98 protein-coding genes, 14 pseudogenes and 1 riboswitch (2 of these 113 cut by a window edge) are annotated in these 113,036 nt (G+C 74.9%); of the genes and pseudogenes, 59 read left to right on the forward strand and 53 right to left on the reverse strand.

What is annotated here, in order from left to right:
• Positions 1 to 405: the beginning of a glucose-6-phosphate isomerase gene (pgi, locus tag MRQ36_RS25360; RefSeq protein ID WP_242801368.1), read on the reverse strand. The gene continues 1,230 nt to the left of window position 1, outside the view; the window shows 405 of its 1,635 coding nt (coding positions 1-405); it begins with the start codon at positions 403 to 405; its stop codon lies off the left edge, out of view.
• Positions 406 to 644: 239 nt separating this feature from the next.
• On the opposite strand from pgi, the gene MRQ36_RS25365 reads away from it, so the two are divergent.
• The 3 genes from MRQ36_RS25365 to MRQ36_RS25375 all read left to right on the forward strand — a co-directional run bounded on the left by MRQ36_RS25365 (position 645) and on the right by MRQ36_RS25375 (position 4,424).
• The gene (locus MRQ36_RS25365) at positions 645 to 2,606 is read left to right on the forward strand and encodes an ABC transporter ATP-binding protein (RefSeq protein WP_242799259.1); all 1,962 of its coding nucleotides are present in this window, start codon (positions 645 to 647) and stop codon (positions 2,604 to 2,606) included.
• Positions 2,607 to 2,771: 165 nt separating this feature from the next.
• The gene (locus tag MRQ36_RS25370) at positions 2,772 to 3,821 is read left to right on the forward strand and encodes an aldo/keto reductase (protein WP_242799260.1); all 1,050 of its coding nucleotides are present in this window, start codon (positions 2,772 to 2,774) and stop codon (positions 3,819 to 3,821) included.
• Between the two features lie 63 nt (positions 3,822 to 3,884).
• A complete protein-coding gene (locus tag MRQ36_RS25375) occupies positions 3,885 to 4,424 on the forward strand; it encodes an RNA 2'-phosphotransferase (protein WP_242799261.1) in 540 nt (179 codons plus the stop codon).
• A 481-nt stretch (positions 4,425 to 4,905) separates the two neighbouring features.
• Here the strand turns inward: MRQ36_RS25375 and MRQ36_RS34080 are convergent.
• The 6 genes and pseudogenes from MRQ36_RS34080 to MRQ36_RS25405 form a co-directional block, all read right to left on the reverse strand.
• Positions 4,906 to 5,730 (reverse strand): annotated as a pseudogene (locus MRQ36_RS34080) (molybdopterin-dependent oxidoreductase); the annotation flags it as partial.
• A gap of 89 nt (positions 5,731 to 5,819) precedes the next feature.
• Positions 5,820 to 6,437, reverse strand: a complete 618-nt coding sequence (locus MRQ36_RS25385) for a hypothetical protein (protein WP_242799262.1) — start codon at positions 6,435 to 6,437, stop codon at positions 5,820 to 5,822.
• The gene (locus MRQ36_RS25390; protein ID WP_242799263.1) at positions 6,434 to 7,840 is read right to left on the reverse strand and encodes a selenium-binding family protein; all 1,407 of its coding nucleotides are present in this window, start codon (positions 7,838 to 7,840) and stop codon (positions 6,434 to 6,436) included. The genes MRQ36_RS25385 and MRQ36_RS25390 overlap by 4 nt, the downstream gene beginning before the upstream one ends.
• Before the next feature lie 15 nt (positions 7,841 to 7,855).
• Complete coding sequence (locus MRQ36_RS25395; protein WP_242799264.1) at positions 7,856 to 8,578, reverse strand: ABC transporter ATP-binding protein; 723 nt, start codon at positions 8,576 to 8,578, stop codon at positions 7,856 to 7,858.
• The gene (locus MRQ36_RS25400) at positions 8,551 to 9,384 is read right to left on the reverse strand and encodes an ABC transporter permease (protein ID WP_242799265.1); all 834 of its coding nucleotides are present in this window, start codon (positions 9,382 to 9,384) and stop codon (positions 8,551 to 8,553) included. Before MRQ36_RS25400 ends, MRQ36_RS25395 begins: the two co-directional genes overlap by 28 nt.
• Positions 9,381 to 10,358: an aliphatic sulfonate ABC transporter substrate-binding protein gene (locus tag MRQ36_RS25405; RefSeq protein WP_242799266.1), complete on the reverse strand. Its 978-nt coding sequence runs from the start codon at positions 10,356 to 10,358 to the stop codon at positions 9,381 to 9,383. The genes MRQ36_RS25400 and MRQ36_RS25405 overlap by 4 nt, the downstream gene beginning before the upstream one ends.
• 161 nt (positions 10,359 to 10,519) lie before the next feature.
• Here MRQ36_RS25405 and MRQ36_RS25410 point away from each other — a divergent pair, with 161 nt between their 5' ends.
• Positions 10,520 to 11,698, forward strand: a complete 1,179-nt coding sequence (locus tag MRQ36_RS25410) for an LLM class flavin-dependent oxidoreductase (RefSeq protein ID WP_242799267.1) — start codon at positions 10,520 to 10,522, stop codon at positions 11,696 to 11,698.
• A gap of 6 nt (positions 11,699 to 11,704) precedes the next feature.
• Here the strand turns inward: MRQ36_RS25410 and MRQ36_RS25415 are convergent, their stop codons facing one another.
• The gene (locus MRQ36_RS25415; RefSeq protein WP_242799268.1) at positions 11,705 to 12,220 is read right to left on the reverse strand and encodes an NUDIX domain-containing protein; all 516 of its coding nucleotides are present in this window, start codon (positions 12,218 to 12,220) and stop codon (positions 11,705 to 11,707) included.
• A 201-nt stretch (positions 12,221 to 12,421) separates the two neighbouring features.
• On the opposite strand from MRQ36_RS25415, the gene MRQ36_RS25420 reads away from it, so the two are divergent.
• Complete coding sequence (locus MRQ36_RS25420; protein ID WP_242799269.1) at positions 12,422 to 13,309, forward strand: acetyltransferase; 888 nt, start codon at positions 12,422 to 12,424, stop codon at positions 13,307 to 13,309.
• A 53-nt stretch (positions 13,310 to 13,362) separates the two neighbouring features.
• Here the strand turns inward: MRQ36_RS25420 and MRQ36_RS25425 are convergent, their stop codons facing one another.
• The 5 genes from MRQ36_RS25425 to MRQ36_RS25450 all read right to left on the reverse strand — a co-directional run bounded on the left by MRQ36_RS25425 (position 13,363) and on the right by MRQ36_RS25450 (position 18,622).
• Positions 13,363 to 14,004, reverse strand: a complete 642-nt coding sequence (locus tag MRQ36_RS25425; RefSeq protein ID WP_242799270.1) for an SRPBCC family protein — start codon at positions 14,002 to 14,004, stop codon at positions 13,363 to 13,365.
• Positions 14,001 to 14,366 carry a helix-turn-helix transcriptional regulator gene (locus tag MRQ36_RS25430; RefSeq protein WP_242799271.1) on the reverse strand — a complete coding sequence of 122 codons (366 nt, stop codon included), beginning with the start codon at positions 14,364 to 14,366 and terminating at the stop codon, positions 14,001 to 14,003. Before MRQ36_RS25430 ends, MRQ36_RS25425 begins: the two co-directional genes overlap by 4 nt.
• A 23-nt stretch (positions 14,367 to 14,389) precedes the next feature.
• On the reverse strand, positions 14,390 to 17,080 hold the full coding sequence (locus MRQ36_RS33525) for a cation-transporting P-type ATPase (RefSeq protein ID WP_308194916.1): 2,691 nt from the start codon (positions 17,078 to 17,080) through the stop codon (positions 14,390 to 14,392).
• Positions 17,081 to 17,144: 64 nt separating this feature from the next.
• Positions 17,145 to 17,816 carry a peptidoglycan recognition family protein gene (locus tag MRQ36_RS25445; RefSeq protein WP_242799272.1) on the reverse strand — a complete coding sequence of 224 codons (672 nt, stop codon included), beginning with the start codon at positions 17,814 to 17,816 and terminating at the stop codon, positions 17,145 to 17,147.
• A 59-nt stretch (positions 17,817 to 17,875) separates the two neighbouring features.
• Positions 17,876 to 18,622, reverse strand: coding sequence for a lysozyme (locus MRQ36_RS25450; protein ID WP_242799273.1), 747 nt, complete (start codon positions 18,620 to 18,622; stop codon positions 17,876 to 17,878).
• A gap of 216 nt (positions 18,623 to 18,838) precedes the next feature.
• Between MRQ36_RS25450 and MRQ36_RS25455 the strand changes: the two genes are divergently transcribed.
• Both MRQ36_RS25455 and MRQ36_RS25460 read left to right on the forward strand, forming a co-directional pair.
• Entirely contained in the window at positions 18,839 to 19,186 is a 348-nt protein-coding gene (locus MRQ36_RS25455) for a YciI family protein (protein ID WP_242799274.1), read from the forward strand.
• A 4-nt stretch (positions 19,187 to 19,190) separates the two neighbouring features.
• The gene (locus MRQ36_RS25460) at positions 19,191 to 20,423 is read left to right on the forward strand and encodes an RNA polymerase sigma factor (RefSeq protein WP_242799275.1); all 1,233 of its coding nucleotides are present in this window, start codon (positions 19,191 to 19,193) and stop codon (positions 20,421 to 20,423) included.
• Between the two features lie 6 nt (positions 20,424 to 20,429).
• Here MRQ36_RS25460 and MRQ36_RS25465 read toward each other — a convergent pair whose 3' ends face one another.
• The gene (locus tag MRQ36_RS25465; RefSeq protein ID WP_242799276.1) at positions 20,430 to 21,053 is read right to left on the reverse strand and encodes a TetR/AcrR family transcriptional regulator; all 624 of its coding nucleotides are present in this window, start codon (positions 21,051 to 21,053) and stop codon (positions 20,430 to 20,432) included.
• The gene (locus MRQ36_RS25470; RefSeq protein WP_242799277.1) at positions 21,050 to 22,264 is read right to left on the reverse strand and encodes an acyl-CoA dehydrogenase family protein; all 1,215 of its coding nucleotides are present in this window, start codon (positions 22,262 to 22,264) and stop codon (positions 21,050 to 21,052) included. The genes MRQ36_RS25465 and MRQ36_RS25470 overlap by 4 nt, the downstream gene beginning before the upstream one ends.
• Positions 22,265 to 22,431: 167 nt before the next feature.
• Between MRQ36_RS25470 and MRQ36_RS25475 the strand changes: the two genes are divergently transcribed.
• The 3 genes from MRQ36_RS25475 to MRQ36_RS25485 all read left to right on the forward strand — a co-directional run bounded on the left by MRQ36_RS25475 (position 22,432) and on the right by MRQ36_RS25485 (position 26,060).
• Entirely contained in the window at positions 22,432 to 23,184 is a 753-nt protein-coding gene (locus MRQ36_RS25475; RefSeq protein ID WP_242801372.1) for an SDR family NAD(P)-dependent oxidoreductase, read from the forward strand.
• A 64-nt stretch (positions 23,185 to 23,248) separates the two neighbouring features.
• Entirely contained in the window at positions 23,249 to 24,781 is a 1,533-nt protein-coding gene (locus tag MRQ36_RS25480; protein ID WP_242799278.1) for a long-chain fatty acid--CoA ligase, read from the forward strand.
• Positions 24,782 to 24,977: 196 nt separating this feature from the next.
• A complete protein-coding gene (locus MRQ36_RS25485; RefSeq protein ID WP_242799279.1) occupies positions 24,978 to 26,060 on the forward strand; it encodes an endonuclease domain-containing protein in 1,083 nt (360 codons plus the stop codon).
• Between the two features lie 29 nt (positions 26,061 to 26,089).
• On the opposite strand, the gene MRQ36_RS25490 is transcribed toward MRQ36_RS25485, so the two are convergent.
• On the reverse strand, positions 26,090 to 26,506 hold the full coding sequence (locus MRQ36_RS25490; RefSeq protein ID WP_242799280.1) for a MarR family transcriptional regulator: 417 nt from the start codon (positions 26,504 to 26,506) through the stop codon (positions 26,090 to 26,092).
• Between the two features lie 79 nt (positions 26,507 to 26,585).
• Between MRQ36_RS25490 and MRQ36_RS25495 the strand changes: the two genes are divergently transcribed.
• The 4 genes from MRQ36_RS25495 (at position 26,586) to MRQ36_RS25510 (ending at position 30,737) form a co-directional block, all read left to right on the forward strand.
• Positions 26,586 to 28,391 carry an ABC transporter ATP-binding protein gene (locus MRQ36_RS25495; protein WP_374250732.1) on the forward strand — a complete coding sequence of 602 codons (1,806 nt, stop codon included), beginning with the start codon at positions 26,586 to 26,588 and terminating at the stop codon, positions 28,389 to 28,391.
• 53 nt (positions 28,392 to 28,444) lie between these two features.
• Positions 28,445 to 29,128 (forward strand): VOC family protein, encoded by a 684-nt coding sequence (locus MRQ36_RS25500; RefSeq protein WP_242799281.1) that lies wholly within the window; start codon positions 28,445 to 28,447, stop codon positions 29,126 to 29,128.
• Between the two features lie 74 nt (positions 29,129 to 29,202).
• The gene (locus MRQ36_RS25505) at positions 29,203 to 30,465 is read left to right on the forward strand and encodes a PP2C family protein-serine/threonine phosphatase (RefSeq protein ID WP_242799282.1); all 1,263 of its coding nucleotides are present in this window, start codon (positions 29,203 to 29,205) and stop codon (positions 30,463 to 30,465) included.
• Between the two features lie 113 nt (positions 30,466 to 30,578).
• On the forward strand, positions 30,579 to 30,737 hold the full coding sequence (locus MRQ36_RS25510; RefSeq protein ID WP_242799283.1) for a hypothetical protein: 159 nt from the start codon (positions 30,579 to 30,581) through the stop codon (positions 30,735 to 30,737).
• Here MRQ36_RS25510 and MRQ36_RS25515 read toward each other — a convergent pair.
• The 3 genes from MRQ36_RS25515 to MRQ36_RS25525 form a co-directional block, all read right to left on the reverse strand.
• Positions 30,719 to 31,324, reverse strand: coding sequence for a dihydrofolate reductase family protein (locus MRQ36_RS25515; RefSeq protein WP_242799284.1), 606 nt, complete (start codon positions 31,322 to 31,324; stop codon positions 30,719 to 30,721). The genes MRQ36_RS25510 and MRQ36_RS25515 overlap by 19 nt on opposite strands.
• A 95-nt stretch (positions 31,325 to 31,419) precedes the next feature.
• The gene (locus MRQ36_RS25520) at positions 31,420 to 31,689 is read right to left on the reverse strand and encodes a hypothetical protein (RefSeq protein ID WP_242799285.1); all 270 of its coding nucleotides are present in this window, start codon (positions 31,687 to 31,689) and stop codon (positions 31,420 to 31,422) included.
• Between the two features lie 2 nt (positions 31,690 to 31,691).
• Positions 31,692 to 31,964 carry a DivIVA domain-containing protein gene (locus tag MRQ36_RS25525; RefSeq protein WP_242799286.1) on the reverse strand — a complete coding sequence of 91 codons (273 nt, stop codon included), beginning with the start codon at positions 31,962 to 31,964 and terminating at the stop codon, positions 31,692 to 31,694.
• Positions 31,965 to 32,271: 307 nt separating this feature from the next.
• Between MRQ36_RS25525 and MRQ36_RS25530 the strand changes: the two genes are divergently transcribed.
• Positions 32,272 to 32,511 (forward strand): winged helix-turn-helix domain-containing protein, encoded by a 240-nt coding sequence (locus MRQ36_RS25530; protein WP_242799287.1) that lies wholly within the window; start codon positions 32,272 to 32,274, stop codon positions 32,509 to 32,511.
• Between the two features lie 156 nt (positions 32,512 to 32,667).
• Positions 32,668 to 33,975, forward strand: coding sequence for a hypothetical protein (locus tag MRQ36_RS25535; RefSeq protein WP_242799288.1), 1,308 nt, complete (start codon positions 32,668 to 32,670; stop codon positions 33,973 to 33,975).
• 51 nt (positions 33,976 to 34,026) lie between these two features.
• Here the strand turns inward: MRQ36_RS25535 and MRQ36_RS25540 are convergent, their stop codons facing one another.
• Complete coding sequence (locus MRQ36_RS25540; RefSeq protein WP_242799289.1) at positions 34,027 to 35,478, reverse strand: AAA domain-containing protein; 1,452 nt, start codon at positions 35,476 to 35,478, stop codon at positions 34,027 to 34,029.
• 118 nt (positions 35,479 to 35,596) lie between these two features.
• Between MRQ36_RS25540 and MRQ36_RS25545 the strand changes: the two genes are divergently transcribed.
• The gene (locus MRQ36_RS25545; RefSeq protein WP_242799290.1) at positions 35,597 to 36,487 is read left to right on the forward strand and encodes a hypothetical protein; all 891 of its coding nucleotides are present in this window, start codon (positions 35,597 to 35,599) and stop codon (positions 36,485 to 36,487) included.
• A gap of 553 nt (positions 36,488 to 37,040) precedes the next feature.
• Positions 37,041 to 37,601, forward strand: a complete 561-nt coding sequence (locus MRQ36_RS25550) for a M23 family metallopeptidase (RefSeq protein ID WP_242799291.1) — start codon at positions 37,041 to 37,043, stop codon at positions 37,599 to 37,601.
• Positions 37,602 to 37,644: 43 nt separating this feature from the next.
• Here the strand turns inward: MRQ36_RS25550 and MRQ36_RS25555 are convergent, their stop codons facing one another.
• Positions 37,645 to 38,418 carry a hypothetical protein gene (locus MRQ36_RS25555; RefSeq protein WP_242799292.1) on the reverse strand — a complete coding sequence of 258 codons (774 nt, stop codon included), beginning with the start codon at positions 38,416 to 38,418 and terminating at the stop codon, positions 37,645 to 37,647.
• Between the two features lie 346 nt (positions 38,419 to 38,764).
• Here MRQ36_RS25555 and MRQ36_RS34085 point away from each other — a divergent pair.
• The 4 genes and pseudogenes from MRQ36_RS34085 to MRQ36_RS25575 all read left to right on the forward strand — a co-directional run.
• Positions 38,765 to 39,112 (forward strand): annotated as a pseudogene (locus MRQ36_RS34085) (cellulose binding domain-containing protein); the annotation flags it as partial.
• Positions 39,113 to 39,384: 272 nt separating this feature from the next.
• A complete protein-coding gene (locus tag MRQ36_RS34090) occupies positions 39,385 to 39,999 on the forward strand; it encodes a hypothetical protein (protein WP_242801552.1) in 615 nt (204 codons plus the stop codon).
• A 190-nt stretch (positions 40,000 to 40,189) separates the two neighbouring features.
• On the forward strand, positions 40,190 to 40,636 hold the full coding sequence (locus MRQ36_RS25570) for a ribonuclease domain-containing protein (protein WP_242801377.1): 447 nt from the start codon (positions 40,190 to 40,192) through the stop codon (positions 40,634 to 40,636).
• A 59-nt stretch (positions 40,637 to 40,695) separates the two neighbouring features.
• Complete coding sequence (locus MRQ36_RS25575; protein WP_242799293.1) at positions 40,696 to 41,115, forward strand: barstar family protein; 420 nt, start codon at positions 40,696 to 40,698, stop codon at positions 41,113 to 41,115.
• A gap of 18 nt (positions 41,116 to 41,133) precedes the next feature.
• Here the strand turns inward: MRQ36_RS25575 and MRQ36_RS25580 are convergent, their stop codons facing one another.
• A complete protein-coding gene (locus tag MRQ36_RS25580) occupies positions 41,134 to 41,853 on the reverse strand; it encodes an HD domain-containing protein (RefSeq protein ID WP_242799294.1) in 720 nt (239 codons plus the stop codon).
• Positions 41,854 to 41,929: 76 nt separating this feature from the next.
• On the reverse strand, positions 41,930 to 46,093 hold the full coding sequence (locus MRQ36_RS25585) for a SpoIIE family protein phosphatase (RefSeq protein ID WP_242799295.1): 4,164 nt from the start codon (positions 46,091 to 46,093) through the stop codon (positions 41,930 to 41,932).
• Positions 46,094 to 46,225: 132 nt separating this feature from the next.
• On the opposite strand from MRQ36_RS25585, the gene MRQ36_RS25590 reads away from it, so the two are divergent.
• A complete protein-coding gene (locus MRQ36_RS25590) occupies positions 46,226 to 46,624 on the forward strand; it encodes a VTT domain-containing protein (protein ID WP_242799296.1) in 399 nt (132 codons plus the stop codon).
• Entirely contained in the window at positions 46,603 to 46,863 is a 261-nt protein-coding gene (locus MRQ36_RS25595) for a hypothetical protein (protein ID WP_242799297.1), read from the forward strand. Before MRQ36_RS25590 ends, MRQ36_RS25595 begins: the two co-directional genes overlap by 22 nt.
• A 96-nt stretch (positions 46,864 to 46,959) precedes the next feature.
• Here MRQ36_RS25595 and MRQ36_RS25600 read toward each other — a convergent pair.
• From MRQ36_RS25600 to MRQ36_RS25625, 6 genes and pseudogenes are all read right to left on the reverse strand, one after another.
• Positions 46,960 to 48,308 (reverse strand): annotated as a pseudogene (locus MRQ36_RS25600) (polysaccharide lyase family 1 protein).
• 17 nt (positions 48,309 to 48,325) lie between these two features.
• Positions 48,326 to 49,507, reverse strand: a complete 1,182-nt coding sequence (locus tag MRQ36_RS25605; RefSeq protein ID WP_242799299.1) for a Gfo/Idh/MocA family protein — start codon at positions 49,505 to 49,507, stop codon at positions 48,326 to 48,328.
• Positions 49,504 to 50,994, reverse strand: a complete 1,491-nt coding sequence (locus tag MRQ36_RS25610) for a mannitol dehydrogenase family protein (protein WP_374250738.1) — start codon at positions 50,992 to 50,994, stop codon at positions 49,504 to 49,506. The genes MRQ36_RS25605 and MRQ36_RS25610 overlap by 4 nt, the downstream gene beginning before the upstream one ends.
• Positions 50,985 to 52,289, reverse strand: coding sequence for an enolase C-terminal domain-like protein (locus MRQ36_RS25615; protein ID WP_242799300.1), 1,305 nt, complete (start codon positions 52,287 to 52,289; stop codon positions 50,985 to 50,987). The genes MRQ36_RS25610 and MRQ36_RS25615 overlap by 10 nt, the downstream gene beginning before the upstream one ends.
• Positions 52,286 to 53,716 carry a glucuronate isomerase gene (gene uxaC, locus MRQ36_RS25620; RefSeq protein ID WP_242799301.1) on the reverse strand — a complete coding sequence of 477 codons (1,431 nt, stop codon included), beginning with the start codon at positions 53,714 to 53,716 and terminating at the stop codon, positions 52,286 to 52,288. The genes MRQ36_RS25615 and uxaC overlap by 4 nt, the downstream gene beginning before the upstream one ends.
• A 17-nt stretch (positions 53,717 to 53,733) precedes the next feature.
• On the reverse strand, positions 53,734 to 55,062 hold the full coding sequence (locus MRQ36_RS25625) for a Gfo/Idh/MocA family protein (protein WP_242799302.1): 1,329 nt from the start codon (positions 55,060 to 55,062) through the stop codon (positions 53,734 to 53,736).
• Between the two features lie 241 nt (positions 55,063 to 55,303).
• Between MRQ36_RS25625 and MRQ36_RS25630 the strand changes: the two genes are divergently transcribed.
• The 8 genes and pseudogenes from MRQ36_RS25630 to MRQ36_RS25665 all read left to right on the forward strand — a co-directional run bounded on the left by MRQ36_RS25630 (position 55,304) and on the right by MRQ36_RS25665 (position 62,859).
• Entirely contained in the window at positions 55,304 to 56,350 is a 1,047-nt protein-coding gene (locus tag MRQ36_RS25630) for a LacI family DNA-binding transcriptional regulator (protein WP_242799303.1), read from the forward strand.
• A 100-nt stretch (positions 56,351 to 56,450) separates the two neighbouring features.
• Complete coding sequence (locus MRQ36_RS25635) at positions 56,451 to 57,794, forward strand: ABC transporter substrate-binding protein (protein ID WP_242799304.1); 1,344 nt, start codon at positions 56,451 to 56,453, stop codon at positions 57,792 to 57,794.
• A gap of 124 nt (positions 57,795 to 57,918) precedes the next feature.
• Positions 57,919 to 58,758, forward strand: coding sequence for a carbohydrate ABC transporter permease (locus MRQ36_RS25640; RefSeq protein WP_242799305.1), 840 nt, complete (start codon positions 57,919 to 57,921; stop codon positions 58,756 to 58,758).
• Between the two features lie 56 nt (positions 58,759 to 58,814).
• A complete protein-coding gene (locus MRQ36_RS25645) occupies positions 58,815 to 59,675 on the forward strand; it encodes a carbohydrate ABC transporter permease (protein ID WP_242799306.1) in 861 nt (286 codons plus the stop codon).
• 340 nt (positions 59,676 to 60,015) lie between these two features.
• Positions 60,016 to 60,360, forward strand: a complete 345-nt coding sequence (locus MRQ36_RS34095) for a hypothetical protein (RefSeq protein ID WP_242799307.1) — start codon at positions 60,016 to 60,018, stop codon at positions 60,358 to 60,360.
• A 50-nt stretch (positions 60,361 to 60,410) separates the two neighbouring features.
• A complete protein-coding gene (locus MRQ36_RS25655; RefSeq protein ID WP_242799308.1) occupies positions 60,411 to 61,241 on the forward strand; it encodes a PmoA family protein in 831 nt (276 codons plus the stop codon).
• Between the two features lie 144 nt (positions 61,242 to 61,385).
• Positions 61,386 to 62,096, forward strand: a pseudogene (locus tag MRQ36_RS25660) (sugar kinase); the annotation flags it as partial.
• Between the two features lie 157 nt (positions 62,097 to 62,253).
• Positions 62,254 to 62,859, forward strand: a complete 606-nt coding sequence (locus tag MRQ36_RS25665) for a bifunctional 4-hydroxy-2-oxoglutarate aldolase/2-dehydro-3-deoxy-phosphogluconate aldolase (RefSeq protein WP_242799309.1) — start codon at positions 62,254 to 62,256, stop codon at positions 62,857 to 62,859.
• A gap of 3 nt (positions 62,860 to 62,862) precedes the next feature.
• Here the strand turns inward: MRQ36_RS25665 and MRQ36_RS25670 are convergent, their stop codons facing one another.
• The gene (locus MRQ36_RS25670; RefSeq protein WP_242799310.1) at positions 62,863 to 63,570 is read right to left on the reverse strand and encodes a hypothetical protein; all 708 of its coding nucleotides are present in this window, start codon (positions 63,568 to 63,570) and stop codon (positions 62,863 to 62,865) included.
• Between the two features lie 131 nt (positions 63,571 to 63,701).
• Here MRQ36_RS25670 and MRQ36_RS25675 point away from each other — a divergent pair, with 131 nt between their 5' ends.
• Both MRQ36_RS25675 and MRQ36_RS25680 read left to right on the forward strand, forming a co-directional pair.
• The gene (locus MRQ36_RS25675) at positions 63,702 to 64,895 is read left to right on the forward strand and encodes a sensor histidine kinase (RefSeq protein WP_242799311.1); all 1,194 of its coding nucleotides are present in this window, start codon (positions 63,702 to 63,704) and stop codon (positions 64,893 to 64,895) included.
• Complete coding sequence (locus tag MRQ36_RS25680) at positions 64,892 to 65,560, forward strand: response regulator transcription factor (protein WP_242799312.1); 669 nt, start codon at positions 64,892 to 64,894, stop codon at positions 65,558 to 65,560. The genes MRQ36_RS25675 and MRQ36_RS25680 overlap by 4 nt, the downstream gene beginning before the upstream one ends.
• Positions 65,561 to 65,566: 6 nt before the next feature.
• On the opposite strand, the gene MRQ36_RS25685 is transcribed toward MRQ36_RS25680, so the two are convergent.
• On the reverse strand, positions 65,567 to 66,574 hold the full coding sequence (locus MRQ36_RS25685) for a LacI family DNA-binding transcriptional regulator (protein ID WP_242799313.1): 1,008 nt from the start codon (positions 66,572 to 66,574) through the stop codon (positions 65,567 to 65,569).
• Positions 66,575 to 66,702: 128 nt separating this feature from the next.
• On the opposite strand from MRQ36_RS25685, the gene MRQ36_RS25690 reads away from it, so the two are divergent.
• The 3 genes from MRQ36_RS25690 (at position 66,703) to MRQ36_RS25700 (ending at position 69,862) form a co-directional block, all read left to right on the forward strand.
• A complete protein-coding gene (locus MRQ36_RS25690) occupies positions 66,703 to 67,854 on the forward strand; it encodes a Gfo/Idh/MocA family protein (protein WP_242799314.1) in 1,152 nt (383 codons plus the stop codon).
• A complete protein-coding gene (locus tag MRQ36_RS25695) occupies positions 67,851 to 69,002 on the forward strand; it encodes a dihydrodipicolinate synthase family protein (RefSeq protein WP_242799315.1) in 1,152 nt (383 codons plus the stop codon). Before MRQ36_RS25690 ends, MRQ36_RS25695 begins: the two co-directional genes overlap by 4 nt.
• Before the next feature lie 62 nt (positions 69,003 to 69,064).
• Positions 69,065 to 69,862 (forward strand): sugar phosphate isomerase/epimerase, encoded by a 798-nt coding sequence (locus MRQ36_RS25700; RefSeq protein WP_242801381.1) that lies wholly within the window; start codon positions 69,065 to 69,067, stop codon positions 69,860 to 69,862.
• 60 nt (positions 69,863 to 69,922) lie between these two features.
• Here MRQ36_RS25700 and MRQ36_RS25705 read toward each other — a convergent pair whose 3' ends face one another.
• From MRQ36_RS25705 to MRQ36_RS25775, 15 genes are all read right to left on the reverse strand, one after another.
• Entirely contained in the window at positions 69,923 to 70,687 is a 765-nt protein-coding gene (locus MRQ36_RS25705) for a hypothetical protein (RefSeq protein WP_242799316.1), read from the reverse strand.
• Positions 70,688 to 70,708: 21 nt separating this feature from the next.
• Entirely contained in the window at positions 70,709 to 70,963 is a 255-nt protein-coding gene (locus MRQ36_RS25710) for a hypothetical protein (RefSeq protein WP_242799317.1), read from the reverse strand.
• 208 nt (positions 70,964 to 71,171) lie between these two features.
• Positions 71,172 to 72,095, reverse strand: coding sequence for a hypothetical protein (locus MRQ36_RS25715; RefSeq protein ID WP_242799318.1), 924 nt, complete (start codon positions 72,093 to 72,095; stop codon positions 71,172 to 71,174).
• Positions 72,092 to 72,715: a phage tail protein gene (locus tag MRQ36_RS25720; protein ID WP_242799319.1), complete on the reverse strand. Its 624-nt coding sequence runs from the start codon at positions 72,713 to 72,715 to the stop codon at positions 72,092 to 72,094. Before MRQ36_RS25720 ends, MRQ36_RS25715 begins: the two co-directional genes overlap by 4 nt.
• Positions 72,696 to 75,341 carry a putative baseplate assembly protein gene (locus MRQ36_RS25725; RefSeq protein ID WP_242799320.1) on the reverse strand — a complete coding sequence of 882 codons (2,646 nt, stop codon included), beginning with the start codon at positions 75,339 to 75,341 and terminating at the stop codon, positions 72,696 to 72,698. The genes MRQ36_RS25720 and MRQ36_RS25725 overlap by 20 nt, the downstream gene beginning before the upstream one ends.
• A complete protein-coding gene (locus MRQ36_RS25730; protein WP_242799321.1) occupies positions 75,338 to 75,769 on the reverse strand; it encodes a GPW/gp25 family protein in 432 nt (143 codons plus the stop codon). Before MRQ36_RS25730 ends, MRQ36_RS25725 begins: the two co-directional genes overlap by 4 nt.
• The gene (locus MRQ36_RS25735; RefSeq protein WP_242799322.1) at positions 75,766 to 76,104 is read right to left on the reverse strand and encodes a hypothetical protein; all 339 of its coding nucleotides are present in this window, start codon (positions 76,102 to 76,104) and stop codon (positions 75,766 to 75,768) included. Before MRQ36_RS25735 ends, MRQ36_RS25730 begins: the two co-directional genes overlap by 4 nt.
• A complete protein-coding gene (locus tag MRQ36_RS25740; protein WP_242799323.1) occupies positions 76,104 to 77,687 on the reverse strand; it encodes a phage baseplate assembly protein V in 1,584 nt (527 codons plus the stop codon). Before MRQ36_RS25740 ends, MRQ36_RS25735 begins: the two co-directional genes overlap by 1 nt.
• Before the next feature lie 70 nt (positions 77,688 to 77,757).
• Entirely contained in the window at positions 77,758 to 78,426 is a 669-nt protein-coding gene (locus MRQ36_RS25745; protein WP_242799324.1) for a hypothetical protein, read from the reverse strand.
• A 1,353-nt stretch (positions 78,427 to 79,779) separates the two neighbouring features.
• Positions 79,780 to 80,262 carry a phage tail protein gene (locus MRQ36_RS25750; RefSeq protein WP_242799325.1) on the reverse strand — a complete coding sequence of 161 codons (483 nt, stop codon included), beginning with the start codon at positions 80,260 to 80,262 and terminating at the stop codon, positions 79,780 to 79,782.
• Between the two features lies 1 nt (position 80,263).
• Complete coding sequence (locus MRQ36_RS25755) at positions 80,264 to 81,499, reverse strand: phage tail sheath subtilisin-like domain-containing protein (protein ID WP_242799326.1); 1,236 nt, start codon at positions 81,497 to 81,499, stop codon at positions 80,264 to 80,266.
• A gap of 34 nt (positions 81,500 to 81,533) precedes the next feature.
• Positions 81,534 to 82,220, reverse strand: coding sequence for a carboxypeptidase-like regulatory domain-containing protein (locus MRQ36_RS25760; RefSeq protein WP_242799327.1), 687 nt, complete (start codon positions 82,218 to 82,220; stop codon positions 81,534 to 81,536).
• A complete protein-coding gene (locus MRQ36_RS25765; RefSeq protein WP_242799328.1) occupies positions 82,217 to 82,825 on the reverse strand; it encodes a glycine zipper family protein in 609 nt (202 codons plus the stop codon). Before MRQ36_RS25765 ends, MRQ36_RS25760 begins: the two co-directional genes overlap by 4 nt.
• A gap of 11 nt (positions 82,826 to 82,836) precedes the next feature.
• Complete coding sequence (locus tag MRQ36_RS25770) at positions 82,837 to 83,181, reverse strand: hypothetical protein (RefSeq protein WP_242799329.1); 345 nt, start codon at positions 83,179 to 83,181, stop codon at positions 82,837 to 82,839.
• An 84-nt stretch (positions 83,182 to 83,265) separates the two neighbouring features.
• Positions 83,266 to 84,060, reverse strand: coding sequence for a DUF3153 domain-containing protein (locus MRQ36_RS25775; protein WP_242799330.1), 795 nt, complete (start codon positions 84,058 to 84,060; stop codon positions 83,266 to 83,268).
• A gap of 251 nt (positions 84,061 to 84,311) precedes the next feature.
• Here MRQ36_RS25775 and MRQ36_RS25780 point away from each other — a divergent pair.
• Positions 84,312 to 85,303, forward strand: a pseudogene (locus MRQ36_RS25780) (adenosine deaminase).
• A gap of 10 nt (positions 85,304 to 85,313) precedes the next feature.
• On the opposite strand, the gene MRQ36_RS25785 reads toward MRQ36_RS25780, so the two are convergent.
• Positions 85,314 to 85,820: a nitroreductase/quinone reductase family protein gene (locus MRQ36_RS25785; protein ID WP_242799331.1), complete on the reverse strand. Its 507-nt coding sequence runs from the start codon at positions 85,818 to 85,820 to the stop codon at positions 85,314 to 85,316.
• Between the two features lie 104 nt (positions 85,821 to 85,924).
• On the opposite strand from MRQ36_RS25785, the gene MRQ36_RS25790 reads away from it, so the two are divergent.
• Complete coding sequence (locus MRQ36_RS25790) at positions 85,925 to 86,347, forward strand: NUDIX domain-containing protein (protein WP_242799332.1); 423 nt, start codon at positions 85,925 to 85,927, stop codon at positions 86,345 to 86,347.
• A gap of 5 nt (positions 86,348 to 86,352) precedes the next feature.
• Here the strand turns inward: MRQ36_RS25790 and MRQ36_RS25795 are convergent, their stop codons facing one another.
• Complete coding sequence (locus MRQ36_RS25795) at positions 86,353 to 86,910, reverse strand: nuclear transport factor 2 family protein (protein ID WP_242799333.1); 558 nt, start codon at positions 86,908 to 86,910, stop codon at positions 86,353 to 86,355.
• Positions 86,911 to 87,378: 468 nt separating this feature from the next.
• Between MRQ36_RS25795 and MRQ36_RS25800 the strand changes: the two genes are divergently transcribed.
• Together MRQ36_RS25800 and MRQ36_RS25805 are read left to right on the forward strand one after the other, a co-directional pair.
• The gene (locus MRQ36_RS25800) at positions 87,379 to 87,717 is read left to right on the forward strand and encodes a hypothetical protein (protein ID WP_242799334.1); all 339 of its coding nucleotides are present in this window, start codon (positions 87,379 to 87,381) and stop codon (positions 87,715 to 87,717) included.
• Positions 87,718 to 87,736: 19 nt separating this feature from the next.
• Positions 87,737 to 88,933, forward strand: a complete 1,197-nt coding sequence (locus MRQ36_RS25805) for an aromatic acid exporter family protein (RefSeq protein WP_242799335.1) — start codon at positions 87,737 to 87,739, stop codon at positions 88,931 to 88,933.
• A gap of 40 nt (positions 88,934 to 88,973) precedes the next feature.
• On the opposite strand, the gene MRQ36_RS25810 is transcribed toward MRQ36_RS25805, so the two are convergent.
• A complete protein-coding gene (locus MRQ36_RS25810) occupies positions 88,974 to 89,693 on the reverse strand; it encodes an alpha/beta hydrolase (protein ID WP_242799336.1) in 720 nt (239 codons plus the stop codon).
• A gap of 172 nt (positions 89,694 to 89,865) precedes the next feature.
• Between MRQ36_RS25810 and MRQ36_RS25815 the strand changes: the two genes are divergently transcribed.
• The 17 genes and pseudogenes from MRQ36_RS25815 to cobA all read left to right on the forward strand — a co-directional run bounded on the left by MRQ36_RS25815 (position 89,866) and on the right by cobA (position 109,506).
• Positions 89,866 to 91,095, forward strand: a complete 1,230-nt coding sequence (locus tag MRQ36_RS25815; protein WP_242799337.1) for an MFS transporter — start codon at positions 89,866 to 89,868, stop codon at positions 91,093 to 91,095.
• A gap of 127 nt (positions 91,096 to 91,222) precedes the next feature.
• Positions 91,223 to 91,555 (forward strand): hypothetical protein, encoded by a 333-nt coding sequence (locus tag MRQ36_RS25820; protein ID WP_242801383.1) that lies wholly within the window; start codon positions 91,223 to 91,225, stop codon positions 91,553 to 91,555.
• 409 nt (positions 91,556 to 91,964) lie between these two features.
• Positions 91,965 to 92,094, forward strand: a riboswitch (cobalamin riboswitch).
• A gap of 47 nt (positions 92,095 to 92,141) precedes the next feature.
• The gene (locus MRQ36_RS25825) at positions 92,142 to 92,312 is read left to right on the forward strand and encodes a hypothetical protein (protein WP_242799338.1); all 171 of its coding nucleotides are present in this window, start codon (positions 92,142 to 92,144) and stop codon (positions 92,310 to 92,312) included.
• Positions 92,313 to 92,445: 133 nt separating this feature from the next.
• A complete protein-coding gene (gene cobN / locus MRQ36_RS25830; protein ID WP_242799339.1) occupies positions 92,446 to 96,120 on the forward strand; it encodes a cobaltochelatase subunit CobN in 3,675 nt (1,224 codons plus the stop codon).
• Positions 96,117 to 97,272, forward strand: a pseudogene (locus tag MRQ36_RS34690) (ATP-binding protein); the annotation flags it as partial. The gene cobN and the pseudogene MRQ36_RS34690, both read left to right, overlap by 4 nt.
• Positions 97,273 to 97,376: 104 nt before the next feature.
• A pseudogene (locus MRQ36_RS34695) lies at positions 97,377 to 98,238 on the forward strand (VWA domain-containing protein); the annotation flags it as partial.
• Positions 98,238 to 98,849 carry a cob(I)yrinic acid a,c-diamide adenosyltransferase gene (gene cobO / locus MRQ36_RS25840; protein ID WP_242799340.1) on the forward strand — a complete coding sequence of 204 codons (612 nt, stop codon included), beginning with the start codon at positions 98,238 to 98,240 and terminating at the stop codon, positions 98,847 to 98,849. The pseudogene MRQ36_RS34695 and the gene cobO, both read left to right, overlap by 1 nt.
• A pseudogene (locus tag MRQ36_RS34700) lies at positions 98,846 to 100,203 on the forward strand (cobyrinate a,c-diamide synthase). The gene cobO and the pseudogene MRQ36_RS34700 overlap by 4 nt, the downstream one beginning before the upstream one ends.
• Positions 100,200 to 100,975, forward strand: a pseudogene (locus tag MRQ36_RS25850) (precorrin-2 C(20)-methyltransferase). Before MRQ36_RS34700 ends, MRQ36_RS25850 begins: the two co-directional pseudogenes overlap by 4 nt.
• A pseudogene (gene cobM, locus MRQ36_RS25855) lies at positions 100,972 to 101,805 on the forward strand (precorrin-4 C(11)-methyltransferase); the annotation flags it as partial. The pseudogenes MRQ36_RS25850 and cobM, both read left to right, overlap by 4 nt.
• A gap of 55 nt (positions 101,806 to 101,860) precedes the next feature.
• Positions 101,861 to 103,012 (forward strand): cobalt-precorrin-5B (C(1))-methyltransferase, encoded by a 1,152-nt coding sequence (locus MRQ36_RS25860; RefSeq protein WP_242799341.1) that lies wholly within the window; start codon positions 101,861 to 101,863, stop codon positions 103,010 to 103,012.
• Positions 103,000 to 104,265 (forward strand): annotated as a pseudogene (cbiE, locus tag MRQ36_RS25865) (precorrin-6y C5,15-methyltransferase (decarboxylating) subunit CbiE). Before MRQ36_RS25860 ends, cbiE begins: the two are co-directional and overlap by 13 nt.
• Positions 104,266 to 104,302: 37 nt before the next feature.
• Positions 104,303 to 106,027, forward strand: a pseudogene (gene cobJ, locus MRQ36_RS25870) (precorrin-3B C(17)-methyltransferase).
• Positions 106,015 to 106,182 (forward strand): annotated as a pseudogene (locus MRQ36_RS25875) (4Fe-4S binding protein); the annotation flags it as partial. The pseudogenes cobJ and MRQ36_RS25875, both read left to right, overlap by 13 nt.
• Positions 106,183 to 106,199: 17 nt before the next feature.
• Positions 106,200 to 107,282, forward strand: a complete 1,083-nt coding sequence (locus tag MRQ36_RS25880) for a HoxN/HupN/NixA family nickel/cobalt transporter (RefSeq protein WP_242799342.1) — start codon at positions 106,200 to 106,202, stop codon at positions 107,280 to 107,282.
• Positions 107,279 to 107,869 carry a precorrin-8X methylmutase gene (locus tag MRQ36_RS25885; protein WP_242799343.1) on the forward strand — a complete coding sequence of 197 codons (591 nt, stop codon included), beginning with the start codon at positions 107,279 to 107,281 and terminating at the stop codon, positions 107,867 to 107,869. Before MRQ36_RS25880 ends, MRQ36_RS25885 begins: the two co-directional genes overlap by 4 nt.
• Positions 107,866 to 109,506, forward strand: a complete 1,641-nt coding sequence (gene cobA / locus MRQ36_RS25890) for a uroporphyrinogen-III C-methyltransferase (protein WP_242799344.1) — start codon at positions 107,866 to 107,868, stop codon at positions 109,504 to 109,506. The genes MRQ36_RS25885 and cobA overlap by 4 nt, the downstream gene beginning before the upstream one ends.
• A gap of 1 nt (position 109,507) precedes the next feature.
• On the opposite strand, the gene MRQ36_RS25895 is transcribed toward cobA, so the two are convergent.
• From MRQ36_RS25895 to MRQ36_RS25910, 4 genes and pseudogenes are all read right to left on the reverse strand, one after another.
• Positions 109,508 to 110,455 (reverse strand): methanogen output domain 1-containing protein, encoded by a 948-nt coding sequence (locus MRQ36_RS25895; protein WP_242801385.1) that lies wholly within the window; start codon positions 110,453 to 110,455, stop codon positions 109,508 to 109,510.
• Positions 110,456 to 110,673: 218 nt separating this feature from the next.
• A complete protein-coding gene (gene crcB / locus MRQ36_RS25900) occupies positions 110,674 to 111,036 on the reverse strand; it encodes a fluoride efflux transporter CrcB (RefSeq protein ID WP_242801387.1) in 363 nt (120 codons plus the stop codon).
• Positions 111,008 to 111,520: pseudogene (locus MRQ36_RS25905) on the reverse strand (CrcB family protein); the annotation flags it as partial. The pseudogene MRQ36_RS25905 and the gene crcB, both read right to left, overlap by 29 nt.
• A 116-nt stretch (positions 111,521 to 111,636) precedes the next feature.
• A complete protein-coding gene (locus MRQ36_RS25910) occupies positions 111,637 to 112,734 on the reverse strand; it encodes a hypothetical protein (protein ID WP_242799345.1) in 1,098 nt (365 codons plus the stop codon).
• Between the two features lie 182 nt (positions 112,735 to 112,916).
• On the opposite strand from MRQ36_RS25910, the gene paaK reads away from it, so the two are divergent.
• Positions 112,917 to 113,036: the beginning of a phenylacetate--CoA ligase PaaK gene (gene paaK, locus MRQ36_RS25915; RefSeq protein WP_242799346.1), read on the forward strand. The gene runs 1,188 nt beyond the window's last position; the window shows 120 of its 1,308 coding nt (coding positions 1-120); it begins with the start codon at positions 112,917 to 112,919; its stop codon lies beyond the right edge, outside the window.

Below are 113,036 nucleotides of genomic sequence, written 5' to 3' on the forward strand. Positions count from 1 at the left end.
GCCCGAGCGCACCCGCTCGGCGAAGGCCGCCATCCGGTCCAGTACGGCGTGCACGTCGGCGACCACGTCCTGCCCGTCGACCACCAGCTCCGCGTCGCGGGGCAGCCGCAGCGCGGTGTGCAGGACGGCCCGGTCCTCGGTGGAGTTGATGTGTTCACCGGCGAACATCGCGGCGATCCGGTCGGTCAGCCGGACCCGCCCGGCGAGGGCGGTGAGCAGGCCCAGCGTCTCGTCGGTGACCAGGTTCTTGCTGTAGTCGACGTGCAGGTCGGCGACCTCGCCGGTGAGCCGGTCACCCCGCTGCGCGTCGGCGGCGAACAGCTCCCGCAGGTGGGTGCCGCGCATCGCCTCGGCGTGCTTGCGCAGGGCCTGCCATTCGTCCGTGGTGGTGACGTCCACAGCCATCGGGTCGATCTTCTCCTTCACGACGGGGGTCTGTCAGCGGGCGCTCGTCGCCCCGCTGCCGGCGACTCCCTCAGCCTGCCACCCGGCGGAGCCCGGCGCGACGCGACCCGACATCGCCCACGCTGTGGACGCCGCGACGCGACACGGTCCTGGGACACCTGTTCGACACGCCGACTACGGGGAGACAGCGTGCGGTGACTCGCCGTACGCTCCCAGGGCGGCGAGGCGAGGAGGGACGCATGGCGACGGTGATCGGCCCACGTCACCCGTCCGAGGCGGACGATCCGGCGCAGGAGGACGGCGGTCCGGTCCTGCCGGAGCTGGAGGACGGCCACTGGATGCACCGGGCCACCGAGTTCGCGCACACCAGCTTCGGCGCGGTGGCCCGCCGGCTGCCCTCACTGGTCCGGGAGGCGGTCGGCCTGGCCTGGGCGACCAGCCGTCGCGACACGCTCGCGTCGATCGGGCTGAACGTGGCGGCCGGCGTGATGACCACGCTCGGCCTGCTGGCCACCACCGGCGTGCTGCGCCAGCTCTTCGCCGCCGGCCCCACCCCGGACCGGATCCGCGCCGCCCTGCCGGCCCTCGCCGTCGCCGCGCTCGCGGTGACCGTCCGGGGTGCGTTGACCGTGGCCGCCGGCTGGGCGCAGGCGCGGCTCATCCCGCAGATCAACTATCAGGTGGAGCTGCGGCTGTTCGAGACCACCACGGCGGTGGAGCTGGCCGCCTTCGACGACGCCGGGTTCGCCGAGGAGATGGACCGCGCCCGGGACCGGGGGATGGCCGAGGCGGCGTCGATCGTGGACCACACCGTCAACCTGGTCACCGGGGTGGTCGGCGTGCTCGCCACCGCCGCCGCGGTCACCGTGATCCAGCCGGTGCTGCTGCCCTGCCTGCTGCTCGCGGCGGTGCCCGAGGCGGCCACCGCGGTACGGATGGCCCGCCGGCAGTACCTGGCCATGCTGGCCCGGATCACCCGGCGGCGGCGGATGTGGATGCTCGCCCGACTGATGGCCGACCGGCACACCGCTGCCGAGGTCCGGGCCTACCAGATGCGCGACTTCCTGCTCACCGAGTTCCGCCGGATGATGACCGTGGAGACCCGCGCCCAGCTGCGGCTGGCCCGGGCGCAGAGCACCACCCGGGGGCTCGGCATGTCGGCCACCGGGGTCGCCGCGTTCGCGGTCTACGCGGTTCTCGGCGGGCTGCTGCTGGGCGGGGTGGTGGCCCTCGCCGCCGCGGCGACCGCGCTGCTGGCGCTCCAGTCGGCCCGTAGCAGCCTCGGCGTCGCCGTCTTCGCCACCAACTCGCTCTACGAGGACGCCCTCTACTACCAGGACTATCGGGACTTCCTGGACCGGGCGCGGGACCGGGTCGCCGGCGGGCAGGGCCGGCCGGTCACCGGGTTCGACACCATCGAGCTGGACCGGGTGACCCTGCGCTATCCGGACACCGACACCCCGGCGGTGGACGAGGTCAGCCTGGTCGTCCGGCGCGGCCAGGTGATCGCCCTGGTCGGCGAGAACGGCTCCGGCAAGACCACCCTGGCGAAGCTGATCGCCGGCCTCTACCGGCCCAGCACCGGGACGATCCGGTGGGACGGCGTGGACACCGCCGAGCTGGACCCGGCCGCGACCGCCGGCCAGGTGGCGGTGATGACGCAGGACTGGTGGAAGTTCCCGTTCACCGCCGGGCAGAACATCCGGATCGGCCGCCACGACCGTGCACCGGGCGCCCCCGGCCCGGGCGTCGAGGACGCCGCGCGGGCCGCCGCCGCCCACGACATGATCGTCGGCCTGCCCTTCGGGTACGACACGCTGCTGGACCGGGAGTTCAAGGACGGCCACGACCTCTCCGGCGGGCAGTGGCAGCGGCTGGTCGCGGCCCGTGGCCTCTACCGGGACGCCCGCCTGCTGATCTGCGACGAGCCGTCGGCGGCCCTGGACGCGCGGGCGGAGCACGCGCTCTTCGGGCACCTGCGCCGCCGCCCCGATCGGGCGGTCGTGCTGATCACGCACCGGCTGGCCAACGTCCGGCACGCCGACCAGATCTTCGTGATGGAGCGGGGCCGGCTGGTCCAGCGCGGCTGCCACGACGAGCTGATGGCGGTCGACGGGCTCTACCGGGAGCTGTTCGAGCTGCAGGCCAGCGGCTACCTGGCCCGGGATCCCGACCAGGGCGGGGCGGCCCACCGCTCCTGACCGGTGACGGTGGGCACCGTCCGTCGCGGCGCAGGGTCGTCGGCGCCATCGCCGTCGTCGCCGGACCCGCGCTCGTCGGCTTGACCTCGAGCGCACTCGAAATCCTAGGTTGCCGGGATCGGCCCTGCCGCCCCGCCGGCGGCGCGCAGCACCCTGGGAGTGACCATGCGACACCGCGTTCTCGGTGGCACCGGCATCACGGTGAGCGTCCATAGTCTCGGCACCATGATGTTCGGGGCGGTCGGAAACCCCGACCACGACGACTGCGTGCGGATCGTCCACGCCGCCCTCGACGCGGGCATCACCACGGTGGACACCGCCGACATGTACTCCGCCGGCGAGTCCGAGGTGATCGTCGGCAAGGCGCTGCGCGGCCGGCGCGACGACGTGGTGCTGGCGACGAAGGTGCACTTCCCGATGGGGGAGGGGCCCAACCGGGGCGGCAACTCGCGGCGCTGGATCGTCCGGGCGGTCGAGGAGAGCCTGCGCCGGCTCGGCACCGACTGGATCGACCTCTACCAGGTGCACCGCCCCGACCACACCACCGACGTCGAGGAGACCCTGGGCGCGCTCACCGACCTGGTCCGGGCCGGCAAGGTCCGGGCGTTCGGCTGCTCCACCTTCCCGGCCGAGGAGATCGTCGAGTCGCACCAGGTCGCCGAGCGGCGGGCGCTCGGCCGGTTCCGCACCGAGCAGCCGCCGTACTCGATCCTGGCGCGGGGGATCGAGACCGCGGTGCTGCCGGTCTGCCAGCGGTACGGCATGGGGGTGCTGGTGTGGAGCCCGCTGGCCTCCGGCTTCCTCTCCGGCCGCTACCGCGACGGCCGACCGGTCGACCTCACCGCCGGCCGCCCCGCGCTCACCCCCGCCCGCTTCGACCCGGCGATCCCCGGCAACGCCGCCAAGTACGCCGCGGTCGAGGAGCTCGCCGCGCTCGCCGCCGAGCTGGGGTGCACCCTGCCCGAGCTGGCCGTGGCGTTCACCGTGGCGCACCCGGCGGTCAGCTCCGCGATCATCGGCCCGCGCACCATGGAGCAGCTCGACGGGCTGCTCAAGGGGGCGGCGCTGCGCCTGGACGACCCGGTCCTCGACCGGATCGACGAGATCGTCCCGCCCGGCACCAACCTCTACCAGCCGGACGGGGTCTGGTCACCGCCGGCTCTCACCGACCCCACCCGCAGGCGTCGTCCGCTCGCCGACCGGGCGGCGGCCTGAGGACCCACCGACCGCCGCCGGTAACCGGTGGAGTCGTCGGCCGGCAGCGGGGACACTGTCCGGGTGGATCATCGGAATCTGGTCAGGGTGAGCAAGAAGATGTCCCTGGCCCTGCGGCACCGGCCGGACCGGTTCGGCCTGACCCCGGACCGGGCCGGCTGGGTGCCGGTCGCCGACCTGCTGGCCGCGCTGCGCATCGAGCGGGCCGATCTCGACACGGTGGTGGCCGTCAACGACAAGCAGCGCTTCGCCGTGGAGCCGGGGCCGGACGGCGTCGACCGGATCCGGGCCAACCAGGGCCACTCCATCGACGTCGACCTCGGGCTGACGCCCACCCCACCACCCGACCGGCTCTATCACGGCACCGGCGCTGCCGCGGTGCCGTCCATCATGGCCGAGGGCCTGCGGCGGGGCGACCGGCACCACGTACACCTGTCGGCCGACACCGACACGGCCCGGCGGGTGGGTGCGCGCCGGGGTGGCGCGGTGGCGATCCTGACGGTGGACGCGGCGGCCATGGCCCGCGACGGGCACCTCTTCTATCGCAGTGCGAACGGCGTCTGGCTCGCCGACGCCGTGCCCGCCGCCTATCTGGCCGGCTGACCGGGTCACACCACGGTGACCGGGTGGCGGACCACACCGTCGAAGAGGTAGCCGAGATCGTTGTGGGCGGCCCGGTCGGAGTTGGCCCGCGCCGGTGACGTCGGTGGCCTGGGCGCGCAACGTAGCGGCCCGGTGCGCCGGGTCGCCAGCGCGCCGTCCAGCGCTGCCAGGGCCCGCCCCGGTCGGCGGCGACCAGTTCCGCCGGACGCCAGTCGTCGTCCCCGGTGCTCACCTCCACCCGGTCGATCGGCCCGGCGCCGGACCAGGACCGACCGCGCAGCAGCACCTCCGCGCCGGCCGGGATCCGGGCGTCCCAGGCCAGCTCGAACGCGCTCTTCACCGACTGGGCGGCGAGCGTCGCCCCGCCGGCCGGGTGGTCGGGCCCGAACATCCGGTAGAACGACGTGTTCCACGGTGAGAACAGGGCGGTGGCGGAGACCTCGACCTGGCCGACCCACTTGATCGAGGAGATGCCGATCCAGCCGGGCACCACCAGCCGGACCGGGTGGCCGTGGTCGGCGGGCAGGGGCTCGCCGTTCATCTCGTACGCCAGCAGTACGTCGTCGAGGGCCTTGGCGACCGGCAGCGGTCGGCGTACCCGGCCGAGGTTCACGCCGCCGGTCACGTACTCCGGATCCAGGCCCTCGGGCAGCACGTCGACCGCGGTGTCGGTGAGGCCGGCGAGGCGGAGCACGGTGGCCAGGCGTACGCCCCGCCAGCGGGCCACGCCCACCCCGCCGAGGCGCCAGGCGACCCCCGGAGCCGGGTCGTCCTGCTGGTCGGCGAAGAACCGACGGCCGTTGCCGGCGCACTCGACCAGCGCGGTGGTCTCCTCGGCCGGCAGCCGCCGCAGGTCGTGGTAGCCGAACTCGACCGGGGCGTCGCGGGTCGGCGCCCCGCGCAGGCCGGTGCCGAACAGGCGCAGCCGCCAGGTCTCGGCGTCCAGGTGCGGGGTGACCGTGTGGTTGCGGACGAAGAAGCGGTCGGTGGGCACGACGTACCCCTGCCCGGCCATCGCCTCCCAACGCATCTCGGCGTTGCTGTCGAGCGGGCGCAACAGGCCCTCGGGCAGCGGCTTCGCGATCGGTCGGGCGCTGGCGTCCGGGCCGGGGTCGACGCCGACCGGGACGCCGGCGACCGCGACCGGTTCCCGTTCCTGCGCCGCGGCGGTCAGCGCGGCCATGGCCGCGCCGAGCTCCAGCAGGTCCTGCCGGTCGGTGCCGTCGCAGCGGGCCTGGCCGGCCAGCCACTGCCGGGCCCGCCGGTCGTCGTGCCCAGCTTCCTGCGGGGACGGGGAACGGGACATGACGGACCTCCGGCTCGGCGACGCTGTATTCTATTGAATCAGTAGGACTTTGCGGCGGATCGCCCGCACTCAGGTCGCACCGATCAGCGTCACCACGCCCGCGGCCACCAGCACCCCGGCCCAGAGCCGGTCCACGTTGAACCAGGCCCGGCGCAGCACACCCACCCCGAGGACCTCGTACACCACCAGCGCGACGGCCAACGCGACGCCCAGCATGGCCACGGTGTGCACCCCGGCGGCGGCCAGGCCGGTGAGCGCGCGGCCGGCGCGGCGGCGAGATGCCCGGCGTGCGGGCCGGCGGTCACCGCCGGCTCGGCCAGCAGCACCGGCAGCAGCATCAGTCCCGCTCCGTGCGCCGAGGACATCAGGAACGACCAGCCGGTGAGCTGGGCCGCCGACAGCCGCATCCCGGCCCAGCGGAAGTGCCGCTCGGAGAGCAGCCGCCACAGCCCGAACCCGACCAGCAGCACCCCACCGCCGACCGCGACGGCGGTGCTGGCCGCCACCGACCGGGTGGCGCTGACCAGCGCGGCGACCACGGCCACCGAGGCGAGGTGGCCGGCCGCGATCGGCGGGAGCGCGCGCAGCAACGCCCACCGGTCGCGTTCCTGCAACCCCCGGGCAACCGCGAAGAGCCAGCCCATCGCCGGGTTCAGCCCGTGGAAGGCGCCCAGGCCGGCCAGCGCCGCCCAGGTCGCCCCGGTCACGGGAAGCAGTACGAGTCGGAGGAGGCGTCGCCGCCCTGCAACCGGGTCTGGTGCACCCGCAGCCCCCGGAAGTCCTCCCCGCGCGGGAAGAAGCGCGGGTCGGGGGTGAGCCCACCGGCCTCCACGTCCACGTCCAGTTTGGCCAGCCACGCACCGACCCCGTCCGGATAGAACTGGTCGTCCCAGGAGCCGTACAGGGAGTTGCTGACGTAGACCCGGCGGCCGTCCCGGCTCACCTCGACCATCTGCGGACCGCCGGAGAGCGGCTCGTCGGGGAAGCCCGGGTGGGCGGTGCGCGCCACGATGCCGCCGAGCCGCACCGAGCCGGTCCGCACCGGGTGGAACGGGTCGGTGACGTCGTACTGGAGCAGCTCGCCGGTGCCCCAGCAGGAGACGTAGAGGAACCGGTCGTCCACCGACAGGTCGATGTCGGTGACCAGCGGCGGCACCGCGCCGAACGGCTTGAGCAGGTCGGGCAGGTCGGCCGGGTCGGCCGGCTCGGCGGGAATGTCGATCACCTTGGTCACCGCCCAGGCGTCGCCGTCCCGGTGCCACAACCAGACCGAGGCGGACAGGTCCTCGACGCTGATCACCACGCCGACGAAGCCGTACGTCTTCGTCGGGTCGTGCGCCGGTCGCAGCTCCAGCGGCATCTGGTACTGGTCGCCCAGGTCGACCCGCTGCACGTGCCGGCGCTTCGCCAGGTCCCAGAAGTGGATCGCGTGACCGTAGCGGCGGCCGAGCAGCAGCTCACCGACGATCCCGTCCTCGATCATCGACGGGGTGCCCCACTCGCTGGTGACCAGCACGTCGTGGTTGTAGTGCCACCAGAAGTCGTACGCGAGGAACTGCGGCCCCCGGTCCGCCTCCCACGCCCCGCGTACCTCGAAGGTGGTGTGGTCCAGCACGGCGATGCCGCCCGGACCCTCCGCGCCGTCGGCGCCGCCCAGGGCGGAGAGGTAGATGCCGTCCGGCCCGCAGTGCACGGTGTGCGGCCGGGAGTAGCCGGCCCGCTTCGCCAGTTCCTCCGGCCCGATGACCTTGACCAACCGGGGCTGCCGCGGGTCCGGCTGGGTGTCGATCACGTGCACGCGGGACGAGCGCAGCCCGGGGACGATCAGGTAGCGGCGCTCCACGTGCGGGTGCGGGGCGGTCGGGCAGAGCGCGCTGCTGCACGCGTTCCAACCGAAGTGGTGGACTTCGTCGCCGGTGTGCGGCAGCTCGGTCCAGCCCACCACCTGCCCGTACGAGCCGGAGTCGGGGTCGGTGTCGAGCACCGCGATGGCGTCGGGGCGCTGCGCGGTGCGGTCGAAGGCGGCGACGTACGCCAGTTTCTCGGCCGGCGCGGCGGACGCCTCGCGCGGCGACGGGTAGAAGCTCGGGTCGGGGGTCCAGCGGCTCATCAGGTCTCCGGAGGGTCAGGGCGCGGGTACGCCGAGGCGGTCGAGCAGACGTCGGCGCAGCGCACCGAACGCGGGGTCGTCGACGCTGGGGGCGGGTCCGAGGCGGACCGGGATCTCCTCGGCGATGACGCCGCCGTCGAGGATCAGCACCCGGTCGGCCAGCAGCAGCGCCTCGTCGACGTCGTGGGTGACCAGCAGGGCGGCGAAGCCGTGCTCGGCACGCAGCCGGCGCAGCAGGCCCTGCATCCGCAGCCGGGTCAGCGCGTCCAGCGCGCCGAACGGCTCGTCGAGCAGCAGGAGGTCGGGCTCGCGGACCAGGGCCCGGGCCACCGCGACCCGTTGCGCCTGCCCGCCGGAGAGCTCGGCCGGCCACGCGCGCCCCCGGTCGCCGAGGCCCACCTCGGCCAGGGCCCGGTCGACGCGCCCGGCCACGTCCGGACCGGTCAGGCCGAGGGCGACGTTCCCGGCGACCCGTCTCCAGGGCAGCAGCCGGTGTTCCTGGAAGACGACGGCCGCGGTGCCGCGCAGGGTGGTCGAGCCGGTGGACTCGTCGTCGAGCCCGGCGAGGATCCGCAGCAGGGTGCTCTTGCCGGAGCCGCTGCCGCCGAGCAGCGCGACGGTCTCCCCGGCGGCGACGGTGAGGGCGACGCCGGCCAGGACGGGGGTCTCCCCGAAGGCCCGGCGGATCCCCAGCGCGGTGAGCACCGGGTTCAGGTCGCCCGCAGTCCGCGTCGCCATGTCAGCATTCTCCTCTCCGCGATCCGCAGGGCGAGGTCGGAAAGCAGACCCAGCAGGGCGTAGATCAGCAGGCCCAGCAGCACCACGTCGGTCTGGCTGAACTCGCGGGCCTCCATCATCAGGAAGCCGACGCCGCTCTGGGCGTTGACCTGTTCGCCGACGACGAGGCTCAGCCAGGCCGCGCCGATGGCCAGCCGCAGCCCGAGGAAGAGCGCGGGCAGCGCGCCGGGCAGCACCACGTGCCACAGTCGGGCGGCCGGGCCGAGCCCGCAGGTCCGGGCCGCCTCGACGAGGCGTTCGTCGATGTCGCGGATGCCGGCGTAGGTGTTGAAGTAGATCGGGAAGAAGGCACCCAGCGCGACCAGGGTCACCTTCAGCGACTCGCCGATGCCGACCCAGATGATCAGCAGCGGCACCAGCCCCAGGTGGGGCAGCATCCGGGCCATCTGCACCGGCGGGTCGACCAGGTCGTCGCCGAGCCGGAGCAGCCCGGCGGCGGCGCCGAGGAGCATAGCGAGCACCCCGCCGATCAGCAGCCCGAGGCCGGCCCGGGTGAGCGAGTCGACCAGGTGCGCGGTGAGCGTGCCGTCGCGGGCCAGGCTGGTGCCGGTGGCGAGCACGGTGCTCGGTGCGGGCAGCTTCTCGGCGGAGAGCAGGCCGGCCCGGGCGGCGGCCTCCCACCCGAGCACGAGCACGAGCGGGCTCAGCGCCCGCCGCCAGCGCCGGCCGCCGGAGGTACGCCGTCGGCGCGCGACGGCGGCCGGTGCCGGTGCCACCGGCGCCTCGGCCAGCGTGGAGCTGCTCACCGGAACACCTCGCTGAACTGTCCGTCCACCCGGGAGGCGATGTCCACCGGCCCGGGCACCAGCTCCAGCTTCGTGAAGCTGTCGGCGATAGCCTGCAGTTCCGCGCCGATGGCCGGGGTGACCGGGGCGAGCGGCTTGGCGCTGCGGTCCAGCGCCCGGGTGGTGACGTCGAGCGGGATCTTCAGCTCGGGGGCGAGCACGGCGGCCCGTTCCTGCGGGTGGGCGATGCCCCAGTCGGTGGTGCTCCGGTACGTCTTCAGGAACGCCCGGACGTCGTCCGGCCGGTTCTTCACCACGTCGGGGGAGGCGAGGACGTACTCCCGGTTGCTGGCCAGGCCGGTGGCGTCGGCGAGGACGCGGACGTCGGGCCGCTCGGCGAGGGCGAAGTAGGGGTCCCAGATGATCCAGGCGTCGACTTGGCCGTTGTCGAAGGCGGGCCGTCCCTCGGCGGGCTTGAGATATCTGACGTTGAGGTCCTTGAGGGTCATGTGGTGGGCCTCCAGCAGCTTCACCAGCAGCCAGTGCACGTTGGAGCCCTTGTTCAGCGCGACGGTCCGCCCCTTGAGGTCGGCGAAGGTGCGGTAGGGGCTGTCCGCCTTGACCAGCACCGCCTCACCCCGGGGGATGGGCTGCGAGGTGCCGATCACCGAGAAGGGGATATTCCCGGCGGCGGCGAAGATCGGCGGGGCCTCGCCGACCTGGCCGATGTCGATGGAGCCGGCCTTGAGCGCCTCGGTGAGCGCGGGCCCGCTGTCGAAGAGCGACCACTGCGCGTCGGGTGCCGCGCCGCGCGCCTTGACCAGGCTGAGTCCGCCGAAGCGCTGGTAGCCGATGCGCAGCGGGCCGGCGTGGCCGGTGGCGTCGGCCGGGTCGTCGGCGCAGGCCGCGACGGTGCCGGTGGCCAGCAGCGCCACGGCGGTGAGCAGCGCGGTCACCAGCCGGCGTGGCCGGGCGCTCGATCGAAGGGTACGCATGTCAGCTCCTCGGCAGGGAGGGGGGACCCGACGGCGTCGGCGGGGATCGGCGAGCGACAGCAACCTACCAACCCGATAGGATTTATGGGTAGGGTCTGGGTCGGCGTTTCCCATCCAGCAGGAGGCGCGTCCCACCCCTCGTCGTCCGGAGGTCGCACCCGATGTCGCTCACCTTCCACTGGTTCCTGCCCACCTACGGCGACAGTCGGGACATCGTCGGCGGCGGGCACGGCGTCCCGGTGGGCACCGCCGGTGGCGCGCGTCCGGCCACCGTCGCCTACCTGGGACAGATCGCCCGCACCGCCGAGCAGCTCGGCTTCGTCGGCGCGCTCACCCCGACCGGCGCCTGGTGCGAGGACGCCTGGCTGAGCACCGCGATGCTCGCCGAGGTCACCGAGCGGCTGAAGTTCCTCGTCGCGTTCCGCCCCGGCCTGCTCTCACCGACCCTGGCCGCCCAGATGGCCTCGACGTTCCAGCGGCTCTCCCACGGCCGGCTGCTGCTCAACGTGGTCACCGGCGGGGAGTCCGCCGAGCAGCGGGCCTACGGCGACTTCCTCGACAAGGACGCCCGGTACGCGCGTACCGACGAGTTCCTGCACGTGGTGCGCTCGCTGTGGCGGGGCGACACGGTCGACCACGCCGGGGCGCACCTGCGCGTCGAGGGCGCCCGGCTCAGCCGGCTGCCCGATCCGGTGCCGCCGGTCTACTTCGGCGGCTCCTCGGCCGCGGCCGGTCCGGTCGCGGTCCGGCACAGCGACGTCTATCTCACCTGGGGAGAGCCACCCGCCCAGGTCGCCGACAAGCTGGACTGGATCCGGGGACTGGCCGCCGAGGCGGGCCGACAGCTGCGCTTCGGCATCCGGCTGCACGTCATCGCCCGGGACACCGCCGAGCAGGCCTGGGCCCAGGCCGCGCACCTGCTCGACGCCATTCCCGAGGCGGACGTCCGGGCGGTGCAGGAGGGGCTGCGGCGCAGCGAGTCCGAGGGGCAGCGCCGGATGCGGGAGCTGCACGGCGGCTCCCGCGACGGGCTGGAGGTCTCCCCGAACCTGTGGGCCGGGGTCGGTCTGGTCCGCGGTGGCGCGGGGACCGCCCTGGTCGGCAGCCACACCGAGGTCGCCGACCGGATCGCCGAGTACCACGCGCTCGGCATCGACGAGTTCATCCTCTCCGGCCACCCGCACCTGGAGGAGGCGTACTGGTTCGGCGAGGGGGTGCTGCCGATCCTGCGCCGGCGCGGCCTGTGGCGGCACCCGGCCGGCGAGCCGGCGCAGGCGCAGCCCGCCGGTATTCCGTTCACGCCGCAGTCGGCCCCGGTGCCGGCTGCGGCACGGGGGTGAGCGGGATCAGGCCGGGGACCGGCCGGCGAGGAAGTCGGCCAGCACCCGGGTGTGGGTGGAGAAGGCCAGCTCGACCGGCTCGGTGAGGACCAGCCACTCGGTGGCCTCCTCGGTCGGCGCGGACGGCGGCAGGTCCCCGATCGGGCGTTCCGGCAGCACGCCGAAGACCATCATGGTGCCGCCGGCCGGGGCGCCGTACACCGCGAAGAGCTGCGCCTCCCCGGCCTCGGCCAGCAGGCCGGTCTCCTCGCGCAGTTCCCGGACCAGCGCCTCGGACCACTCCTCGCCGTACTCGATGAAGCCGCCGGGGAGCGCGAGCTGCCCCCGGGCCGGTTCGATGTCGCGGCGGACCACCACCACGCCCAGGCCGTCCGGCGTGCGGACCGGCAGCACCGCCACCGCGACCGGCAGCGGGTTGCGCCAGACCGTCTCGCCGCAGGCGGCGCAGACCCGGGGCCAGCCGGCCTGCACCGGATAGGCCGTGCCGCAGTACGAGCAGTGCGAGTACGGTGCGCCGGTCACGTCGCAGCACGTTACCCGCCCGCCCGCCGGGCCGGCACGGGCCGTCGCCTCGTTGCGGCCGGCGGGCGCCTCGACTAAGTTCGCGGGTACGCCGTCGAGCCGGGAGGAGGTCAGAACGATGTCCGATGTTCTGCGCCCCCTCCGCGTTCCGGCGTTCACGCGGGTCTGAGCCGGGGCGTCCGCTCTCCGGAGGATCAACCTGTGACCGATGTGGTCATCCGCCCGCTCGTCGCGGGCGAGGAAGCACTCTTCGACTCGATGCCCGACCCGCTGCCCCAACTACGCCAGATTTCCTACGCCGACGGCATCGCCGGCGGCGGCTACCGCCCCGAGCGCACCTGGATCGCCCTGCGGGCCGGTCGGGTGGTCGCCCGGGCCGCCTGGCTCCACCTGCCCGGCGCCGTCGGCGCCCCCTGGCTGGAACGGTTCGACCTGGCCGCCGAGCCGGCGGTGGGTGCCGCGCTGCTGCGGGCCGCCCACGAGGCGCTCGGCGGGCCGCTGGCCTACCACGCCGCCCTGCCCGCGTACTGGCGTCGCCGACCGGAGGTGCTGGCCGTGGTCGAGGCGCCGATGGCCGCGGCCCGACTCGCCGGGCTGGTCGAGCGTGGTGAACGGCTGCGCTGCACCTGGGCGGGTGCGCCGCTGCCGGCGACCTCGGGACGGTACACCGTCCGCCCGGCCGCCGACCGGGAGGAGATCAACGCGCTGGTCGCCCGGATCGTCGAGCCGGACGTGCTGACCGGCCGGGAGACGGCCCGGGCGGTGGCCGGGGTGGACCTCGCCACCGATCCGCTGGCCTGGCTGACCGGTCCGCCGGCGGACTGGCGGGTCGCCCTGGACGAGGGAAGACCGGTCGGCCTGGCCGGCACGGCCGGGGACGCCTGCTATCCGCTGCTGGCCTACCTCGGCCTGCTCGACGGGGCCGCCCGGGACGAGCTACTGGTGGCGGCGGTCCGGGTGCTCGCCGAGGGCGGCGCCCGGGAGGTGGTGGCCGATGTGGACGGCCACCGGGTGGGGGTGCTGGCGGACCTGGAACGGACCGGTTTCCGGCAGGTGCGGGCCCGGGTGATCTTCGAGCCGGTCGGCTGAGACGGCGGGTCGCGCCCCGGTCACCCGGGGCGCGACCCCCCGTTGGTGCCGTCTCAGGACGCCGGCACGCCGGTGTACGCGGCGGTGGTGCGGGCCTGCGCCGCGCGCGCCTCGTCGACCTCGGTGCCCGCCGCGATGCTCGCCTCGGCCCACCGTTCACTGCTGAGCGTGATGAACCGTCGGGCCTCGTCGGTGCCCAGCCACGCCGCGGCCTGCGACGGCTGGACCCCGCTGCCGTCCGCCGCCAGATAGGAGACCAGGCCGAGCAGGCCCATGTCCCAGCCGACACCGACGGCGCCCGGCCCGAACTCGGCCCACCGCTGGTCGTCGACGTGCGCGACGTGCTCCAGCGTGAACCGGGTACGCCCGTCGCCGGCCGGGGTGAGCCGGACCTCGATCCAGCTCACCTCGTCGCCGTACTCCCAGGTGGCGGCGAAGCTGTGCGGCGGGTCGCAGCGCTCGATCGTGCCGCCCGCGTTCCCCTCGAGCTGGTAGCGGCCGTGCAGCTTCAGCTCGCCGGAGATCGGCAGGAACCAGCGGGGGATCCGTTCGGCGCTGGTGCAGGCGTCCCAGAGATCGTCCAGGGACGTGTCGTACGTCTGGCTGACGGTGCTGACGCGGGCCTGCCCGGCGGGCAGCGTACGGCTGCCGACGGTGCGCTCGACCTCGCTGATCTGTCCGATCACGTTGATCACGGGTTGCTCCTCGTGTCGTCGGTGCCCTCGGCGCGCAGCCGTCGTTCCCGTCGTCCCCGGGCCACTTCGGTGGCGAGCGCCGCAAGTGGCGGGGTCCAGAACCGGCGGAAGTGCTCCAGCCAGGCGTCGACCTGGCGCAGCGGCCCCGGGTCCACCGCGTAGAGGCGGCGGGTGCCCTCGGGGCGTACGGTCGCGAAGCCGTTGTCCCGCAGCACCTTGAGGTGCTGCGACACGGCGGGCTGGGAGATGCCGAACTCCTGCTGGACCGCGGCGCCGACGGCGCCGGCGGTCAGCTCGCCCTCGGCCAGCAGTTCGAGGATCCGGCGGCGGACCGGATCCCCGAGGACGTCGAAGGCGTGCACGAGCTCTTTGTATCAGATGGCTCTTATATAAGCGAGGAGCGTCGGTGTCGACGGACCGCGCGGCGGAGTTCGTCGGCGCCCCAGACGATCGGCGGGAACGCCAGCAGCAGCGCCAGCATGCCCGGCTCCGGCGGTCGGGTGCCGAAGACGTCCTGGAGTGGCGGCACGCCGACGATCAGCGCGGCGAAGGCGATCTCAAAGGCGATCCCCCAGAGCAGCAGCCGGTTGCTGAACACGCCGACCGACCGCAGCGACACGTGCTCGGTCCGCGCGGCGAAGGCGGTGCCGATCTGGCAGGAGACGATCCCCAGGAAGGTCATCGTGGTCGCCTGCCGGTACGCGTCGTGCAGGCCGCTACCCGGCCCGGTGGGTGCGCCCGGCCGCCAGCCCGCCCGCAGCAGCACGGCGAAGAACCCCGCCATCACCAGCACCGCCGATATCAGCCCGAGGAAGCCCCAGGCCCGGGCCAGCATCGGCGCGTTCACGACCTTGTCACTGCGCCGCCGGGGTGGTCGGTCCATCAGCCCGGGCTCGGCGGGCTCCCGACCCAGCGCAAGGGCGGGCAGCGTCTCGGTGCCCAGGTCGATGGCGAGGATCTGCAGCACGGTGAGCGGCAGCGGCACCGCCCCGGCGGAGAGCGCGAAGATCAGGAACGGGACGACCTCCGGAGTGGTGTGGGCGAAGATGTAGAGGATGAATTTGCGGACGTTGTCGTAGACACGGCGGCCGGCCGCGACGGCGGCGACGATCGTGGCGAAGTTGTCGTCGGTGAGGATCATGGTGGCCGCCTCCCGGGCCACGTCGGTGCCCGTACGTCCCATGGCCACGCCGATGTCCGCCCGGCGCAGCGCCGGCGCGTCGTTGACCCCGTCGCCGGTCATCGCCACCACCTGGTGGTTGGCCCGCAGCGCCGCCGCGATGTGCAGCTTCGCCTCGGGTGACACCCGGGCGAAGACCACCTCCCGGTGCTCGGCGAGCAGGTCCCGCAGCTGATCCGGGGACATCCCGTCCAGCCGGTCACCGGTCAGCACGGTCGGTTCGCCGTGAGTGATGCCGACCTGCCGGGCGATCGCGGCGGCGGTCAGCCCGTGGTCGCCGGTGACCATGATGATCCGGATGCCGGCGGTGTGGCAGCGGGCGACCGCCTCCGGCACCTCCGGTCGGGGCGGGTCGACCATCGCGACGAAGCCGAGGAAGGTCAGCTCCCGCTCGGCGTCCGCGCGGCCGGTCGGCGCCGTCGCCAGCCAGCGCCGGGCCACGCCGAGGACCCGCCGGCCCTGCCCGGCCTGCGCGGTCACCGCCGCGTCCAGCTCCCTGCGGTGCGCCTCGTCGAGCGGGCGGTCCGCGCCGTCCGCCCGGACGACCCGGGTACAGCGCCGCAGCACCTCCTCCGGTGCGCCCTTGGTGTGCAGCCAGAGCTGTCCACCGGCGGAGTCGACGGTGGACATCAGCCGCAGCTTCGGGTCGAAGGCGAACTGCCCCCGCCGACCCGCGTGGTCGTCGGTGACGCCGAGGTCGGCGGCGAACCGGAGCGGCGCCACCTCGGTCGGGTCCCCGCTGTCCGGGTCGGCGTTGTTGCAGGCCGCCACGGCGGTGGCGAGCGCGCCCAGGGCCGGGTCGGGCCGGGTGCCCGACCCCGGAGCCGGGTCCAGCAGGGTGTCGGCGGCCCGGACCGCCACCACCCGCATCCGGTTCTCGGTGAGCGTGCCGGTCTTGTCGGTGCAGATCACGTCCGTCGAGCCGAGGGTCTCGACCGCGCTGAGCCGCTTCACCACCGCGCCCACCCTGGCCAACCCGCGGACGCCGACGGCCAGGGCGAGAGTGATGGTGGGCAGCAGGCCCTCGGGGACGTTGGCGACCAGCAGACCGATGGCGAACGCGAACGCGTCCGGCACCGACATGCCGGCGGCGAACACCCCGATCGGGAAGAAGACCGACCCGGCGCCGACGGCCACCGCCGCGATCAGCCAGGCCACCCGGCGGACCTGTTTCTCCAGCGGGCTCTCCTCGCGGCCGACCCGCTGCGTCAGGGTCGCGATCCGGCCCAGCTCGGTCCGCATCCCGGTGGCGTGCACCAGGGCCCGCGCCGTCCCGCTGAGGCAGGTGGTGCCGCTGAGGACCAGGTCGGCGGCCTCGGTCGGCCCGCCTCCCGAAGACGGCGCGTCGGCCGAGCGGTGGACCGGCTGGGACTCACCGGTCAGCGCGGAGAGGTCCACCTCGATGCCGCCGTCGAGCAGCCGGGCATCGGCGGAGATCCGGTCGCCCTCCGCCACGGCCAGCAGATCGCCGGGGACCAGGTCCGAGGCCGGGATCTCCTGCCACCTGCCGTCCCGGCGGACCCGGGCGTGCCGGGGCAGGTAGCGGGTGAGCGCCTCCACCGCCCGCTCGGCCTGGCGCTCCTGCGCCGAGGCGAAGAGCGCGTTCACCGCGATCACCACCAGGATCGCGCCGGCCAGCACGAGGGTGCCCGCCACCCAGGCCAGCGCCGCGGCTACCCAGAGCAGCAGCGCCAAGGGGTGGACGAGCTGCCGCCCCAGCTCGCGCGACCAGCCGCGCCGTCGCTGCCGCCTCAGTTCGTTCGGCCCGTACGCGGCGAGCCGCCGCCGGGCCTCGGCGGTGTCCAGGCCGTCCGGGCCGGCGGCCAGGGCGCGGTACAGCTCGTCCAACGGCGCCCGCGGGTCCGGCCCGCCGGTAGCCGCCTGCTTCTCCGCCACGCTCCCAGGCTGCGCCACCGGCCGGGCCGGCGGGCACGGTTCGGCGTTTCGGGGTTGCTCCGGCTCAGCTCAGCCGGGCGGCCACCGCGCTGCGCAGTTCGGGCAGCCGGTCGTGCAGCAGGCCGGGGCACTGCGTCGAGTTGAAGTCCTTGTGCCCGTAGATCTCGGTGGCCGGGATCGCGTACTGCTGGCAGGTGAACGCGCAGAACAGCACCAGGCTGTCCCAGAGTGCCTGCGGGGGCTGCACGTCCAGATAGATGCCCTCGTTCTCGATGCCGATGGCCTGGCTGTTCTGCCCGACGCAGTGCGCCCCCTGCACCATGCTCTGCCCGTGCAGCAGCCCGTAGAGGCTGCCGTGCCGGCCCTCGGTGAGGTGACCACCACGGCTGTTGGTGAAGTGCTGCCCGGAGTCGAGCCAGCCGTTGGTGTCCATGTGCAGGTCCTGGATGTCCCGCGAGTTCTGGTAGGCGTGCGCCAGGCTGTAGTCGGTCGAGTTCGGGAACGCCGTGTGATGAATGATGATCTTGTTCGGCCGGTTCTGCAGCAGGGTCACCGCCGACGACGGCGGCCGGGCGCCCCAGGTGGCGCAGTTGGCGATCGTCGGCTGGTCGACCCGGGTGGCGATCGCCCGCGCGCTCCGGTCGCCGGTGAACTGGCCGAGGGCGGTGACGCCGGCGGCGGCGCCGAGCAGGACGGCGCCGCGCAGCACGGCCCGGCGGGGTACGGGAACGGACATCGGGACCTCCTCGCAGGACGGTGCCGGTGGCGGGCCGGGCGGCCCGCCACCGGGGCGGATCAGCAGGTGCCGTTGCAGGCCAGCACCCTGAGCCGGTCCAGGGTGCCGTTCCAGACGTTCTGGTCGCCGGGGAAGACCCCGGAGGAGGACCACTGCCAGAAGGAGTACGTCCCCCAGCCGGCCGGCAGGGTGCCCACCGTGCTGGAGTAGCGGGCGATCCAGAGCGGGTTGTTCGCGGCGAACTGCGAGGTGTTGCCGGTGCAGGTGCTCCACCAGTCGGTGGTGGTGTAGATGGTGGCCCACCGGCCGGTACGGGCGTAGTACTGGTTCACGAACGAGGCGATCCAGCTGCGCATCGAGGCCTGGCTCAGCCCGTAGCAGGTCGAGCCGTACGGGTTGTACTCGATGTCGAGCGCGCCGGGCAGGGTCCGGCCGTCCCGGGACCAGCCGCCGCCGTGGTCGACGAAGTAGTTGGCCTGGGTGGCGCCGCTGGTGGTGTCCGGCCGGGCGAAGTGGTAGGAGCCCCGGATCATGCCGACGTTGTAGGAGCCGTTGTACTGCTGGGCGAAGTAGGCGTTGGTGTAGTAGGTGCCCTCGGTGGCCTTGACGTACGCGAACCGGGCGCCGTTGTTCCAGGCGGCGGACCAGTTGACGTTGCCCTGGTAGCTGGAGACGTCCATGCCGGGCAGACCGGCCGGGGCGGCGCTGGCCGGGGTCGCGCCGAGGGTGGCCGAGGCGGCCACGGTGACCGTGGCGAGGAGCGCGGCCGCGACCGCGCGCAGCGCCTGACGCAGGGGACGGTTCATCTTTCCTCCCTGGGGGGTGCCGCGGGGGCGGCGGGAGCGGCGAAAGGAACTGTCAACATTAGGTCACAGGATGAAGATTAACTTCAATAGATGTATCGAAGTTTTTCTCTGCCATTGTCGGTCCCGAGACGAGTCCGCGCGGCGTGTCGATCCGGGCCGGGCCCGTTCGTGTGGAGGGTGGGAGAGTCGGCAGCCGGCCGACCGGAGGAGGACCGCATGAAGCAGTACCTGATCAGCATGTACCAGCCGACCGGAGGGCAGCCCGACCCGGAGTTCCTGGCCGAGGTGATGCGCAAGGTCGGCGTCATCCACGACGACCTGGTGGCGGCCGGCTCGTGGGTCTTCGGCAACGGCCTGCACGCGCCGGAGACGGCCACCGTGCTGCGCCCCCGGGGGGATGAGGTGCTCATCACCGACGGGCCCTTCGCCGAGGGCAAGGAGTACCTGGGCGGCGTCACCGTCATCACCGCCCCCGACCTCGACGCCGCCCTGGAGTGGGGCCGCCGGTACGCCCTGGCCACCACCCTGCCGATCGAGGTACGCCCGTTCCGCGGCGACGTCTGAGCCCGTGCCGCCCGAACCCACCGACGTCGACCGGGTGTTCCGCGCCGAGTACGGCCGCGCGGTCGCCGTCCTGGTCCGCCTCCTCGGCGACATCGACCTCGCCGAGGAGGCGGTCCAGGACGCCTTCGTCACCGCCGTCGACCGCTGGCCGGCCCGTGGCCTGCCACCGAGCCCCGCCGGCTGGATCATCACCACCGCCCGCAACCGGGCCGTCGACCGGCTGCGCCGCGAGGCCACCCGCGCGGACCGGCACGTCCAGGCCGCCCTGCTGCACGCCCCCGACGTACCGGCCGAGGAGGGACCCGTGCGCGACGACCGGCTCCGCCTGATCTTCACCTGCTGCCATCCGGCGCTCGGCACCGGTGCCCGGGTCGCGCTGACCCTGCGCCTGCTCGGCGGGCTGAGCACCGCCGAGATCGCCCGTGCCTTCCTGGTGCCGGAGTCGACGATGGCCCAGCGGCTGGTCCGGGCCAAGGCCAAGATCCGGGACGCCGGGATCCCGTACCGGGTCCCCCGCGACGCGGACCTGCCCGACCGGCTCCGGGCGGTGCTGGCCGTGCTCTACCTGATCTTCACCGAGGGGCACACCGCCAGCGCGGGGGACCGCCTCGTCCGCACCGAGCTCTGCACCGAGGCGATCCGGCTCGGCCGGCTGCTCGTCGAGCTGATGCCGGACGAGCCGGAGGCGCTCGGGCTGCTCGCGCTGATGCTGCTCACCGAGGCGCGCCGGCCGGCGCGTACCGGGCCGGACGGAGGGCTGGTGCCGCTGGGGGAGCAGGACCGGGACCGCTGGGACCGGGAGCTGGTCGCCGAGGGGCAGGCGCTGGTCCGGCGCTGCCTGCGGCGGGACCGGCCCGGCCCGTACCAGATCCAGGCGGCGATCAACGCCGTGCACGCCGACGCGCGGACCGCCGCCGACACCGACTGGGTCCAGATCCTCGCCCTGTACGACCAGCTCATGGCATACGCCCCGAGCCCGGTCGTCGCCCTGCACCGGGCCGTCGCGGTGGCCGAGGTGACCGGGCCGGCCGCCGCGCTCGGCCAGGTCGACCGGCTGGACCTGGCCGGCTACCACGTGTTCCACGTCGTCCGCGCCGACCTGCTGCGCCGGCTCGGCCGCGCGGGCGAGGCGGTCGAGGCGTACGACGCGGCGATCGCCCGTACCGGCAACGCCGCCGAACGGGACTTCCTCCGGCGGGCCCGGGACGGGGCCCGGACCGGCGGCGGCCCGGCCTAGCCGCCGTCAGGGACGCAGGCCGCCGACGAAGAGCGCGACGAGCTGCTCACCGACCTCCGCGAAGGTGAGCGGGCCGTCCGGCCGGAACCAGGTGTGCGTGTTGCCCAACGCGCTGAGGAACATGTGGGTGATCACCGTGGCGGAGACGTCGGTGCGGACGACCCCGGCGTCCTGACCCTCGCGGACCAGGTCCCGGAAGAGGTCGTGATAGGCGCGACGCTCCCGGCGGGTGGCCTCGGCCTGCTCGTCGTCGAGCAGGTGGGCCGACCGGGCCCAGACCGTGAGTTCGTCGACGTGTTCGGCGGTGTGCGCGACCACGTCCAGCGCGGCGGCGCGCAGCCGCTCGTCGACCGGTCCGGTGCCCTCGGCGATGTCCCGCAGCCGAGACGTCTGTTCGGCGAGCAGCTCCCGGTAGATGCTGGTGAGCAGCTCGGACTTCGACCCGAACCAGTGGTAGAGGGCGCCCTTGGTGACGTCTGCCGCCGCCACGATCTCCTGCACGCTGGTCGCCTCGTAGCCGCGCCGGGCGAACAGTTCGGTGGCGGCGGCGATGATGTGGCGCCGGGCCGAGCCGCGGGGGACCCGCCGCCGGCCGGGCGCGACATCCGGTTCGGTCGCCGCCACGGTCACCGCGACTCCAGCTGCCGCCGGATCTCCCGCCGGGCCACGTCGCGGACGTGCACCTCGTCGGGTCCGTCGGCGATGCGCAGGGTACGGGCGCCGGCGTACATCGCGGCGAGCGGGAGGTCGTCGGAGACCCCGGCCCCGCCGTGCACCTGGATCGCCCGGTCGAGCACGTCGAGGGCGACCCGGGGCGCCACCACCTTGATCGCGGCGATCTCGGTGCGGGCCGCCTTCGCGCCGTACCGGTCGATCATCCAGGCCGCCTTGAGGGTGAGCAGCCGGGCCTGCTCGATCGCCATCCGCGACTCGGCGATCTGCTGCTGCACCACGCCCTGCTCCGCCAGGGGCCGGCCGAACGCGACCCGGCTGGCGGCGCGCTGCACCATCAGGGCGAGCGCCCGCTCGGCCAGGCCGATGGCGCGCATGCAGTGGTGGATGCGGCCGGGACCGAGCCGGGCCTGGGCGAGGGCGAAACCGCCGCCCTCCTCGCCGAGCAGGTTGCCCGCCGGCACCCGCACGTCGGTGAAGACGACCTCGCCGTGGCCGTGCTGGTCGTGGTAGCCGAAGACCGGCAGCGAGCGGACCACCTCGACGCCGGGGGTGTCCACCGGCACCAGGATCATCGACTGCTGCCGGTAGGTCTCCGCCGACGGGTCGGTCTTGCCCATCACGATCATGATCCGGCAGCGCGGGTCGGCGATGCCGGTGGTCCACCACTTGCGGCCGTTGATCACGTACGAGTCGCCGTCGCGCGCGATCCGGGTGGAGATGTTGGTGGCGTCGCTGGAGGCCACGTCCGGCTCGGTCATCGCGAACGCCGAGCGGATCTCGCCGTCGAGCAGTGGCCGCAGCCAGCGTTCCCGCTGCTCGGGCGTGCCGAACATGTGCAGGATCTCCATGTTGCCGGTGTCCGGGGCGGCGCAGTTGATCGCCTCCGGGGCGAGTTCGATGGAGCGGCCGGTCAGTTCGGCGAGCGGGGCGTACTCGACGTTGGTGAGGCCGGAGACGTCGGGCAGGAAGAGGTTCCACAGCCCTCGGCGACGGGCCTCGGCCTTGAGTTCCTCGACCACGGCGGGGAGGTGGTGCGGCGTGCCGGCCGCCGCGAGTTCGGCGCGCTGAGCGGCATAGACCGGCTCGGCCGGGTAGACGTGCTCGTCCATGAACTCCTGGAGTCGCTTCAGGTGTTCCGCGGCCCGGGCGGTCGGTTCGAAGTCCATGGCTGCCTCCCATTGACGGGCAAGTCGGCGGCTCGCTACCGTCGCCGGACGCCGAACATACCGGCTGGTCGGTATGGCGTCCAGAGCGCCGGCGGCATGACAGCCGGAGCGCCGGCCGGTGCGGCGTCCGGAGCACAGTGAGCGTGAGGAGCACCAGGGTGAGCGTGATGGACCGGTTCCGCCTCGACGGGAAGGTCGCCGTGGTGACCGGCGCCTCGTCCGGCCTGGGTGTCTCCTTCGCCCGCGCGCTCGCCGAGGCCGGCGCGGACGTGGTGCTCGGCGCCCGCCGCGTCGAGCGGCTGCCGGAGACCGGCGCGCTCGTCGAGGCCGCCGGCCGGCGGTACGCGGCGCGCGCGACCGACGTCAGTCGCCCCGAGGACTGCGAGGCGCTGATCGCCACCGCGGTCGAGACCTTCGGCCGGGTCGACGTGCTGGTCAACAACGCCGGCGTGGGCACCGCCGTACCCGCCACCCGGGAGACCCCCGAGCAGTTCCGCTCGGTCGTCGACGTCAACCTGATGGGCAGCTACTGGATGGCGCAGGCCTTCGCCCGGGCCGCGACGAACGGTGGCGCCATCGTCAACATCTCCAGCGTGATCGGCCTGCGCCCCGGCGGCATCCCGCAGGCCGCGTACGCGTCCAGCAAGGCCGGCGTGATCGGCCTGACCCGCGACCTGGCCGCCCAGTGGACCGGCCGCAAGGGCATCCGGGTCAACTGCATCGCCCCCGGCTTCTTCGCCTCGGAGATGAGCGACCAGTTGGAGCCGGCCACCTTCGAGATGGTCAAGGCGCTGGCCCCGGCCGGCCGCCTCGGCGAGCACGAGGAGTTGGCCGCCACGCTGATCTGGCTGGCGAGTGACGCCTCGTCGTACGTGACCGGGGTGACCGTGCCGGTCGACGGCGGCCTCGTCATGCCCTGACCACCGACCCGGCCCGTGACCCGGCCGACCGGCTGCCCGTGACCCGTCCACAGGAGGAGCACCGATGAGCTTCAACCTCGCGACCATCCTCCGGGAGCCTCGCCGGGCACACCCGGACAAGCCGCTGGCCCACCTGGGCGACCTGACGTTCAGCTACGCCCAGGTCGACGAGATGTCCGGGCGGGTGGCGGCCGCCCTGCTCGCGTCGGGTCTGCGGCGCGGCGACAAGGTGGCGGTGCAACTGCCCAACGTGCCGCAGTTCCTGTTCAGCTACTTCGCCATCCTCAAGGCGGGCCTGGTCATGGTCCCGCTCAACCCGCTGCTGCGGGCCGGCGAGGTGGCCTACCACCTGTCGGACTCCGACACGAAGGTCTTCGTCACCTTCGAACTCTTCGCCGACGAGGCGGTCCAGGGCGCCGCCCAGGTCGACGGCGTCACCACGTACGTGGTCAACCTGCCGGGCAGCGACCGGCGGCCGGCGGGCACCCGGGGTTTCGACGAGCTGTACGCGGCGGCGGACACCGGCGACATCGCGCCCACCGACGCCGACGACACCGCCGTGCTGCTCTACACCAGCGGCACCACCGGCAGGCCCAAGGGCGCGGAGCTGACGCACTTCCAGCTCTACATGAACTGCACCGTCGGCGGTGACCTGTTCGGCTTCCGCGCCGACGACATCGGGCTGGCGGTGCTGCCGCTGTTCCACGTCTTCGGGCTCTCCAGCGTGCTCAACGTCGCGGTCCGCTACGGCGGCAGCGTCGTGCTGGTGCCGCGCTTCGAGGTGGGGCCGGTGCTCGACGCCATCGAGCGGCACCGCTGCACGATCTTCTCCGGCGTGCCGACCATGTACTTCGCGCTGAACCAGGCCGACCTCGCCGGTCGGGACCTGTCCTGCCTGCGGGTCGGTGTCTCCGGCGGCGCGGCGATCCCCGGCGAGGTGATCCGCGCCTTCGAGGAGAGGTTCCCCGGGGTGGTGATCCTGGAGGGGTACGGCCTCTCCGAGACGGCCAGCACGACCACCTTCAACATCAGTGCCGAGCAGCGCAAGGTGCTCTCGATCGGCAAACCGATCTGGGGCGTGGAGACCCGGATCGTGGACGACGCCGACCGGCCGCTGCCGCCCGGGCCCGAGCACGTCGGCGAGATCGTGGTGCGCGGCCACAACGTGATGAAGGGCTACTACAAGAACCCAGAGGCGACGGCGGAGGCGTTCCGTGGCGGCTGGTTCCACACCGGGGACCTGGCGTACGCCGACGAGGACGGCTATCTGTTCATCGTGGACCGCAAGAAGGACATGATCATCCGGGGCGGCTTCAACGTCTATCCCCGCGAGGTCGAGGAGGTTCTCTACGCCCACCCGGCGGTGGTCGAGGCGGCGGTCATCGGTCGCCCCGACGACAAGCTGGGGGAGGAGGTCGTGGCGGTGCTGAGCGTCCGGCCGGGCGCCGAGGTGACCCCCGAGGAGCTGGTCGCGTACTGCCGGGAGCGGCTGGCGGCGTACAAGTACCCGCGCCAGGTCCGCATCGTCGAGGAACTCCCCAAGGGCCCCACCGGCAAACTCCTCAAGCGCGAACTCAAGCGCGACCTGCCTTCCTGAGGCTCCAGGGCTTCTCATGATCGTTTGCACTTCACGGCTGTGACACGCCGGGCCGAAGTGCCGGCAACGTCAAAGGATCATGGCCCCGCTTAGCAGGTCGAGCCGTTCGACGGGGGTTGTCCACAGCGAGGACGTCGTCCACAGGCGACGGTGGTTGGCGTTGCTCCACGGGCCGGGGTGGGGGAGCGTCGGTCGGGTGAACGGGGTGCTCCAGGCGTTGGTGGACCAGGGTGGCGGGCTGGTGACCCGGGCGTTGGCCGGGCAGGTCGTGCCGGAGTCCGCGCTGCGGGCCGCCCGGCAATCCGGCCACCTCGTCCGGGTGCTGCCGGAGGTCTACGTCGACGCCAGACTGGTGCGAACCGGGCCCGACGCCCGCCCGACGGGGATCGAGGTGGACCGTCAAGTCGAGTCGGGGCTCGGCCACCGAGTGGAGTCGGGGGTGGACCGCCGAGTGGGACCGTCGCGGAGCACGGTCGCCCCGTCAAGGTCAGGGCCGGCTGGCACGCTTGCGCTGCTCGGGCGCCTGGGCCCCGAGCTGGCGCGTCGTGCCGCGCTGGCCCATGCCGACGGGCGAGGGGCACTGGGCAACGTGACTGCCCTCGACGTGTGGGGCCTGCGCGCCCAGCATCCCGGGGAACCGGTGCACCTCGACGTGCCGGGCGGGTGCGGCCTCCGCAGCCGCCCCCACCTGCGGGTGCACCACCGCGAGGGCTTCGTGGTCGAGCCGCCCCAGGCGATCACCCGCGCCGGCCTCCCCGTCGTACGCCTGGAACGTGCCCTGGTCGACGCGTGGCCGGCGCTGCCCCCGGTCGACCGTGCGGCTCCGCTGATCCGCGCGGTCAACGACCGGCTCACCACGCCCGAGCGGGTGTCGGTGGCGCTCGCCGACGCGCCGAGGTTGGCCGGCCGGGCGGACCTGCGGGCGTTGCTCACCCGGCTCGCCGCCGGCTGCCGCAGCCCGCTGGAGATCTGGGGCCACGACCACGTCTTCACCGGTCCCGACCTGCCGGTGTTCCAGCGCCAGGTACGCATCCAGGCGCGGAGGCGCAGCGTCTACCTCGACGTGTACGCCGCACGCGAGCGGGTCGACTTCGAGCTGGACGGCGCCACCACGCACGGCGACCGCCGGCAGCGGGAGATCGACCTGCGGCGGGACGCGCTGCTGGCCACTCTCGGCATCCTGGTGGTCCGCTTCACCCACCGCCGCTTGGTGCACGAAACCGACGATGTGCGCCGGGAGATCCGCGCCATCCTCGCCGACCGCCGCCGTGAAGGCTGATCTGTCGACGCTGCTGTCCAGCTGACCGGTCAGTCGCGCAGCGTACGCAGGATGCGCGCGAGGTCGGCGCGGTCGGCCGGGCTGAGGTCGCCGAAGAAGCGGGCCGCCTCGGCGTCCCGGGCGGCCCGGATGGCGGCGCCGACGCGGGTCCCCTCGGCGGTGAGGGCGACGAGGGTGGCGCGTCGGTCGTCGGGGTCGGGCCGGCGCTCGACCAGGCCGCGCTCCTGGAGGCCGTCGACCACCTCGGTGGTGGAGCGGGGGGCGATGTGCAGGTGGTCGGCGAGGGTGCTGAGCCGCAGCGCGCCGTGGCGCATCAGCACGGCGAGCGCCCGCGCGTGCCCGGGGTTGATCTCCCACGGTTCGAGGGTGCGGCGGGACTGGTGGCGCAGTCGTCGGGCCACCGCCCAGAACACCTCCGCCAGGCTCTCCTCGTCGTCTCCCGTCACGGGAATACGGTAACAGCACTTGCTGTTGTTGCCTCATGATGAGGTAACCTCAGCATTGTTCGACAGTCTCCGACAGGAAGTGGGCATCCCCTTGGAAGCACCCCGGGAAGGCCGCAGCGGCGGCCACCGTACCGTCAGCGCCGCCGAGAAGGCGCAGGCCCGACAGGTCTCGCTGCGCCGCATCGGCCGGCTCTTCGTCGCCCACCGCTGGCAGCTCGCCGTGGTGGTCGCGATCATCGTGGCGTCGTCCGTCCTCGCGATGGCGTCGCCGTTCCTCCTGCGTACCGTGATCGACCGGGCCCTCCCGGAGCGTGACCTGACCCTGCTGGCCTGGCTGGTCGCCGGCATGGTCGCGGTCGCGGCCGTGACTTCCGTGCTCGGCGTGGTGCAGACCTGGATCTCCACCCGGGTCGGCCAGGAGGTCATGCACCGGCTGCGCACCGACGTCTTCGCGCACCTGCAACGTCAGTCGATCGCCTTCTTCACCCGCACCCGCACCGGCGAGGTGCAGTCCCGGATCACCAACGACATCGGCGGCATGCAGACCGTCGTCACCTCCACCGCGACCTCGATCGCGGCGAATCTCACCACCGTGGTCGCCACCGCCGTCGCGATGGCGGCGCTGTCCTGGCGGCTCTCCCTGGTGTCGCTGGTGGTGCTGCCCCCGGCGATCTGGCTGACCCGGCGGGTGGCCCGGCTGCGCCGCGAGATCACCGCCCGCCGCCAGCGCGAACTGGCCGACCTCAACGTCACCGTCGAGGAGGGGCTGTCGATCAGCGGCGTGCAGCTCGCCAAGACCCTCGGCGCCGGCCCCACCCTGGTCGAACGCTTCACCGCGTCGTCGGCGCGGCTGGTCGACCTGGAACTCCGCTCGGAGCTGGCCGGGCGCTGGCGGATGGCCTCGATGAGCGTCATCTTCGCCGCCATCCCGGCGGTGATCTATCTCAGCGCCGGTCTGCCGGTCACCGCCGGCACGCTGAGCATCGGCACCCTGGTCGCCTTCACCGCCCTCCAGGGCGGCCTGTTCCGGCCACTGATGGGGCTGCTCAACGTGGGCGTGTCGCTGACCGCCTCGCTGGCGCTCTTCGCCCGGATCTTCGAATACCTGGACCTGCCAATCGAGGTGGACGACCCGGTCCACCCGGTCGCGATCGAACCGGCCAGTGTGCGCGGGCACCTGCGCTTCACCGACGTCACCTTCAGCTATCCGGGCAGCGACACCGCCGCCGTGGCCGGCGTCAACCTGGACGTCCCGGCCGGCACCAGCCTGGCCCTGGTGGGGGAGACCGGCTCCGGCAAGAGCACCCTCGCCGGCCTGATCACCCGCTTCCACGACCCGGCCGCCGGCCGGGTCACCATCGACGGCGTCGACCTGCGCGACCTGCGCCTGGCCGACCTGGCCGCCGTCGTGGGCGTGGTCAGCCAGGAGACCTACCTGCTGCACACCACCGTGCGGGAAAACCTCCGGTACGCCCGGTCGGACGCCACCGACGCCGAGATCGAGGCCGCGGCGCGCGCCGCGCAGATCCACGACCTCATCGTCGCCCTCCCCGACGGGTACGACACGGTCGTCGGCTCGCGCGGCCACCGCTTCTCCGGCGGCGAGAAGCAGCGCCTGGCCATCGCCCGTACGCTGCTGCGTGATCCCCGGATCCTGGTGCTGGACGAGGCGACCAGCGCGCTGGACACCGAGACCGAGCGGGCCGTGCAGCGCGCCTTCGACGAGCTGTCGAGGGGCCGGACCGTGGTGACCATCGCGCACCGGCTCTCCACCGTGCGGGACGCCGACCAGATCGCGGTGCTCGACCACGGCCGGATCGTCGAGTCCGGCACCCACCGCAGCCTGCTCGCCCGCGCCGGCCGGTACGCCGCCCTGGCCGCCTGAAAACCCGATCTCGAACACGTGATCCCGGTCTCCGTCATGGGTAGAGTGGCGCGGTGCATAACGGAGTGCAGGCTCAGGTGCCGGTGCTGTACGTCGCGGACGCCGACGCCGCACGGCGTTTCTACGCGGTGTTCGGCTACTCCGAGCAGCGCGCCGGGGGCGACGGCGAGTCCCGCTGGTCCTACCTCCAGTGCGGGGAGCTGACCCTGCTGCTGGCCGCGGTGAAGCCCCGGCTGGTCACCGTCGAGCTGCCGCTGCTGATCTACCTCTACGTCGACGACGTGGCGGCGACGATCGAGCGCCTCACCGCCGCCGGCTATCCCGCCCAGCGCGCCGGCTATCCCGAGCACGCGCCCGGCGGCGAGTGCCGCACGACCGACCCGGACGGCAACACCGTCCTGTTCGGGCAGCGCCGGGCCGTGCCCGAGCATGCCCGGGTCGCGCCCGACGGCGCCGAGGCCCGCTTCTCGCTGATCCGCCAGGCGGCCGAGGCGGTCAGCCGGCGTGGCGGCGCACCCGCGCACTGCCAGATCGGCAGCCCGCGCGGCGAGACGTGCACCGAGCCGGCCGAGGTGAAGCTCGCCGACTCGTGGGGCGACACGGTCTGGGGCTGCATGGCCCACGCCGACGAGGCGCTGCTCAACGCGCGCGGCGCCTTCCTCGCCACCGAGGACGGCCAGGGACTCGCCCAGTTTCTCGCCGCCCGCCATCCCCATTCGGAGCCCACCCCGATCTGAGCACGGCTGTCCGCGCGGGCCGACGAAACCCGTGCTCAACAGCAGGTAAGGTCGCTGGGCCTATGCTCTGCCACGTGAGCGAGAAGCGGTGGAGCGGCGTGGACCTGGGCAAGGTGCTGCGTGCCGTCGAGGACGCCGCTCCGGTCGAGGCGGTGGAGGCGGTCACCCGGGGGATCGGCGTCGACCTCGATGCCCTGTCGGCGTCGTTCCTCATCGCGGACATGAGCGGCCGGGCTCTCGTTCGGCTGGCCCATGTTCCCCTCGGCGGCCCGCCTGGACGGCGCCGGCAGGACGAGGACGTCGCCACCGTGCTGCCCTTCGACGGCGGGCCACCGGAACAGGCACTGCGCTCCCAACGCGTGCAGGTCTGCCCGCGCGGTGATGATCACCTCGTGCTGGCGCCGGTCACCCAGCGGGGCGAGGCGATCGGGCTGCTGGAGATCTCCCTGCCGGTCGAGCCGGACGAGGCCGCGCTGGCCGAGATCTCCCGGGCCGCGCACGCGCTGGCGTTCGTGGTGATCGCCGCCCGCCGGCACACCGACCTGTTCGAGTGGGGTCAGCGGACCACTCCGTTCAACCTGGCCGCCGAGATCCAGCGCCGGCTGCTGCCCTCCTCGTTCACCTGCGAGGCCGGCTCGTTCACCCTTTCGGCGTGGCTGGAGCCGGCGGCCAGCATCGGCGGGGACACCTTCGACTACAGCCTCGCGCGGAACCTGCTGCATCTGAGCCTCACCGACGCCGTGGGGCACGGCGTGCACAGCGCACTGACCGCGACGCTCTGCGTCGGCAGCCTGCGGCACACCCGTCGCCGGGGTCACACGTTGCTGGACCAGGCCCTCGCCGCGAACTCGGCGCTGATCGAGAACCCACCGGGCGGGTTCACCTTCGCTACCGGACTTCTCGGCCGGCTCGATCTGCGCACCGGCGTGCTGGCCATGATCAACGCCGGCCACCCCACCCCGATCCTGGTGCGCGACGGAGCCGTCCACTCCGTCGCGCTGCCGGCCGATGCGCCCTTCGGCGTACTGCGGCAGGGCAGCTACCGCACGACCGACGTGCCGCTGCGCCCCGGCGATCGGCTCGTCCTGGTCACCGACGGCATGCTGGAACGCGGCGCCGCCCTCCTCGACCTGTCCACGCGGCTGCCGGGCCTCGCCGAGCTGCACCCCAGGGAGGTCGTCCGCGTACTCGGCGATGCCGTCCTCGACGTCGCCGGCCCCACCCTGCCCGACGACGCCTGCCTGCTCGTCCTCGACTGGCACGGCGACCACGGCGACAACCGCTCCACCACGGCCGGCGCCGACCCGCACCGGGCCAGTGCCCTCCCGTACGTCTGATCGGACGCTTGTTGATGCCCAGGCGCCAGCAGGGGCCAGTGGGTGAGGTTTCGGTCAGCCGGACAGGGTGGGCCTAGGATCTCCTGCGCGACGTCCGCAACCAGGGCGTCTTCATGCGCGGCGTCAACGCCACCGCACCCGACCTGCTCGACCTGTGCTTCGCCCTCCAGGGCGAGGCGGGCATCCTGCCGTACTACTTCTACATGTCTGCTGAGCGTCGTTCCGTGGACTCCGGCAAGGAGTCCCTGCGGAGTCAGCTGACGCGGCGGTAGCGGATGTGGGTGGTCAGCGGGGAATGGAGCACCTCGACGGGTGCGAAGCCGAAGGACTCCACCCCGTCGAAGAGGCGCTCGCCCGACCCGAGCAGGACCGGTGCGATGTCGAGGGTGAACTCGTCGATCACGCCGGCGATCAGTGCCTGTCGGACGGTGGAAGCCCCGCCGGCGATGTCCACACCCTTCTCCCCGGCGGCCCGGCACGCGGCCGAGTAGGCCGCGTCGAAGCCGCCGGTGACGAAGTGGAAGGTCGTCCCACCCGCCATCCGGATCGGGTCACGTTCGTGATGGGTCAGCACGAACACCGGCGCGTGGTACGGCGGTTCGGGGCCCCACCACCCCGTCCATTCCTCGTCCCAGTCCCCGCGGATCGGGCCGAACATGTTCCGACCCATCACGTACGCGCCCCGGGGGCGCATGAGCCACTCGGTCGCGACCCGGTCGGCCTCGGTGGCTCGCGGGTCGCCGATGTGCCAGCCGTGCAGCTCCTGCCCCCGCTTGCCCAGGGGGTGCTCGCGGCTCTGGTCCGGCCCGGCGACGAAGCCGTCCAGCGAGATCGACATGTGGCAGGTGGTGTCCGGCACCGCGAACTCCCGAACGACTGCGAGGTGTGAACGGTCGTGCGGACCGTAGCAGGTGGTGCCGACGCAAGGGCTGGACACGGGTGGCGACGTGCAGGTCAGACCGACCGCTGACCGCCTCCGGCGGCGATGCGCTGCCTGGATGGGGTGACGCTGGCGCGGCGCAGGCCGGCGAGTTGGACATAGATCTCCCGCTTGGCGGTCGCGTTGCCGCGCCGGTTGATGACGTAGCCGGTGAGCCAGACCCAGCCGGCATAGGTGGGGCGGTCGCAGACCGAGACGACGCGGAAGGTCAGCGCGCGGTCGCCGGCGAACTGCACCGAAGCGCGGCCGTCGATCCGGAGCAGGTCGCCTGGTTTCGGGCGCACGGCTACCAGTGGCCGGCGTTCGGCGGGCGGCACTCGCGGGCGTGCCTGGTCTGCCAGTCGCGCAGCGCCCGCTTGAGCCGGTCGTTCTCCTCGCTGAGCAGGCTCATCTGCTGGTGGAGGGCGTTCAGTTCGTCGGCCACCTCGGCCTGGAAGTCGCGTACCTGATCGGGGTCGACGCCGCGCCGACGCGGCGCGAACGCGCGGGTCCGCACCTCGTGCGGGGTCAACCGGGTGGGGGTCCCGTAGAGCCGGCCGGAGCGATACACCTGGGCCACGTCGGTCCTTTCCTCAGGCAGGCGGGAGCACGGAGGGTCGGTGGGTGGAAGGGCGGGCCGTCCGCATGCCGGCCGCGGGCGGCCCGCCCGCCCCGCCGCCGCAGCTCAGATCAGCGGTACGACAGCGGAGCAGTCCGGTGGGTCGGGACGGGCACGCGCACCCGCCCCGACCAGGGGGATGAGCCGAACTCGTTGCCACGCGAGGAGCGGCTCTGCTCCAACATAACTAGGGAACATAGGGAAGTCAAAGCACGTTGTTTAGACATTCGAGTTGTGATCGAATTCGGGTTGCCACGCGAGGAGTGACATGCCCGAATCAGCCGGATATCTACGCATCGCCGACGACGTGATCGCTGACGTCAGGTCGGGAAAGCTCAGGCCAGGCGACCGGTTGCCGTCTGTTGCCGATACGCGCGCGGTCTATGGCGTCAGCTATGGGACCGTGCAGTTGGCCTACGTCCGTCTCGAAGCCCTACGGGTGATCCGGCGGCAGCAGGGCAAGGGTGTCTTCGTCACCGATCCGAAGACCTGGATGCGGGAGCCGTAGGTAGCGACCCGGCGACGGGAACCGGCCTTACGGGTACCCCGTCCCGTTCACGGGACGACTAGAGTCCTCGCGTGAACCTGCTCCTGTCCGGCCCGCAGGAGCAGGTCGGGAAGTGGAGAACGGACCCGCCGCGGCGGGCGATCGGGGGGACACGACGTGACCACTGATGACACGGCGCCCGTGCCGGTGTGGACGCTCGCGACGGAGGCCGTGAGCGTGCCGGACCTGCTCAGCGACGAGGGCATGACACCGGCCCGGCTGGCAGAACTGAGAACGGTCCTGGCCACCCTTGCGGATGCCCCCATCGCCACGCTGGAGGCGCATCCGGTGTCGGTCAGGCGCGATCGCAGCGGCGGGATCTCGCTGCATGCAGCGAGTCCGCTCGCGCAGCAGTTGTCGCAGCTCGTCGCTCAGACCGCGAAGTCGGCACAGCCGACGCTGAACGTCGCGGCCACCGGTGAGGTGCTCTATCGCATGGTGGTACCGGCGAAGGTCGCCGCGCAGGTCGGCAAGGGACTCGTCCGACCGATGGTTGCCAAGGCCGCTGGCGGAGGTGTCTACAGCGCGCTGGTCGACTCCACCGGTCACATCGCAGCCCAGGCCAGGCTCGTGCCCGTGTGCAGCAGGGCTGCGGTCGCCGGTGCGGCAACCGGCTCGGCCACCACAGCCGGTGTGGCCGCGGCCGGCGCCGGAGCGTTGACGGTGGCCGCGCCGCTCGTGCTGATGGCCGTCGCGGTCGGCGTCAGCGCCTACGCCGATCACCAACGCCAACAGGCGATCGAGCGAATCACCGACCTCCTCGAGCAATTGCACGAGGACAAACTGGAGGACGAACGCAGCGAGTTGGACGGTTGCCGGGACGCGATCGACAAGGCCACGTCGGTCCTGCTGGACCAGGGCAGAGTCGGCCTGTCGCTGGGACTTGACTCCTCGTCGTACGCGATCAACACGGCGATCGAACGAGCCAAGCGTCGGCTGGCAAAGTGGCAGGCTGCGCTGCCCGACGGCCCGGTGGAGATCGGCGCGTTGACGAAGTCCTTCCCCGGTGTCCACGAGGAAGGTGGCACATTCCATGCGCACGTGGAGTTCGCGCGACTGGCCATCGCTCTCAAGCGGCGGGTGCTCGTGCTCCAAGCGGTGGAGCACGCTCAGCAGGCCGGAACGAGCAACCCCTTCACGAGTTTCATCGGCACGTTGCGCGACGACGAGCGTCGTCTCGACGAACTGGAGTCGAACCTCGACTCGGTGGTTCTTCGACTGTCGATGCTCGAAGTGAAGCGTCCCGGTGGCTTCCGGAGCATCATGTTCACCCAGGGTGAGGTCGACGACCTGCTCAAGGCCGCATACCGCCTCCGCGCCCTGGCTGATCGCCTCGACGTGGGAGTCCGCCAGGCTGACGTTGCGATCGAGATCGAACGAAGCCGCGACGGGTCGCTCATGGTGTTCCCTGCTGTCGCTGCCTGATCGCACGCCGGGGCAACGCTCTGACGTCGGGCGTGCGCGGCACGGCAGTCGTCACGGGCGGGTGAGGCGGGCGGTGAGGTCCAGGGCCGCCCGGATCGGGTCGTCGGACCAGCGGCTGGCGTACACGTCCACCAGACGCCACCCCGCGCGGCTCAGCGTTCGCTGCCGCTCCACATGGGCGGCCACCCCCTCGGGATGCACCCCGCAGATCACCCCCACCGCGTCCGCGCCCGCACCGACGCAGAGGTCGACCCGCCACCGTCCGACGGGATAGCCCGCCCGGACCGGCACGCCCAGCCGGCGCAGCTCCTGCGCCACCGCGGCGGTCCACCCGTCGGTCGGTGCCACGTCCGGCGCGACGGGCGGCGGTTGTCCCGCGTACGCCAGGTAGTCGCCGACCAGGCCCTCGGCGGAGCGCAGCGAGGTGACCACGGTCAGCCGGCGGCGGGCCCGGGTGACCAGCACGTTGAACAGGTTCGGGTCGGCGACGAACCGGTGCCGGGCCGGCGGGTCGGTGTCGACCAGCCCCAGCGACGCCACCACCACGTCCGCCTCGCTGCCCTGGAACGCGTGCACCGTGCCGGAGCGCAGCCCGAGCCGTTCGATCTCGGCCACGTCGTACGCGGCCAGCAGCGCCGCCTCCAGCGCGTCGGCCTGGGCCCGGAACGGGCTGACCACCGCGATCCCGCCCGTCGGGGCGTCGGCGGCGAGCGCCCGGACCACGTCGAGCGCGGCGGACACCTCGGCGGCGTTGACGCCGTCGCTGACGCCTGCGTCGGCGACGGTCACCACGTCGATGACGTCGGCGCGTTCGTTGCGGGGGTGCCGGGTCACCAGTTCCAGTCGGTCGTCGTAGAACCGGCGGGCGGAGAAGCCGATCAGGTGCGGCACCGAACGGTGGTGTTCGCCGAGCCAGCTGACCGGCGCCGCGCCGGTCGCCACGTCGAACGCGCTGGCGCGGCGCACGTCCAGCCGGTCGGCGCAGTGTTCCAGGCCGTGCCGGCGCAGCGTGGTGGTCACGTCCACGTCGGCGACGAACGAGACGAACCGGAGCTGGCGGGGGTCCCCGGCGACCAGCGCGTGCCGGGCCCGGGCCAGCACCGGCGCGGCCCGCACCTGGTCGATGTGCGCCGCTTCGTCCAGCACCACCAGGTCGAACATCCCGGCCACCGGCGGCAGCAGGTCCTCCACGTCGGCGACCGTACCCACCCAGAGCGGCAGCGCCCGCACCAGCGCTCGGGCGTCCAGGCCGGCGAGCAGTTCCCAGCGCCGGTTGCGGCCGGCCCGCAGCGCCCCGCCCAGCCCGCCGGCGGCGCGTCGTGCCTCCGGGGTCCAGCGGCGCGCGCTGGTCGCCCGGTGCCGCATCGCCGTGCCGACGGCGACGGCGAGCGCGTCGTCCGCCTCGGCCAGGGCCCGCCAGGCGGTCGCCAGGTCGGTGCCGCCGGTCGCGGCGAGCCGGGCCGCCGCCCGCACCGCGTCCGCCGCGGTCAGGGCCGCCCGCAACCGCGCCAGGGTACGTCCGCACCCGCGCCCGCCAGCCGGCGCAGGCGTCCCTCGACGCGGCCCGTCGCCACCGCCGCCACCAGCCGTCACCGGTGCGCGTCGCCTCCGCCAGCGCCCGGTGGACGGCGGCCAGGTCGGCGTCGAGGGTGAACAGGTCCGGGGCGTCGTGGCCGAGGGCGGGCAGCAGCGGTTGCCAGTCGGGGAGCGTGCCGGCCAGCCGTTCCGCGTCGAGGGCGGCGACGATGCCGGCCCGGACGGCGTCGACCCGGTCCCGGGCGGCGGCCACGGCCTCGGCGTCGGCCCGCAGCACCGCGTCGTCCGGGCCGGCCGCCGTGCCCGCGGCGAGGTCGGCGGCGATCGCCTCCCGCCGCTCGGCGTCACCGAAGAGCACCGGGGTCGGTCCGGGATGTCGGCGCAGCAGTTCGCCCAGCACCTGCGCGGCGTGCACCGACTGGGTGGCCACCAGCACCGACCCGCCGCGGTCCACGGTGTCCAGCGCGGCGGCGACGAGGGTGTGGCTCTTGCCGTTGCCGGGTGCCCCGGAGACCACCACCACCGGCTCGGTACGGGTGCGCCGGACCACGTCCCGCTGCGCCGCGCTCAGCGGCAGCGGCGACAGCACCTCCTCACTGTCGGCCGGACCGGGCCCGTCGTGGTGACCCGGCTGGACCGAGGCGGCACGGCCGGCCTCCCGCCGGTCGATAGCAACCCGCGGTTGGTCGACGCTCCACGCGGGCGCGTCCTCACCGTCGGCGGCGTAGAGCCGGGCGAGTGCGGTCGTCTCCAGGCCCGGTCGGGTCGCCCAGCTCAGCAGGGTGTCGCGGAGCCGGCCGGCGAGCACGTCCCGGGTCACGAAGAGGGCGGCGGCGGCCACCGCGGTGAGGGTGGTGTCGTCGACACCGCGGGGCGGCTGCGCGACCACCTGGTCCGGCTTCAGTCCGGCGGCCTCGGCAGCGGCGGTGATCCACGCGGTGCTGCCGGCGGCGGTGAGCCAGCCCGGACCGGCTAGCCCCGGGGCGGCCTCCAGCCGGGCGGCGAGCTCCCGGTCGCCGATCAGCGCGGTGATCTCCAGGTCACCGGCGGGCACCACCCGGTAGCCCCGGCGGGTGCGGTCCAGGCGTACCGGCTGGGCGAGCAGGGGGAGTCGGATCCGGCGCCGGCCGCCGTCGACGTCGGCGGTGCCGACCAGGAAGACCAGGCCACGGCGCAGGACCCGCTCGTCGCGGTGCAGTGCGTCCAGCGCCGCCAGCCGGTCGAGCTTCGCCTCCCGGGGCGCCCGGTCGGGGTCCGGCAGCCAGACCAGCGGCCGGCCGGTCCCGGACACGTCGAAGACCCGCTCGGCGCCGGCCGGGGCCAGGTCGGCGAGCGCGGTCAGGATGGTCGCCGCCCGCATCGCCCGCCGATTCTGCCGTACCGGAAAAAGTGCCGGCCGCCGGTGACCACCGGGACGTACCCGCAGCGGTAGGAAAGCTTCTACTGGGGATTTCCCCCTGAAGCTTTCCCCCTCGGTCGGCGGTCGCCCTAGCATCGATGCACGTCATTCAGATTCGGAGGGGATCGCGATGTCCGTACCGCTCTCGGCGGCCCGCTGGCGCGTCCTCGCGCTGGTCACCGCCCTCGTCGTCGCCGCCGGCACGCTGGTGGGGGCGCATCCCGCGCAGGCGGCCCGGCCGGGCTTCCGGATGCCGTTCCTGTGCGGCCAGACCTGGCTCGGCAGCAACTGGGACGGCCACAGCCCGGCCCACTCGATCGACTGGAACCACTACGACGCCAACGGCACCCCCGACGACTACGGCCGTCGCGTCCTCGCCAGCGCCGGCGGCACGGTGCTGGAGTCGTACTACTCGACCACCACGGGCTACGGCAACACGATCGTCATCGGGCACGGCGACGGCTGGCGCACCCGGTACGCCCACCTCAGCGAGCGCCTCGTCGCCGAGGGCGACACCGTGCACACGGGAACGGTGATCGGCAAGGTCGGCGCGTCCTCGGCGAAGTACGACCTCTCGCCGCACCTGCACTACGAGCAGATCCACGACGGCAGCGTCGTCGTCTCGGTCGTCCAGGGGGTCACCTGGTCCGACTTCCTCAAGCGCAACCAGACCAGCACCAACAGCTGCTGAGCGGGCCGGCGGCGGCCCGTCCGGGGGACGGGTCGCCGCCGCGTCAGAGGATGCGCCCCTCCCGCAGCACCTCGCCCAGCAGGTCGTCGAGGCGGTGCACGGCGGCGCGGTGCTCGGCCGCCAGCTTCCGCGCCACGCCGGCCGGGTCGTCCCCGGCCGCCCCGGCCGGGGCAGCCGCGTCGGCGAGGTTCCTGATGATCCTCGCCCACTCCCGGCCGAGGCGGTCGGCGTACTCGGCGCGCTTCAGGTCCACGTCGCACTCGCAGTCGAGCGTGACCAGCTTCTCCCAGTAGGGCAGTGCGAGTTTGCGGGCCCGCTCGTCGAGGTGCACCCAGACGTGCGCCCGGCAGGTGACCACCGCTCGCCCCGTCTCGAAGCGCCACGGGTCGGCGTCGGAGAGGGCCTGCTGCAACTCCACCTCCAGCTCCGCCACCCGGTGCGGCGGGAAGTGGCGGGCGTGCACCGCCGCGAGCGCGGTGAGCCGCCGGGCCGCCGCCGGCATCCAGTAGTGCGCGTGGCCGCGCAACGCGTCCCGGGCCAGGTCCGACGAGGACCAGACGCACCTCGCCTGGATCTGGAAGTTGAACGCCCCGCCCCGCCCGGACACCCGGATCGGCGCGGCGGTGTCCAGCTGCTCGGTCAACGGGACGGCCGGGAACGTGGAGGTGCTGCCCGGTGGTGGGGCGGCCGCGCGTTCCCAGAGGCCGACCAGCCGCTGGCGGAAGGTGTCCGCCCGGTGGCGCAGCGCCGGCGCCCGGTCGCCCGGCTCGCGCCCGCGCTCCGCCCCGCCCGGTCGGGGATCGACGGCGTCGGCCATCTCGCTCCTGTCTCGCCTGTCACGGGTCGGTCGACCACGCCAACGGCCCGGTGCACACCGGCGGCGCGGTCCGCCGGCCGGGTCCACCGTATCCACGCCCTGCCCGATTTGTCGGTCAGGGCGGCCCCGGTGCGGCGGCGTGTCGGGGCGCCGGCTGCGGCGTCCGGGATTGCCAGGCATCGGCGTCCGTCACTACATTGGCGGTCGGGCGCCGTCGGTCGGTCCGGCCGGCGGCTGAAGGTCCGCCCGAGCCGGGCAGTTTCCGGTACGCGCATCGCGCGCGTCCGCACGCGAGGTCCACGCAGCTCCCGTGCCGCCGTCCGGCGGTCCGCCGAGAGGACCCTCGATGAGGATCACCCGCGCCCGTCTCACCCCGATCGTCGCGGCAGCCGCCACCCTGGCCGTCGCCGTCGCCGTCACGCCCCTGCTCACCGCCCCGGCCGCCGCCGCCACCGGCTGCCGGATCGACTACCGGCCCAACCAGTGGCCGGGCGGGTTCACCGCCACCGTCCGGGTGGCCCCGGGCGACACCGCCGTGAGCGCCTGGACGGTCACCTGGACCTACCCGGGCGACCAGCGGATCACCGGCGGCTGGAACGCCGTGGTCAGCCAGTCCGGGGCCACCGTCACGGCCCGGAACGCGGCCTGGAACGGGAGCGTCCCGGCCGGCGGGTCGACCGAGTTCGGCGTCCAGGGCACGGTCGGCGCGACCGCGTCCGCGCCGACCGGCTTCGCGCTCAACGGCGTACCGTGCAACGGCGCCGCACCCAGCCTCGACCAGCGACCCGCCCACCGCACCCTCGACCACCGCGCCGCCGACCAGCCCGCCGCCGATCTCGGCCAGCCCCACCCCGCCGTCGAGCAGCCCGCCGCCGACCACCTCCGCCGCCGGCCGGCTGCGCGGGTGCGGCGCTCTGCGACGGCTTCGAGGGGCAGGCCGGCCCCACGCCGTCCGGTGACTGGGCCGTGGTCCACCCGGACTGCGCCGGCACCGGCGCCGCCGCCGTCGACACGGCCACCACGCACGCCGGGGCCCGCGCGATCCGCATCGACGGGGGCGGTGGCTACTGCAACCACGTCTTCGTCCGCGCCACCCGGGACCTGGCCACCCTCGGCGCGGTCCGGTACGGCCGGTTCTGGGTCCGGCACCACACCGCGCTCCCCACCGACCACGTGACGCTGCTGGCCATGGCCGACGCCGCCGACGGCGGCAAGGACCTGCGGATGGGCGGGCAGAACGCGGCCCTGCAGTGGAACCGGGCGTCGGACGACGCCACCCTGCCGGAGCAGAGCCCGGCCGGGGTGGCGCTCAGCGTGCCGCTGCCCACCGACCGCTGGTCCTGCGTGGAGTTCCTGGTCGACGGCGACCGGGGCGAGCTGCGTACCTGGCTGGACGGGACGGCGGTCGCCGGGTTGACCGCCGACGGCGTGCCCAGCCACGACATCGACGGTCAGTGGTACAACCGCACCTGGCGGCCCCGGCTCACCGACCTGAAGCTCGGGTGGGAGAGCTACGGCGGCGCGACCGACACCCTCTGGTTCGACGACGTGGCGCTGGGCGCCAGCCGGATCGGCTGCTGAGTCGGCCGGGCCGGGCGGTCGCGGATCGCCCGGCCCGGACCTCGATCATCGAGCGTTCACCGGGCGTTGCGGCGCGGTTTCCGCCCGGGGGCTGTACGTGGGCGAGGATCACCAGCAGACTGGGCACGATCCGGAGAGTGATCCGGATCAATGTCTCTGTCGCTCCTGGAAAGGGAGGATCCCCGTGACCATGCCCGCGACCCGGCCCCGCACCGAAGGCTTCCGTCCGCGCCGACTCCTCGGCGCGCTCGCCCTGCTGACCGCCATGGTCGCCACCGCGCTCGTCGGTCCGTCGGTGGTGTCCCCGCAGCTCGCCGAACCCGCGCAGGCGGCCGTCTACAGCTCCTGCACGATGACCCGCTGCACGGACGCTCGCGCCGCCCGCTCCGGCTGGTCCGCCAAGGGCTTCCCGACCACCCGGGGCTGGTACTCCTGGAGCGGCGGGCTCTACAACTACGCCGGTGGCCGGTTCTACAACTACGAGGGTCAGCTCCCCGCCAACGCCACCTACTACGAGTACGACGTCTACCCGCGCGCCTACGGCGCCTCCCGCGACGCGTACCGGATCGTGGTGAACCGCAGCACCGGCGCGACCTGGTTCTCGCCGGACCACTACGGGAACTTCTACCTGCTCTGACCGTGCCGGGTCGGGCCGCCCGCCGGCCCGACCCGCCCGAACCCCGCGAGGAACCGACGATGGCCGACACCCACCCGCCGCTGCCGGCCTGGCTGCGGTTGGCGCCACCCGCACCGACGGGTCCGGACCGCACGGGGGCCGTGCTGAGCGGGTCCGCCGCCCGCACCCGGGCCGGCCTGTACGACGCGCTGGACGCCGCCCTGCACCTGCCCGGACACTTCGGCCGCAACTGGGACGCCCTCGCCGACGTGCTCGCCGACCGGCTCGACGCCGGACCGCTCACCCTGGTCGTCGCCGACGCCGGCGAGCTGCTGGCCGAGGAGCCGCCCGCGCAGCTCGGCACCCTGCTCGACGTGCTCGGCGGCGTCGCTGCCGAGGCCCGCGAGTCGCTGCGGGTGGTCCTCTGCGACACCCCCGCCCGCCTGCCCGCCCTCCGCTCCCGCCTCACCGCCACCCTGCACGGCGAAGCCTCCTGGTGAGCGGCGCCCGGTGCGGCGTCAGTTCGGCTGGTCCAGGATGGCGCTGAACCGCTCCTCGGCCAGGTCGAGCTGGGCGAAGATGTGCCGCTTCACCGGGGCGGAGAGCGGCGTGTCCGGCCGGGCGATCAGGTCCCGGAAGACCGGCACCAGGGGCCGGTACTTCGCGGCCGACCGGGCCACCTTCGGGCCGACGGTGTGGATCACGCCCACCCCGTTGTCGGTGAAGTCGGACATCTTGATCACCCGGGCCCAGGGCTCGGCGTCCAGGCTCGCCGCGACGTGCTCCCGGTACTGCGTGTGCGCGTCACGCGCCGGGTCGTACGTCGGATTGGTGACCGCGCCGACCAGGCGCGCGACGCGCGGTCCGAAGCGCGCGGCCAGCGCGGCGAGCGCGGCAGCGGTCGGGTCCCCGGCATGGTCCGGGCCGGCCAGCTCGACCGGGTGGTCCTCCACCGCGTCGTGCAGCAGCCCGGCGACGATCACGTCCACGTCCCGCACCTGATAGTGGTGCATCATCCGGATCGCCACCCGCAACAGGTGGTTCAGGTAGGGCTCGCGTACCCGCCGGTCGTCGCGGTGCAGCTCGGCGGCCAGCGCCAGCGCCTCGGTCAGCCGCTCCCGGGCCGCCTCGTCGAACGCCCGGATCTCCAGCCGGAACCGCTCCGACAGCCCCGGTTCACCGTGGATCTCGGTGATCGCGTGCATCGGCATGCTGCCCAGGTACGGGGGGAAGTCCATCCGTCACTTATAGCTGATCTTCGACTCGCCGGGAGCGGTCGGGGTCGGATGGCCGACAGCGGCCACCCCGCCGGCCTCACGCCCCGCCGAGCCGCTTGACCAACCGGACCGTGGTGCCCTCCGGCGTGCCGACGATGGTCGCCTCGTCCATCACCCGCGCCATGATCATGCGACCCCGGCCCCGGTCCGCGCCGCCGGCACCCGGACCGTTCTCCCGCCAGCCGCCCCCGTCCCGGACCACGATCTCCAGCCGGTCGTCGTGCAGCTCGGCCCGCAGGGTGGTCACCGCGTCGGGCGCGAACCGGTAGCCGTGCTCGATCGCGTTGGCGCACGCCTCCCCGGTGGCGATCAGCACCGCCTCGGCGTCCCACTCGTCCAACCCCAGCGCGTCCAGCCAGCCGCGCAGCCGCTCCCGCATCGGGGCGAGCCGGGCCGGGTCGGCCGGTACCGCGACGGTCAGCACGGTGGGCACCCGGTGCCGGTAGACCAGCACCGCGACGTCGTCGCTGCCGGACGGCGGCAGCAGGTCCCGGACCAGCCCGTCGACCAGTTCCCCCTCGGGCAGCGAGCGGCCGGCGGTGAGCGCCGCCACCGCACGGGCGATGCCGGCGTCGATCAGCTCCCGCCGCCGCTCCACCAACCCGTCGGTGTAGAGCAGCAACGTCGAGCCGACCCGCAGCCGCGCCGTGGCCTCCGGTCGGCGCTGCACGGGCACGCTGGCCAGCGGCACCGAGCCGGCCCGGTCCAGCATGTCGACGGCGCCGTCGGGGTGCACCAGGACGGCCGGCGGGTGCCCGGCCGAGGAATAGCGCAGCTCGCCCCCGGTCGCGTCGATGATGGCGCAGAAGACCGTCGTGCAGTTGCCACCGGGGATCATCCGGGCGAAGCCGTCCAGCGCGACCAGCACCTCGGCCGGGCTCTTGGCCTGCAACAGCAGCGCGCGGCAGGCGCTGCGCAGCTGGCCCATCACCGTCGCGGCAGGCAGTCCCCGGCCCACGCAGTCGCCCACCACCACGCCGACCAGGTCGCCGGGGAGCGGCACCACGTCGTACCAGTCGCCGCCCACCTCGAGGGGACGCACGGCCGGCTCGTAGCGGACCGCGAAGCCCGGCGGCAGCTCCGTCGGGCCGAGCATCGCCCGCTGCATGGCCAGCGCCACCGCCCGCTGCGTCTCGTACGCCCGGGCCCGCACCAGCGCCTGGGCGAGGGCGGCGCAGAGCTGCCGGATCAGCGGGGGGTCCACCGTCGTCGCCGGTCGGGGCTCGTCCAGCTCCCACCAGATGCCGCCGGTGCCGACGCCCGCCTCGATCCGGGCGCCCACGGCGGTCACCCGGCCCGCGTCGTCCCGGACCAGGTACGGGTCGTCGGGCAGTTCGTCGAGGGTCCGCCGGAGCTCGGCGGTGAGCGTCGCGCCCGCCTCCACCGTCACCGGCGCGCCGGCCGGGTCCGGGCACACCGCGACGCCCCGCGCCCCGCCCAGCAGCCCGCCCAGTTCGGCGAGGCCCACGTCGAGCACCTCGGTGATGTCGCTGGCCCCCGCCAGTCGGGTGGCGAGCGAGGTCATCGCCGCCTGGCGGGCCGCCGCCCGGACCTCCTCGGTGACGTCCCGCAGGGTGGCCACGTGCAGCCGCTGGTCGGTACGGGGCTCCCGCAGCGCGTTGTAGACCGCCTCCACCCAGATCCGGTGGCCGTCGGCGTGCCGCATCGGCAGGGTGACCCGTCCGCTGTCAGTGCGCTGGATCTGCCGCAGCGCCGCCTGGAGCCGCTCCCACTCCACCGGCTCGGTCGCCGGGTCCGGCCACCACGGGTGGGGCGCCGACGCCGGCAACTCCAGCCGGTCGAGCCCGACCAGCCGGCAGAACGCCTGGTTCGCCTCCAGCAGCGTGGTGCCGGCGTCATAGACGGCGAAGGCGTCCTGGAGCGAGTCGATCAGCGCGGTCCGCCAGGTGGCCTCCCGGTTGCGCAGTCGGGCCAGCTCCAGGTGCGCCCCGATCCGGGCGAGCAGTTCCAGGGAGGAGAACGGCTTCGGCAGATAGTCGTCCGCGCCGGCCCGCAACCCCTCCACGGCGGCCTCCGCGCCGGCGCGGGCGGAGAGCACGATGACCGGCATCCCGGCCGTACGCGGGTCCTCGCGCAGGGCCCGCACCAGGGCGAAGCCGCCGAGCCGGGGCATCATCACGTCGGTGAGCACCAGATCGGGCCGCTCCACCGCGATCATCTCCAGCGCGTCCTGCCCGTCGACGGCGAGGAGTACCCGGTAGTGCGGCGCCAGCAGGCCGCGCAGGAACGTGCGCAGGTCGGCGTTGTCCTCGACCACGAGCACCGTCGCCGCGTCGGCCGGTCGCCCGGCGGCGGCCTCCGCCGGCTGCGCACCGGGCACCTCCGTCGCCGGCCAGCGCCCCGCCTCGTCCGGGTACGACCAGCCGGCCGCCCCCGGACCGGTCCGCCGGGGCCCGCCGTCGCCGTCGCCGGGCTGCCCGTACGGCAGCCGGACGGTGAACGTGGTGCCCTCGCCCGCCACCGACCGCACGCCGACCTCGCCGTCGTGCAGCTTCACCAGCTCCTGCACCAGCGCCAGACCGATGCCCGCGCCCTCGTTCGACCGGCCGCCGCCGCCCCGCACCCGGTGGAAGCGGCGGAACAGCAGCGGCAACTGGTCGGCGGGGACGCCGACACCGGTGTCGGTGACCGCGAGCGTGACGTGCTCGTCGTCGCCGCGCAGGGTCAGCCGGACGGTGCCGGTGAGGGTGTACTTCAGGGCGTTGGAGAGCAGGTTGACCACGACCTTCTCCCACATGTCGCGGTCCACGTACGCGGTGCGCGGCAACGGCCGGGTGTCGACGTCGAAGGCCAGCCCGCCCTGCTGCATGGCGTACCCGAAGGACTCGGCGATCCCCCGGGTGAGCGCCGCCAGGTCGGTGGGCACCCGTTCGGCCTCCAGCCGGCCGCCCTCGATCCGCGCGAAGTCGAGCATGTCGTTGACCAGCTTGCGCAGCCGGCCGGCGTTGCGGTGCACCAGCTCCAGCCGCTCCCGCTGGGCCGGCGGCAGCGGCTCCCGCTCGTCGGCCAGGCTCTCCTGGACGGGGCCGGCGATCAGCGTCAGCGGGGTGCGCAGCTCGTGGCTGACGTCGGTGAAGAACTCGGTCTTGGCGGCGTCCAGCTCGGTCAGCGCGGCGGCCCGGCGGCGCTGCGCCTCGTAGGCCAGCACGTCGGTCAGCGCGGTGGAGACCTGGCTGGCGATCAGGTGCAGGAAGTCCCGGTACGGGTTGTCGAGCTGCCGGAACGGGCTGATACCCAGGACCAGCACCCCGACCGGGCGGGACCGGCCGGTGGCCAGCAGCGGCAGCACCATCGCCTCGTCGACCGGCGTCCCGCCGGCGGTGCCGTCCAGCCGGGCCACCGCGGCGTGGTGGCGGCTCAGGCCGGTGATCCGGGCCGGTTTCCCGGTGGCCAGCACCTCGGCCACCTCGGCGGGCCGGTCGATCGCCGGCCCCGGCTCCCCGTCGCCGAAGGACGCCACCAGGGTCACCTGGTCGGCCCCGGCCACGGCGTCGGTGGACGGGTCGGTCGACAGGTCGCCCTCGCGCAGGTAGATCATGCCCAGCGGCAGGTCGGCGCGGTTGGTGGCGAGCACCCGGGTGGCGGCCCGGGCGGCGTCCGCGGCGCTGTCCGCCTCGGCGACCGACAGCGCGCCCAGCTCCCGCAGCAGGGCCAACCGCCGGTCGCCGACCACCCGGCCGGTGACGTCGCTGGTGGCCACGAAGATGCCGATCACCCGGCCGTCCCGGTCCTGCACCGGGCTGTAGGAGAAGGTCCAGTAGGTCTCCTCGGAGTAGCCGTAGCGCTCCAGGAAGAGCAGCAGGTTCTGCCCGTAGGTGGCGCCCGCGCCGGCGAGCACCTGCTCGGTGAGCGGACCCAGGGTGTCCCACGCCTCGGCCCAGCACTCGGCGCCGCGCTGCCCGACCGCGTCGGGGAACTTCTCCCCGATGATCCCGGTGTACGCGTGGTTGAAGATCTGCACCAGCTCCGGGCCCCACCACAGCAGCATCGGGATCCGGGAGGGCAGCACCGTGCGGACCGCGGCCCGCAGCTCGGGCGACCAGGACTCGACGGGCCCGAGCGGTGTCACGGACCAGTCCTTCGCGCGCAGCGCGCTGCTGGTCACGTCGCTGCCCGGGAACAACTCGTCGACCGCGCGGAGGCGCGCCGCTGGATCCCCGATGACGGTTTCCTCCTCCACGTCCGGCTCCTCCCCGAGCTGGTCAGGGCCGATGAGCCGCGCTGCCGACCTCGTCCGCGTGCCATTGTCCCCGACCGGGGCGGGGTTCGATCAGCGGGAGCGTGATCGGTGCCCACGGGTGACAATCGGCGGATGGACCGGGTGCTGAACCTGCTGGTGGCGCTGCCGCCCGCCCTGGTCCTGGCGCTGGTCTTCCTGCTGCCGGCGCTGGAGGCGTCGACCTTCCTCGGCCTGCTCGTGCCCGGGGAGATCGCCGTGCTGGTGGGCGGGGTGGTCGCGCACGAGGGCCGGCTGCCGCTGTGGGCCGTGATGGTCGCCGCGCTGGCCGGCGCGGCGCTCGGCGACCAGGTCGGCTACCGGGTGGGCCGGCGGCACGGCCGGCGGCTGTTGCGCCGTACCCCGCGCCGCTTCCTCCGCTCGGGCGAGCTGGAGCGGGCCCTCGACCTGGTCCGCCGGCGCGGCGCGACGGCGGTGGTGCTCGGCCGCTGGGCGGCGCGCTGCGCGCGCTGGTGCCGGGGCTGGCCGGGCTGAGCGGCATCCCGCAGCGCACCTTCACGGTGGCCAACGTGGCGGGCGGCGCGCTCTGGGCGGTGACCGTGGCGCTGCTCGGCTATCTCGCCGGGGCGTCCTACCGGCTGCTGGAGCGGCGGCTCGGCTGGGGTGGCGAGGCGCTGCTGGCGCTGGTGGTGCTGCTGGTGCTGGCGCGGGTCGTGCGGGCCCGCCGCGCCGCCCGCCGGGAGCGGAACGCCGCCGACGCCCACCCGCACTGAGCGCGGACCGGCGTCGAGGTCGATGCGCGCCGGGCCGGCCGGCAACGTGCCGGGCGGGGCGGGCGCGGCGGGGACACCCGCCGCGCCCGGGAGACGTCAGCGGAGCAGCCGGCCGGCGCCGGCGTACGCCCCGACGACGAGCGGCACCAGCGGGGTGGGCAGCACCGGGGTGGCGCGCAGGGTCGGCGTCCAGCCCGCGTCGGCGCCCAGGTCGGGGTCGTGCGCCGCGTTGTACGCCGCGAGCAGGTCCACCGGTCGGGCCCGGCCGTCGCCCTGGCGCAGCCAGCTGCCCCGCTCGGTGAGCGCGGTGCCGCCCCAGTCGTGGATCAGGTCGGCCGGGTCGACGTCGTCGCCGAGGCTGAAGAAGTTGTGCTCCGCGTAGATCGCCGACTGGACGCCGACGCCGAGCGCGTACTCGAAGCCGGGGCCGTGCAGCCGGTAGTGGTTCTCGTGCACGTCGACCTGGCCGAACCGGACCCGTGGCAGCCGTTGCAGGTCACCGTCGAAGAGGTTGTGGTGCAGGCTGACCTTGAGCCGGCCGACGTCCGGGCCGACGGTGTTGGACGAGCCGATCAGCATCAGCTTGTCCCGGCCGACGAAGCGGTTCCAGGAGGCGGTGACCAGGCTGGCGGTGTGGGTGACGTCCAGCGACCCGTCGTGCACCTGGTAGGGCCGGCCGAAGTAGCTCGGCTGCCCGCTGTCCGGGTGGTCGCCGTCGGTGAAGGTGTCGTGGTCGACCCAGACGTGTTCGCTGCGGCGTACGGAGATGTGGTCGTACTGGGAGTTCCAGTTGCCGGTGTCGCCGTCGGTGGGGGACCAGGCGGGGAAGCAGTCCCGGGCGTCGTCGAAGGTGAGGTTGCGGACGATCACGTTGGCGACCTTGTCGATCATCAGGGTCAGCCCGGTCAGCCGGGCGCCGGGCAGCCCGACGATCGTGGTGTTCGACCCGACGTTGAGCTGGGTCTGCCGGGTCTGGTTGGCCACCGAGCGGACCCGGGCCGCCTCCAGCGGGCCGCTGGGGTTGACCCGCCCCCAGGTCGCCGGGTCGTACGCGGCCAGGTAGGCGTCGAGGGAGTAGTCCGCGTCGGCGAGGTCGGCACAGTCCAGTGGCGTCCCGTCGGGGCCTTCGAAGCCGTCGATGGTGCCGTCGACGTACACGATCTTCGCGGTGCTGTCCGTGGCGTTGGTGGCGTTGTCGCCGCCGAGCGCGGCGACCAGCTCGGCCCGGGTGTGCGCGACCCGGACCCGGTCGGCGGCGGCGGTCGCGCCGCCGGTGGTCCCGGTGCCCTCGGCGGCCCAGCCGTCGTCGGCCGGGAGCACCTGCCGGCCGAGCTGCCGCGCCGCCCGGGTCAGGGACGTGTCCTGCGGGCGGCCAGCGCCGGTGCGCCGGCGGTGACCGTGAGGGCGACGGCGAGGAGGGCCGCGCCCGCTGCTGTTCTCTGCATCGAGAGGATCCCGTCTGTCAGCTTTCGGTGGTCAGTTCTTCGCCGGCCGGCGCCGCCCGGTACGGCGGCACCGCCCACGGCACCCCGGACTCCGTCGGCAGCGTCCCCGTCTGCGCCGCGCGGCGCAGCACCGCGTTGATCCCGCCGATGGTCAGCACCCGCTGCCCGCCGGTGCCGGTGGCGCGCACCAGGTCGCCGCCGAGCAAGGTCGGTGCGGGTGCGTCCCGCAGCGCCGCCAGCACCGCCGTGAACGGCGCGGTACGCGCCAGCGGCGCGATCAGCGGCACGCCGGTGGCCCGGTGGTCGAGGAGGTTCTCCAGCAGCCCCCGCCGCCCCGGCACCTCCCGCCAGTCGGCGTCGTCGGGCAGCCGGAGCCGGTCGGTGGGGTATTCCAGGACGGCCCGGCCCCGGGTGCCGGTGACGAGCACCTCGCCGGGGACGAAGTCCTCCCCGGCCAGGGTCACCGCGGCCACGATCGGCGGCCCGATCCGGGGCGTCACCCGCAGCACGGCGGTGTCGTCCACCTCGATCAGGCGTACCCGGTAGCGCTCCGCCTCGATCAGCTCGGGGTCGACCGGCGTGCCGGCGACTGCCTCGGCGACGGCCAGGCACTGCATCACCGCGTGCGCGAGCGGGTTGGCGAGGGCGCCGTCGAGCACCGGCCGGCCGTCCAGCTCCCGCCGGCCGGCCCACGGCGCGCGGGCGTAGTAGGCGTCCGGGCGCTGCCAGGCGGCGACGGTGGCGACGCCGGTGACCGTGCCGAGCCGACCGGCGGCGAGCGCGGCGGTCAGCTCCGCGAGGGCCGCCGAGCCGAGCGCCTGGAAGCCGACCTGCGCGGCCCGGCCGGTGGCCGCGAGCGCCGCCGCCAGCTCGCGGTGTTCGGCCAGGTCCAGCACCGGCGGCTTCTCCAGCAGCAGGTCCGCGCCGGCCGCCAGGCAGTCCAGGGCGATCGGCAGGTGGGTGTGCGGCGGGGTGCAGATCACCACCACGTCGGGGCGTACGGCGGCGAGCAGCAGCCGGTGGTCGGTGCAGACCACCGTCCCCGCCGGCACCGGCGCGGCCGGCTCGTCGTCGAGGGGACGGACGTCGACCAGCCCGACCAGGCGTACCCGGCCGGCGGCGACCAGCGGGGCGATCGCCCGCCGGTGCCACCGCCCGTGCCCGTTCGCCCCGACCAGCGCCACCCGGGGCGGGCTCACGCGGCACCGGCCAGAGTGGCCCGGACGCCGTGCCGGTCCAGGGCGGTCAGCCAGTCGACCACGTCGGCGCGGACCTCCGCGTCGGCGGCCAGATCGGCGGGGAAGACCTCGGGCAGCGCGAAGAGCGCGTCGACCACCCCGGCCGGGGTGTCCCGACCGGTGGCGAGCGCGGCCCGGATCCGGTCGGCGAGCGGGTCGTCCAGCGGCAACGGCCGGCCGTCGTCGGCGTGGCCGGACAGGAAGCGCAGCCAGGCCGCCACCACCAGCGCGGCCCAGTGCGCCGGGCGGCCGGCCGCCCGCAGGTCGGCGACGGTGTGCAGGATCCGCTGCGGCAGCTTCTGCGAGCCGTCCATGGCGACCTGGAGGGTACGGTGCCGGATCGCCGGGTTGCCGAACCGGGCGAGCACCTCCTCGCCGTATTCGGGCACCGATACGCCGGGCGGAGGGGTGAAGCTGGGCGCGACATCCTCGACGATCAGCCGGCGCAGCACGGCGGTGAGGCCGGGCAGCTCCAGCGCGTCCGCGACGGTCTCCCGGCCCGCGAGGGCCCCCAGGTAGGCGGTGGCCGAGTGCACGCCGTTGAGGGTGCGCAGCTTGAGCCGTTCCCACGGGCCGGCGTCGTCGGTGAGCACCGCCCCGGCCCGCTCCCAGGCCGGCCGGCCGCCGGGGAAGTCGTCCTCGATCACCCACCGCGAGTACGGCTCGGCGGCCACCGCCGCCAGGTCGGTGACGCCGAGCGCCGCCCGCGCGGTGGCCCGGGTCTCGTCGGTGCTGGCCGGCACGATCCGGTCCACCATGGTGCCCGGGAAGGCGACCCGGTCCCGGATCCAGCCGGCCACCGAGTCCGGCACCCGGGCCAGCGCGAGGGACTGGGCCACCAGCCCCCGCAACCGGTGCCCGTTCGCCGGCAGGTTGTCGCAGCTGACCAGGGCGATCGGTCCGGCGTCGGCGATGGCCCGGGCGAGCAGCCCGCGCACCAGCAGCCCCGGCACGGTCACCGGGGGCCGGTCGCCGGTCAGGTCGGCGACCAGCTCGGGGTCGGTCCGCAGCGCGCCGGTCACCGGGTCGAGCCGGTACGCCTTCTCGGTCACCGTCAGCGTCACCACCCGGATCGCCGGGTCGGCGAGCAGCGCCACCACGGCCGCCGGGTCGCCGGCCGCGTGCCGGACGCCGGCCAGCGACCCGACCACCCGGGTGGCCCGGGCCGCGCCGGAGAGCGTGGTGACGCTGAACAGCCCGTCCTGTGCGGCGAGCGCCTCGACCAGCGTGGTGCTGCGCGGCGCGACGCCGATGATGCCCCAGTCGCCGCCGGCCGCCCCGACGGCCTCCTCGGTGTGCACCGCCTGGTGCGCCCGGTGGAACGCGCCGAGCCCGAGGTGGACGATGCCGGCCGGTACGGTGCCGGGGCGCAGCAGGGGACGGCACTCGACGGGCAGCCGGCGCAGGGTGGCCAGGCCCAGCCGGTCGGTGTCCACGGTCACCGCCACGCCGGGCCGTCCGGGAAGCGGAACTCGGCGATCGACGCCGGTTTCATGGTGGTGCTGTAGCCGGGGGCGGTGGGCAGCAGGTAGCGCCCGCCCCGGGTACGGACCGGATCGGTGAAGTGCTCGTGCAGGTGGTCGACGTACTCGACCATCCGGCCGTCCAGGCTGGTGCCCACCCGCAGGTGGTCGAAGACGGCCAGGTGCTGCACGTATTCGCAGAGGCCGACGCCACCGGCGTGCGGGCAGACCGGCACCCCGAACTTCGCCGCCATCAGCAGCTCGGCGAGGACCTCGTTGACCCCGCCGACCCGGCACGCGTCGATCTGCATGACGCCGATCGCCTCGGCCTGGAGCAGCTGCTTGAAGATCACCCGGTTGGCCGCCACCTCGCCGGTGGCGACCCGGCAGCGTCCGCCGGTCAGCTCGGTGACCGCGCGGGCGATCCGGGCGTGCCCGAGCACGTCGTCGGCGTGCGTGGGCTCCTCGATCCAGTACGGGTCGACCTCGACCAGCGCGGTCATCGCGGTGATCGCCTCGTCGACGTCCCAGACCTGGTTGGCGTCCATCATCAGCAGCGCGTCCGGGCCGATCTCGGCGCGGATGATCCGGGCCCGGCGCAGGTCGTCGTCGAGCGGGCCGCCGACCTTCATCTTCATCGCCCGCCATCCCGCCGCGTACGCCGCGCGGGTCAGCGCCCGCACCTTGTCGTCCGGGTAGCCGAGCCACCCCACCGAGGTGGTGTACGACGGGAAGCCGTCGCGCTCCAGACCGGCGAGCCGGTCCGCCAGCCCGTCGCGCCCCTGGTCGAGGATGGCGGCGGCGTCGTCGGGGGTGAGCGCGTCGGTGATGTGGTGGAAGTCGACGCTGGCGACGAGGTCGTCGGTGGGCAGTTCGGCGAGGAACCGCCACATCGGTTTGCCGGCCAGCTTGGCGCGCAGGTCCCAGACGGCGTTGACCAGCGCCCCGGTGGCCAGGTGGATGACCCCCTTCTCCGGGCCCAGCCAGCGCAGCTGCACGTCAGCGGTGAGCGAGCGCCAGAACGCCACCGGCTCGGCGCCGATCTCCTCGACGGTCCGGCCCCGGACGTGGTGTTCGAGGGCGCGGACAGCCGCGCAGGTGATCTCGTTGCCGCGCCCGTTGGTGAAGGTGAACCCGGCCCCGGTCGGTCCGGCGTCGGTGGTCAGCTCGACGTACGTGGCCGAGTAGTCGCCCCGGTTGATGGCGTCGGAGCCGTCACCGCTGGCGGCGGTCGGGAAGCGTACGTCGTGCACGGTGACGTCGGTGATGGTGACGGTCATGAGTGTTCTCCGAACTTGAAGACCTGCCTGGGCAGCCGGTAGGCCAGGTCGACGATGGTCTCGGCGGCCTCGTCGGCGGGCAGCCGGTGCTCGGCGACCAGCCGGGCCAGGAAGCCGGCGTCGACCCGGCGGGCGACGTCGTGCCGGACCGGGATGGAACAGAACGCCCGGGTGTCGTCGACGAACCCGGCGGTGTTGTAGAAGCCGGCGGTCTCGGTGACGGTCTCCCGGAACCGGCGCAGCACCTCGGGGGAGTCCAGGAACCACCAGGGCGCGCCGAGGCGCAGCGCGGCGTACCCGCCGGCGAGCGGGGCGAGTTCCCGGGTGAAGGTGTCCTCGTCCAGGGTGTAGAGCACCACGGTCAGCCGGGGGTCGTTGCCGTGCGCGTCGAGCAGCGGCGCGAGGGCGTGCACGTACTCGGTGGCCTGCGGGACGTCGCCGCCGACGTCGCGGCCGTGCCGGGCGTGCAGCCAGCGGTTGTGGTTGCGGACCGCCCCCGGGTGCAGCTGCATGACCAGGCCGTCGTCGAGCGACATCCGGGCGAACTCCAGCAGCATGTGCGCCCGGAACGCCTCCGCGTCGGCCGCGTCGGCCGCGCCGCGCCGGCCCTTGTCGTAGAGCGCCGCCGCCTCCGCGTCACTGAGCGCGAGGGTACGGGCCGTCGGGTGCCCGTGGTCGGAGGAGGTGGCACCGGCCGCGACGAACGCCGCCCGGCGCTGCCGCAGCGCGTCGAGATAACCGGCGTACGTGCCGGTGTCGACGCCTGCGACCTCGGCGAGCCGGTCCACGTTGGCCGCCCAGCCGTCGAACTCCATGTCGACCACGTCGTCGGGGCGGAACGTGGTGACGACCCGGCCGCCGGGACCGCCCCACCCGTCGGCGGCGAGCTTGGCGTGCTGCCCGAGGTCGTCCAGGGGGGACTCGGTGGTGGCGAGCACCTCGATGCCGAACCGGGTGAACAGCGCCCGGGGCCGGAACTCCGGTTCGGCGAGGCGCGCGGCCAGCTCGTCGTAGACGGCGTCGGCGGTGGCGGGGGAGAGCGGGGTGGTCACCCCGAACACGTCGTGGAAGGTCTGCTCCAGCCAGAGCCGCGACGGGGTGCCCCGGAACAGGTGCCAGTGCGCCGCGAAGCGCCGCCAGACGAGCCGGCCGTCGGTCTCGGTGGGGCTCCCGTCGACGGTGGGCACCCCCAGCTCGGCCGGGGGTACGCCCTGACTGAGCAGCATCCGGGTGAGGTAGTGGTCGGGCACGATCAGCAGCCGGGCCGGGTCGGGGAACGGGCGGTCCTCGGCCAGCAGCGCGGGGTCGACGTGCCCGTGCGGCGAGATGATCGGCTGCTGCGCGGCCAGGGCGTACAGCTCGCGGGCGAGGGCGCGCTGGCCGGGCTCGGCGGGCAGCAGCAGGTCGCTCCGGGTGGTGGTCGGCACTTCGGCGGGCTCCTCGGTCAGGGGAGGGTGAGCAGGTCGGCGACCCGGACGGGCGCGCCGGTGTCCAGCGAGTGGTTGGCGGCCAGGCCGGTGAGCAGGGCCAGGGCGCCGTCGCGGGCGGTGGCCGCGCGACCCATCGGGTCGGGTTCGCCGCCGAACAGCACCCGGGTCATCCGGGCGTCCGCGCCGCCGTGTCCGCCCCGGGTCCAGCCCTCGACCGGGATCTCGACCGGGGGCGCCCAGAACGGCCGCAGGGTGAGCCGGGCGGCACCCTGCTCCGCGGCGGCCTCGGCGCCGTGCAGGGCGGCACCCTTGAGCGCGCCGGCCACCGTCGGGCTGACGTGGTCGCTCTCGGTGACCTCCAGTTCGAGGCGGCCCCGGCTGCCGTTGACCATCACCCGGTAGCCCTCCCAGGGGGCGTACGCGGTGAGGTGGTAGGTCATCGTCGCGCCGGTGGAGTAGCGGGCCAGCACGGCGAGGTCGTCCTCGATGGTGATCCCGGGGGCGAAGACGTTGCGGTCGCGTTGGTAGCCGTCCTCGGCCTCGGCGTCGAGATAGAGCTCGCGCAGCCGGGGGTGCCCGGCCAGCCGCAGCGCGAACGGGTCACCGTCGGCGGCGGGGGAGCCGTGCGCCCGGTCGTAGTCGCGGGCGTAGCCGTGCCGGCGGCCGGCCTCGCCGTAGAAGAAGAGCCGGCCGGCGGCGTACACCTGCACCGGTACCGCGTCGAGCCACCAGTTGACCAGGTCGAAGTGGTGGCTGGCCTTGTGCACCAGCAGGCCGCCGGAGGTGGCCTTGTCCCGGTGCCACCGGCGGAAGTAGTCGGCGCCGTGCCGCACGTCGAGCAGCCACTCGAAGTGCACCGAGCCGATCTCGCCGACCGCGCCGTCGGCGAGCAGCCGGCGGACCTGCTCGTGCAGCGGGTTGTAGCGGTAGTTGAAGGCGACCGTCACCCGGCGGCCGGTCTCGGCGACGGCGTCGAGGATCCGCCGGCAGCGCGGCGCGTCGACGGTCATCGGCTTCTCGGTGACCACGTCGCAGCCGGCCCGCAGGGCGGCCACCACGTACTCGTCGTGGGTGACGTCCACGCTGGTCACCAGCACCACGTCGACCCGCTCCTTCGCCAGCATGGCGGCGAAGTCGGCGGCGGCGTACGTGGGCACGGGTGGGTGGCCGAGCTCGGTGAGCCAGCGGTTGTGCGCGTCCATCCGGGTCTGGTTGACGTCGGCGAGGGCGACCAGCTCGGCGGTGGCGGCGTGGTCCAGGGCCAGGGCGCGCAGGAACATCTCGGCCCGCGCGCCGGCGCCGACGAGGGCGTGGCGGACCCGTTGGCGGGCTGGTGGTGACATGCCGGCAACCTCCCGGTGGAGTCTGCAAAGGTTTGCAGTGAAGAAACCACGACGGTGGAGATCTCGTCAACGGTCGATATCAAACCGGCGGCATACGTCCGCGTTTGCGGTTCAATGACCCCATGCTGGGAGCGGTTCCGCAATCCAGCCGTAACAAACGGCCGTTGACACCTGGCGCAACCGTTTGCATTAATTGGCGGCACCCCGGTGACCGCCACCACATTCCACGAGGGAGGCCGCAGTGCCCGCCACCATCAGGGACGTCGCCCGGGCCTCCGGCGTGCACATCTCCACCGTGTCCCGCACCTTCTCGGCACCCCACCTGGTCAACCCGGAGACCCGGGGCCGGGTGCTGGCCTGCGCGGAGGACCTCGGCTACCGCCCCAACCGGGCCGCCCGGGCGCTGATCACCGGTCGTACGCACAACATCGGGCTGATCATCGCCGACATCGCCAACCCCTTCTTCCCGCCGCTGATCAAGGCGGCCGAGGGACAGGCCCGGCAGCGCGACTACCACGTCTTCGTCGCCGACACCAACGAGGACCCGACCGCCGAGGAGGAGCTGGTCCACGCCCTCGCCAAGCAGGTCGACGGGGTGCTGCTGTGCAGCCCTCGGATGAGCAACAGCCTGATCGAGCAGGTCAGCCGCGAGGTCCCGGTGGTGGTGATAAACCGTCAGGTCACCGGGCTGCCCTGCGTGATGATGGACGTCGGCCAGGGCGCCCGCGCCGCCGTCGAGCACCTGCTCGCCCTCGGGCACCGCGAGATCGCGCTGCTCGGCGGCCCGCGCGGCTCGTGGACCAACCGGGAGATCCGCCGGGCGGCGGCAGCGGCCGCCCGGGCCGGCGGCGCGGAGCTGACCGTGCTCGGGCCCAACCAGCCCACCGAGACCGGCGGCGGCGCCCAGGCCGAGGCGGTCCGCCGCAGCGGCGCCACCGCCGTGCTCGCCTACAACGACCTGATGGCGATCGGCCTGATGGAAGGACTCGACACCCTGGGCGTCCGGGTCCCGCAGGACGTCAGCGTCGTCGGCATCGACGACATCACGCTGAGCCGGCTCACCCGACCCAAGTTGACGACGGTGGCCACCCCGACGGCGGCCGCCGGCCGGGCGGCCGTCGACATGCTGCTGCAACTCGACTCCGACGCGACCCGCGGCGTCCGGGGCCGGGGCGCGGCGACCGGCGACCGCCGCACCACCGCACAGGTAATGCTCCAGACCGAACTGGTCATTCGCGACTCGACCGGCCCCGTGCCACCGACCGGTCGACCCGCCGCCGGGGCGTGACGTGGTGGCCCGGGCCCGCATCGCCGTGCGGACCCGGGCGGCCCGACCGCAGCCACCGGTGGCGTCGTCGCCTCCCACCACAGCTGAGGAGTGAGCGCAGATGCACCCCGCAACGTCCCCCACCGCCGGCACCGCCGGGCGGAATCACCGTACCCCGCTGACCCGACGTCGATTCGTCCGCGGCCTGGCCGCCGTGGCGGTGGCCGTCCCCCTGGCCCTCGGCGCCGCCGGCTGCGGCGACGACGAGGCCGGGGCCGGCTCGGACGGCCAGGTCAAGCTCTCCGTCTTCTGGTGGGGCGGCGAGGCCCGGGCCAAGCTCACCGAGGACGCCCTGGCCCTCTACACGAAGAAGCACCCGAACGTGACCTTCGAGAAGACCTGGCAGGCCAACCAGGGCTACTTCGACAAGCTGGCCACGCTCACCGCCGGTGGCAACCCGCCCGACCTGTTCCAGATCGACGACAACTACCTGGCCGAGTACGCCGGCCGCAGCACCACCCTCGACCTGAAGAAATACCAGGACTCCGGCAAGCTCGACGTGTCGAAGTTCCCCAAGAGCCTGCTCGAGTACGGCGTGGTGGACGGCAAGCTCGCCGGCGTGGCCGCGGGGGAGAACACCCAGGGTCTGGTCTACAACAAGACCCTGCTGACGAAGAACGGGCTGCCCGAGCCGACCACCGGGATGACCTGGGAGCAGCACATCGCCTGGGCCGAGCAGGTGGCGAAGAGGACGAAGGTCCCCGGCACCCAGGACCCGAGCGCCGACTACAAGGCGTTCTGGGTCTGGCTGCGCCAGCAGGGCAAGGATCTCTACAAGGGCAACGAGCTCGGCTTCACCGTCGAGGACGTGACGAAGTGGTTCGAGCTGTGGAAGGGCGCCCGGGACCGAGGCGCGACGCCCACCCCCGACGTCATCCACGAGGGCAACTCCAGCGACATCACCAAGCAGCTGGTGGTCACCGGCAAGTCGGCCACCTCCTGGGTCTGGGTCAACCAGATGCCCGACCTGAAGAAGAACACCAAGGACGAGCTGGGCGTGGTGGCCTACCCGGGTGACCCGAGCGGCCAGTGGGCCCGGGCGTCGATGTACTGGTCGGTGTTCAAGGGCAGCAAGCACCGCGACGTCGCCGTCGACGTGATCAACTTCCTGAACAACGACCCGGAGGCGGTCGCGCTGCTCGGCACCGACCGGGGCCTGCCGTCCAACCTCGACCTGCGGGCCAAGGTCAGCGAGGCGGCCAGCGACCCGGCCATGAAGCAGTCCATCCAGGTCGAGTCCGACCTGGCGAGCAGGTTCGGCCAGTCGCCGCAGGTGCCGATCAAGGGCCACAGCAAGGTCAAGTCGGAGCTGGTCAAGGCCGCCGAGAACGCCCAGTACGGCCGGGCCACCCCGGCCCAGGCCGCCGCCCAGTTCATCGCCGCCTGCACGTCCGCGATCGCCTGATCCCGCCACCGACGGAAAGGAGCCGGCCCGTGGCCCTCACCACGGCGCCCGCCCGGACCCCCCGTACCGGCCCGGCGAAGGTCTGGCGGGGTACGTCTTCCTGTCGCCCTGGCTCATCGGACTGATGGCCATCACGGCGATCCCCATGCTCTTGTCGCTCTACCTGAGCTTCACCGACTACGACATCCTCACCCCCTGGTCCGAGGTGCAGTGGGTGGGGCTGGCCAACTACGAGCGGATGTTCACCGACGATCCGTCGTACTGGCACGCGGTGCGGGTCACGCTGACCTTCGCGCTGGTCGCCGTGCCGCTGAAGCTGGCCGCGGCGCTCGGCGTGGCGCTCCTGCTGAACAAGGCGTGGCGCGGCGTCGGGCTGTTCCGTGGGCTGTTCTATCTGCCGTCGCTGCTGGGCGGCAGCGTCGCCCTGGCCATCGTCTGGGTCAACATGTTCAACCGGGACGGCGCGTTCAACTCGTTCCTGGCGCTGTTCGGCATCGAGGGGCTGCCCTGGGTCAGCGACCCCGACTGGGCCCTGGAGACGCTGATGGTGCTGGCGATCTGGCAGTTCGGCGCGCCCATGGTGATCTTCCTGGCCGGGCTGAAGCAGGTCCCCACCGAGCTGTACGAGGCGGCGGCCGTCGACGGCGCCGGCACCTGGCGGCAGTTCCGCGCGGTCACCCTGCCCATGCTCTCCCCGGTGATCTTCTTCAACCTGGTGCTGGAGACCATCCACGGCTTCCAGGGCTTCACCGCCGCGTTCGTGCTCAGCAACGGCACCGGCGGCCCGGTCGACTCCACCCTGATGTACACGCTGAAGCTCTACATCTCCGGCTTCACCGACCTGGAGATGGGCTACGCCTCGGCGATGGCCTGGGTCTTCCTGATCGCCATCGCGCTGATCACCACGCTCTTCTTCAGCACCGGCCGGTTCTGGGTGCACTACTCCGACGGGGAGGCCTCGTGAGCGCGAGGAGTGAGCCGGGGTTGCGAGCCCCGCAGTCGCGAACGGAGAAGGCACCGATGAGCGTCGTCGTGCGGCGCCGGAGCGACCCACGGCAGTGGGTCCGGCTGCTGGTGCTGGTCGCCATCGTCGCGGTGGTGCTCTATCCGCTGGTCTGGATGCTCGGCACCTCCGTGAAGTCGCAGGAGGAGATCGTCAACAACATCGGGCTGCTGCCCGAGCGGTTCACCCCCGGCAACTACCGCCACGGCTGGACCAACTTCGACGTCGGCTTCGGCCGGTTCTTCCTCAACAGCGCGCTGGTCAGCCTGCTCACCGTGGTCGGCAACGTGATCTCCTGCCTGCTGGCCGCGTACGCCTTCGCCCGGCTGCGGTTCCGGCTGCGCCGGCTCTGGTTCGCCGTCATGATCGGCACCCTGCTGCTGCCGGGACACGTGCTGATCGTGCCGCAGTACATCCTGTTCCGGACCCTCGGGCTGGTCGGCGGCGACTGGCCGTACCTGCCGCTGCTGATCCCGCACTTCCTGGCCACCGAGGCGTTCTTCGTCTTCCTGATGGTGCAGTTCATGCGGGGCATCCCGCGCGAGCTGGACGAGGCCGCGAAGATCGACGGGGCGAACGCGTTCGGCATCTTCCGGCACGTCATTCTGCCGCTGAGCCGCCCCGCCCTGGTCACCACCGCGATCTTCTCGTTCATCTGGACCTGGAACGACTTCTTCCGGCAGCTGGTCTACCTGTCCAAGCTGGACGACTACACGGTGCCGGTGGCGCTGACCCTGTTCATCGACTCCACCAGCCAGAGCGCGGTCGGGCCGATGTTCGCCATGTCGGTGCTGTCGCTGCTGCCGGTCTTCCTGTTCTTCCTCGCCTTCCAGCGGATGCTGGTCGAGGGCATCAACACCAGCGGGCTCAAGGGATGAGCGCCGTACCGGGGCCGCTGCCGGCCCGCCGGGACTGGCGGGACGTGCTGGGCGACGCCACCGACCTGGCCGTGCTCGGCTTCGCGCTGGTGCTGGCCGCGCTGCCGCTGCTCACCCTGGCGCCGGCCGTGGCCACCGCCAGCGCGGCCCTGCACGACCGGACCACCCTGGGCGGCTGGCCGGACGCCCGCACCACGCTGGGCCGGTTCGGCCGGGCGCTGCCCGCCGGCCTCGCGGCCAGCGCCGTCGCCCTGGCGGTCGCCGGCGCGCTCGGCGCGACCTGGTCGCCGTCGCCACCGGGCGGGTCCCCGGTGGCGGTCCGCTGCTGGCCGGCACGGCCGTGGTCACCGCCGTCATCCTCGGGTACGCGGGCCTGGTCGTCGTGCAGGTCGGCCGCACCGGGGGCCGGGGCTGGCGGGACGCGGCCCGGACGGCGACCCGCACCGGCACGCGGCGACCCGGCACCTGGGCCGCCGCCAGCGGGGTGTGCTGCCTGGCCGGGCTGCTCGCCGTGCTGGTCACCCCGCTCGCCGTGCCGATCCTCGCCGGGTACGCGCTGGCCGCCCTGCACGCCGTGCATCCCCGCACACCCGCCTCGGCAGCCGTGCCCGCCCTGACCGCCGGGTGCCCCCGCCCGCCCGTCCCGGCAGCCCTGGCCGCCGGCACCCGTTCGGACGCCTCGTGACCGGCGATCCGCGCCCGGCAGCCGCCGGCCGACCGGCAGACGATCCCGAGGTGACCGTGCGCGGCGTGCCGGTGGCCCGGTACGTGATCCACCCCGCCCTCGATCCGAGGCACGGACCCCGGCCCTACCTGCACCCGGTGCGGACGCCGGCCGGCACGCCGGTCACCGACGTGCTCCCCGCCGACCACGTCTGGCACCTCGGCGCGTCCCTCGCCGTGCAGGACGTCGACGGCACCAACCTCTGGGGTGGCCGCACCTATGTGCGGGACACCGGCTACACCTGGCGCGACGACCACGGCGTCATCGCGCACACCGGCTGGCGGGAGCGGGCCGCCGACCGGCTGGCGCACGACCTCGAATGGCGGGACCGGGCCGGTGGGCCGCTGCTGCGTGAGCACCGTCGGCTCGCCGCCGCCCCGGCCGGCGACGACGCCTGGTGGCTCGACCTGGACACCACCCTCACCTCGGCCACCGGCCGGGACGTCCACCTGGGCAGTCCGGCCACCAACGGCCGCCCCGGCGGGGCCGGCTACGGTGGCTTCTTCTGGCGGGCCGTCACCGACGGGCAGCCGCAGGTCTTCACCGCCGACGCGGCGGGGGAGGAGACCGTCAACGGCTCGACCGCGCCGTGGCTGGCGCTGACCGGGGTGGCGCCGGGCGGTGGGGCGTACACCCTGGTCTTCGTCGGGCTGGGGCCCGGCGACCGGTGGTTCGTGCGGACCGCGATGTATCCGGGCGTCTGCGCCGCCTACGCCTTCGACCGGCCGGCGGTGGTCGCCGCCGGCCGGCCCCGGCACCGCCGGCACCGGGTGCTGGTCGCCGACGGCCACCTGGACCGGGCGGCCGTCGCGGCCGGCTCGACCCGGCGGCGGGCGCGGTGACCGGTCCGGAGGTGGCGCGGTGACCGGCCCGGAGGTGGCGTGCGTCGGTGAGACCATGGTGGTGCTGGCCCCGCGCCCGGCACGCCTCTGGAACACGCCGACCGGCTCGCCGTCGGGGTCGGCGGTGCCGAGTCGAACGTGGCGATGGGCCTGGCCCGGCTCGGCCACCGGGCCGCCTGGGTCAGCCGGGTCGGCGACGATCCGTTCGGCCGCCGGGTGGTGCGCGAGGTCGCCGCCGCCGGGGTGGACACCTCGCTGGTCACCGTGGACCCGACCGCGCCGACCGGCGTCTACCTGAAGGATCCCGGCCCGACCGGCACCCGGGTGCACTACTACCGGTCCGGTTCCGCCGCCGCCCGGCTGACCGGCCGGGACCTCGCCGACCCCCGGCTGACCGGCGTCCGGCTGCTGCACCTCACCGGGATCACCCCCGCGCTCTCGGCCGGCTGCCGCGACCTCGTGGCCCGGACGCTGGCCGCCCGTCCGCTCCCCGGCACCCGGATCAGCTTCGACGTCAACCACCGGCCGGCGCTCTGGCCGGCCGGCGAGGCCGCCCCGGTGCTGCGGGACCTCGCCGACCGGGCCGACGTCGTCCTCGTCGGCCTCGACGAGGCGTACCTGCTGTGGGGGGTCGCCGACCCGGCGGATGTCCGGGGGTTGCTGCCCGGGCCGGAGCTCGTGGTGGTCAAGGACGGGGCGGTCGGTGCGACCGCGCTGCCGCGCGGCGGGGCGGCGGTCTTCGTACCGGCCCTGGCGGTGACCGTGCTGGAGGCGGTCGGGGCCGGCGACGCCTTCGCCGCCGGGTTCCTCTCCGGCCTGCTGCGCGGCCTCGACCTGGTGGCCTGCCTGCGGCTCGGGCACCTCACCGCCGTGCCGGCGCTGACCGCGGCCGGGGACACCGCGCCCCGCCCGACCCGGCGCGGACCGCCCGGGCCCTGGCTCTGCCGGACGCGGAGTGGGCCGCGCTGGACCTCACCGGGCCGTCCGGCCAGCACAGTGGAGGGAATGCCGCATGAGCGGACACGACGTCGGGACGATCTTCGGCGACGCGCGGGTGATGGTGATCCTGCGCGACCTGCCGCCGGCCGAGACGGTCCGGCTCGCCGGGCGAGCCTGGGACCTGGGCATCGGCGTGGTGGAGGTGCCGATCCGCACGCCCGGGGCGGTGACCGCGCTGCGCGCCGCCGTCGAGGCCGGCCGGGCGCGGGGCCGGCCGGTCGGGGCGGGCACCGTCCGCACCCCCGCCCAGGTGCGCCAGGCGGCCGGCGCCGGGGCGGCCTTCACCGTCGCACCCGGCCTGGACCTGGCCGTGGTCGACGCGGCCACCAGCCATGGGCTGCCGCACCTGCCCGGGGTGGCCACCCCCACCGAGGCGCAGCGGGCCCTCGATCACGGCCTGCGCTGGCTCAAGGCGTTCCCGGCGGTGAGCCTCGGGCCGGCGTGGTTCCGCGCGGTCGCCGGGCCGCTGCCCGAGCTGCGGTTCGTGGCCACCGGCGGGATCGACGCGGCGAACGCGGGCGACTTCCTGGCCGCCGGGGTACGGGTGGTGGCGGTCGGCTCGGCGCTGTCCGACCCGGGCCAGCTCGGCCGTCTCGCCGCGCTCGCCGCCGACCGTTGACGGTCAGCCGGTCGGGCCGAAGAGGGAGAGCAGGACCAGCGCCGCGGCGAGCGCCAGCAGACCGAGCACCGCCCGCCGGCCCGGCCGCGGCCCGTCGCGCAGCACCGTCACCCCGAGCGGCACCAACGCGTAGCAGAGCCCACCGACGGCGATCAGCGACTGCGGCACCTGCGTGCCCTTCAACGTGCCCAGGGCGAGCACCCACATCAGGCCCAGGGCGACCGCTCGGGGCCGGCTCAGCGCCCGCGACCGGTACGCGCCGATCGCCAGGACGACCCAGCCGGTCACCACGGCCAGCGCCGGGAACCGGAAGAGGTGCCACGCCTGGTACGTGTCGCCCACGATCCGGGTCGCCTCGTCCGCGCCCTCGGCCCGGACGAGCTGGAACGCCAGGTGGTCGATGCCACCGTGGAAGGTGCGGGTGAACAGGCCGAGGACGACCAGCCCGGCACCCCAGGCCGCCCAGACCGGGTGGGTCCGGCCGATCAGCCGGGCCAGCGCCGCCACGCCGGGCGTCAGGACGACCATGCCGGCGGTGAAGAGGCTGTACGCGGCCACCATGAGCGCCGGATGGGCCTGGTACGCGGCGAGCTGCTGCGGAAAGAAGTAGTGGAACCGGATCCGGAGCAGGATGCCGGCGAGGACCAGCAGCGGCCCGAGGACCAGCGAGATGCCGCCGAGCCACCGACCGGGGAAGGAATAGTTCGTCATGCTCCCCACGGTTCCGGGACCCGGCTCGCGGCACATCGGACCACGGCGGGCTCCCTGCCGGGGCGCGGGTGACCACGGTCCGATGGCCACGGGGGGACGTGCCGGCGACGCCGGGCGGTTAGCGTGGGCCGGTGACCGTCTCCCGCCGGCTGCTCGTCACCGATCTGCTCTGGGCGGTGCTGCTGGTGCTGCTGGTCGCCTACACCGTCACCGACCCGCCCGGGCCCGCGTACCCCGGACCGGCGGGTGTGGTGTGGTCCACGGCCGCGCTGGTCGCGCTGCCGGTGGCGGTGCGGCGACGCTGGCCGCTCGTCGTCCTGGCGGCGGTGTCCCTGACGGCGGCCACGGCCACGGCGGCGGGCGTCGCGGGGGCCGGCATGCTGGTGGTGGAGTTCCTGCCGGCGGCCACCGCCCTCTACACGGTCGCCGTCGCCCTGCCCGCACGTCGTTCCGTCCCCGCGCTGCTGGCCGGTCTCGCGCCCGCGGCGGCAGCGGTCGCGGTCTTCTACGCGGCCCGGCTGCCGGCGCTGCCGCCCGTCGCCGACGCCGAGGTGCCGCTCTGGGCGCCGGGGGAGATCGGCGTGACGGTGGCGCTGCTGGCGATCTTCTGGTCGGTCGGGCGTCTCGTCCGGTGGCGTCGGGACGTGGCCGCCCGGCTGGCCCGGTCCCTGGCCCACGCGGCAGTCGTCGACGAGCGGCTGCGCATCGCGCGCGACCTGCACGACATCGTGGGGCACAGCATGAGCCTGATCGCCGTGAAGGCCACCGTCGCCAACCACCTCGCCGACACCCGGCCGGAGGAGGTCCGGGCCGCGCTCGCCGTCATCGAGGAGACCAGCCGTAGCGGGCTCGCCGACCTTCGCCGGGCGCTGGGTGTCCTGCGGGCGGAGGGGACCGGCGAGGTCGTCCCGGCCGACCTCGCGCCGGCCGCCGGACCGGCGGAACTGGCGGAGCTGGTCGAGCGCGCCGAGGACGCCGGGGTACGGGTGACGCTGCGCGTCGGTGGCGTCGACGACCTGCGGCCCGCGCTCGGACTCACCGCGTACCGGGTGGTGCAGGAGGCGTTGACGAACGTCATCCGGCACGCCGCGCCCACCACGTGCCGGGTGGCCGTCGAGGTGGTGGCGGGGGTGTTGCGGGTGGAGGTGACCGACGACGGGCCCCCCGACCGCGCCGCCACCCTGCCCGGCGCCGGCCGGGGCCTGGTCGGCATGCGGGAACGGGTGGTGCTCTACGGTGGCACCCTCACCACCGGTCCGCGGCCCGAGGGCGGTTTCCGCGTCCACGCGTCGGTCCCGGTCACCCCGTCCGGGCGGACCGCATGACCGTCCGCGTCGTGGTCGCCGACGACCACGCCCTGCTGCGGGAGAGCTTCCGGCTGCTCATCGAGAGCGTCCCGGGCTTCGAGGTGGTCGGCGAGGCGGCCGGCGGGCGGGAGGCGATCACGGTGTGCCGGCGGGAACGGCCCGACGTGGTGCTGATGGACGTCCGCATGCCCGATCTGGACGGCATCGAGGCCACCCGGCGGATCTGCGCCGCCCCCGACACCCGGGCCGCCCGGGTGCTCATCCTCACCACCTTCGACCTCGATGAGTACGTGTTCGGCGCGCTCCGGGCCGGGGCCAGCGGGTTCCTGGTCAAGGACACCAGCGCGGCCGACCTGCTCGCCGCGATCCGGGTCGTCGCCGCCGGTGAGGCGCTGCTCGCTCCCACCGTCACCCGCCGCCTGATCGCCGCCTTCACGGCCGGGCCGCCGCAGCGGACCCCCTGCGGGTCCCCGCTGCTCGACCGCCTCACCGAACGCGAGCGCGAGGTGCTGACCCTGATCGCCCGGGGCCGGTCCAATGCCGAGCTCGCGGCGGAGCTGTCGCTCAGCCCCGGCACCGTGAAGACGTACGTCGGGCGGCTGCTGAGCAAGCTCGACGCGCGCGACCGGGCCCAACTGGTGATCCTGGCGTACGAGACGGGGCTGGTCAGCCCGCAGGGGTGAGCGTGGTCAGGCGGGGGCGGGGCCGAGGCTGTCGCGGCGGACCAGCTCGGCGGGAAGGGTCTCCGCCCGGTCCCGGTCGGCGGCCGGTTCCAGGGCCAGGCTCATCGCCCGGGCGCCCAGCTCGGCCAGGGGGAGCCGGACCGTGGTCAGCGCGGGTGTCACGTCGGCAGCGATCGGCATGTCGTCGAAGCCGACGAGCGACATCTGCTCCGGCACCCGGATCCCGCGCTCCTTCAGCACGGCGAGGGCCCCCACCGCCATCGAGTCGTTGAGCGCCACGATCGCGGTCAGCCCCGGTACGGCGTCCAGCAGCTCGGCCGTGGCCCGGGCCCCGCCGTCGCGGGTGAAGTCGGCGTAGTGGATCCGCTCCATGGGCAGCGGCTCGGCCAGGCCCTCGTAGAGGCCGGCGACCCGGTCGGTGGTGGTGGTGAGCGCGACCGGGCCGGCGACCACGCCGACCCGCCGGTGGCCCAGCCGGCGCAGCTCGGCGCCGAGCAGCCGCGCACCCTCCTGGTTGGCCGGTAGCACGGCGTCGCCGCGGTGCTTGTGCCAGCCGATCACCGCGACCCGCCCGCCGGTGGCCGCGTACGCGGCGAGCCGCTCGTCGAGCAGCGCGTTGACCTCGTCGTCGTGGTAGCCGGAGCCGGCCAGCACGATGGCGGCCACCTGCTGGGCGCGGAGCAGGTCGACGTACTCCAGCTCCCGCTCCGGGTCGCGGTAGCTGTTGCAGATGATGGCCAGCCGGCCGTGTTCGGTGGCGACCCGTTGCAGTCCCCGGGTCAGCTCGGCGAAGTACGGGTCGGAGACGTCGTGCACCACCACGCCGACCACGCTGCGCTGCGGCCGGGCCAGCAGCTGGGCGTGCGCGTTCGGCACGTACCTCAGGTCGGCGACGGCCCGCAGCACCCGTTCGCGCAGCTCCCCGGCGACGGGTTTGCTGCTGCCGTTGATGACCCGCGACGCGGTGGCGGGGGAGACGCCCGCCCGGCGGGCGACGTCGGCCAGTGTCGCCATGTCACCCCCCTGCTCGTCCGGTCGCGGTGAGGGTACCGCAGGAGCGCCGGGGTAAGCCCTTGCCGGATCGGCGGACGTCCCTCTACCCTCCCAGGAAAGCGCTTGCCTGAGCTGTCGGGAGGACGGGCATGACCCGAAGGTCGATCGGCATCATCGTCAACGGAGTCACCGGCCGGATGGGTTACCGGCAGCACCTGGTCCGGTCCCTGCTCGCCATCCGGGAGGCCGGCGGCGTGCCGCTGCCCGACGGCGACCGGATCTGGCCCGAACCGGTCCTCGTCGGCCGCAGCGAGACCCGGCTGCGGGACGTCGCCGAACGGCACGGCCTCACCGACTGGACCACCGACCTGGCCGCCGCGCTCGCCCGCGACGACGTCGCCGTCTACTTCGACGCCCAGGTCACCCAGCAGCGGGAGAAGGCCATCCGGCAGGCGATCGAGGCCGGCAAGCACGTCTACACCGAGAAGCCCCTCGCCGAGTCCACCGACGCGGCGCTGGACCTGGCCCGGGCCGCCGAGGCGGCGGGCGTCCGCACCGGAGTGGTGCAGGACAAGCTCTTCCTGCCCGGGCTGCGCAAGCTCAAGCGGCTGGTCGACGGCGGCTTCTTCGGCCGGATCCTGTCGGTACGCGGCGAGTTCGGCTACTGGGTCTTCGAGGGCGACTGGCAGCCCGCGCAGCGCCCCTCGTGGAACTACCGGGCCGCCGACGGCGGCGGCATCACCGTCGACATGTTCCCGCACTGGCACTACGTCCTGGAGGAGCTCTTCGCGCCGGTCCGCGCCGTCACCTGCGTGACCGCCACGCACATCCCGGAACGGGTCGACGAGGCCGGCGAGCGCTACCCGGCCACCGCCGACGACGCCGCGTACGGCATCTTCGAACTCGACGGCGGCATCGTGGCGCAGCTCAACTCCTCGTGGTGCGTCCGGGTCAACCGGGACGAGCTGGTCGAGTTCCAGGTGGACGGCACCGAGGGCAGCGCCGTCGCCGGGCTGCGCGGCTGCCGCGTCCAGCACCGCGCGGTCACCCCCAAGCCGGTCTGGAACCCGGACCTGCCGGTCACCGACGACTTCCGCGCCCAGTGGACCGAGGTGCCGGACAACGAGGAGTTCGACAACGGCTTCAAGGTGCAGTGGGAGGCGTTCCTGCGGCACCTCGTCGCCGGCGAGCCGTTCCGCTGGGACTTCCGCGCCGGGGCGCGCGGGGTGCAACTCGCCGAGCTGGGGCTGCGCTCGGCCCGCGAGGGCCGCCGCCTCGAGGTGCCGGAGCTGACCCGGTGAGCGCCGTCGTGCGGCTGCCCGGCGGGGAGACGTACCGGCTGCGCGGGGGCGCGGACTTCGCGCGGCCCGCCGGCCCGGCCACGTCGCGGATCGCGTACGCGGCGGCGCACGTGGTCGCCGACCCGGACGCGGAGAACGTCCCGGGCGCCCCGGCCGTGCTCGACTGGGACCGCACCCTCGCCTTCCGGCACCACCTCTGGTCGTACGGGCTGGGGGTGGCCGAGGCGATGGACACCGCCCAGCGCGGCATGGGACTCGACCACCCGGCGACCCGGGAACTGATCCGGCGCAGCGCCGCCGAGGCGAAGACGGTCGGCGGCCGGATCGTGGCAGGGGTGAACACCGACCAGCTCCCGCCCGGCCCGGCGAGCCTGGCCCAGGTGCTCCGGGCGTACACCGAACAGCTGGCCGACACCCTCGCGGCCGGCGCCCGGCCGGTGCTGATGTGCAGCCGGCACCTGGCGGCGGCGGCCACCGGCCCCGACGACTACCTGCGGGTGTACGGCGACCTGCTGGCCGCCACCGACCAGCCGGTCGTGCTGCACTGGCTGGGCGACATGTTCGACCCGGCGCTGGCCGGCTACTGGGGCGCCACCGACCTGGACGAGGCCACCGGGACGGTGCTGCAGCTGGTCAAGGAGCACGCGTCGAAGGTGGACGGGATCAAGGTGTCGCTGCTCGACGCCGACCGTGAGGTGGCGCTGCGCCGCCGCCTGCCCGCCGGGGTGCGGCTCTACACCGGCGACGACTTCCACTATCCGGAGCTGATCCGGGGCGACGAGGTCGGCCACTCCGATGCGCTGCTCGGGGTCTTCGCGGCCATCGCGCCGGCCGCCGCAACCGCGCTCGCCGCCCTCGACGACGGCGACCCGGCCCGGTACGACGCCGCGCTCACCCCGACCGTACCGCTGGCCCGGCACCTCTTCGCCGCGCCGACCTGGCACTACAAGACCGGGATCGTCTTCCTGGCCTGGCTCACCGGCCACCAGGAGCACTTCACCATGGTCGGCGGGCAGCAGGCCGGCCGCTCGGCGGCGCACCTGGCCCGGCTGCTCGTCCTCGCCGACGCCGCCGGCCTGCTGCCCGATGCCGACCTGGCCGCCACCCGCGCCCGGGCCCTCTTCACCGTCGCCGGGGTGGCGCAGTGACCGCCGCTCCGGTCCCGGCCGCCGCGGTGCCGACGGGCACCGGCGTGACGCCGGCCGCCGGGCTGGCCCGGTTCTCGTTCAACCAGGCCACCGCGAAGCACTGGCCGCTCGCCGAGGCGGTGTCCGGCTGCGCCGCGGCCGGCGTACCCGGCATCGGCCTGTGGCGCGAACCGGTCCAGGAGTACGGCCTGGCCCGCACCGCGAAGCTGGTCCGCGACACGGGGCTGACCGTCACCTCGCTCTGCCGGGGCGGCTTCTTCACCGCCGACGACTGGCGGGACGACAACCGACGGGCCATCGAGGAGGCCGCCACCCTCGGCACCTCCGTGCTGGTGCTGGTCTCCGGTGGCCTGCCGGCGGGCAGCCGGGACGTCGACGGGGCGCGCCGCCGGGTCGTGGACGCCCTCGCCGAACTGACCCCGGAGGCGGCCGCCGCCGGGGTGACCCTGGCCGTCGAGCCGCTGCACCCGATGTTCTGCGCCGACCGGTGCGTGATCGCCACCCTCGGTCAGGCCCTCGACCTCGCCGAACGCTTCCCGCCCGGCGTGGTCGGGGTGGTCGTCGACACGTACCACGTCTGGTGGGACGACACCGTCCACGACCAGATCGCCCGGGCCGGGGAACGGATTGCCGCCTTCCAGGTCGCCGACTGGGTCACCCCGCTGCCGGCGGGCGTCCTGCTCGGCCGCGCCCTACCGGGCGAGGGCTGCATCGACCTGCGCCGCCTCCGGGAGGCCGTCGACGCCGCCGGCTACACCGGCCCCATCGAGGTGGAGGTCTTCGACGCCACCCTCTGGTCCCGCCCCGGCCCCGAGATCCTCACCGCCACCCTCCGCTCCTACCTGACCCACCTCCCCTGACCTCGTTGATCATGGGGTTGGCGGCACCATCCGAGATCCACATCGCCGTCAACCTCATGATCAACCGCCGGACGGTGAGGAGGTGGTGGCGGTGGCGCGGAGGGCCTTGACGATGGCGGGGACGGAGCCGATCAGGAGGACCAGTCCCCAGATGATCGCGACGACGGCGAAGAGCACGGCGCCGAGGTCGTCGGTGATGCTGACCAGGATGGTGGGGACCAGGCGGTGCAGGAACTCCAGCACCACCGTGCAGAGCAGCGTGGTGAGCATCAGCAGCACCAGGCCCTTGTTCTGGAGGAAGCGGGGCTGGGCGAGGATCAGCAGGCCGGCCCAGATCAGCTTGAGCAGCAGGATCAGGCCGAGCAGCACGGCCGCGTCGCCGACCGGGAAGAAACCCCACACCGCGAGGTAGGCGAGCGTGCCGAACGGGGCGGCCAGGAAGAGCGACACCAGCACGGTCAGCTCCACGAAGGCCACCACCAGCAGCACCACCGACCCGAGCAGCAGCAGGACCGAGAAGATCAGCGTGGCGACGCCCTGGATCCGGCCCTGGATCCGGTCCGGCAGCACCAGGCTCAGGCAGAACAGCCCGGTCGTCCAGAGGGCGACCACGTCGATCAGCGCCAGCGCGCCGGTGCCCCGCCCGGCGGGCTCGGTGACCCCGGCGACGTCACCGACGTCCACGCCGAGCTGGCCGGCGCTGTCCCGCAGCGCCTCGCCCGCGTCGCCGCCGCCGGTGAGCAGCGCGGCACCCAGCTCCAACGCCACCACCAGTGCCACCGCGAGCAGCGCCAGCAGCAGGAACGGTTTGCGCAGCTCACCCATGACGGGCCTCCTCGGCGTGGGTCAGGACCGGGCGACGGTGACCGCGCATCCCACACCTCCCGGGCAGCCCAGGGTGACCGTGGTGGCCCGGTCGACGGCGACCTTCGCGACGGCGTCCCCGCCGTCGGTGGGGGTCACCTCGTCGGAGACGGTGACGTCGGCGCCGCCGGGCGCGGGGGCGGACACCGTGAACGGTCCGCGGCTGCGCAGGATCAGGCTGCGCAGCCCGTCCGGCGCGGGCACCCCGAGCCGGCAGGAACCGGTGAAGGTGAGCACCCGCGCCCCGTCGGCGGTGGCCGGTCCGGCCGGGCAGTCGGCGGTGACCGTCGCCGGGTCGACCGTGGCGGTCGCCCGGCCCAGCCGGGACAGCCAGCCGGGCCGGGCGGCGGGTCGCCCCGGTCGTGCCGGCCCGCGCCCACCGCCACCAGGTAGAGCACCACCAGCAGCACCGCCAGGGCCGCCAGCAGCACCTTCTGCCGGCCGCTCACGGCTGGACGAGCTGGGTGAAGCGGATCTGGTCGATCCCGGCGAAGTAGCGGTCGAAGCCCTGGGTCTTGCTCACCGCCACCAGGGTCAGCTGGTGCGGACCCTTGCTCAGCTGCACCGTGCCGACGTCGACGAAGTCGGTCCGCACCACGGTCGGGCTGAAGCCGAAGAACGTGTCGCCGACCTGCCGGCCGTCCACGGTGAAGATGGTGTTGGCGTAGTCGAACGAGGTGGTGCGTACCGTCGACAGCCGCCAGGTGCCGTCGACCGGGAGGTCCACGGTGACGGTGACCTGGTCGCCGACGGCCAGTCCGAGGAAGAACAGCTGCGCGTCGCCGGACCAGACCACGCCGCAGCAGTTCTTCTGCTCCACCACCTTCGCCGCCGCCCCCGACGGCGAGCGGACCACCGCGCCGGCCACCAGGCTCTCCGCCTCCAGCGTCACCACCTTCGGCGCGGCCGGCGCCGGCGGTGTGTCACCGCCGCGGCCGACCAGCCACACCACCACCCCGGCCACGACCAGCACCAGCGCCGCGGCGGCCGCGAGCCACGCCCAGGGCACGCGCTTCGGGGGTACGACCGCCCGCACGTCGTACGTCACCCGGCCGCTGGAGCGGGAGCTCTCCTCCGGCGCGGTGTTCGCCGAGTACGCGAAGCCGGTCATGTCGTAGCGGCGGGGCGGCGTGCCCGGTGGCACGACCAGCCGCACCAGGAAGGAGACCGAGCCCTGCCCGGGCACCACCCGCTGCGGCTCGGCCACGGTGAACCAGGAACGCTGGGTGCCCTCGCCCGGGGCCACGTCGAACACCACGGTGTCCGGCGCCTCGCCCGGGTTGGAGACGGTGAAGGTCAGCTCGCCGGTGTTCCGCTCGTTCAGCGTGAACGCCCCGGCGGCGGCGACGACGGCCCATTCGGTGGTCATGACGGCTCCTCTGCTGCTGGTACGAGAGACGGGACGCGCGCCCGCCCGACCGCGCGGTCCGGGGTGGGGTCGACCGCGCCGGCCGGGGTCGAGTCGACCGGTGGTGGACCGGCGTCGTCGGGCAGGGTGATCTCGACGGTGACGGCGGCCGGTTTCTCCCCCTCGACGACGCGGGTGATCACGGCGAGCTGGTCGGCGGCGGCCGGCGGCACCCGGACCACCACGTGGAAGGGCCGCTCCGCCGGCTCGTCGAGGACGAACCCGGTCACCCCGGTGGCCAGCTCCAACGCGGTCCGCATCCCGTACGGGGTGCCCCGCCAGCGGGCCAGCAGCGCGCCGTGCGCCACCAGGTTCCGCAGCCGGCCCGGCGGCAACGGCACCGGCGCGCCACCCCCCGGGGCGGCCACCACGTGGTCCATCGCCACCCACCGGGTCAGGTACGCCACGAACCCGTCCGGCGCCCGGTACGGCGCGAAGAGCGCGTCGACGTCGGCGAGCACCGCCTCGTCCGGGGCGTGCAACGTCTCCATCACGTCCAGCAGCGCGCCGAGCACGCTGCCCGGCCCGGCCGCCCGCTGGTACGCCGCGGGCAGCAGCCGCTCAATCGCCGTTCGGCGCATCCTGCCGCACCACCTCGATGTCGTGCTCGCCGGAGCAGAGCAGCCAGGTCCCGGGAACGGTCACCACGTCGGCGGTGGCCTGGTTGGCGCTGGCCGTCCAGTCGACGGCGTCGCCACTGCGGTACACCCCGCGTTCGCCGCCGGCCAGGACCAGCCGGCCCGTGCCGCCGGCGCCGGAGGTGGCGGCGAGCGCGTCCACCGGCACGAACCGGGTCCGGTCCCGCAGCGGCAGCCCGCAGTTGACCATCACCGGCTGCCACTGCGGCTGGGCAGCCAGGGTGTCCAGCCGCACCACCCCGCCGCTCTGCGTGGCGGCGACCGCGAGCGATCCGCTGAACGCCAGGTCGCGGCAGGTGCCGCCGATCCAGCCGCTCTGCACGCCCTGCCACTGCACGTCGGACTCGAAGAGCCGAGTGCGGTGGCAGCCCTGGCCAGGCTTCTTCGGGTCCGGCTCGCCGGCGCCGCTCCACAGCAGGGTGGCCGGGCCGTCGTACTGCACGGCGAGGATGCGGTTGTCCACGTTGGCGAGCCCGACGTGGGCGAAGCTGCCGGGGCGGCCGGCGGCGGTGGAGAGATAGACCCCGAAGCCGGCCTGCGCGGCCACCGCCACCCCCGGCGCGCCGCGCTCGGAGACGAACGCCCGGACGGCGTAGAAGCCGCGGTCGGCGTCGCCCGCGTCGACCAGGATCTGCAACGGCACCGAGCCGGGCAGCAGGGACACCTCGTAGAGCCCGGTGTCGGTGGCCAGCAGCAGGGCCCCGGTGCCGTCCCGGTCGATCCAGGCCAGGTCCTGGATGCGGGAGTCCAGGTCGGTCAGGAGCGACCACGTCTCGCCCAGGTCGGCGCTCAGGTGCACCCGGGAACCCCCGGCGTCCCGGGCGGTGACCACGGCGACCGAGCCGGCGCGGGGCACGATCCCCGGGCGTAGCGGCGCGGGGGCGGGGGCGACCCGGACCACGGTCTCCCCGTCGAACCGGCCGGCCGGCTCCCAGCCCGCCCCGGCGTTGGTGGAGCGGAACAGCACCGGGCCGCGCCCGGCGTACCAGGTGCCCGGCTGGTACTGGTCGACGGCGAGGGTGCGCACCTGCGCGTCCGGTGCCTCGTCGACGACGAACCGGACCGACTCGACGTACCGCACGCCCGGCTCGGCGTGCTCCAGCATCCGGTACACGTTGGACGCCCGCAGCGGCTCGCCGAACGCCCAGCCGGTGGGGTTGAGCGGGGTGGGCAGCGGGCTGAGCGTCTGGTGCAGCCGGTCGTGGATGCGCCGGCGGACCGCGTCGACGTCCTCCTCGCGGCGGACCACCACCCGGGCCCGGATCGACACCGCCTTGTAGCGGGCCCAGCCGACCCGGACGGCGGTGCCGAGGGCGCGGCGGCCCTCCAGGTCCGCCTCCACCCGGCGGCGGGCCTCCGGCACCTCGTGCTCGCGCAGCACGTCCACCGGCAGCCGGCCACCCGGGCGGGCCTGCTCCGGCACGTACGGCACCAGCACCACCTCGACCTCGCCGGGGCGGGCGAAGCTGTAGACGGCGGCCCGGGTGAAGGCCCGGGCCCGGGCCACCGCGCCGGAGCCGGCGGCGAGGATCTCGTAGTCCCGGGCGGTCACCGCGCGTTGCTGGGCGAAGAACTCGTACGGGCCCCGGGTCAGCGCCGACTCCAGCGGCTCCAGGTCCCGGCCGCCACCGGCCGGCTCCGGATTCTCCACCCGCAGGCCGGGCAGCGGGTCGCGCAGGCTGGTCCGCGTTCCGGCGGCCACGTTGCCGGCCGGCCCGCCACCGCTGCGGTACCAGAGCCGCACCGGCCGCCCCGCCGGCGGCACCGCCGCCACCGTCACCGGCCCACCGGGTGACCCGGTGGGCGCTCCGGCGGTGTCCGGCGCGGGTACGGCGGTGTCGCCGGGCGCCGGGCGCAGGTCGAGGGCGGGGGCGAAGGTGACCACCCCGGACGCGCGGTCGACCAGGTAGACCCGGTCGGCCGGGCCGAGGCCCGCGAAGCTGTCCACCGGACGCCAGATCTCGTACGTCCGCCCGTCGTGCTCCCGGGCGGCGGCCCCCAGCTCCACCGAGCCGGCCGGCACCTCCACCCCGAGCAGCAGGTCCAGCGCCTCGGCGGTCCGGGTCAGCGGCGCCTTCGCCGCGCGCAGCACCTGACCGGGCTGGCCGGTGCCGACGCCGAGCAGCTCCGCCTCGACCGGCTCGCAGTGGTGCAGGCGTACCGTCACCTCGGTCTCCCCGGCGGGCAGCAGCGCCGGCTCGGTGGTGACGAAGACGACCGGCCGGGGGTCGGCGCCGCGGGCCGCGGCGACCCGGGTGCCGGCCGGGATCCGGACCGCGGCGCGATCCGGCCCGGTCCGGGTGAATCGGACGTCCGCCCAGGCCGCCGACGGCGGGTGCCGGGTCACCCCGAGCAAATTCAGGAACGCGACGTACGCCTTCTCCGGCAACTGGTTCAGCCGGTAGATCATCACCTCGGTGAGGTACGCGAACGCCTCCAGCAGCGCCATCCCCGGGTCGTGCGCGGAGAGGTCCGTCCAGTCGGGGCAGGACTGGCGGATCCGTTCCCGCGCCTCGGTGACCAGGTCGAGGAAGGCGCGGTCGTCCAGGTGCGGCACCGGCAGCGTCATGTCGGGTCCCCCTCGGGTTCGTCGTCGCCGGAGAGGTCGACGGAGAAGACGAGCTGCCCGGGGGACAGGCTGGCCCGGACCAGGTAGTCGAGCCGGATCACCAGCCGCCACGGGTCGTCCGGATCGGGGCCGGCGTCCACGTCGATCACCTCGACCCGCGGCTCCCACCGGCGGATCGCCTGCCGGACATAGTGGATGGCCAGCCCGGCGGTGGTGTCGTCGTTGGGCGCGAAGACCAGCCGGTGCAGCCGGGAGCCGTACCCGGGCCGCATCAGCCGCTCGCCGGGCGTGGTGGACAGCAGCAGGAACAGCGCCTGGCGTACGGTCTCGTCGCCGTCGGTCATCGCGAGCCCGCCGGCCGCGGTCAACGCCGGCCCGCCGGTGCGCCCGGCGTCGAAGCCGGCGCCGACGAAGCGGAAGGCCCTCATCCGTCCGCCCCCAGGAAGTCCTGCCGCGCGGCGCGGACCCGGTGGTGGACCAGCCCCGGCGGGGTGCCGTCGGTCAGCCCGTCCAGGTTGTCCAGCACCACCCGGTGCCCGTCCACCCGCAGCCAGGTGCTGTAGCCGACGGTCACCCGCAGCGTCTTCACGCACGGCTTGATGGTCGGCCCGTAGTTCGGGCAGGCGGTGATGTCCCGCCCCTCCGGGTCGGCGTCGACCAGCACGGGCACGCCCCGCACGGTCACCCACTGCTGCGAGGCGCGGTTGGCGACCCGGCCGTCGTGGTCGCAGGCGATCAGCGAGTCCCGGTGGATCCAGCGCATCAGCCACCTCCGTGGGCGCGGGCGAGGGTACGGGCCTGGGCGGCGGCGGTCTCGGCGTCCTCGCCTGACTCGGCGCGCAGGAAGTCGACCGTCCGGGCGCGCACCACCATCGCCCGGCCGGGCGCGGAGAGCACCAGGTCACCGGCGGCGTGCACGGTGGTCAGCCCGGGGCGCAGCTCCACGAAGCTGCCCGCGTCGGTGGCCAGCCGCAGGGTCCGCCCGTCGTCGTCGATGACGATCGACTGGCCGGTGCCGGTCCGCATCGACCAGCGCCGGGCCCGCCCGTCGACGATCCCCGCGTCGTACGGCTCGACCGCCCCGAAGAGCGAACCGAGCACGATCCCGGCGGTCGGCTCGCCACCGGGCAGCAGCACCAGCACGGTGTCCTCCGGGTCGGGCAGCGCGACGATGCCCTTGCCCCGCCCCGCGCCCGGGCAGACCACCGCCAGCCAGCCGGCGTCCAGCTCCCCGTACGCGGGCAGGGTCAGCCGGACCCGGCCGAGCCGGTCGGGGTCGTCGACGTCGGTGACCGTGCCGAGGGTGACCGTCGCCGGGGCCGGCGCCGGGCCGGGCGGCGGGCCGGGCGGGACGGTGGAGAACGCCGTCAGGTGACCGTCGGCGTCGACGGTGTGCACCACCTCGGTGAGCACGTACACCCCCGCGACGGGTTCCGGCACGCCGGTCAGGGCGATCCGCCGGCCAGGGCGCAGCGCCGGGTCGCCCTCGGCCACCCCCTCGGCGGTGACCAGGGTGGCGACCCGGGCGTCCAGCGCGGCCTGGGCCAGCGCGGCCAGTTCGTCGTCGCTGCGCCCCGGCTGGTCCACCGCGGTCCGTCCGCCGGCCGCCCCCACGTCACCCGGGTCGGGGCGCAGCGCGGTACGCCGGCCGGAGCGCGCCTCGGTGGCCTGCTGCCGCAGCGGTTCGGCGCGCTGCGGGTGCCAGCCGAGGGCGGTGCTCTCCCCGCCGGCCCGGTCCAGGTTCTCCGCGACCCGCAGGGTGTGCACGGTGCGGCCGAGCGTCAGCGGGACCGGTTCGCCGTACCCGTCGAGGGTGAGCAGCCGCAGCCGGTCGCCGTCGACCACCGGGTGCAGTCCGGCCCGGCCGGTCACCTCGGTCAGCAGCTCCAGGTCGGTGTGCCGGTGCTGGAGCAGCCGCTCCAGGCGGGGGCCGTCGGTCTGCGCGTCGACGGTCAGGCCGAGGTCGGCGCAGAGCTCCCGGGCCAGGTCGGCGGCGGTCACCGACTCGAACACCCGCAGCTCCTGCCGCTTGCGCAACCGGTGCAGCGGGTCGTACGCCCGGATCCGCAGCAGCGCCGGCCCGTCCGCCGCGTAGGCCAGCTCGACGCAGGTCACCTCGCCGGTGAAGAGCGGGTCGGGGTGACCGTCGAGGCACACGTCGAGAGTGGCGCCGGGGCGTACCGGCGGGTCGAGGGCGGCGGCGCCCAGGGCGGTGGCCAGGGTCAGCTCGCACTGGGTGGGCCGGCCCAGCCGGGCGGCCACCCGGATGCCGCGCAGGCGGCCGGTCACCGCGTCCGGCAGCGGGACGCCGTCGACCGCGACGGTCGGGGTGCGGGGCACGGTCACGAGGGCTGACCTCCCGTCGGGGCCGGTGCGACGGCCGGCGGCACGGCCAGGGCGGTGCCGGCCGGCACGGTCAGCGGGTCGCTGATCCGGTTGTGCTCGGCGAGCAACCGCCAGCGCAGCGGCGAGCCGAGCGCGTCGTGCGCCAGCAGGTCGAACCGACCCCGGACCAGCCGGGCTCCGCGGCGCCGTCGGCGGCGGCCACCACCGCCGAGCCGGGCGGCACGGTCGGCGTGCTGGCGGTGGCCAGCTCGTCCGCGAAGCCCTCCCGGGCCGCCTCGGCGTTCTCGGCGACCCGGACCAGCTTGAGCCGCAGCCAGGACCGGCGCGGGCTGCCGGTGAGGGTGAACGCGTCGAAGCGTTCCGCCACCGCGACGATCACGCCGGGCACGTTCCACGTCTTGCCCCAGACCAGGCGGACCAGCGGCGGGCGGAGCCAGCCGTGCTCGGTGGCGGAGTTCTCCGCCAGCAGCCACAGCGGCGCGGTCAACGTGCGGACGTCGTCGGGGCGTACCTGCGCCTCCACGAAGTCGACGTCGAAGAGCAGGTCCAGCACCAGCTCGGTGCGCCCGCCGCCGGTGAAGACGAGCGGGTCGTCGGCGAGGCCGGCGCCGGTGAGCCGGCCGTCGGCGGCGTGCCGGGGGCGTACCCCGGCCAGCCGGGTGACCCGGACGGTCTCCGGGTTGAGCAGGCAGTCGACCCGGATGCCGGACTCGTCCACCAGGAAGGCGACCCGTTCCATCAGCCACCGTCCTGTTCCCGGGCCAACCGGCGCAGATGGGCCGCGTCGCGGGCGGCGCTGGCGGCGCCCACACCTCCCGGTCGTCGGCAACGCGGGCCACGGGTCGCCGTGGCCCGCCATCCGCGCGTCCGCGCCCGCCCACCGGTCGGTCCGGTCCGCCAACCCCGGGGTACGTCCGCCGCCCGGCCGCCCGGTTCGCCCTCCGGCAGCGTCGGCCAGTGGTCGGTGGGCGCCTCGGCCGGTTCCGTCCACCGGTGGTGCGGGTCACCGGCGACCGCCGGTCGTCCCGTCGGAGGTGGTCGGCGGTTCGCCGGCCGTCCCCGCGACGGTGGCCGGGCGGCGGCGTCGCAGCCCGCTCGGGGTGGACCGGTACCGGTCGGCCGGACCGGTCGCGCTGGTCCGGCCCCGGCCGATCTTCCCACCGACCAGGCTCCGCCGGTCGCGTCGACCGGGAGCCGCTGTGGCGAAGTCCAGTGGGGCAGCCGCCATGGGGGCCGCCGGACGGGACGGCTCGGCCGAACCGACGCCGGCCGACGGGGCTGCCTCAGTGGACGGCCGCCGGTCCGGCTGGCGTCGTTGCTGCTCCGACACCGGGTGCAGCCGCAGTCCACCGCGCTCCCGAACGGCTGCCCGGCCCGGATCCACGGCCGATGTCCCGGCGACCACCGGACGGACGGGTCCGTCGCCGGCTGCCGCACCGCCCGACGGCTCGGGGTGCCCGCGTGGCGGCAGCGGGTCGCTCGGGCCCGGCCGGTCCGTGCCCGGCGGGGTCGACGGGTCCCCTCGACCCGGCCCGGGAGCCACGGCCGGCGACGCCACCTCCGGTGCGGGGACGCGGCCGGCGCGTCCGACACCGACGCGTCCGATGCGGCCGACCGCGCCGATGCCGGCTCGTCAGGCGTTGACCGACGCGGCGTCGACACGTCGGGCGCGACGGGTACTTCGTGCCGACCGGGGTGCCCGGGTGGACGGCGAACGGCCAGTTCCGGCCGGCCGAACCACCGCGACCAGCCCCGCACCCGGGAACCGCCCCGCCCGCCCCTGCCCTCCCCGATCAGGAGGTCCGCGTCGGCCACGGGGTCCGAGCCGCCCGGAACCACCTGATCAGCGAGGTCGGCGGGGGGAAGGGGTGGGCGGTCGCCCAGCAGGCCGGGGGCGTGGGCGGCGACCAGGCGCAGCCAGTGCTCCGGAGGCTCGCCGGGGCGACGTGGTGGTGACGCGGCACCGGGGGCCGGCCCGGCGGACGGGTCGGGCGAACGGCGCGGGCGACCGGGGTCCGGTCCGGCCGGCTCGACGGCGCGGGCCAGCCGGTCGACGGTCACGGCGGCGGCCCGCAGCCGCCGAGCCAGCCAGTCACGCGGGCGTCGGGGCGGCCGCACCGCCGGCCTCCAGGTCCAGTCCCTCGTACGCCAGGGTCAGCGCCTCGATGGCGATCTCCTGGGCCAGGGTGTTGAGGTGGGCGCCCCGCCACCGGGTGGGCCACGCGTTGATCATGTTCCAGCGCAGCACCTCGCTGGTGCCGGCCGGGTCGAGCAGCACCACCGAGACGTTGCGCCGGCTCACCGCGCCCCGGGCCGCCGCGTTGACCCAGTCCCACAGCTCGCGGGAGGAGGTGAGGCCGAAGTGGAGGGTGACCGGGGCGTACTCGACCTGACCCGGCACCGAGCGCACCCGGTCGTTGCCGGCCTCCCGGTACGCCAGCGGCGCGATGTTCACCTCCAGCCCGCTGACCTCGGTGAAGTGCCCGTTGGTGATGCCGTTGATGAGCAGCTTGAAGTTGTACGCCCGGTACGGGTCGACGGGGGCGCCGGGTTGCGGGGTGGCCGTGGTCGCCATGTCAGCCTCCGATCGTCTCGGTCTCGGTGCCGCCGGCCCACTGGCTCAGCTTGAACACCACGAACTCCGCGGGCTTCACCACCGCGATGCCGATGTGGGCGACCACCATCCCGGCGTCGCGGACGTCGGCCGGGTTGGTCTCCTCGTCGCACTTGACGAAGAACGCCTCCTCGGGGGTGCGCCCGAGCAGCGCGCCGTCCCGCCACACCCGGGTGAGGAACGCGCCGATGTCCCGCCGGATCGACCGCCACAGGGAGAAGTCGTTCGGCTCGAAGACCATCCACCGGGTGCCACCGGCGATGGCCTGCTCGATGGCGATGGAGAGCCGACGGACGTTCAGGTAGCGCCACTCGCTGGCCTCGGCGGCGAGCGTACGGGCGCCCCAGAGCCGGATGCCCTCCCCGGCGAAGTAGCGGATCACGTTGACGCCCTTGGGGTTGAGCACGTCGTGTTCGGGGCGGGTGACCAGGTAGCCGAGGTCGACCGCGCCGCGTACCGGCTCGTTGGCGGGGGCCTTGTGCACGCCGCGCAGCGCGTCGGTGCGGGCCCAGATGCCGGCGATGTGCCCGCTGGGCGGGGTGAGCACCAGCTCACCGCTGAGCGGGTCCCGGACCCGGATCCACGGGAAGTAGCAGGTGCCGAAGTCCGACTGCCGGGGCCGGTACGCGGGCTGCCCGTCGCCGTCGTCGGCGGGGGGTTTGGGCGTACCCTCGGCGGGTTTGCCGTCGGCGGCGGCCTTCGGTCTCGGCGGCGTGGCGACCCGGGTGAGGCCGGAGATGTCCTCGATGTCCGGCGCGGGGTCGCAGATCGCCACCATGGTGCGCAGCCGTTCGGCCATGCTGAGCAGCGCCTCGTGGGAGACCGGGTCGTGGAAGCCGGGCGCGGCCAGGATGGAGATCTCGTCGACCGCCTCCAGCAGTTGCAGCCCGCCCCGGCGTCCGCCGGTGCCGGTGAGCTGGCCGCCCTCGCCGACGTTGACCACCCAGCAGCGGGTGCCGCCGTTGTCGAGGAAGCCGAAGACCGCCCGCGCGAGGGGGGTGCTCTCCGGGTGCTCCCCGCCGGCATAGAGCCGGAGGAACTCCGACCAGCTGTTCACCGCGACGGCCCGGTCGACGTGCGCGCCGCGGTCCGGGGCGACGCCGACGAAGGCGGCCGTGCTGGTGCCGACCGGTCCGATCGGGCGGGCGCCGCTGGGCACCTCCTCGACATAGATGCCGGGGGAGAAGTAGGTGGGCATCGGTCCTCCTGTGCGGGTGCGGTCGGTGACCGGCTCAGTCGGCCGGCGGCGCGCAGACGATCACGGGGTCGGGATCGGCCGGGTCGAGTTCGGCGAGGTGGGTACGGCCCCGGCCGACCAGCCGCAGGTGCAGCGGCCGGCCCGGCGCGGCGGGGTCGTGCGGCACCCCGACCAGCCGGAACCGGCCGGCGCTGTCGGTGTGCGTGGCGGTGCCGGTGCCGACCAGCTCGACCCGCATCGCGGCGAGGGGCTGCTGCTGCGGGCCGACCACCCGGCCGTCCAGGGTGCGCAGCTCCAGTTGGCGCAGCCGCAGCGGTTGCAGCACCGGCGGAGCCGCCGGGGCCGGTCGGGCGATCTGGGCGGGCACGTCGACCAGCAGCGCCGGCCGGGGCGGCACGCCGAAGGCCCGCCACAGCGCCGGGTCACCGGCGTCGAGGACCAGTTCCGGTTCGCCGGCCGTCGCGGCGGCGGCCAGCACCCGGTCCAGCCGGGGCAGCGCGGCCGGCCCGGTGCCGCAGACCAGCAGCCGGAGCACGAACCGGTACGGCTCGCGCGCCCCGCCGCTGCCCCGGGTCTGCCGGGCCGGCCGCAGCTCCAACGGCCAGACGGTGAGCCCGCCGTCCGGGTCGTCCCGGGGCGGGCCGACCGGGACGGGTTCGCCCGCCGCCCCGGTCAGCCATGCCGCGAGGTCGGCGGTGGCGGCCTCGATCGCTCCGGTCATCGCGGCGGCGTCCCCTGGATCCGGTACGCGATGGCCTCGTTCCAGACGTGCGGGTAGACGCCGATCTCGAAGTAGCGGGTGAAGCGGTTGATCGGCGCGTTGGTGTGGTCGTGCCAGAGCAGCCAGACCGGGGCGATGGTGAACAGCGCGTAGTTCAGCGCCACCAGGGGCAGGTAGAGCGGCCCGAGCAGCCGGGCCTGGAAGACGTGCACGTCCTCGTGCCGCTGGATGCCGGGGCTGGAGCCGGCGCAGACCGTGCCGATGGTGGTGGCGTACCGGGGTGAGACGCCCTCGACCACGTTGACCCGCCCGCTGCCCGCCGACGCGGTCCGGTCGAGCTGGTGGCCGACGATCAGGTGGCCGACCAGATAGATCGCTCCGGCGACGGTGTTGAGCAGGCTCCAGGTGTGGTCGACGACGAAGAGGAAGATCCCCTTCGCGTCGGCGGCGTACGTGCCGGCGGAGGAGACCGCCCAGCCGAAGGGCGCGCCGACGAGCAGTCCGACGACGGCGCCGATCAGCAGTCCGAGGGTGCCGCCGGCGGTCTGGCCGAGCAGCGCGCCGAGGGCGATGTGGACGACGGCGCTGATGATTCCGAGGACCATGGGGTCACCTCTCAGACCCAGGAGCGGATGTAGCGGGGCTCGCGACCCTGCGCGAGCTGGGTCGGCGACGCACTTGTCGCCTGCCGGTTGCCCGGCGGCAGCTGGTTGACGCCGAGCGCGGCGGAGAAGATGACCAGCCCGTTGAAGAAGGCGATGATCCACTTCTGGGCGCCGGCGTCGGCGGCGAACGCCGCGGTGAGGTAGGACAGCGCGAGGGCGATGCCCAGCGCGATCCACTTGCGGGCCTTGTCGCCGTCGGGGCCGAGCAGTCCGCCGATGACGTTGGCGGCCAGCAGGGTGGCGGCGCTCGCGCCGGTCAGGCTGCCGAGGGCGGCCCAGGTGAAGAGATCGTTCACGGCGATCTCCCTTCGGATGGTGCCGGGTGGTGCGAGGGAGGGTGGGTGGTGCGGCGGCCCGGGGCCGCCCGGGTGAGGTGCCGGTCAGACCGGCCCCGGCTGGTTCGCCGGGGGCGTGACGCCGGGCGTGGGCGCGGCCGGGGCGGCGGGTCCCGGGCCGCGCGGACGACGGAGCAGGAGTACGACGACCACGGCGACCAGCAGCGCGATGACCACGCCGGCTGCCACCAGCAGCCACGGGAACGAACCGCCGCCGTCGCCGGTGGGGGCGGCGGCCCCCGGACCGGAGGCGGACGGCTGCGGCGGTGCCTCGGCCACCGCCCGCAGCTCCGCGGGCTTCGGCTGGTTGGCGACCACCTTCCAGCTCACCGAGCGGCCGGTGACCGTGCCGTTGGTGTCGAGGATCCGGCCGGGGAAGGTCACCGAGATCTCGAACGACATCAACGTCATGAACGCCTGCTGGTTGCGCGGGTCCTGTTCGGCCACCTTCCCGCCGTATTTCTTCGGATCGAGCGGGAGGGTGAAGCGGTAGAGATCGCCGTCGCGGACCAGGTTCACACTCTCGCTGGTGAATTCGCGCAACGGTTTCTGTCGGTAGGCGATCAGAATGCCGTAGTAACGGGAGTCCTCGTAGCGGGTCTCGGTGCCGGCGGGCAGCGTGGGAATGTTCTGCCGCAGTTCGGCGAAGGCCGCCGACACGTCGCTGTTGCGGGACCTGAGCAGGGACTTCTCGGCGGTGAGCAGGAGTTGCCCGCTGACCGTGTCGTCGGCGGCGACGGTGAGGCCGAGGTTGAGTTGCATGCACCCGGCGAGTGCCGCCACCAGGGCGAGACACGCCGTGAGACGGAGGGCCCGACCACGCCAGGGTCTCGTATTCATGGGCACAGTGTGTGTGATCGCCATCACATTCAGCAGTCAGCGATCAGTCACATGGCTGTCGCCGATCTTACCGGCCCCTGCTCCCATTCGGCGGAGGCCGGAAAACGCCGGAAATCGATATTCTGAAAGGTTGTCCCGTTCGGATTTTCGGTGGAGATCATCCCTCGTCCGGGGGAGGTGCGACCGACCCCGCGCGGGGCACGCTGGAGCGGTCCACGCCGCAGCGCCGCGCGTGCGAAGAGGAGGACCCCGTGACCCCGGCCCAGCTCCAGCAACCCAAGATCGAACTGCACGTCCATCTGGAGGGGACGGTCCGCCCCGGGCTGCTCGCCACCATCGCCCGGGGCCACGGGCTGACCCCGCCCGACCGGCGACCCCCGGACTTCTTCACCGACCTGTACGACTTCATCGACCGGTGGAACACGGTCACCGACTGTCTGCGTACCCCCGCCGACTACCGGCGGGCCCTGCTCGCGTACGCCGCCGAGGCGGCCGGGCACGGCGCGGTCTACCTGGAGCCGATCCTCGACGCGGAGGAGCGGTTCGGCGGCCCGGCCGGCTGGGCGGATGTCCTCGCCGCCTGCTGCGACGCCGCCGCCGAGGCCCGTGAGCGCTACGCCGTCGAGATCGGACTGACCCCGCAGGTGTTCCGGGGGCAGGACGTCGACCTGGCCGAGGAGGCGGCCCGGGTGGCGGTCCGGTTCGCCGGTCGGGGGGTGGTCGGCTTCGGCCTCTCCGGTGCCGAGGGACGCCATCCGACCGAGCCGTACGCCCGGGCGGTCGGCATCGCCCGCGGCGGCGGCCTGCCCTTCGTGCCGCACGCCGGGGAGGCGGCCGGCCCGGACGCGGTCCGCGAGGTGCTCGCGATGGGCGCGGCGCGGATCCGGCACGGTGTCCGCGCCGCCGACGACCCGGACCTGGTCACTGAGCTGGTCGGCCGGGGCGTGGTGCTGGACGTGACCCCGACGTCGAACCTCCGGCTCGGGTGGCCCGGCCGGACCGGCCGCACCCGGTGACCCGGCTCGCCGAGGCCGGCGTGCGCTGCTCGGTCTCCACCGACGACCCGGCGATCTTCGACATCACCCTGACCGACGAGTACGCCCTCGCGGCCCGGCTCGGCGTCGACCCCGCCGCCGCCTGGGCCGCCGGACTGGCCGGGGCGCTCTGCGACGACGCCACCCGGACCCGGCTGGCCGCGCTCGGCGACCGCGCGTACGGTCGGGTGCCGGCCGTCCCCGCCTGACCGCCCCGGGTCAGCCCGCAGGCGGTTCGGCCGTGATCCGGAAGACCGGGAAGTCGGCGGCGATCCGGGCGAAGTCAGCCAGCGGTGCCCGCCGGTCCACCGGCACGTGCGGACGGGCACCGGGGGCGAGAGTCAGGTGCCGACGCAGGATCGGCGGGCGGTCGGCCACCGGCACCTCGGTCAACCGGACCACCTCCCGCCGGCCGTGCCGCAGCACCGCCCGACCACCCGCGGCGCGCACGTTCGCCACCCAGTTGGTCCGCTCGCCGAGCATCGCCACCAGGTAGCGCCCGCCGTCGTGGTCCGCCACCACCAGGGGCACCGACACGGTCCGGCCGGTACGGCGGCCCGGCACCTCCAGGCTCACCCAGTGCCCCGGGGCGAGCCCGGCCGCGTACTGCCGGGCCGAGAGGCGGTTCATCAGCCGGGCCAGCGCGTTCGGCCGGCGCCCCCGGTACATCCAGCGGATGTGCCCGTACCAGATCCCGCCGCGGCGCGGCCCCGTCGTCCCGGACATCGCAGCCTCCCTCGGGTCACCACCTTCCATTGGGGACCCCGGCCCGCCGCGCCGGTAGGGACCTTCGGCCCCCGACTGTCGGCGGTTCCGGCTAGGTTCGCCGGATGCACCCCATCGCCTGCATCCTGCTGGTCGACCCCGCCGGCCGGCTGCTGCTCCAGCTCCGCGACCCGCACGCGCCGTACCACCCCGACGTCTGGGGGTTGCCCGGTGGGCACTGGGAGCCGGGCGAGACGATCGAGGAGACGGCGCTGCGTGAGCTGGAGGAGGAGACCGGGCTGCGCCCCGACGGCGCGCTGCGGCTCTTCGCCACCCAGGAGATGCCCGAGATCGACCGGGTGATGCACTACTTCTGGGGCGCCACCCGGGCCCGCCAGGAGGACGTGGTGCTCGGCGAGGGGGCGGCGATCGTCTTCGTCTCCGCCGACGAGCTGTTCGACGGCCGCCCGTACACCCCGGGCACGGCCGAGGTGCTGGCCCGCTTCCTGGCCTCCCCGGAGTACGCCCGCCTCACGGCTGCCGCCTGAGTCGGTCAGCGACCCGGTCGACGGGCCCGGGACGGGTCGCCCAGCGGGACGATCCGCCGGTCACCCGACCCGGTCAACGCGGCCAGCGGCCGGGTGGCCAGGGCGACCACGCGGGCCAGCCCTGGCCGACCCTGCCGGCGCAGCAGCCGGGGGCCGAGATCCCGCAGCACCGTGGTCAGCGCCGGCAGCGGCCGGCCGAAGAGGGTCAGCTCGTGGATCAGCCCGTCGGCGTCCAGCCGGAGCAGCTGCGCCTCCTCCACCTCCTCGCCGCCGGCCCGGGCGTGGAAGAACAGCGCCCGGGTCGCCCCCTCGCCGACCGCCGTGTGGAACCGGATGTCGGTCAGCACCTCGTAGGCGGCGGCGAGCATGTCGCCCACCTGCCCGGGGCCGTGAAACCGGAACCGGGCGGTCAGCGGCGAGATCACCTCGACGTCGGGGGCGAGGCAGCGGACGGCCGCCGCGGCGTCACCCTGCTCGGCGGCGGTCCGCCAGGCCGCGATCGTCCGGTCGTAGCGTTCGGTTTCCTCGGTGTGCACGGCACCCTCCCGTCCCGGTCCCTCCATGCTGTCATCCGATCCCGGCGTCGGCCGTCCCGGTCCGCTGCGGGCACCGCTGCGGTCGTACGATCTCGCGAACCGTTCCCTCCCACGCCCCGGAGCCCGTATGTCCGAGCAGCCGTCCACCGACCGTCCGCCGAGCGCCCGTCGTCGGTGGCTGCTGCCCGGGGTCGGGCTCGGCGCCGCGCTGGCGCTGCTCGTCCCGCTCGCCGTGGTGTGGTCGACCGGGAACCGGTCGCTGCCCGAACGGCCGGTCGCGGAGGTGACCGCGGCGGTCGTGGCCGACCCGTCCACCCCGGCCACCACGCCCGTCGCCCCGGCACCGACGGCCACCGCGACGGTCCGCCCCCGCCCCACGGCCGCCGCCACGGCCCGCCCGACCGGGCGGCCCGTCCCGGCGCGGTCCAGCCGTACCCCGACCCGGGCGGCCGCACCGCGACCACCACGGCCCGGCCGTCCTGCACGCCGGCCGGGGTGGTGGACGTCGTCCAGGTCTTCACGTACGGGGTGGTCAAGGTGGCCGCCCGGACCGGCGGGGACGTGTCCGACCAGCTCTGCCCGGGCGAGCGGATCCGCGTCTTCTGGGCCACCTACCGCCGCACCGCCGACGGCGGCGCCACCCTGTACCGGTCCCAGGTCCGCTGGCTCGACCGCGCGCAGCCCCGGTGGACCATGACGCTCAGCCTCCCCGGCGCCTGCGGCGACTCCTGGTACGTGGTGGCCGGCAACGCCGGCATCCCGCAGACCCTCAAGCCGGGCGTCGTGCCGTTCGGTGGCGGCAAGCTCAACTGGGAGACCGGCGGCACCTGCTGACCCGCCGCGCGGTGGACGGGTGAGCGCCACCACCCTCGGGTGCGCCGCGGCGGGCGGCGGCGCACGATGGGGCGGTCCGGGCGTGGAGGAGGCGGCGATGGCGCGGTGGAGCTGGTTCCGGGAGGCCGCGGGGCGGCTGCGGCGGGGCTGGCTGCCGGTGGCGGAGGCCACCGGAGCGGCGACCGTCTCCTGGGTGCTGGCCACCCGGCTGGTCGGGCACCCGCAGCCCTTCTTCGCCCCGGCCGCCGCGCTCATCGTGCTGGGCCAGGCCCGTGGTCAGCGGATGCGCCGGGCGGTCGAGGTGGTGCTCGGCGTCGCCGCCGGGGTGCTCGTCGCCGACCTCGTCGTCCAGGCGCTCGGGCCGCGTACCACCAGCACCGTCTTCACCGTCATCCTGCTCACCATCGCCCTGGCGGTGGCGATCGGCGCCAGCACCGTGTCGGTGGTGCAGGCCGCCGTCTCCGCGCTCTATCTGGTGGTGGTCTCGCCGCCGACCGAGTCGCTGGTGCCGTTCCGGTTCGTCGACGCGCTGATCGGCGGTGGCGTGGCGCTCGCCGCCAGCCAGCTGATCGACGCGCGTCGCCCGCTCGCCCCGCTGGTGGCCGAGTTCCGGCACACCTTCGAGGAGCTGGCCGGGCTGCTCGACGAGATCGCCACCGCCCTGGACGGGGGCGACGAGGAGGCGGCGCTGGCCGCGCTGGACCGGGCCCGGCACGCCGACGCCACCGTGGAGCGGCTGCGCGACGCGGTCCTCGCGGCCGGTGAGGCGCTGCGGCTCAACGTCCGCCGCCGTCGGCACATCGGCCGGCTCCGGTCGGTGGAGGGTTCCATCCGGCAGATCGACTACGCGGTCCGCAACGTCCGGGTGCTGGCCCGGGCCGCGGTCACCCTGACCCGGGGCACCGCGCCGGTGCCGGCCGACCTGGGCGCGGCGATCCGCACCCTGGCCGAGGCGGTCCGCTCCGCCGGGGACGCGCTCGCCGCCGACCTGAGCGGGCAGGAGCACATCGCCGACCGGCACGCCGAACGGACCGACATCGCCGCGCTGGCCGCCGTCCGCGCGGCGGGGCGGCTCTTCACGCCGGGCCAGACGCTGCCGCTCGCCATGATCATCGGCCAGGTCCGGGCCACCGCCATCGACCTGCTGCGCGGCGTGGGCGTGGACGACGACGCCACCGTGCTGGGCCGGGTGGACGCGGCGGTCAGCGGCCCCTGACCGGGACGGCCGGGTCAGCTGCCGTTACCGGGCCGGCCGGTCAGCGGCCCGGACCGGGGCCGCGCTGTGCGGTCAGCCAGTCCACCGCCCGCTGCCGGATCGCCGCCGGCACCTCGTGGCCGCCCGCGAACTCGGCGTACTCGACCGGGTGGCCGAGGGAGCGCAGCCGGGGCACCAGCCGCCGGCTGCACGGGTCCACCGGCAGCACCCGGTCGTCGGTGCCGTGCGCCACGAAGATCCGCGGCCGGCCGTGGGTGACCAGCGGCGCGGCGAAGCCGGGGGAGAACGCCAGCACCGCGTCGACCAGGTCGCCGTTGGTCAGGCCCAGGGAGAGGGCGTACGACGCGCCGTCGGAGAAGCCGCCCAGCGCCACGCCCTCGATCGGGTAGCGCGCGAAGAGCGTGTCGAGCAGCCCGTCGATCCGCCGCACGTCCGGGCCGTACCCCTCGACGATCAGGTCCCAACTGCTCGCGGTGGCCTGCGGGGCGAGCAACAGCAGCCGGTGCGCGTCCGCGAGGGGCAGCAGCAGGTCCAGCCCCTGCCGGGCGGACCCGCCGGCCCCGTGCAGCAGCACCACCAGCCGGTACGCCCCGTCCCCGCCCGCCGGGACGTACGCCAGCGCCGGCGACTCCCGCTGCGGGCCGGGCAGCGACACCAGGCCGGTCCCGCCCTCGGTCGTCGGCGGCGCGGGCCGGGCGGCCAGCCGGCCGTGCCGCGGGTCCTCCTCGGGCTGCCGGTGCGGCGGCGCGGGCTCGGTCACCTGGTCCCCACCCTTCCCGTGCGCGGACGCCGGGCGCATACCCGCAGGTGCGCCGGTCAACCACCGCTGTGGCGGGCGCCTCGCCGGTAAGGGGCGGCTCGGGCTTGTGGCCGGTACCGGCCCGGGTGTGTGATCGTCGCAGGACATCCGCAGCACGAGAGGAACCCGCATCGTGAACCCCACCGGCGCGCCGGTCACCGACCCCGTCGCCGTTCCGCCCGGGTCCCGCGCTGTGCTGGCCGCCCGCACCGGCGTCGCGGTCGTCTTCGCCCTCAACGGGCTCGCGGTGGCGTCCTGGTTCGCCCGGGTGCCGGCGGTCCGCGACTCGCTCGGTCTCAGCGCCGGTCAGCTCGGGCTGCTCCTGATCGCCATGTCCGTCGGCGCGCTGCTGGCCATGCCGACCGCCGGGCTGGTCACCCAGCGGCTCGGCCCGGCCCGGACGGTGGTCGCGTCGACCGCCTTCGTGGCGCTCGGCCTCACCGTCGCCGGGCTCTCCACCGGCCTGCTCGGCTCGCCGGTCGGGGTTGCCGTCGGCCTGTTCGCCCTCGGCTACGGCTCCGGCACCTGCGACGTGGCGATGAACATCGAGGGTGCGACCGTGGAGAAGCGGCTCGGCCGCACCATCCTGCCCCGGTTCCACGCGGCCTGGAGCCTGGGTTCGGTGGCCGGGGCGGGCCTCGGGGCCGGTGCGGCCCGCGTCGGGGTGCCGATCGGCGTACACCTGACGGTGGTGGCTGCGGTGGTGTTCGGCGGCACCCTGCTCGGGGCCCGGTCCTTCCTGCCGGCACCCGCCGAGGACGGCGGACCGACGGCGGCGGGCGACCGGCGGCGGACCCTGCTCGCCACCTGGCGTGAGCCCCGCACCCTGCTCATCGGCCTGCTGGTGCTGGTGGCCGCGTTCACCGAGGGCAGCGCCAACGACTGGGTGGCGGTCGCCTTCATCGACGGGTACGGCGTCAGCGAGGCGGTCGGCGCGACCGTCTTCGGGGTCTTCGTGGTCGGCATGACCCTCGGCCGCACCGTCGGCACCGTCGCCATCGACCGGTGGGGCCGGGTGCCGGTGCTCTTCGGCACCATCGGCCTGGCCGCCGCCGGGGCCACCCTCGCCGTGCTGGCCGGCTCCGGCCCGCTGGCGATCGTCGGGGTGGCGTTCTGGGGGCTCGGCGCGTCGCTCGGCTTCCCGGTGGGGATGAGCGCCGCCGCCGACGACGAGGACCGGGCACCCGCCCGGGTCAGCGTGGTCGCCGTGATCGGCTACACCGCCTTCCTGGCCGGCCCGCCGTTGCTCGGGCTGCTCGGCGACCACGTCGGTACGCTCCGCGCGCTGCTCGTCGTCCCCGTCCTGCTGCTGCCCACCCTGTTCCTGGTGCCGGTCCTGCGTCCACCGGCCCGCCCGGCCTGACCGGGCTGGCCCGCCGCCACCTCGCCGACCGGGCGCCCTCCGAGGTCAGGCTTCTCCCACCCGGCTCGCAGCCGGTTGTCAGGTGACCGTGGTGGACTGGGCGGAGGCCGAGGGCAAGGAGGCGGACATGGGCTGGTTCACCCGGCGGACTGCCGACCCGACCACGCCGACGAAGCTGGACCGGGAGGCGACCGCCGACGACCTCGCGGCGCTGACCGCGTTCGCCACCAGCCGCCGGGGTGTGGAGTTCTATCTGGAGCCGGAGACCACCGCCACCGACACCACGGTGGTCGCGATCGCCGACGACGGCGAGTGGATCCGGCGGCGTACCGGCACGCCCCGGGCCGCTGCGAAGATCGCCCAGAAGCACGCGATCCCGCTCTACGAGGCGGCCCGTACCGGCTATCCGGAGCGGATGCGGGCCTGGAACCGGGCCCACCCGGAGCGCCGCGCCCGCTGAGACTGGGTCCCCCGTCACACCGGCCGCGGCGCGTCCCGCCGCCCGGATCGGTGCCGGGACGGCCTGCCGTGACCTCGTTTCCGGCCGCCGCGAACGCCGGTGCCGGTGATCCGCGCGGCCCGGTCGACCACGGTTTCCCGCGACGGCGACGACGGCGGTCACCGCCTGCACCCCGGGCCGCCGGACCAGCCCCGACGCACCGTCCCGGCGGCGGTGTCCGCCATTGTGGATGCCGTCGAGCGGCAATGTCGCGGCCCGTTCCGAGACGTGTGTTCCATTCATTCCCGTGATTGCGTGGGAACTCAAGCGCATTCATCGGCGTGCATGCCCAGGGTCCGCCGACGGTCCAGCCGGGTGGCGTTGACCGGCGGCGGGCGGGTGTGGCAGCATTCGCGGCCTGACGGCAGTGAAGGAAGCCGGTGTGATTCCGGCGCGGTCCCGCCACTGTCACCGGGGAGCGATCCCCCCTCGTGAGTCACGGCCGTGCGTGCGCGGTTGGAAGGCCGGGGGTGAGCGTCGATCCGGGAGCCAGGATACTTCGGCCGTCGGGACGTACCCCAGGGCGTGGACACCCGAGGAGGACCCGATGACGCGCAGCGTCTCCACCGTCGACGAGATCCGTCGTAGCCGCACCGCGCACGGCAGCGTGCCCGTGCTCAGCCGTACCGCCGTGGTGGTCGTCCCTCGACCCGGCCGGATCCCGACGCCCGCGGCCGACTCCGCCGCCGCCTCGGTCAGCCCCGCCGTTCACCGCTGAGCCCGCCGCCACACCCGCCGGCCGCCCGCCGGTGACCCGGCCGGCGACCCGCCGTACCGGCTGAACCGCGCCCACCCTCGCCCCGCCCGACCGGCCCCCGCGCCGGTCCGGGCGTCACTCTCCGGAGCCGTCCGTGCGCGTCCTGCTGCTCTCCACCGCCGACACCGACCTGCTCGCCGCCCGCGCCAGCGGTGCCGACTACCGCCTCGCCAACCCCGCCCGGGTCGCCGTCGACGCCGTGCCCGCCCTGCTCGACGGCGTCGACCTGGCCGTCGTACGGCTGCTCGGCGGCCGACAGGCGTGGCCGGACGGCCTCGCCGCGCTGCTCGCCTCCGGCGTGCCCACGGTGGTGCTCGGCGGCGAGGCGCTGCCCGACGCGGAGCTGATGGCCGCCTCCACGGTGCCCGCCGGGGTGGCCACCCAGGCGCTGGCATACCTGGCCGAGGGTGGCCCCGACAACCTGGCCCAGCTGGCCCGGTTCCTCTCCGACACGGTCCTGCTCACCGGCGAGGGCTTCGCCCCGCCCACCCCCACCCCGCTGTACGGCATCCTCGGCGACCGGCCCGCGACCGGCGCCGACGGGCGGCCCACCGTCGGGATCGTCTTCTACCGGGCGCACGCCCTGGCCGGGAACACCGCCTTCGTCGACACCCTGGCCGACGCGGTGCACGCGGCCGGCGGGCACCCGCTGCCGATCTTCTGCGGCTCGCTGCGCGGCCTCACCCCGGGCGCCGGGCCGCTCGACCTCTTCGCCCGCTGCGACACCCTCGTCGTGACGGTGCTCGCCGCCGGCGGGACCGTCGCCACCGATGCGGCCGGCGGGGGCGACGAGGACGCCTGGGACGTGGGTGCGCTCGCCGCCCTCGACGTGCCGATCGTCCAGGCGCTCTGCCTCACCGGCACCCGCGACCAGTGGGCCGGCAGCGACGCCGGTCTCTCCCCACTGGACGCGGCGATGCAGGTCGCCATCCCCGAGTTCGACGGTCGGATCGTCACCGTGCCGTTCTCGTTCAAGCGGATCGACGCCGACGGGCTCTCGGTCTATGCGCCGGACGCGGAGCGGGCCGCCCGGATCGCCGGCATCGCGGTCCGCCAGGCCCGGCTGCGGCACGTGCCGAACGCGGACAAGCGACTCGCGATCGTGCTCAGCTCCTATCCGACGAAGCACTCCCGGGTCGGCAACGCGGTCGGCCTGGACACCCCGGCGTCCGCGGTCCGGCTGCTGGCCGCCCTCGCCGACGCCGGCTGGCACCTCGGCGACGGGCCCGTCCCCGACGACGGCGACGCGCTGATCCACGCGCTCATCGCGGCCGGCGGGCACGACGTCGAGTGGCTCACCCCGGAACAGCTCGCCGCCGCCGAGGCGCGGGTGCCGGCGCACACCTACCGGCGTTGGTACGACGCCGTACCGGCCGGACTGCGGGAACGGATCCGTGCGCACTGGGGCGAGCCGCCCGGCCAGCTCTACACCGACGGCGGTGACCTCGTCCTCGCCGGGCTGCGCTTCGGCAACGTGGTGCTGATCATCCAGCCGCCGCGCGGCTTCGGGGAGAACCCGATCGCCATCTACCACGATCCCGACCTGCCGCCCAGCCACCACTACCTGGCCGCCTACCGGTGGCTGGCCGCGCCCGTCGCCGACGGCGGCTTCGGCGCCGACGCGGTGGTCCACCTCGGCAAGCACGGCACCCTGGAATGGCTGCCCGGCAAGGGCCTCGGGCTGGCCGCCGACTGCGCCCCCGACGCCGTGCTCGGTGACCTGCCGCTGGTCTACCCGTTCATCGTCAACGACCCCGGCGAGGGCACCCAGGCCAAGCGCCGCGCGCACGCCGTGGTCGTGGACCACCTGGTGCCGCCGATGGCCCGCGCCGAGACGTACGGCGACCTGGCGAAACTCGAACAGCTCCTCGACGAGTACGCGACCGTGCAGGCGCTCGACCCGGCCAAGGTGCCCACCGTCCGGGCCCAGATCTGGGACCTGGTCCGCGCCGCCGAACTGCACCACGACCTGCACACCGAGCAGATGCCCGGCGCCGACGACTTCGACGACTTCGTGCTGCACCTCGACGGCTATCTCTGCGAGGTCAAGGACGTGCAGATCCGCGACGGGCTGCACGTCCTCGCCGAAGCGCCGACCGGCGAGGCGCGGGTCAACCTGGTCCTCGCCGTGCTGCGCGCCCCGCAGGTCTGGGGCGGTGTCCGCGCCCTGCCCGGCCTGCGGCAGGCCCTCGCCGCCGGGTACGGGCTGGACGAGCAGGCGCTGCTCGCCGCACCCGGCGCCCGGCTCGCCGTACCGGCGGAGCTGACCGACGCCGTGGACGGTCCCGCCGCCACCGCCGCCGACGCCGTCGACCTGATCGAGGCGCTCGCCCGCCGCCTCGTCGTCGGCATGGAGACCCTGGGCTGGGACGACACGAAGGTGGACGCCGTCGTCGCCGAGGTCGTCGGCCGGCCCGTCCCGGACGCCGCCGAGGTGCTCCGCTTCGCCGCCCGGGAGGTGGTGCCCCGGCTGGACCGCACCACCGACGAGATCGGCCGGGTGCTCGGCGCGCTCGACGGCCGGTTCGTCCCGCCCGGCCCGTCCGGCTCGCCCACCCGGGGCCTGGTCAACGTGCTGCCCACCGGCCGGAACTTCTACTCCGTCGACCCGAAGGCCATCCCGAGCCGCAACGCCTGGGACGTCGGGGTGGCCCTCGCGGACTCGCTGCTGGCGCGGCACCTCGCCGACACCGGGGCGTACCCCCGGTCGGTCGGGCTGACCGTGTGGGGCACCAGCGCCATGCGTACCCAGGGCGACGACATCGCCGAGGTGCTCGCGCTGCTCGGGGTCCGGCCGACCTGGGACGACCGGTCCCGCCGGGTCACCGGCATCGAGGTGCTGCCCCTGGCCGAGCTGGGCCGGCCCCGGATCGACGTGACCGTCCGCATCTCCGGCTTCTTCCGGGACGCCTTCCCGCACGTCGTGGCGCTCCTCGACGACGCGGTCCGGCAGGTCGCCGCCCTCGACGAGCCGGCCGCCGACAACCACGTCCGCGCGCACGTCACCGCCGACCTGGCCGAGCACGGCGACGAGCGCCGGGCCACCGCCCGGATCTTCGGCTCGAAACCCGGGGCGTACGGGGCGGGGCTGCTGCCGCTGATCGACGCCCGGAACTGGCGCACCGACGCCGACCTCGCCGAGGTGTACGCCGTCTGGGGCGGCTACGCGTACGGCCGCGACCTCGACGGGCGGGCCGCCCGCGCCGACATGGAACGCTCCTTCGCCCGGATCGCGGTGGCCGTGAAGAACCAGGACACCCGGGAGCACGACATCGTCGACTCCGACGACTACTTCCAGTACCACGGCGGGATGGTGGCGATGGTCCGCCACCTCACCGGCGCGTCCCCGGCCGCCTACGTGGGGGACTCGGCCATGCCGCACGACGTGCGGACCCGCACCCTCGGCGAGGAGACCCGGCGGGTGTTCCGGGCCCGGGTGGTCAACCCGAAGTGGATCGCCGCGATGCGCCGGCACGGCTACAAGGGCGCGTTCGAGCTGGCCGCCACCGTGGACTACCTGTTCGGCTACGACGCCACCGCCGGCGTCGTCGACGACTGGATGTACGAGCGGCTGGCCGCCGCGTACGTCTTCGACCCGGAGAACCGGGAGTTCCTCGAGCGGTCCAACCCGTGGGCGTTGCGCGGCATCACCGAACGGCTGCTGGAGGCCGCCGACCGGGGCCTGTGGGCCGCACCCGGGCCGGACACCCTCGACCGGCTCCGCGAGACGTACCTGGCCGGCGAGGGCGACCTGGAGGATCGGGCATGACCACCACCTATCCCTTCTCCGCCGTGCTCGGCATGGACGACATGCGGCTGGCGCTGCTGCTCAACGCCGTCAACCCGGCGATCGGCGGGGTCCTGGTGCGGGGCGAGAAGGGCACCGCGAAGTCGACCGCCGTCCGCGCCCTGGCCGCCCTGCTGCCGCCGGTCGACCGGGTGGTCGGCTGCCGGTTCGCCTGCGACCCGGCCGCGCCCGACCCGGGCTGCCCGACGGCCCGCACCCGGCCGGCGCGGCGGCGAGCGCCGTCCGGCCCGCCTGGTCGAACTGCCGGTCGGTGCCGCCGAGGACCGGGTGGTCGGCGCGCTCGACCTGGAACAGGCCCTCACCGAGGGGGTACGCGCCTTCGAGCCCGGCCTGCTCGCCGCCGCCCACCGGGGCGTGCTCTATGTCGACGAGGTGAACCTGCTGCACGACCACCTGGTCGACCTGCTGCTGGACGCCGCCGCGATGGGCCGCTGCCACGTCGAACGGGAGGGCGTCTCGGTCCGGCACGACGCCCGGTTCCTGCTGGTCGGCACCATGAACCCGGAGGAGGAGCTGCGCCCGCAGTTGCTCGACCGGTTCGGGCTCACCGTCGAGGTGGCCGCCAGCCGCGACCCGGCCGTACGGGTCGAGGTGGTCCGTCGTCGGCTCGCCGCCGACGCCGACCCGGCCGGGTTCGCCGCCCGCTGGGCGGACGCCGACGCCCGGTGGCCCGGCGGGTCGCCGCCGCCCGGGCCCGGCTGCCCCGGGTGTCCCTGCCGGACCGCGCGCTGCGGCAGATCGCCGAGGTCTGCGCCGCCTTCGACGTGGACGGGATGCGCGCCGACATCGTCACCGCCCGGGCCGCGCTCGCGCACGCCGCCTGGCAGAACCGCGCCGAGGTGACCGCCGAGGACGTCCGGGTCGCCGCCCGGCTGGCGCTGCCGCACCGCCGCCGCCGTGACCCGTTCGACACCCCGGGGCTGGACGAGGAGCGCCTCGACGAGGCGCTGGGCCGGGACCCCGACGACGACCCGGACGACGACGGGTCCGGGCCCGGTGCCGGCGGTGCACCGGACGACCCGACCGGTGGCGGTCCGGCCGGCGGTGTCTCCGGCCCGCAGCCGACCGACGGCGACGCCCCGCACGACGCGCGGCCGTCCGACCGCGACACCCCGAACGACGCGCCGTCCGACGGCGACACTTCGCACGGCGCGCGGCCGTCGGACGGCGACGGCCGGCCCGGCGGGACGCACCGGGAGACCGGGGACGACCGGGGGCGGGCGGTGGCCGTACCCGAAACGGGCTTGACCGCGCGGCTGCTCACCGCGCCCGGGGTCGGGGACGGCGTGCCGGGACGGCGGTCCCGGGCGCGTACCGGACGGGGCCGGACCACCGGGGCGCGGGTGCCGGCCGGCCGGCCCGGCGCGCTGCACCTGCCGGCCACCCTGCGTGCCGCCGCCCCGCACCAGGCGGCCCGCGGGCGGACCGCCGGGCCGCTGCGGCTGCGCCCGCACGACCTGCGCGAGGCGGTCCGGGAGGGACGGGAGGGAACCCAGTGCTCTTCGCGGTCGACGCCAGCGGGTCGATGGGCGCGCGGTCCCGGTCGGCGGTGAAGGGTGCCGTGCTCGCTCTGCTCACCGACGCCTACCAGCGCCGGGACAAGGTCGCGGTGGTGGCCTTCCGGGGTGCCGGCGCGCAGACCCTGCTGCCGGCCACCTCCTCGGTCCTCGCCGCCGCCACCCGGCTCGCCGAGCTGCCCACCGGCGGGCGCACCCCGCTCGCCGAGGGGCGCTCGCGGCGGCCGAGCTGCTGCGGGTGGAGCGGCTGCGCGACCCGAGACGCCGTCCGCTGGTGCTGGTCGTCACCGACGGCCGGGCCACCGCCGGCCCGCGCCCCCTCGACCGGGCCGCCCGTGCCGCCGCCGTGCTCGCTGCCACCGGGGCGCCCTGCGTGGTCGTCGACTGCGAGTCCGGTCCGGTACGCCTGCACCTCGCCCGCAGCCTCGCCACCCAGTTGTCCGCCCCGCTCCACCCGCTCGCCGCCCTCACCACCGCCGGAGACCCCGGCCGGGCACGTCCCCCCGCAGGGCCGCTGTCCGCTCCGATCCCGGTAGCCGCCTCGAACAGGAGTGCCGTCTGATGCCGCAGGGGAAGCCCAGCCACGTGCCCGTCGACGGGTTGACCACCCGGCAGCGACGGAACCGGCCGCTGACCATCGTCCACACCGGACAGATGAAGGGGAAGTCGACCGCCGCGTTCGGGTTGGCGCTGCGGGCCTGGACGGCCGGCCTGTCGATCGGGGTGTTCCAGTTCGTCAAGAGCGCCAAGTGGCGGGTGGGCGAGGAGAACGCCTTCCGCGCCCTCGGCGAGGTGCACGAGCGCACCGGCCAGGGCGCGCCGGTGGCCTGGCACAAGATGGGCGAGGGCTGGTCCTGGATCCAGCGCGGCGGCGAGGCCGACCACGCCGCCGACGCCCTCGAGGGTTGGCGGCAGATCCAGCGCGACCTCGCCGCCGAACGCCACGGCCTGTACGTCCTCGACGAGTTCACCTACCCGATGAAGTGGGGCTGGGTGGACGTCGACGAGGTGGTCGACACCCTGGCCGGCCGCCCCGGCTTCCAGCACGTCGTCATCACCGGCCGCGACGCCGACCCGCGCCTGGTCGCCGCCGCCGACCTGGTCGCCGAACTGACCAAGGTGAAGCACCCGATGGACGCCGGCCAGAAGGGCCAGAAGGGGATCGAGTGGTGAGCGGCCCGCCGGCGGCCGACGCGTGGGCGCTGCCCCGGGTGGTGGTGGCGGCGCCGGCCAGCGGGCACGGCAAGACCACCGTCGCCACCGGGCTGCTCGCCGCGCTGCGCCGGCGGGGCCTCACCGTCAGCCCGCACAAGGTCGGCCCCGACTACATCGACCCCGGCTACCACGCGCTCGCCGCCGGCCGGCCCGGCCGCAACCTCGACCCCTGGCTGGTCGGCGAGGAGCGGATCGCGCCGCTGCTGCGGCACGGCGCGAGCGTGCCCACCCCCGCCGACGTCGCGGTGGTCGAGGGGGTGATGGGGCTGCACGACGGTGCGGTCGGCCGACGCGGGTACGCCTCCACCGCGCACGTCGCCCGGCTCATCGACGCACCCGTGCTGCTGGTGCTCGACACCACCGCCCAGGGCCGCTCGGCCGCCGCCCTCACGCTCGGCATGCGGGCCTTCGACCCGGGCGTGCGGATCGGCGGGGTGGTGCTCAACCGGGTCGGCTCGCCCCGGCACGAGACCCTGCTGCGCGACGCGCTCGCCGAGGTGGGCGTACCGGTGCTGGGGGCGGTCACCCGGGCCGCCGAGGTCACCGCGCCGGCCGGCACCTCGGGTGGTGCCGGTCGCCGAGCGGGCCGCCGGTCGCTCGCCGTCGCCCGCCCTCGGCGACCTGGTCGAGCCCACGGACCTCGACGCGGTGCTGGAGCAGGCCCGGACCGCGCCGCCGGACCGTCGCGCCCTGGGACGCCGAGGCGGTCGGCGGCCCCGCCGGCACGAGCCGCCCGGTCGTCGCGGTCGCCGGTGGTCCGGCCTTCACCTTCTCGTACGCGGAGACCACCGAACTGCTCACCGCGGCCGGCGCAGACGTGGTCGTGGTCGACCCGCTGCGGGACCCGGCGCTGCCGGGCGGCACCCGGGCCGTGGTCGTCGGGGGCGGCTTCCCCGAGGTGCACGCCGAGGCGCTCGCCGCCAACGCCGGGCTCCGCGCCGACCTGGCCGGGTTCGCCGGTCCGATCGTCGCCGAGTGCGCCGGCCTGCTCTATCTCGGCCGGTCCCTGGACGGGGTGCCGATGTGCGGCCGGCTCGACCACACCGCCCGGATGACCGGCCGGCTCACCCTCGGCTACCGGGACGCCGTCGCCGCCACCGACTCCCCGGCCCACCGCGCCGGCGACCCGGTACGCGGCCACGAGTTCCACCGCACCGTCACCGACCCCGGCCACGGCGAGCGGCCGGCCTGGCGCTGGGACGGCGGCGCGCACGGCTTCGTCACCGGCGACGTGCACGCCTCCTACCTGCACACCCACTGGGCGGGTCACCCCCTCGCGGCCCGCCGGCTGGTCGAGGCGGCGAGCCGGTGACCGCATCGGACCCGGGCCGGCCCGTCACCCGCCCGGCCACCCTGACCGGGGTCGGGGTCGGCCCGGCGACGGAACTGCTCACCCTCAAGGCGGTCCGCGTGCTGGGCGAGGCGACGTGGTCTTCGCCCGGTGATGGAGCGGCCGCCGAGGGCGACGCGCCGCCCGGCCGTGCCGAGACCACCGTGGCCGCGCACGTGGCCGCGGACCGGCTGCGCCGGCTGCCGTTCGCCCTCGACGACCGGGGCGGGGTGACCGCCCGCGCCGACGGGCCTGGGACGCCGCCGCCGACGCGGTGGTCGCCGCGCTCGACGCGGGCGCCGCGACGCCTATCACGGTGGCCGGCATCGGCGACCCCAACGTCTACTCCACCTGCGGCTACCTGGCACACGGCGTGCGCGCCCGGCGCCCGGCGGTCGAGGTGCGCACCGTCCCCGGGGTGACCGCCATGCAGGAGCTGGCCGCCCGCAGCGGCGTGCCGCTCTGCGAGGGACGCGAGCCGCTGACCCTGCTGCCGGCGACGGCCAGGCTCGCGCCGGTCGCCGACGCCCTCGCCGGACCGGGCACGGTCGTGATCTACAAGGGCTGGCGCCGCCACCCGGCGCTCGTCGACGAGCTGCGCCGGGGCGGCCGGCTCGGCGATGCCGTGCTCGGCCGCTCGCTCGGCCTGCCCGACGAGTGGATCGGGCCGGTCGACGCCGCCGCCGACGACCTGCCGTACCTGTCGACGCTGCTGGTCCCGGCCCACCGGGACCGCCGGGGAGGAAAACTGTGACCAGCACCGGGAAGGTCTGGTTCGTCGGGGCCGGACCCGGCGCCGCCGACCTGCTCACCCTGCGCGCCGCGCGGGTGATCGCCGAGGCCGACGTGGTGATCTGGGCGGCCAGCCTGGTCCACGCCGACGTGCTCGCCCACGCCCGCCCGGACGCCGAGCTCGTCGACTCCTCCCAGCTGCCCGTCGAGGGGGTGCTGCCGCTCTACCGGCGGGCCGCCGCGCAGGGGCTGACCGTGGCCCGGATCCACTCCGGCGACCCGGCCCTCTGGGGTGCGGTGCAGGAACAGCTCGACCTGTGCCGGGCCCTCGACCTGGCGGTGGAGATCGTGCCCGGGGTGTCCTCGTTCACCGCCGTCGCCGCCCTCGTCGGCCGGGAACTGACCATCCCCGAGGTGGCCCAGTCGGTGATCCTCACCCGGCTGGAAGGCGGGAAGACGCCGATGCCGCCGGGGGAGCGGGTCCGCGACTTCGCCCGGCACGGCACCACCATGGCGCTCTTCCTCTCCGCCGCCCGCTCCGGGCAGGCGCAGGCCGAGCTGCTCGCCGGCGGCTATCCGGCCGACACCCCGGTCGTGGTGGCGTACCAGGCGACCTGGCCCGACGAGCTGGTGGTCCGCTGCGTCCTCGGCGAGCTGGCCGCCACCGTCAAGGAGCACCGGCTCTGGAAGCACACCCTCTTCCTGGTCGGCCCGGCGCTCGCGGCCAGCGGCACCCGCTCGCACCTCTATCACCCCGGGCACTTCCACACGCACCGCCGGGCCGAGCCGGCCGCCCGCGCCGAGCTGCGCCGGGCCCGCGCCGAGCTGCGCCGGGCCCGCGCCGACCGGCCACCCCGCCCACCGACGCCGCCGCCCCGGCCGCCACCGGCGGGGACGGGCCACCCCGATGACGTACGCCGAACCGCCGCTGCGCGAGCCGGACCTGCCGCGTACGGCGAAGGTCCGGCCCACCGCGCTGCGGACCGGCTGGACCACCGGCGCCTGCGCCACCGCGGCGACCAAGGCGGCCGTCACCGCCCTGGTCACCGGGGTGCCGCAGCGCGAGGTGGAGATCGGCCTGCCCGACGGCCGGCGGGTGTGCTTCCCGGTGGCCCGGTGCGAGTTCACCCCGCTGCCCGACGCGCACGCCGAGGCGGTCGTGGTCAAGGACGCCGGGGACGACCCGGACGTCACCCACGGCGCGCACCTGACTGCCACGGTCGGCTGGCGCCCGGGGACCGGGTTGACGCTGGACGGTGGCGACGGCGTCGGCACGGTGACGAAACCCGGGCTGGGCCTGGCCGTCGGCGGGCCGGCCATCAACGAGACCCCGCGCCGCATGATCGGGCAGGCGGTGGCCGAGGTGGTCGACCTGACCGAGGTGGGCGTCCGGGTGGTGATCAGCGTGCCGGACGGCGAGCGGATGGCGCGGAAGACCACCAACCGGCGGCTCGGCATCCTCGGTGGCATCTCCATCCTCGGCACCACCGGGATCGTCCGCCCCTTCTCCACCGCCTCCTGGCGGGCCAGCGTGGTGCAGGCGGTGCACGTGATGGCCGCCCAGGGGGAGCGGACCGTGGTGCTGTGCACCGGGGGGCGTACCGAGCGGGCCGCCCGGGTGCTCCTGCCGGAGCTGCCCGAGGTCTGCTTCGTCGAGGTCGGCGACTTCACCGGCGCGGCCGTCACCGCCGCCGTCGGCGACGGGATGACCGGGGTGGTCTTCGTCGGCATGGCCGGCAAGCTGGCGAAGCTGGCCGCCGGCATCCTGATGACCCACTACACCCGCTCGGCGGTGGACCTGTCGCTGCTCGGCGCGGTGACCGCCGAGGCCGGCGGCGACCCCGACCTGGTCACGGCGGTCACCGCCGCCAACACCGGGCGGCACGCGTACGAGCTGTGGGAGGCCGCCGGCCTGCTCGGCCCCGCCGGGGACCTGCTCTGCCACCGGGTCCGCCAGGTGCTGCTCCGCTTCGCCGGGCAGGCGGTCACGGTCGACGTGGCCATGGTGGACTTCGCCGGCTCCCGGGTCGTCGCCTCCTCCGGCCGGTGGGCCGCGTGACCGCTCCCGGTCCTGTGCAGGCCGTACCGGGGCCGTCCCGGGCGCTCGTCACCGTGGTCGGCGTCGACGCGGCCGGGCGGCCGGCGACCCGGTTCGTGCTCGCCGACGCCGGCCTGGTGGTGGGCGCGGCCCGGCACCTCGCCGCCGCGCCCGGTGCCGGCCGGCTGCGCCACCGTCGCCCTCGGTCCGCTCGCCCCCGCTGGACCGGCCGACCGCCGTCGCCGCCGGTGTCCCGGCCGTCGTGCTGGCCAGCGGCGACCCCGGACTCTTCGGCATCGTCCGGCGGCTGCGGGCGGCCGGCCTGCCGCCGGGTGCGCGGTGTCCAGTGTGGCCGCCGCGTTCGCCCGCGCCGGCCTGCCCTGGGACGGCGTCGCCGTGGTCACCGCGCACGGCCGGGACCCGCGAGCGGCGCTCAACGCCTGCGGCGCTGCCCGCCGTCGCGGTCCTCACCGCGCCGGGCGCCGACGTCCGCCGAGCTCGGGGCGGGCCGGTCGGCTGGGCCCGCCGCCTGCTGGTGGCCGAACACCTCGGCACCGACGCGGAACGGGTCACCTGGACGACCGCCGAGGAGGCGTCCGGCCGCCCGTGGGCCGACCCGCACGTGCTGCTCAGCCTCGCGCCGACCGTGTTTCGCCGACCCGGCCGGCCCCGACCGGGGTGCGACCGGCCCGGGGCCGGCCCGATGCGGATGGACAACCAGCCCGCCGCCGCCCCGCCCGGCGGCTGGGCGCTGCCCGAGTCCGCGTACACGCACCGCGACTCCATGATCACCAAGGCCGAGGTACGCGCCCTCGTGGTCGCCCGGCCGGCCCCGCCTCGGCCGCCTCGTCTGGGACGTCGGGGCCGGCAGCGGCTCGGTCGGCATCGAGTGCGCGCTCCTCGGCGCGGCGGTGGTCGCCGTCGAGCGGGACCCGGCCGCACCGGTCCGGGCCAACGCCGCCCGCCACGGCGTCGACGTCCGGGTGGTGACCGGCAGCGCACCGGCGGCCCTGGCCGGGCGTGACCCGGACGCCGTCTTCGTCGGCGGCGGCGGCACCGACGTGCTCGACGCCGTGGTGGCTGCCGCCCGCAGCCGGGTGGCGACCCTCGCCGCGCTGGACCAGGTCGCGCCCGCCGTGCAGCTGCTCCGGTCGGCCGGATACGCGGTCGAGGGCAGCCAGCTCGCCGCCGCGCGCCTGGCCGACCTGCCCGGCGGGTCGCTCCGGCTCGCCGCCACCAACCCCGTCGTCGTCCTCACCGGAGAGCGCCCGTGACCACCCCGACCCCGACCCCCGTCCCGCTCCCCGCCGCATGGGACTCGTCGCCGCGACCGCCGCCGGCCGGCGGCGCGCGGATCCTCGCCGCCGCCTGGCCGCACGCGCGCCCCGTCGACGGGGCGACCGTCGCCGACGCGCTCCGCGCCGCCTGGGCCGACTGCGACGCAGTGGTCGCCTTCCGGCCACCGGGGCGGTGGTCCGTGTCCTCGGGCCGCTGCTCGGCGACAAGCGCACCGACCCGGCCGTGGTCGTGGTCGACGAGGCGGCCCGGCACGCGATCGCGCTGCTCGGCGGCCACGCCGGGGCCAACGACCTCGCCGCCGAGGTCGGCGCGCGCTCGACGCCCGCCCCGTGGTCAGCACCGCGACCGACGCCGCCGGGCTGCCCGGGCTGGACACCCTCGGCTGGCCGGTCGAGGGCGCGGTGGCCGCCGTGACCAGGGCGATCCTCGACGGCGAGCCGGTCGAGCTGATCGCCGACGCCACCTGGCCGCTGCCCGCGCTGCCGCCGAACGTCCGGCTCGCGCCCACCCCGACCGGTCCACCGGCGTCGACCGGAACCGGGCCGGCCGGTCACCCAGTGCCGGACGGCGACGGGCACCGGATCCTGGTCACCGACCGGGTCGTGCCGGTGGACGACCGGACCGTGGTGCTGCGACCGCCGTCCCTGGTCGCCGGCATCGGCTCCAGCCGCGGCGCGACCGCCGCCGAGGTGACCGGCCTGCTGCACCGGGCGCTCGCCGACGCCGGCCTGAGCCCGGCCAGCCTCCGCTGCCTGGCCAGCGTCGACCTCAAGGCCGACGAGGCGGGCATCGTGGCCACCGCCGACGCGCTCGGCGTACCCCGATGGAGACGTCGACCGCCGCGGAGCTGGCGGCGGTCGACGTGCCGCACCCCAGCGAGGTGGTCCGCGCGGCGGTCGGCACGCCCAGCGTCGCCGAGGCCGCCGCGCTGCGCGGCGGCGGCGCCCTGCTGGTGCCGAAGACCGCGTCGGCGATGGCATGCGTCGCGGTGGCCCGGCACGCCCCGCGCGGCCGGCTGGCGATCGTCGGCCTCGGCCCGGCGCGGCCGACCTGCGCACCCCACGCGCCGTCGCCGAGCTGCGCCGGGCCGCCGTGGTCGTCGGCCTCGACCAGTACGTCGACCAGGTGCGCGACCTGCTGCGCCCCGGCACCCGGATCCTCGCCAGCGGGCTGGGCGCCGAGGAGGAACGGGCCCGCGCCGCCGTCGCCGAGGCCACCGCCGGGCACGCCGTGGCGCTGGTCGGCTCCGGCGACGCCGGGGTGTACGCGATGGCCAGCCCCGCCCTGGAGGACGCCGACGACCGGATCGACGTGGTCGGCGTGCCCGGGGTGACCGCCGCCCTCGCCGCGTCCGCGCTGCTCGGCGCGCCGCTCGGCCACGACCACGCCTACCTGAGCCTGTCCGACCTGCACACCCCGTGGGAGGTGATCGCCCGGCGGGTGGCCGCCGCCGCCGAGGGCGACTTCGTGGCGCTGCTCTACAACCCGCGCAGCCGCGCCCGGGACTGGCAGCTCGGCGCCGCGCTGACCACCTTCGCCGCGCACCGCCCACCGGACACCCCGGTCGGTGTGGTCCGCCACGCCAGCCGCCCCGGCGAGCGGGTGCACCTGGCCACCCTCGCCACCCTCGACCCGGCGCTGGTCGACATGTACAGCGTGGTCGTGGTCGGCAGCTCGCAGACCCGGGTGGTCGCCGGCCGGATGGTGACGCCCCGGGGCTACACGTGGCGGCGGTGACCATCGACGCCTGCCAGGGCTGCGGCGCCTGCCTGCTCACCTGCCCGGTGCACGCGATCCGCCCCACCCCCGACGGCCTGCGGGTGACCGACCGCTGCACCGGCTGCCTGGAATGCCTGGAGATCTGCCCCGTGGACGCCATCCGCGCCACCGGAGAAACCCGAGGAGAGCGATGACCGCCACCACCCCCACCGCCGCCGGCCCACCCACCGGCCGGTGGAGCCGCGCCGAGCGGGTACGCCTCGGCGGCATCGTCTGCGCCGTCGCCGCCCTGCACGTCGCCGGCGTGAGCCTCTACCTGTACTGGAACCACCAGCCGGTGGCGGCCGGCGGCCTCGCCGGGGCCGGCACCCTCGCGTACCTGCTGGGGGTGCGGCACGCCTTCGACGCCGACCACATCGCCGCGATCGACGACACCACCCGGCTGATGCTGCTGCGCGGCCGGCGACCGGTCGGCGTCGGGTTCTTCTTCGCCCTCGGGCACAGCGCGGTGGTGCTGCTGCTCGCCCTGGTGATCGGCCTCGCCTCGGCCCACTTCAGCGGGGCCGGCCTGGACCGGGTCCGCGAGGTCGGCGCCACCGTCGCCGTGGTCACCGCGACGCTCTTCCTGGCGCTGGTCGCGGTGCTCAACGCGGTGGTGCTGACCGGGCTGGCCCGGCTGTGGCGACGGCTACGGGCCGGCGCGCTCGACGAGTCGGAGCTGGACCTGCTGCTGCTCAACCGGGGCCTGCTGCACCGGGTGCTGGGCGCCCGCGCCCGCACGCTGGTCCGCTCCTCCTGGCACATGGCCCCGGTCGGGTTTCTCTTCGGCCTGGGCCTGGAGACCGCCAGCGAGGTGACCCTGCTGGCCCTGTCGGCCAGCACCGCGGCGGCCGGCGGGCTGCCCGTGCTGGCCCTGCTCACCCTGCCGCTGCTCTTCGCCGCCGGGATGTCCGCCATGGACACCGCCGACAGCCTGCTGATGAGCCGCGCCTACTCGTGGGCGTACCGGCAGCCGGCCCGGCGACTCTGGTACAACCTGGCGACCACCGGGATGACCGTGCTGGTCGGCGGCCTGGTCGCCAGCGTCTACCTGGCCGGGCTGCTCACCGACCGGTTCGGCGTCACCGCCCTCGCCGGGTACGCCTCGATCGCCGACCACTTCGAGCAGCTCGGCTACGCCGTGGTGGCGCTCTTCGTGCTGGCCTGGGGCGGCGCGGCGCTGACCTGGCGGCTGGCCGGCCTCGACCGCCGCCACGGGCGGGTGGACTCATGAGCCGGGTGGTGCATCCGATCGAGGCCGAGTCCTACCGGATCCTGCGCTCCCGGGTCGACCTGTCCCACCTGCCGCCGCTGAGCCGGGCGGTCACCGAGCGGGTGGTGCACGCCAGCGCCGACCTCGACTACGTCACCGAGCTGGTCTGCGACGAGAGCGCCCTGGCCGGTGGGCTGGCCGCGCTGCGCGCCGGCGCCCCAGTCGTCACCGACGTCTGGATGGTCGCCGCCGGCATCACCGGCCGGGAGGTCGTCTGCCCGGTCGCCGAGCCGGCCGCCGCCGAGCTGGCCCAGGCGGCCGGACTGACCCGCTCGGCGGCGGCGGTGCGGATCGCGTACGAGCGGGTCGGCCCCGGCGCGCTCTGGGTGGTCGGCTGTGCGCCGACCGCGCTGGTCGAACTGATCGCCCTCGACGTCGCGCCCGCGCTGGTCGTCGGGCTGCCGGTCGGCTTCGTCGGGGCCGCCGAGTCCAAGGCCGCGCTGCGGGCCGCCGGCCTGCCCGCGGTGTCCAACGTGGGCGAGAAGGGCGGCTCCGCGGTGGCCGCCGCCGCCCTCAACGCCCTGCTTTATCTCAAGGAGACGCCATGAACCCGGACCGCACCCCGCTGCTCATCGTCGGGCACGGCACCCGCAGCGCGCCCGGCGTGGCCCAGTTCGCCGCCCTGGTCGACCGGATCCGCCGCCGGGGCGTCGTCGACGACGTCGAGGGCGGCTTCATCGAGCTGTCCCGCCCGCCGCTGACCGACGCGGTCGGCGCGCTGGTCGCGCGGGGCAGCCGGAACCTGGTCGCGCTGCCGCTGGTGCTCGCCGCGGCCGGCCACGGCAAGGGCGACATCCCGGCCGCCCTCGCCCGGGAGAAGCAGCGTCACCCGGGCTTGCGCTACGCCTACGGCCGGCCGCTCGGGCCGCACCCGCTGCTGCACGACGTCCTCGCCGAACGGATCGACACGGTCCTCGACGGCGACGACCGGGCCGGCACCTGGGTCGCGCTGATCGGGCGCGGCTCCACCGACCCGGACGCCAACGCCGAGGTCGCGAAGGTGGCCCGGCTGCTGTGGGAGGGACGCGGCTACGCGGGCGTCGAACCCGGGTTCATCTCCCTCGCCGAGCCGTCCGTGCCGGCCGTGCTGGAGCGGCTGCGCCGGCTCGGCGCCCGCCGGATCGTCGTCGCGCCGTACTTCCTCTTCGCCGGGGTGCTGCCGGACCGGATCGTCGCGCAGACCACCGCATACGCGGGGGAGCACCCGGAGCTGGACGTGCGGGTGGCCGACCTGATCGGCGACTGCGACCCGCTCGCCGACCTGGTGCTGCAACGGCACGCCGAGGCGCTGCGCGGGGACATCCGGATGAACTGCGACACCTGCGCGTACCGGGTGGCGCTGCCCGGGTTCGCCGACAAGGTGGGCCGGCCGCAGACCCCGCACCACCACCCCGACGACCCGGCCCACGGCCACGGACACCACCACGACCACCACCACGAGCCGGCGCTGCGGCCCGGCCAGGTCGCCGTCGTGGGCGGCGGGCCCGGCCCCGACGACCTGATCACCGTACGCGGGAAGGCGCTGCTCGACGCCGCGGACGTGGTGGTGGCCGACCGGCTGGCCCCGACCGGCCTGCTCGCCGGGCTGCGCCCCGAGGTGCTGGTGGTGGACGCGGCGAAGAATCCCCGCGGCCCGTCGATGGGTCAGGACACCATCAACGACACCCTGGTCGCGCACGCCCGCGCCGGCCGGCGGGTGGTCCGGCTCAAGGGCGGCGACCCGTACGTCTTCGGTCGCGGCCACGAGGAGGTGCAGGCCTGCGCGGCGGCCGGGGTGCCCACGGTGCTGGTGCCCGGGGTGAGCAGCGCGGTCGCCGCGCCGGGGATGGCCGGCGTGCCGGTCACCCACCGGGGCGTCGCCCACGACCTCACGGTGGTCTCCGGTCACCTGCCGCCCGGGCACCCCGACTCGCTGGTGGACTGGCCGGCGCTGGCCCGCGCCCGGGGCACCGTGGTGCTGCTGATGGCGGTGGACACCATCGACAAGATCGCGGCGGTACTGGTCGAGCACGGCCGCGACCCCGGGTCCCCGGTGCTGGTGGTGCAGGACGCCGGGCATCCCGGCCAGCGGACCCTGACCGGTCGACTCGACGAGGTCGGTGCCCTGACGGTGCGGGAGGAGGTAAGCCCGCCGGCGGTCTTCGTGCTCGGACCGGTGGTGGCGCTGCGCGCCCCGGCGGGCTGACTCAGGAGCCGTCCCGGTAGTGGTGGCCGCCCGGGTTGGCCCGGGCGGCCGCGCCGAGCAGCACGGTGACCCGGCACTCCGGGTCACCGACGGCGATCCGCTCGTCGAGCAGGACGACCGCCTCGCCGTGGCTGCGGGCGGCGATCCCGCCGAAGACGCTGGAGGTCATCCGGCACAGGGCCGGGGCCCGCCGGACGGTGTCACCGAACGGGCACTGCCGGTTGCCCAGCACGATCCGGTCCTCGCCGACGGCGATGACGTGGAAGCCACCGCCGATGGCCGACTTCAGCCGCAGGTAGCACTCGGCCACCTGCTCGGCGGTGAGCCGTCCGACCACCTCCCGGGCCCGCCGGTACTCCTGCTCCATCTGACCGCCGACGGTGGCCCCCACCTGGGCGACCATCCGCTCGGCGGCGGCCGGGCCGTGACCGTTCTCGGCGGTACGCGCCAACTCCACCACCAGCGCCCGCAGGAACGACTCCCGGCCGAACCCGTCCGGGCCGGCCTCGTCGAGGCCGGGCAGCGGGTTGACCTGCCGCAGCGGCGGGTCGAAGGACGGCTCCACCCGGCGGGTCACCGGCAGCACGGTGTGGATCCGCTTCCCGGCGCCCCGCTTCGCGACCACCGCCAGGTCGGCGGCGAGCCGGGACACCAGCCACAGTCCCCGCCCGCGGAGGCTGTCGGCGTCGGGCAGCGCCAACTCCTCGACGTCGAGGGCCGCGCCCAGGTCGTGCACGATCAGTTCGGGTCGGGGCGCCGACCAGTCCAGCGTCACCCAGATCGGTCCGCCGGCGTGCTCGACCGCGTTGCCGAGCAACTCCGAGACGATCAGCCCGGCGTCGTCGAAGTCGTCCGGCTGCCCGGCCCCGTGCCGGCGCAGGAACGCGGTCAGCTCGACGCGTAACAGGCTGGCGTTCAGGGCGTCCGGCGGGGCGAGCAGCCAGTCCATTCCGCCACCTCGATCCTGGTGTCGTGCCGCCCGTCCTGCGGGTCCGCGTCCGAGGTCACCGGGTCGGACGACCCGCGGGATGTGACCGGCGCGCGACCTTCTGGTGATCGCCACGTCACGGTCACCATACGCCTTCTCCCCGGCGGTGCCGGAGTGACCGCCGTCATGGTGTTCCGCCGGGGGCCGGGTCGGCGGGTGCGGGCGACGCGGGCGGCGGCTCAGCCGGTCACGGCGTGCGTGACGGCGTAGCCGAGGGCGGCCGCGCCCAGCCCGGCCACCACGCTGAGCAGCACGTTCGCCAGGGCGTGGCGGTGGGCACCCTGCCGGGTCAGGCGCAGCGTCTCGTAGCTGAGCGTGGACCAGGTGGTGAGCGCGCCGCAGAAGCCGGTGCCGACCAGCGCCGTCACCGCGGGAGCGGCCGGGATCGCGGCGACCGCGCCGAGCAGCAGCGAGCCGACCACGTTCACGGTGAGCGTGCCCCACGGCAAGGGCGAGTCGTGCCGGGCCTGCACCGCCCGGTCGGTCAGGTAGCGCAGCGGCGCGCCGAGCGCCGCCCCGAGCGCGACGAGCAGGACGGTCACCGGGCGACCCGGGCGGCGTGTCGGCGGGCCAGCAGCCGGGTCGTCGCCGCGTCGCCCACCCAGACCGCCAGCAGCGCCCCGACCAGGGTGGCGGCCAGGTACGCGAGCCCGGTGCCGGCGGCCCCGGCGGCGACCGCCCGCTGCACGTCCACCACGTACGTGGAGAAGGTGGTGAAGCCGCCGAGCACGCCCACGCCGAGGAAGGGTCGGACCAGCGGGCCGGCCGGCCGGCTGGCGAGCACCGCCATCAGCACACCGATCAGCAGGCAGCCGGTGAGGTTGACGCCGAAGGTGGCCCAGCCGAAGCCGGTCACCGGGTGCGGGAACGCGGCCTGCGCGCCGGCCCGGGCCAGCGCGCCGCACCCGCCCGCGGCGATGGCGCCGAGCACCGCCGCCGGGTGGGCGGTCAGCTCGCCCCGGTCGGCCGGCACCCGCAGATGACGTCGGGGTCGATCCGAGGTTCTGGTGACACGGCACCTCCCAGCAGGACGGCCAGCACGGGCCGGGACCGTCGCCGGTTCTCCCGGCCGAACGCCGCCCACCGCCGGTGGGGCCCGACATAACCCGCTGCCCGCACCCCGGTCGCCACCCTGCCCGCGGTCACCTGCGGAACTCCCGGCCGGCCGCCGGCAGGCGGCCGCTACGGCCGGCGCGCGGCACCGGCCGGGCGGCCGGCCGCCGAGCAGCGCGCCCTCGAGCGCGGTGAGCGTGATGATGCCCGCCACACTTCCGGCGTCCGAAGGATCCCGTCGGCCACCGCCAGCCCCAGCAGCCCGCCCCGACCGCGGCGGCGAAGACCGCCCCGGCCAGCGGCAGCCGCAGCGGCGCGTCGGCGCCGCGGACCGCGTCCAGCCGGGACAGCACCAGGTCCGCGACGAACCCGCCGAGGACCGCCGCCACCGCGGCCACCAGCTGCGGCCGGGGGAACTCGAACATCACCATGCAGAACAGGGCCGGCCCGGCGACGATCGCGGTGGCCGCGCCGAGCGTCCCCCGCCGCCGGTGGGCCAGCAGGAACGGCACGCCGAGGGCCATCGTGGTGATCAGGTACGCGTCGACCCCGAGGATCGCCGACTGCTGCGCGCCGGCGATGCCGATCGGGTGGGTCGGCGCGGCGGTGAGGAACGCCGTCGAGTGATTGATCAGGATCGTCGGCGCGGTCACGCCCAGCGTCAGCGACGCCACCCCGGTCACCGACCGCAGCCCGCCCTCGCCGCCGGCCCACCAGGAGCGCAGCGGACTGGTCAGCAGCAGCACCGCACCACCGTCGAGCAGCAGGTGACTGGGGCTGAACCCGGCGTCCAGGCCCACCTCCACACCGAGCGTCTCGTGCCACACCATGTCCGCCAGCCCACCGGCGAGGAAGACCACGACACCGAGCGCGCCCACCCGGTAGCCGGCCGGCCAGCCGTCCCGCCACCAGCGCGGCGCCACGTCCCGGCGCTGGTACGCCAGCCAGAACGTCCACGCCGCCGTGCCGGTGAAGCCGGCGTAGAGCAGACCGTGCCACGGGGTGAAGAAGCCCTCGATGGTCTCCACGATGTTGGCGTGCGCCCAGCCGTCGGAGAGGGCGCCGCCGATCAGGCACGCCCCCAGCAGCACGGTGACCAGGTCCTCCCGCCGGCTGGCCGGGGGCACCGCCACCCGGTCCACCCGCCCGTCGCCCCGCACCGTCCGCGTCGTCCCGGTCCCCGTCATGCCCCGCAGCCCCCCGCTCCTCGGCAGCAACTCTCCGCCATTCTGCCGTGTCGGTGCGTGAGCATCGACGCTGGGCTCTGCCGCCCACCGTGACCTGACAGGCCCGCCGGTGCGGGCGTACGGTACGCAGCATCGCCCGACGCCGCGGCCGCGTCGCCGGGCGCGCCGAGCAGGAGGCAACCGTGCAGGACCGCACCCCTCGACCCGAGGAGCTGGAGCCCGTCGAACGGGCCGGTGTCGACGAGCTGCGGGCGTTGCAACTGGACCGGCTGCGCCGGTCGCTGCGGCACGCGTACGACAAC

Origin of the sequence: Micromonospora sp. R77, assembly GCF_022747945.1 — a bacterium.
Classification (GTDB): domain Bacteria; phylum Actinomycetota; class Actinomycetes; order Mycobacteriales; family Micromonosporaceae; genus Micromonospora.

Excerpts from the sequence above, each read along its gene's own strand:
- MRQ36_RS25365 (WP_242799259.1), top strand. The coding sequence starts at position 645 with ATGGCGACGGTGATCGGCCCACGTCACCCGTCCGAGGCGGACGATCCG.
- MRQ36_RS25370 (WP_242799260.1), top strand. The coding sequence starts at position 2,772 with ATGCGACACCGCGTTCTCGGTGGCACCGGCATCACGGTGAGCGTCCAT.
- MRQ36_RS25390 (WP_242799263.1), bottom strand. The coding sequence starts at position 7,840 with ATGAGCCGCTGGACCCCCGACCCGAGCTTCTACCCGTCGCCGCGCGAG.
- MRQ36_RS25395 (WP_242799264.1), bottom strand. The coding sequence starts at position 8,578 with ATGGCGACGCGGACTGCGGGCGACCTGAACCCGGTGCTCACCGCGCTG.
- MRQ36_RS25405 (WP_242799266.1), bottom strand. The coding sequence starts at position 10,358 with ATGCGTACCCTTCGATCGAGCGCCCGGCCACGCCGGCTGGTGACCGCG.
- MRQ36_RS25410 (WP_242799267.1), top strand. The coding sequence starts at position 10,520 with ATGTCGCTCACCTTCCACTGGTTCCTGCCCACCTACGGCGACAGTCGG.
- MRQ36_RS25445 (WP_242799272.1), bottom strand. The coding sequence starts at position 17,816 with ATGTCCGTTCCCGTACCCCGCCGGGCCGTGCTGCGCGGCGCCGTCCTG.
- MRQ36_RS25450 (WP_242799273.1), bottom strand. The coding sequence starts at position 18,622 with ATGAACCGTCCCCTGCGTCAGGCGCTGCGCGCGGTCGCGGCCGCGCTC.
- MRQ36_RS25455 (WP_242799274.1), top strand. The coding sequence starts at position 18,839 with ATGAAGCAGTACCTGATCAGCATGTACCAGCCGACCGGAGGGCAGCCC.
- MRQ36_RS25470 (WP_242799277.1), bottom strand. The coding sequence starts at position 22,264 with ATGGACTTCGAACCGACCGCCCGGGCCGCGGAACACCTGAAGCGACTC.
- MRQ36_RS25475 (WP_242801372.1), top strand. The coding sequence starts at position 22,432 with ATGGACCGGTTCCGCCTCGACGGGAAGGTCGCCGTGGTGACCGGCGCC.
- MRQ36_RS25480 (WP_242799278.1), top strand. The coding sequence starts at position 23,249 with ATGAGCTTCAACCTCGCGACCATCCTCCGGGAGCCTCGCCGGGCACAC.
- MRQ36_RS25510 (WP_242799283.1), top strand. The coding sequence starts at position 30,579 with ATGCGCGGCGTCAACGCCACCGCACCCGACCTGCTCGACCTGTGCTTC.
- MRQ36_RS25530 (WP_242799287.1), top strand. The coding sequence starts at position 32,272 with ATGCCCGAATCAGCCGGATATCTACGCATCGCCGACGACGTGATCGCT.
- MRQ36_RS25550 (WP_242799291.1), top strand. The coding sequence starts at position 37,041 with ATGTCCGTACCGCTCTCGGCGGCCCGCTGGCGCGTCCTCGCGCTGGTC.
- MRQ36_RS25555 (WP_242799292.1), bottom strand. The coding sequence starts at position 38,418 with ATGGCCGACGCCGTCGATCCCCGACCGGGCGGGGCGGAGCGCGGGCGC.
- MRQ36_RS25570 (WP_242801377.1), top strand. The coding sequence starts at position 40,190 with ATGCCCGCGACCCGGCCCCGCACCGAAGGCTTCCGTCCGCGCCGACTC.
- MRQ36_RS25575 (WP_242799293.1), top strand. The coding sequence starts at position 40,696 with ATGGCCGACACCCACCCGCCGCTGCCGGCCTGGCTGCGGTTGGCGCCA.
- MRQ36_RS25580 (WP_242799294.1), bottom strand. The coding sequence starts at position 41,853 with ATGGACTTCCCCCCGTACCTGGGCAGCATGCCGATGCACGCGATCACC.
- MRQ36_RS25590 (WP_242799296.1), top strand. The coding sequence starts at position 46,226 with ATGGACCGGGTGCTGAACCTGCTGGTGGCGCTGCCGCCCGCCCTGGTC.
- MRQ36_RS25615 (WP_242799300.1), bottom strand. The coding sequence starts at position 52,289 with ATGACCGTCACCATCACCGACGTCACCGTGCACGACGTACGCTTCCCG.
- MRQ36_RS25625 (WP_242799302.1), bottom strand. The coding sequence starts at position 55,062 with ATGTCACCACCAGCCCGCCAACGGGTCCGCCACGCCCTCGTCGGCGCC.
- MRQ36_RS25635 (WP_242799304.1), top strand. The coding sequence starts at position 56,451 with ATGCACCCCGCAACGTCCCCCACCGCCGGCACCGCCGGGCGGAATCAC.
- MRQ36_RS25640 (WP_242799305.1), top strand. The coding sequence starts at position 57,919 with ATGGCCATCACGGCGATCCCCATGCTCTTGTCGCTCTACCTGAGCTTC.
- MRQ36_RS25645 (WP_242799306.1), top strand. The coding sequence starts at position 58,815 with ATGAGCGTCGTCGTGCGGCGCCGGAGCGACCCACGGCAGTGGGTCCGG.
- MRQ36_RS25665 (WP_242799309.1), top strand. The coding sequence starts at position 62,254 with ATGAGCGGACACGACGTCGGGACGATCTTCGGCGACGCGCGGGTGATG.
- MRQ36_RS25670 (WP_242799310.1), bottom strand. The coding sequence starts at position 63,570 with ATGACGAACTATTCCTTCCCCGGTCGGTGGCTCGGCGGCATCTCGCTG.
- MRQ36_RS25680 (WP_242799312.1), top strand. The coding sequence starts at position 64,892 with ATGACCGTCCGCGTCGTGGTCGCCGACGACCACGCCCTGCTGCGGGAG.
- MRQ36_RS25685 (WP_242799313.1), bottom strand. The coding sequence starts at position 66,574 with ATGGCGACACTGGCCGACGTCGCCCGCCGGGCGGGCGTCTCCCCCGCC.
- MRQ36_RS25690 (WP_242799314.1), top strand. The coding sequence starts at position 66,703 with ATGACCCGAAGGTCGATCGGCATCATCGTCAACGGAGTCACCGGCCGG.
- MRQ36_RS25705 (WP_242799316.1), bottom strand. The coding sequence starts at position 70,687 with ATGGGTGAGCTGCGCAAACCGTTCCTGCTGCTGGCGCTGCTCGCGGTG.
- MRQ36_RS25715 (WP_242799318.1), bottom strand. The coding sequence starts at position 72,095 with ATGACCACCGAATGGGCCGTCGTCGCCGCCGCCGGGGCGTTCACGCTG.
- MRQ36_RS25720 (WP_242799319.1), bottom strand. The coding sequence starts at position 72,715 with ATGCGCCGAACGGCGATTGAGCGGCTGCTGCCCGCGGCGTACCAGCGG.
- MRQ36_RS25725 (WP_242799320.1), bottom strand. The coding sequence starts at position 75,341 with ATGACGCTGCCGGTGCCGCACCTGGACGACCGCGCCTTCCTCGACCTG.
- MRQ36_RS25730 (WP_242799321.1), bottom strand. The coding sequence starts at position 75,769 with ATGAGGGCCTTCCGCTTCGTCGGCGCCGGCTTCGACGCCGGGCGCACC.
- MRQ36_RS25735 (WP_242799322.1), bottom strand. The coding sequence starts at position 76,104 with ATGCGCTGGATCCACCGGGACTCGCTGATCGCCTGCGACCACGACGGC.
- MRQ36_RS25745 (WP_242799324.1), bottom strand. The coding sequence starts at position 78,426 with ATGGAACGGGTCGCCTTCCTGGTGGACGAGTCCGGCATCCGGGTCGAC.
- MRQ36_RS25750 (WP_242799325.1), bottom strand. The coding sequence starts at position 80,262 with ATGGCGACCACGGCCACCCCGCAACCCGGCGCCCCCGTCGACCCGTAC.
- MRQ36_RS25755 (WP_242799326.1), bottom strand. The coding sequence starts at position 81,499 with ATGCCCACCTACTTCTCCCCCGGCATCTATGTCGAGGAGGTGCCCAGC.
- MRQ36_RS25760 (WP_242799327.1), bottom strand. The coding sequence starts at position 82,220 with ATGACCGGAGCGATCGAGGCCGCCACCGCCGACCTCGCGGCATGGCTG.
- MRQ36_RS25765 (WP_242799328.1), bottom strand. The coding sequence starts at position 82,825 with ATGGTCCTCGGAATCATCAGCGCCGTCGTCCACATCGCCCTCGGCGCG.
- MRQ36_RS25775 (WP_242799330.1), bottom strand. The coding sequence starts at position 84,060 with ATGAATACGAGACCCTGGCGTGGTCGGGCCCTCCGTCTCACGGCGTGT.
- MRQ36_RS25785 (WP_242799331.1), bottom strand. The coding sequence starts at position 85,820 with ATGTCCGGGACGACGGGGCCGCGCCGCGGCGGGATCTGGTACGGGCAC.
- MRQ36_RS25790 (WP_242799332.1), top strand. The coding sequence starts at position 85,925 with ATGCACCCCATCGCCTGCATCCTGCTGGTCGACCCCGCCGGCCGGCTG.
- MRQ36_RS25795 (WP_242799333.1), bottom strand. The coding sequence starts at position 86,910 with ATGGAGGGACCGGGACGGGAGGGTGCCGTGCACACCGAGGAAACCGAA.
- MRQ36_RS25820 (WP_242801383.1), top strand. The coding sequence starts at position 91,223 with ATGGGCTGGTTCACCCGGCGGACTGCCGACCCGACCACGCCGACGAAG.
- MRQ36_RS25825 (WP_242799338.1), top strand. The coding sequence starts at position 92,142 with ATGACGCGCAGCGTCTCCACCGTCGACGAGATCCGTCGTAGCCGCACC.
- cobO (WP_242799340.1), top strand. The coding sequence starts at position 98,238 with ATGCCGCAGGGGAAGCCCAGCCACGTGCCCGTCGACGGGTTGACCACC.
- MRQ36_RS25860 (WP_242799341.1), top strand. The coding sequence starts at position 101,861 with ATGACGTACGCCGAACCGCCGCTGCGCGAGCCGGACCTGCCGCGTACG.
- MRQ36_RS25880 (WP_242799342.1), top strand. The coding sequence starts at position 106,200 with ATGACCGCCACCACCCCCACCGCCGCCGGCCCACCCACCGGCCGGTGG.
- MRQ36_RS25885 (WP_242799343.1), top strand. The coding sequence starts at position 107,279 with ATGAGCCGGGTGGTGCATCCGATCGAGGCCGAGTCCTACCGGATCCTG.
- cobA (WP_242799344.1), top strand. The coding sequence starts at position 107,866 with ATGAACCCGGACCGCACCCCGCTGCTCATCGTCGGGCACGGCACCCGC.
- MRQ36_RS25895 (WP_242801385.1), bottom strand. The coding sequence starts at position 110,455 with ATGGACTGGCTGCTCGCCCCGCCGGACGCCCTGAACGCCAGCCTGTTA.
- MRQ36_RS25910 (WP_242799345.1), bottom strand. The coding sequence starts at position 112,734 with ATGACGGGGACCGGGACGACGCGGACGGTGCGGGGCGACGGGCGGGTG.